Raw genomic sequence first — 115,343 nt, forward strand, 5'->3', positions numbered from 1 at the left:
ACCTGCCGCCTGCTGTTTTCGAAAAGCTGGCGGCCTAATACTCCTACGTGATGGTCCAAAAAAACTGGACCACTACAGCCACGCTCCTACGGCCTTCGGCCAGAATCAGAACGTTGATCGTGCAGAAACACCGCGTCGTGAGCTTCGCGGGCAAGCCTCCAACGGGTAATAAAGCTCAGCGCTCAATGATCGCTGTAACCCCCTGCCCGCCCGCCGCGCAGATCGAGATCAATCCTCGCCCCTGCCCCGCAACGCTCAGCAGTTTCGCCAGATTGGCGACGATGCGCCCGCCAGTGGCGGCAAACGGGTGTCCGGCCGCCAACGAGCTGCCCTTGACGTTGAGCTTGCTGCGATCAATCGAACCCAGCGGCGCATCAAGCCCGAGCCGGGTTTTGCAGTATTCCGGATCTTCCCAAGCCTTCAACGTGCATAACACTTGCGCGGCGAACGCCTCGTGAATCTCGTAGTAATCGAAATCCTGCAGGGTCAACCCGTTGCGCGCCAGCAAGCGTGGTACTGCGTAGACCGGGGCCATCAGCAGACCTTCGGCACCGTGCACGAAATCCACTGCCGCCGCCTCACCGTCACGCAAATAAGCCAGCACCGGCAAACTACGCTCTCGCGCCCACTCTTCGCTCGCCAGCAGCACTAAGGAGGCGCCGTCCGTCAGCGGCGTCGAGTTACCGGCAGTCAGCGTGCCCTTGGCGCTGCGTTCATAGGCGGGCTTGAGTGACGCCAGTTTTTCCAGATTCGCATCGGCACGCAGGTTGTTGTCCCGCGTCAGCCCGCGATAAGGGGTCAGCAGGTCGTCATGCCAGCCCTCAGCGTAAGCGGCGGCCATCTTCTGGTGACTTTCCAGTGCAAGCTGATCTTGCGCTTCACGGGGAATCTGCCAAGTCTGCGCCATCAACTCGCAGTGCTGGCCCATGGACAAGCCCGTGCGCGGCTCGCCGTTGCGCGGCAGTTCAGGCTTGAGGTTGTGCGGGCGTAACTGCAGAAGCGCTTTCATCTTGTCGGCGGGCGTTTTGCTGCGATTGACCTGCAGCAGGATGTGCCGCAGATCTTCGTTGACCCCAATCGGCGCGTCAGAGGTGGTGTCGACACCTCCCGCAATGCCGCACTCGATCTGGCCCAATGCAATTTTATTGGCCACCAATAACGCCGCCTCCAGCCCCGTGCCGCACGCCTGCTGGATGTCATACGCTGGAGTTTGTGGCGACAGCCGCGAGCCGAGCACGCATTCGCGCGTCAGGTTGAAATCCCGAGAATGTTTGAGCACGGCCCCCGCCGCCACTTCCCCAATGCGCAGCCCGTGCAGATTGAAACGCTCGATCAAGCCTTCGAGCGCGGCGGTCAGCATGTCTTGATTGCTGGCCGTGGCGTACGGGCCATTGGAGCGGGCGAACGGGATGCGATTACCGCCGATGATGGCGACGCGGCGAGGCTGATTCATCGAAATCTCCCTTGGGTGAAAGGCAAAGGTCTTATAGGAATGCATAGCGGACAGCGTAGGACTTATTGCCACCCCCTGTGGTCCACTGATTTGAACCCCGACTCGAGGAGAGTGTTCCATGGCATCTGATCGCTACATTGACTTCGCCAATTCGGACATCGGCCGCCGACTGGTTGGAGCGGTCGGGCTACCGGCGCCAGCAAGGCTGGAACGTTGGCAGGCGGGGCGTCTGCGTCCGGTCGAAGGTTCGTTGTTGATCAGCCCGGGGCCGCTGGCCGATCAGGTGCGTGGGTTTGCGCCGCGCGTGACCGATCTGTTGTTCAGCTTTGGTGGAGACGTGCCGGGCGACAATCCCTGGGTGGAAGGTCAGGGTCCGAAACTCAAAGCGGTGGTGTTCGACGCCAGCGACCTGACGCGAACCGAGCAGTTGTCGCAACTGCGCGCCTTCTTTCAGCCGATCCTGCGCAGCCTGGATGCCAGCGCGCATGTCGTCATCCTCGGCAAAGCGCCAGCGACACTGAGCGATCCGTTGTCAGCCAGTACGCAACAGGCGATCGAAGGCTTCACTCGCTCATTGGCCAAGGAGTTGCGCAACGGCGCCACCGCCCAGTTGCTACAGATCGACGACGGTGCCGAGCCTCAACTGGAGGGCGCGCTGCGGTTTTTCCTGTCGCCCAAGAGCGCTTACATTTGCGGCCAGGTCATTCGCCTGAGCCCTTATGGCGATACCGTCCAGGACTGGAGCCGCCCACTTGCAGGGCGCAAGGCGTTGGTCACCGGCGCCGCACGCGGGATTGGCGCCTCTATCGCCGAAACCCTCGCCCGGGACGGCGCGCAGGTCGTGCTGCTGGATGTGCCGCAAGCCAAATCCGATCTGGAAGCGCTTGCCGCCCGACTTGGCGGCCAGGCTTTGGTGCTGGACATCTGCGCGCCTGATGCTGCCGCGCAATTGAGCGAACACGTACCGGGCGGGCTCGACATCTTGGTGCACAACGCCGGTATCACCCGCGACAAAACCTTGGCCAACATGACCGCTGATTTGTGGGATTCGGTGCTCAACGTCAATCTCGGCGCCCCGCAAGTGTTGACTCAGGCGCTGCTCGACAGCGGCGCACTGCATGACGATGCACGCGTGATTCTGATGGCATCGATCAGCGGCCTGGCGGGTAATCGCGGGCAGACTAATTACACGACCAGCAAAGCCGGTCTGATCGGTTTCGCACGCGCCATGGCGCCCTCGTTGAAAGAGCGCGGCATCACCATCAACGCCGTCGCGCCGGGCTTCATCGAAACCAAAATGACTGCCGACATGCCGTTCGCCATACGCGAAGCGGGTCGTCGCCTGAGTTCACTGGGCCAAGGCGGATTGCCTCAGGATGTGGCGGAAGCCGTGGCCTGGCTCAGTCAACCGGGCAGCGGCGCAGTCAGCGGGCAAGTGCTGCGCGTATGCGGACAAAGCGTCATCGGCGCGTGATTGCAGCGTTGCAGCAAGCTGCTATGCCGCGGAGCAAATTTGAGTCTGTGGGAGGGAGCTTGCTCGCGATTCGATGGTCGGCACCCAGACGATGCGTTGATGTACAGGCTTAATCGCGAGCAAGCTCCCTCCCACCAGAATGGTGATGATGCTGATGTTTGATGGCTGATGAGCAACATGACGCTGCGAAGCGCGCCTCTGACACACCGCGACTCAGCCAACAACAGGAGAACCGCAATGACCGCACATTGGCGTTATCTGGACACCCCACCGGCATTGCCTGGCCTGTTCATGCAAGCGGCGTTGCGGCGCAAGGTCACGGGGTCTCATTTGCCCGAGCAAGGCCTGCGCTGCTGGGTGTCAGTGGACCCGGACAAGGTGTCGGCCTTCCGCAAAGCGTGCGGTTTCGTCACCAGCAGTCTGCTGCCTCCTACCTACCCGCACGTCCTGGCCTTCCCGCTGCAAATGAAACTGCTGACAGATAAGGACTTCCCTTTCCCACTGCTGGGTCTGGTGCATCTGGCCAATCGCATCAGCATTCGTCGTCCGCTGGGTGGGGTGATCAAGGCGCAGGTCAGTGTGCGTGTCGATAATCTTAAGCCCCATGCCAAAGGCGCGACATTCAGTCTCATCACGCAGATCGAAGACGCATTGGGCCTGTTGTGGGAAGAAGAAAGCACGATGCTCTGTCGCGGCGTGCAGCTTGAAGGGGACGTCGGAAGCAGCGCCGAGCCGGCACCGATGGCAATGAGTGAACTCGCGACCTGGTACGCGCCGTCGGACATTGGTCGTCAGTACGCGAAGGTCAGCGGCGACTACAACCCGATTCACCTGAGCGATGTCAGCGCAAAACTGTTCGGTTTCCCAACAGCCATCGCTCATGGGCTGTGGATCGAAAGCCGCACGCTGGCGGCGCTGGATGACCATCTGCCGGACTCCAACGTCGACATCACGGTCGAGTTTCAAAAGCCAGTGCGCTTGCCCAGTGAAGTCACGCTGTCGGCCAGTGCAGCGGGTTCGCATGGTCAGTTGAAACTCGAAGGCAAGGACGGGATTGTGCATATGGTGGGGAGTTGGCAGCCGGCCAGTGAGTAACGCCGAAACCCCGCTGACAGTGCACCAACCTGTAGGAGTGAGCTTGCTCGCGATGGCGTCAGATCAGACGACACAGAGCTGAATGATCAAACGCCATTGCGAGCAAGCTCACTCCTACAACGACCGTGTCACCTTCCGGCCTCATGTCCGCTTGCTTCCGCCCCGCATCCCCCTGAAGCTACGCACCTTCAGGAGACGCCCATGAACCTCGACGAACTCACCCAACGCCTGCACCGCATCCGCGATAACAACGATTGGCGCCAATTCCACAGCCCAAAAAACCTGGCCATGGCCGCCAGCGTGGAGATGGCCGAGCTGGTAGAAATCTTCCAGTGGAAAACCGAAGACCAGTCCCGCCAACTGCCCGCCGATGAGCTGGCACACGCGGGTCAAGAAGTGGGCGACATTGTTCTGTATCTACTGCTGATGTGCAGCGAACTGGGCTTGGACATGAACGAAGTGGTCACTGCCAAACTGGCTGACAGCGAACGCAGGTTCAGCAAATGAGTGACCGGCATTTTGACCTGTTGGCGACGCGTTTCGCTGAGAAAATCTACGGCGGCGCCAAGGGTGCGATTCGTCTGGCGGTGTTGCAGGCCGATCTGACCGAAAGCCTTCCGGATCGACCGCTGCGCGTGCTGGATATCGGCGCGGGGCTGGGACACATGTCGTTGTGGCTCGCCGAGCGCGGGCATCACGTGACGCTGGCCGAACCCGCCGAGTCAATGCTTGAAGGCGCCCGCCAGCGGTTCGCCGAGGCCGGACAGACCGCCACTTTCATTCAGGCGCCATGGCAGGCGTTGCCCGACATCCTGACCGAGCGCTATGACCTGGTGATCTGTCACGCGGTGCTTGAATGGCTGGAAGAACCGTTCACGATTCTGCCGGTTTTGCGTCAATTGACCGAGGACGATGGCTGGCTGTCTCTGGCGTTTTACAACCGCGATGCACTGATTTACCGAAACCTGCTCAAGGGTCATTTCCGCAAAATGCGCCGCAATACGATGGCCGGTGAAAAACAAAGCCTGACCCCGCAAACGCCCCTTGATCCCCGCGAATTAGCGGCGCAACTTGAAGCACTCTGGCGAGTCGAAACCCAAAGTGGCGTCCGGGTTTTTCACGATTACATGCCGATCGAGTTTCAGGCCAAAGCTGAACTGGCTGACCTGCTGGAAATGGAATTGGCCCACCGCCGCCACCCGGCCTTTGCCGGACTGGGACGTTATCTGCACTGGATGTGCCGACCACGGTAGGAACAGCCCCAAACCTGTGGGAGCGGACCTGTCCACGAACGCGTGGCGTCAGGCACCGAAGATGGCGAATGTGCCGACGCTTTCGCGGACAGGTCCGCTCCCACGGAATCGAGTTCGCCACACACTTGGGGCGCCAAGAAAATTGATTTGTTAGACATGGCCACTCGCGGAGACCCTCATGAAACGCCGCCTCGCTTTGCTGACGCTCTGTCTGAGCATCACCGCCTGCCAGAGCAACAACCCTTATGTCGCCAGTTCCGCACCGATGCCTGCTGCGCCGCCTGGTGCCGCCAACACGCTGGACATGAGCGCCTACCCTGCGCCGACGCGTGACTACAGCCGTTATCGCAACTGGACGTGGCTCAACGGTCAGCTGCCACCTGGCACCGCTTGGGCAGATTCGGCTCAGGTCGCCGAAGCGGTGAGCAATGGATTGGATCAGCGCGGGCTTCGGCCGTCGTCAAACCCGCAATCGGCGGATCTGCGCGTGGCGGCCAGCACCCGAACCGAGACTCGCATCCGCCAGGAGCGCGATGATTACTACGACCCCTACTATGGCGGCGTGGGCGGCGGGTACTACAACGGATATCGCAACGGCTATGGCGGATACGCCAGCGTGCCTATTGTGCGCACCTATCAGGTCCAGGTCGTCGTGGTACAAATCAGTCTGTTCGACGGCCGCAGCGGTCAGCCCGTCTGGAGTGCCAGCGCGGAAACCGGCAGCGGCGGCGATCAGTCGGACCGCGCCAAAGCGTTGCGTCAGGCGGTGCAAAGCGCCCTGACCGCCTATCCTCCTTCGTAATCGTTTTGGAGAGCCACCATGTTTCGCTGCCTTGCCGTAATGTGTTTTGCCGTATTGCTGAGCGCCTGCCAGACAGACCGCGTCAATCGGGATTTCGACGCTCAGCGGGACTTCGGTGCTTATCGAACCTGGGCCTGGAAAGAACCTGGCCTGCAATACCAGCCTAATGACCCGCGCATCAAAAGCGACCTGACCGAGCAGCGCATCCGGCAATCGGTTGCTGAGCAGCTTGAGCAACGCGGGTTGCGCATGGCCGCTTCGGGGATCAAAGCCGATGTGCAAGTGCAGGCCTGGTTGATTGTGGAAGACAAGCAGCAGTTGCTCAGCACCAGTTACGGTGTCGGCGGTTACTGGGGCAATCCGTGGGGCGGGTATTGGGGCGCCCCAATGGGCACCGAAACCCGTAGCGTTGATTACAAGGTCTCGACGTTGCAGATCGACATGCTCGATGGCAAGGACGGCAAGTTGGTCTGGCGAGGCAGCACCGAACAGGTCGTAAACGACAAATCCGCCAACCCGGCCGCCAGAGAATTAGCGTTGCGCCAGACCATCGCCAAAATCCTCCAGCAATACCCTCCGCATTGATTGATCACCCCATTTCTGTAGGAGCGAATTTATTCGCGAGAGTTTGTAACAGCCGACATAGATGTGTCGTTATACCGGCCCCTCGCGAATGAATTCGCTCCTACAGAATGTCCGGGTGATTTCAATCCACCACACTGAACTCCACCCGCGCGGTCTGGCCGCTTTCGTCGAGCACGCTCAGTTGGTAGCGCCCAAGCCGTGTGAACGTGTGGACGTAGTTGGCCTGATTGGCGGTATCGCCCACCGGCGCGCCATCAATGAACCACCAACGCCGACCACTTCCCCCCAACGCCGACAGATTGAGCCGCAGCAGTTGCTGACTTCCAGTAGGCAAACGCAATTGATCGCCCTCGCGCACGCCGACAATCGACAGCGGCGCCGCCAGCCCAAGAGTTTGCGGCGGACAGCGCGGGTCGATCTCAGGCAAGCGCGCCTCTCGCCGCTCAGCCCGAGGCAGCCAAGGCTCAAGCGGCGCGGGCCATAACGCGACGTCTTGAGCCTGCGCGCCGGGGCAATTGGCCCCCACTCGTAAACCCTGCTCGTTGACCCAAATCTTCTCCAGCAAACCCAACCCGAGCGGCTGATCGGTGGCCTGCAGCGTCGGGGGCGTGGTGCCGTCCAGCGTCCAGGCAAAACGCTGACGCCGACAATTGGGATCGCTTTTGTTCATCGGTTGGCCCAGCGGCCAGCAGATCGCCGCGACGCCAACATCCAGCGGCACCGGTTGCACGGCCGCTACGATATTGCGCTGAGCATCGCGGTTCACCAGCAGGTCGTGCACTTGCAACATCAGTGGCGCGGCAGATGCCAGCCCAAACTGCCCCGGCACCGGCGTGCCGTCCGGGCGCCCGATCCATACGCCGATCAAAAACCTCGGCCCGACGCCAATCGACCACGCATCACGAAAGCCGTAACTGGTGCCGGTCTTCCACGCCAGTTGCGGGCGCTGCACCAACTCGGCGTGGGGGTCCAGATCAGGCCGCGACTGACCGCTGAGAATCCGCCGAATAATCCACGCCGCGCCCGGCGACATCATCGCGTGATCGCGCAGACGATCCTCCGGTTGCAGGCGAATCTCGGCGCTTCGGCCTGCCCGTGCGAACGCTGCATAGCCGCCCACCAGATCTTCCAGCCGACTGCCCGCCCCGCCCAGGATCAGGGCAAGATTCGGTTCGGCCAGCGGCGGCAAGGTCAGTGGCACACCGGCGTTGCGCAACTCAGCGGCGAAGCGTTTCGGCCCGTAGGCTTCCAGCAGTTGCACCGCCGGCAAATTGAGTGACATCGACAGCGCGGAACTGGCCGACACCGCGCCGTTGAATCCCGATGAAAAGTTTCCCGGCCGGTAATCGCCATATCGGCGCGGCACGTCTTGCAGCAGCGATTCGGAATGAATCAATCCGGCGTCGATAGCATTGCCGTACAAAAACGGCTTGAGCGTAGAACCCGGCGAACGCAGGGCACTGACCATATCGACATGCCCAAAGCGTCGGGCATCGCCGATGTCCACCGAACCGACGTACGCGCGAGTGGCCATGTTCTGCGCTTCGACCACCAGAATCGCCGCCGAGGTGCGCTCGGGAAGGCGCGCGCGCCAATTCAGCAGTAAATCCTCGAGACGCCGTTGCAGCCCAGCATCGACAGTGGTGCGGATCAGCGGCGGACTGCTGGGGCGATTCAGACGCCGCGCCAACAGGGGCGCCAGCGTCGGTTCTTGCCTGGGCGCCAGCAGCAGAGGTTCTTCCAGCGCCTCGTTGACCGCCTGTTGCGGCCAGACGTTGAATTCAGCCAGACGCCGGAGCACCTTGTCCCGGGCGATTTGCGCACGCTGCGGATGACGATCCGGGCGCAATCGGCTGGGCGCTTGTGGCAGTACCGCCAAAAGCGCTGCGTCGGCACGAGTCAGTTGCTGCGGCGATTTGCCCAAATACGCCCAACTGGCAGCGGCCACGCCTTGTAACGTGCCTCCAAACGGCGCGCGGTTGAGGTAGAGCCCAAGGATGTCCTCTTTCGACAGGTGCCATTCCAGCTGCGCCGTACGCCACAGCTGGCGCAATTTGCCGGGGACCGTGCGCGAGTGGGGTTCGAGCAATCGCGCCACCTGCATCGACAAGGTGCTGCCGCCTGATACCACGTGCCCGCCGCTGAGGTTCTGCCAAGTGGCGCGCAGCAACGCCATGGGGTTCACGCCGGGATGCTGATAAAACCAGCGGTCTTCGTAAGTCAGCAGCGCTTCAAGGTAATAAGGCGATACCTGATTCAACGAGACCGGATAACGCCACACACCGTTGGCATCAGCAAAACGCCACAGCGGCGTACCGTCTTCGGCCAACACTACTCGGGCGAGGTCATCCTTGGGCAACGGCAACGGCCAGATTCGGTCGGCGAGCCATAAAACCAAGATCAAGGCTAGGACGCTACTCAGAAACCAGCCAAGAAGACGGTATGAACGTCGCGGCGGGCGCGAATACTGTAGGAGTGAGCTTGCTCGCGATTGCGCAGCATCTGGTCCACCGGTGGTGCCTGTTTGAACGCATCGCGAGCAAGCTCCCTCCCACCAAGCTGCTTTGCACCCAACATTGCGCCTGGCACCCTCCCCCAGACGCCGGAGAACGTGAAGAAATCCACGTCTCATGCCAAAGAGCCTTTATGCTGCACGGAACTTGGCCATGCCCGTGGCAGCCAAAGCGAACAGTCCGTTTGTTCCACGATCTTCATCAGGAAGCAGATATGCAGGTAGAAAGCGTTTTTGAATGGCTTGGCCAGGTACTGGGTGCGGTGATTCGCTTCATCGTCGATGGGCTGAGCTGGTTGTTCAATCTGTTCACTCACGCGGGCGGCAACTTCGTCGATGGGATGTCACGCACCCTGGGCATGGACACTTCGCTGATCAGCATCGTCGCGTTGGTCATCGGCCTGATGTTGCTGTACTCAGCAGTCCGCGCCTTCATGCGTGCTTCGATCATCATGGGCATCATCTGGTTGTTTTTGGGCCTGTGGTTGTTGAGCTGGATTATTCATTGATATCCGGTTGATTGATGATCGTTCCCACGCTCCGCGTGGGAATGCCGCCCGGGACGCTCCGCGTCCCCTATAGGAGCGAACTTGTTCGCGAGGCGGCGTACCTGATACCCCGCGTCCAGCCCTCGCCAACAAGTTGGCCCCTACAGAATCACGCTGGCACTATCATCATCCGCGGGCTATTTCCCCTTCACCACCAACTGCGTCGGCGTCTCACCCAGGGCTTGCCAGTTCGGCCGATACATTGACTCCACCTGCGGCGGCGGCACGCGGTAAGTGCCGGGCGTCACGGCGCGGGCCAAGTACAGCAAGTCCACCGTATTGAACCCCTGCAAATCAATCGCCGCCACGTAGCGGTCATCGCGAAACTCTTGGTGCTTGAGGCCGGCATTTTCCATCGACTGCCGCCACTGCTTCACTGATTCGCTGGCGTCTTCCAGGCTGGCCGCACTTTGCGCCAGGTTCTGGTTTTCGATCTCAAGGCCTGCCGGCAGCAAGTCCACCACCAGCGCATCGGGCACGCGCTCCTTGGATTTGACCTGCAAGTGCACCAACACCAGCTCGCCGCTCTTCAGCGCATTGAGGTTCAGCGGCTCGCCGTCCATGCCCAGATAATCACGACGGATGCTCAGATTTTCACCGCCCGGCGCAGGCGCCTGCACCGGATAACCTGAAATCGTCATCTGCTGATACAAGGTCTCGCCGCCGGTGTTCTGCACCGTCAGCGGCGAAGCCAGCACTGAGCTGTCGAGTTTCACGCCCGGCTGATCATTACCCAGCTCGCGATTCTGCGTGCCACTCATCAAGGTCGCCGCCCACTTCGCCTCAGGTTTGCCCAACAAATCACGCCCCGCCATGAACAGCGAATTGCGCTCCTGAGTCGACAGATAACGACTGGCCGCCACTTGATCGGACAGCGCAAACAGCCGCTCCTCGACCTTGTCGCTTGCCAGTTTGTTTTCTTCGAGCAGCGAAAGAATCAATGCCTGATCGCGCAACGGACTGCCGTAATCGGCCAGCCAGTCATCAGCCTTGCGCTTGGCCGCCAGACCCGCCATCAGCGCCTGTTCGGCACGAGGTTTGTCGCCCATTTTTTCCAGCGCGATGGACAGCTGAATCAACGGCAAACCAGAGCGCGCGTCGGTCCGTCGATCAAACAGACTGCGCAGCGCCCCCAGTGGCGCCTGCTGACTGCGGGCCAACACCAGCCCCGCGTAAGCCTGAACGGCAAAGCGCGTGTGCTCGGCATTTTCGCTGTAATTGACCTCGATCTGATTGCGCTCTTGCAGATAACGCAGCAGCCGCTCGTTGGCTTTCTTCAGCGCATCCGGCGGCACCGCGAAACCCTGATCGCGCGCCCGCAGCAGGAAGTCGGTGACGTAAGCCGTCAGCCAGTACTCTTCCTCGCCATCGGCGCCCCACAAACCGAAGCTGCCGTTGTAGCGCTGCATGCCCAGCAGCCGCTCGATACCCAGCTCAATCTTGCGTTTGCGCACGGCGTCCGGCTCGCCTTCCAACCCGAGGCGCTTGAGCACGGCGGCATCGGCATACAGCGATGGATACAAGCCGCTGGCCGTTTGTTCGAGGCAGCCGTAGGGATAGGCTTTCAGCGCACGAATCTGCTCGCCCAAGTTCAGCGGCGGACGGCTCGACACCGAGAGCAACGCCTCGCGCCCCGCCGGCTCGAAAGCCTCGAGCGCACCCTCCGGCAGTGTCCAGATTTGATCCTTCAACACCGCACGATACTGCTTGAGCATCGCCGGATACGCAGGCCGCACGCCAATCGTCCACTCGCGGCTGAACGGCGGCAACGTTTCGCCGGGCAGGTCCAGGCCCTGCACCGTCACTTTGATGCGACCTTGACCGAAGCCGCCTTGCGCCCGCACCGGAATCTGCAACGTGGTGCGTTGGCCTTGGGCCAGTTGGATCGACTTGCTCTCGTCACCGTTGGCCAGACTCAACTGCCCTTCGGCGCTGAGCCGCACGCTGAGTTTCTGCGCCTTGCCCGACAGATTTGAGAGGTCAAGCGCCACTTTGGTCTGATCACCACCGGCCAGGAAACGCGGCGCCGACAACTCGGCAATCAACGGCGCGGCGACCACGGTTTTCGCTTCGGCCATGCCGTAGCGCTCGTCAGTCCAGGCTTGGGCCATGATGCGCAGTTCGCCGTTGAAGTCCGGAATATCAACGCTGACTTCGCCATCGCCCTGCTCGTTGAGCGTGACCGGCGCGCTTTGCAGCGCCACGATGGTCACGCTGGTTTGCGGACGCTTGCCGCCTTTGGCCAGTGCCGCGTCGCCACCGAAGGCCAGGCTTGCCAGACGATTGCGCCCGGCTTCGATCAACTGCCCGTAAATGTCCAGCTGATCGGCGCCGTAGGCTTTGCGACCAAACAGGCTGGCGAACGGGTCCGGGGTTTTGTATTCGGTGATATTGAGAATGCCAACGTCCACTGCGGCCACCAGTACATGCACGTTCTTGGGCACAGAGCCGTCAGCATTCTTTGCGTTGACCTTCAGTTTCAGGGGCTGCTTGGGACGCATTTTTTCCGGTGCTGTCACAGTCAACGCCAGCTTGCGTTGCGACCGGTCCAGCGGCAAATGCAGCACGCCGACGGCGCGTTTGGGTGTGACATTGGCCTTGCGCTCGCCCGGCCGGATCACCAGCGCGCTGACGTACAAGTCATGCCGCGCCCAGTTTTTGTCCAGCGGGATATCGAACGTTTTGCCTTCGGCCGGCACATCAATTTCCTGCCACCACAACGGCCCTTCGCTGGACTCAACCAGCAGATAACCCTTGCCCGCAGATGGCGGCGTGACGGTCACTTTGGCGGTGTCGCCATCGGCATAAGCCGGTTTATCCAGCGCCAGCTTGACCTGATCGGGTCTCACCGCGCCGCCTTCGGCGTTGTCCTGCCAGCGATAACCGGCCCAGAAACGCACGCTGCTGATCAGCCCGGTGCCCGGGTCTTCGACCTCGACCCGGTACGGGCCCCATTCCACCGGGAAGCTGATTTTGGTGGTCGAGTCCTTTTTGACGCTGACGGTTTCTTCGCTCAGATTAAGGAATTTTTCGTTGTAGTGATTGCTCCAGCCGTCGTTGTCCGAATAGCTCCAGTAGTAGTCGCGGCGCTCGCGTATCAGCCGTACTTTAAGGTTCTCCGCGGCGAGCTTGTGGCCATCTTTATCGGCCATCAGCAATTCGAATTCCACAGGCCCGTCGCCGTCGGTAGCTTCACCGTCGAACAGCCCGCGCAGGCCCGGCAATCGCTCGGCCGGCCATACCGGCTGAATCAGGCGACGAGTGATCGGACGACCGCCCGACTCCTGCAAACTGGCCTGCAGAATCAGTTGCAACGGCGATTTTGCCTTCGCCCACTGGCTGTCGATATTCAGCTCAAGCCCGCCGTTGGCGTCGAGTGTGCTGTCTTCAATTTCCAGATCCTGGCTCAGCTCTTCTTCGCTGACCGAACCAAACTGATAACCCGGCAGACCCGGCACCGCTTCGCGCAGCGGTCGCACGTAAAGCTGGCCGGTCAGGCGATTGCCCGACGCCGGCGCGCCGTAGAGGTAGCGACCGTTGATATCGACATCGAACGAGGCGTCCGGGGCAATCGGTGCATCACTGCCCTTGAGTTCGAGGGCCATGCGCTCGGGCAAGAAGTCTTCGACCTGGAATTCGTACAACTGCGGCTTGCCATCGCCCAGATCGAACACCAACTGCCAGCGGCCGGTCGGCGCTTCGTCCGACAGTTGCAATTGATATTGGTACAGCGCGGTGTCGTCGGCTTCCCACACGAACTTGCGACTGACCTGCTCATCCGGGCGCCGCACTTCAACCGTGATCGGTTGCGGCTTGACCGCTTTACCGTCGCGGTCGCGCAACAGGCCGTTGAGCAGCACCACTTCGCCCGGACGATAGAGGTCACGCGGGCCAAAGATAAAGAACTGCAGGAAGTGCTCTTTAGGGCCTGTGATATCGAATTCGGCCAAGTCCAGCGCTGAGCTGTTCAGGCGCAACAGACTGGTTTGCTCGCCCTGATGCGCCAACAACACTTCGGCTTTGGCCGGCAGCGGCAGTTCGGCGTGACCTGCGTTATCCGTTTTGCCTTGGCCGACCACGCGGCCTTTGTCGTCGTAAAGCTCCAGGTCGATGCCGTTCAGCGCTTTGCCGCCTTCGAGCGCCTGAGTGAACACGTCCAGCCGATTGGCATAACGGTGCACCGACAGGCCAATGTCGCTGAGGGTGAACAGGGTTGCAGGCTGCGAATAGTTGTACGTGCCAGAAGCACGCATCACGGCGAGATACACGCCCGGCTGTTGCAGTTGCTTGAGGCCGGAGATCGGCAGCAAGACGGTTTCCCGGGTGTTGCGCGCAGGGTTCAGATCGAAGCGGCCGCCATAGACCAGATCGGCCATGGGCAGCAATTCTTTGGACTCGTAGCTTTGCAGGCTGGACGAGCCTTCCCATGAGCTGAGGAAGGTCGGCAGTGATTCCGGCTTGATGCGGAAGAATTCGACATCAACCTTATCGACGTTCAGCGCGATCACCGGCAGGCCTTCAGCAAGGCGCGTAGGGAGCAGACTGCCGCGACTGGCAAAACCGACGGTGGCTTGCAAGTCCGCCGTCTCCAGACGCGCGGAATATTCGGCGGCCAGGGTGTTTTTGTTGACTGCCACCAGGCCAGGGTCAACGGTGAGCACCATTTTGCGCTTGGGCTCCAGGTGACGCAGGCGCAGCTCCATGAGGTTGTCAGACAGCTCCCAGGCGCCATCAACTTTGCCAGCGGTGCTGTCGACCAAGTGGACCTTCTCAGCGAATTTCTGCTCGGGGTCCAGCGGCACGGAAAAGCTCAGCGACAGCGTACTGGCGCCGTCGAGCTGGACTTCCGAGACGTCTACCACAGTCAATTCACGCCCGGCGTATCGCTGGCTCAGCGCGGCAAGGTCAAGGGCAGGTTTGGGTTTGCTTGTCTCGACCGCCGCGGCCGGAGGGGCAACAGGCGCCGCCGGCGTGACGGGTTTGTCGGAGGTAGATGAATCACAGGCACTAAGCAGTACCAGCGCGCAGGCCAGGAACAATCCTTTGTTAAGCATGAGGCACTCATTGGCGGCAGTTAAGACAAGGGGGAAGTTATAGCACCGGAACGTGCAACGTGGCGCGCGGCGAGCGAGTAGACCTTGGGTTTGTGGGTTTGTTCTCAGGATTGGCGTCAAGGCCTTCGCGGGTAAGCCTCGCTCCAACAGGATTTGCATCCATCACTCATTACCGCGCCAGACTGCGGCGAACATCAACCCCGTGGGAGCGGACCTGTCCGCGAATGCAATCCTCCAGACGCTGAGGTATCTGTCGAATATCCCGACCCCTTCGCGGACAGGTCCGCTCCCACGTGTCTTGATCGCATCCAAATACGCGACAAAAGGAGACCGGGAACTGAGCACCTGAATCCCGCTACAATGCCGCCCTTCCCGGGAGCCTGCATGTCTACTTTTGCCAATGACTGGCGTCACCGCGCCACACATTCTCGCGTGTGGGGTCTGGCGGCGCCGATGATTCTGTCGAACATTTCCGTGCCACTGGTGACACTGGTGGACAGCGCCGTCATCGGCCATCTGCCCCATGCGCATCAACTCGGCGCGGTGGCGGTTGGCGGCACGCTGTACAGTTTTTTGGCATGGGCCATGGGCTTTCTGCGCATGGGCACTACCGGTTTCGCAGCGCAGGCAGCGGGGCGCCATGACGGTGCGGCCCTGCGCCAGGTCTTGTTGCAAGGGCTGTTGCTGGCGATGGTTTTTTCACTGCTGCTGGGGCTGATCGGCCTGCCGTTCCTGCATCTGGCGATCCAGATGATGCAACCTTCGGAAGACCTGAACGCACTCACGCAGACTTTCTTTCACACCCGTTTATTCGGCCTGCCAGCGGCGCTGGCGACCTACGCGCTGGTGGGGTGGTTTCTCGGCACGCAGAACGCCAAGGCCTCGCTGGCCATTTTGCTGACGACCAACATCGTCAATATCATCCTCAATCTGTGGTTTGTACTGGGGCTCGATTGGGGCGTGGTTGGCTCGGCCCGCGCGTCGGTGGCAGCGGAATGGCTGGGCGCGCTGGTCGGGCTTGCGCTGACGCAAAAAGCCCTGCACGCCTTTCCCGGCCAAGTCGCTTGGGCGGCGCTAAAGTACTGGCACAACTGGCGTCCATTGCTGGCGGTCAATCGCGACATCTTCATTCGCAGCCTCGTGCTGCAATCAGTGTTTTTCCTGATCACGGTACAAGGCGCACGACTGGGCGATGCGACGGTAGCGGCGAACGCGCTGCTGCTGAACGGTTTGCTGTTGACGGCGCATGCGCTGGATGGATTGGCGCATGCTGTGGAAGCGCTGTGCGGCCATGCCATCGGCGCTGGTGATCGCGAAGAACTTCGCCGCTCGATGAACGTTGCAGGAGGCTGGTCACTGATATGCAGCGTGGCGTTCGCGGTGTTCTTCCTCTGCTTTGGCCATCTGTTCGTGTCGATGCAGACCGATATCCCGGAGGTGCGGGAAATCGCGTTCAGGTATTTGCCGTATCTGGCGCTACTGCCACTGGTTGCGGTCTGGAGTTACCTGCTTGATGGCCTGTTCATCGGCGCCACACGCGCCAGGGACATGCGCAATACGATGTTGGTCAATCTGGTGCTGATCGCGCCCTTTGCGTGGTTGAGCATGGGCTTTGGCAATCACGGTCTGTGGCTGACCTTCCTGCTGTTCATGGCACTGCGCGCGCTGACGCTGGGCTATGTGGCGCTGAAGCTCAATCGCAGCGGCGCCTGGTTCAACGGTTGAGCGACACCGCTTGAGCCTGTGCCTGATCCTGCGCATGAATAAACGCCGCTACCTCTTCCAGCACCGGGGCGAGACTGCGTAAGGGCCGCGCAAATGCACCGACCAACGTGCCGTGGTTGGTACGCGAAAAGTACAGCTCCCGCACCGACACGCCTTGATCGCGCAAACGCGTGGCCATGCCGCCGGTGTTGCGCTGCGGGTTGACCAGCGTGTCGCCGGTGGAGGCAATCAACAACGCAGGCGGGGAAGCAGCGCTGACATGGTTGATCGGCTGGGAGTCTGGCGGTGAATTGGGAAAGTAAAATACCGGCTTCACGTCCGGGTTTTCGATCGGTAAAAAATCATAAGGCCCGGCCAGCCCGATCCAGCCCTTGAACATGGACGGCGACATTCCCGCCGCCGCCAGCCACTTGGGATCAAGCGCCAGCATCGCTGCGTTATAGGCGCCAGCACTGTGGCCCATCACATAGAGTTTCGACGGATCACCGCCGTACTGACGAATGTGCTGGCGGGTCCAGCCAACCGCTTGTGCGCTGTCCTGGAGCAGCCCTTGATAATGCACCTGCGGATAAAGCCGGTAATCGGCCAGCACAGCGACAATCCCCCGAGACGCGAGGGCCTCTCCAACAAAGGCGTAGTCTGCGCGCGATCCGCTGTTCCAGCTGCCGCCGTAAAAGAACACCACTACCGGCGCGTTGGGTGCGACGTCGTTCGGCGTGTAGACATCGAGCTTGTTGCGCGGGTCCGGGCCATACGCCAGGTCCGGCGCTCTGACGAATGTGCTGCCCGGGGTAAAAGCGTTGAGCACTTTCAACGGCGAGCAGGCCATCAACAATGTCATTAACCAGCCAATGAATATCGTTTTTAGCGCCAGTTTGATCATCGTTTGCTCGCAGAGGATGGGGGCCAGAACGTCGGCTGTAGGAGCCAACTTGTTGGCGAAGCGGCGAGCGCGGTGTGTCTGCCAGAATGCTTCGCGAACAAGTTCGCTCCTACAGAAGTGGACGCCGGTCCGGCGAGCCCACAGAAAGTACGACTGTGTCCCTTCGCAATAGTTACCGGTTTTTTCCATCCTCTTCGCCATTCGCGCCGTCGCCTTCAGCAGGTGTGTGAGCGTTCATCACGATGTTGGGACTGATTAGCGTCACGCCGTCGCTGCTGATGTTGACGTGGCTGTTACCGACGCTGAAATTCAGCTGGTTTGAGCGGTCCAGGTGCAGCGTCAGATCGTCCAGCTGAATCTGCTGCGTAGTGCCCAGGAACTGCTCTGGGTCCAGGCGAGTGGTGACGCAGGGTCGGGGAGTGGGCGGTATCGACATGGGCCCGCGTGACACAGTTGCCGGATTACGCGGACTGATGTCAGGGTCGTATAGGTAATCGATGATTTGGGGTTGATCGCGGTCGCCGTCCACGAAGCGCACCACCACCTCCATGCCGCCCCACCACTGCACGTGAGCACTTTCAAGGGGGGCCTCCAGCGGCAACCAGCAATCGGTATAGCGCGCCCCGTCGCCGTGATTCCCCCAGTCGAAGCGAACCTTGATTCGCCCTTCGTGATCGCGCAGGGCCTCATCGAACAAAGCGCCCGCAACCCTGGCACGCTGCAACCCGATTCTGCGCGAAGCCGACTTTGCCTTGTTCTTTGGCAGACCAAACGCCGCTTGCACGCCCGTAAAGGTATTCAGATAAACCGGCGCCACGACGCCCATTTGAAATTGAGGTTGCAGCCCGCTGTGATGAACCTCCGTCAGCAGCCAGGCCTGGTTGCACGAGTGGTCGGGGTGCCCGGTCATTGGCAGCTGCGTACCCGCACGCAAAAAGTACAACGCGCTGGCGCCTTTGACCTGCATGGCCCCAGGCGCTTTCGAACCTGTGCTGCCAAGGCGGCTCTTCTCGAACTGACTGATTTCGCCCCGCACGAACTGACTTTCGAAATGCACTGACGTGATTGGACGGGTATGACGCAAATCATCGCTGAACACCATCAGGTGCTGGTTGGAGGAATGCTGGAAGTAATAGTAAAACCCTTCCCTTGCGCACAACCGATCCAGCAATTGCAAATCGGTCTCGCCGTGCTGGGCGCAGAACTCAATTTCTTCGTATCCCCTGTTCAGCTCAAAGCAATAACTGTGCTCATGAATGCCGTGTTCGCGCAGCACTTTGCGGATGATCGCCTTAGCGGGCATGTCCTGAAACACGCGCTGGTTGTAGCGATGGGCCAGACAGCCGACCCGTGGACCCAAGGTGATCCGGTAATGCGCCGGGCCCGGTCCGGTATTGCTGCGGCCAATGCTCTGGATCTGCGCATGAAAACCGATACCTGGCAGTTTCGAGCTCAGATAGGCCTCGCCGAACAGGCACTTCTGTAAATCCAGTTCGCCATGAAAGCTGACCGCCTGGACTTCAAAGGAGAAGGGTTTATTGATGGCTTCAGTGCCCTGGAACGTCATCACTTCCAGCGAGCGCATGAAGTGGATGGAGTCCAGACGAAAGTGACAATTATGTTCAGTAATGGTCATGGGGAAGAACGGCCTCGTCTGCTGCGCGCGAATGGGCCGGCGATTCTGGCCGAGAAGCGCCATCGAATAGCATCACAAACGAGGAATAGGACGTTGCCTACAGAACAAAGAGATAAAGCACACAAACTAGCCGTAGGCCGACATAAAAAAACGGGCCACAGGGGCCCGTTCTTCATATCGCCGAGAGCATCACGACGACAGGTAAGAAGACCGCGTCAGGCCAAGACGCAAGGCGTCCAGGTACTGGGTGCGCTCGCGCGGGGTGATCTTGGCGCTGGCAACTTTGTCCCGGTAATGGGTCATCAGTTCTTCCGGCGACAAGTGCACGTAGCGCAGCATGTCTTCGATGGTGTCATGGGTTTCGATCCCGGCTGAGTAAACGCTGCCGTCCGGGTTCTGGTAAATGTTCACCGAATCGGTGTCACCGAACAGGTTGTGCATGTCGCCCAGAATTTCCTGGTAAGCCCCGACCAGGAACACACCAAGCAGGTAGTCCTCGCCTTCGTTCAGGGCATGGACCGGAAGACTGGTTTCGATGCTCTGCTCGTCGACGTACTGATTGATCTTGCCGTCGGAGTCGCAGGTCAGGTCTTGCAGCACGGCACGACGCAGCGGCTCTTCGTCCAGGCGATGCAGCGGGATGATCGGCAGCACCTGATCAATGGCCCATGTATCTGGCAGGCTCTGGAACACTGAGAAGTTGCAGATGTACTTGTCTGCCAGCTTGTCGTTGAGTTCATCGAGCACCTGGCGATGCGAACGCTGACGCGCTTTCAACGAGTTGTGCAGGCGACGGCATACGGCGAAATAGCACTGCTCGCCCAAGGCTTTTTCGGCCAGGGTCAACTTGCCGTCCGAGTACTGCGTGGCGATGTCACTCATGTAGTGGGTCGCGCGCCAGTAGGTTTCGGTGACCATCTCGATGTCGGTCGGGCCGAGCAAGTCGATCAGCCACTGCAGCGTTTCCGGCAGGCTTTCCTTGTCGGTGATTTCCGGTACTTCGTCGTTATGGCGCTCGACGTCGGTCACCTGAATCACCAGCATGGCGTGGTGCGCGGTTAGGGAGCGGCCGCTTTCGGAAAAGATGTGCGGATGCGGCAAACCTTGCGCGTCGCAGAACTCTTTGAGCATGCCCACCACGACACCGGCGTAATCGTCCATGTCGTAGTTGATGGAGCTGGCGTTGCGCGAATGAGTACCGTCGTAATCGACGCCCAAACCGCCGCCGACGTCAATGTGGTCCACCGGCAGACCAAGATTGCGCAGCTCGCCGTAGTAACGAATCGCTTCCTTGAAACCGTGCTGGTAGTCCGCCAGGTTGGCGATCTGCGAACCCATATGGAAGTGCAGCAGGCGAATGCCCTGATCCAGACCCGCCTGACGGAAGCGCTCAACCACTGACAACAATTGCGCGGCAGACAGACCGAATTTGGATTTCTCGCCACCGGTGTCAGCCCACTTGCTCGACGCCAGCGAAGACAGACGCACACGAAGCCCGATCTGCGGCGCCACTTTAAGCTCGGCGGCCTCTTCGATCACCAGCGCGACTTCGGATTCTTTCTCGATGACGATGAAGACGTTGTGGCCCAGCTTCTGACCCATCAAGGCCAGACGAATGAATTCGCGGTCCTTATAGCCGTTGCAGACGATGGTTCCGCCCTTGGGCGCCAGCGCCAGCACGGCCATCAGCTCAGGCTTGGAGCCCGCTTCCAGACCGATGGACACGTTCTGCGTGGCGATGATGTTTTCGACCACGGCTTCTTGCTGGTTGACCTTGATCGGGTACAGCGCGGTGTATTGGCTCTGGTACTCAAGGCGCGCGATGTTCTCGTCGAACGCACCGGTCAGCTGGCGCACTCGATCCTGAAGGATGTCCGGGAAGCGCACCAGCAATGGCAGGGACAGGCCGCTCTTGCGCAGCTGATCGACCTGCTCGTAAAGATCGATGGGTGAACTGGACGGCCCGTTGGGGCGGACCTCTACGCGGCCGGCTTCGCTGATTGCAAAATATCCGGCTCCCCAGTGGCGGATGCCGTAGACACTTCGGCTGTCGGCCACGGTCCATTGGCTGCCATCGTCTTTACGTGTGCGTCGTGCGGACATCGAAGTCCCCTATATAAAGTCATAAAGCGCAGGGCCAAGACGGCTGGGCGCAGTGTATAGAGTGCAAATGACGGTTTGTCGCCAGCTCGCTGTGGGCAGTAGACCCGATGGGCAAGCCATAGTTTACAAATCGACAGTGTAGAAAATGCGCGAGGGATACCGGGGCTGAGATCAGCCGCCGGACTTTTTCGCCTTGAAACCCAGCTTGACCAACTCTGCCAGCAATGTTTCGACATGATCGCCCTGAATCTCGATCACCCCTTCCTTGAGCGCCCCTCCGGTGCCGCATCGGCGCTTGAGCGTCGTGGCCAGTTCTTTGAGGGCGTCTTCGGTCACGGGCACGCCGGTCACTGTGGTCACAGTCTTGCCGCCACGGCCTTTGCTTTCGCGACGAACGCGGGCAATGCCGTCTCCGGCAGGAATCAGTGTGCTTTTGCAGATACAGGCGTCGATGGGCTGACGGCATTCAGGACAGTGACGTCCGGCGTCAGTTGAAAACACCAGGCCACCGAGGGCGGCGAAGGAAGCGGCTTTTTTAGCCACGAGCAATCCTCTTCTTGAGGACCAAAGATTAGCCGACGAGCGTCGACCGCGAAGCCCCACTCAGGCAGGGGCAGCGCAGCTGGACCGGGTGAGGGGTCCAGCCTGAAAAAGGTCGCGCAGTGTAACGGCAAAAACCGTTGTTGCTAAGAGCCAATATGCGCCAATTTACTCATCATTCGCGACCTGCTCCAGATAGCGCTTCAAGGCAGCCAGAGAGTCCGGGCAGTAAGGCTTTTCGAGGGTTTCACGCAGCACCTCCTCGACGGTGATGAACCGCGCTTCGATCACCTCTTCAGGCTGCAGCTTCAAAGGCCCGTCCCAGACCGCTGAAAAGACGGCGCACCAGATCCGGTTACCCGGCTGATCGAAGAAGAACTGCTCATGAGCTGTGAGCGTTACACCGCCCACCCCCAGCTCTTCTTCCAGCTCACGCGCGGCCGATTCGGCGTAGGTTTCATCGGCCTGGACCATCCCGCCCGCCGCGACATCCCAATAGCCGGGATAGATCGCTTTGCTCAACGTGCGCCGATGAACACACATCTCGCCAGCGGAGTTGAACAGCAGGATATAAGTGCCGCGGCCGATCAAGCCACGCTCGCGCAATTGCGCGCGAGGCAGCGAGCCGAGCAGCTCATCGTTGTGATCGACCCAAGCGATCTGTTCGGCGTCGGAGGCGGCGCGATGTGCGGCCTCCTTATCGGAGAAGGCCACCGATCAGCCTTGGGACAGCAGCTGGCGCAGGTCGATAACGGCTGCGTTGGCACGGGACAAGTAATTGGCCATGACCAGCGAGTGGTTAGCCAATACGCCGAACGGGCTGCCGTTGAGAATCATCGGACTCCACATCGGCTCCTGAGAGGCTTCCAGTTCGCGGATGATCTGACGCACGCTCACCGTTGCATTCTTTTTCGCCAGCACATCAGCGAAATCGACCTCAATGGCACGCAGCAAATGGGACAGCGCCCAGGCTTGGCCACGAGCCTCATAAAACACGTTGTCGATTTGCATCCACGGGGTTTCGACGATTTCTTCGTCAACCTGCGGCACTTCGCCCGGTTTGACGGTGACCGTGGACTGCGCCTCGGTTTTCAGGGTGCTGTTGAGTTTGACGCGACCGACACTTGCCGACAGACGTTGTGACAGCGAACCCAAACGGGTGCCGACATCGCCAAGCCAGTTGTTCAGGTTGTCAGCGCGTGTATAGAACAGCGCGCCCTTTTGGTTCGGATCGGACAGGCGTGCCTGATAACGGCTCAAGGCAGTGATGCCATCGCGGTACTGGGATTCGCTCGAAGGCAAGATCCAGCTTTTGTTATCGAAGTTGAACAGCGGCTCGGCACGGGCCAGATCGCCGTCTTCTGCCGATTGCGACTGGGAACGGGCGAAGTCTTTACGCAGCGCTCGGCTCAAATCACGCACCTGAACCAATACGCCATATTCCCAGCTCGGGATGTTGTCGAGCCACAGACCTGGAGGGAAACGGTCGTTGGACAAGTAACCACCGCGCTTGTCGACCAAGGTCGAAGCGACGGTTTTGAGCGTTTCAACGGTGGTGTAGCCGATCACCATCTGCTTGCCTTCGCGCTCGGCGGCGGCTTGCGCTTGTTGCTGAACCGGGAACAGCGGCGGCTCACTGCTCCACCACCAACCCAGAACAATCGTCACCAGCAAATACAGCCCAACCACAATGCCCAGCGCCTTGCTGAACAGCAGACCACCCAAGTAACCGCGGGTCTTCACTGTCGACGTCGACGAGGTATCGACACGTTCATCCGCGCTGCCCGCGCGTTTCTTCCAATCCAGCATGGCCTTGTCCTTTCAATCGCAGAATTCAGTGCTTCGACCGCAACCTTACAGCAAGGTGCGTTTCGCAGGAACGCGGCACATGCTCCATTTGCGTAACTGACGATTCAACGGGCGCCATGCCGCACAGCGTTGCTAAATCATCAGCGATGCTTCCTAGGGCTCACCCTGAGGAGTCTATCGACCACCCGCAATTTTTTCGGCCGAACATGGCCCGGGCCTTGCTGAGGTTGTTGCCTATTTGACGTCCAAATACGCCGAAAATGGTGAATAAATGACCCATGGCGCCCTCGTGCGCATAAGTTGGTGCTAGCATAGCGCCACCATTTATATCGGGGCCTCCCCTATAAGTAGTCAGGATATGACCGAGCCAGCAGATCCGAGCCACAACCGTCTCAAGCACCACTTTGCCCAGCGCGTTATTCATCAAGCCCGCCAGATACTTGAGGTGTGGCAGCGCCTGCAACAAAGCGAGTGGTCGGCAGCGGACATGGCGGAACTGGTCGAAGCCAATACGCGTCTTCTGCGCTTTGCCGAACGGTTCGAACAAGCCGAGCATGCGCAACTGGCGCGCAGCATCGAGCAGTCACTTGAAGAAGTTGAAGCCAACCGCGGTCGCCTCAGCAGCGCGCTGATTACTGACCTCAACCGGCTGATGCAGCGGCTGTCCCGCACGGGCCTGCGCCACGGCGATCGTATTGAGCAACTGGCTCTGCCGCCTTTGCGCAAACCGATTTACGTGATGCTGCAAGACCACGAACGCGGCGAACGACTGGCCAAGCAGCTGGAATTCTTCGGCCTGAGCGCGCAATCGCTGGACAACACCCATGCCTTTCACGCAACCCTGGCCGAGCGTCTGCCAGCGGCGGTTGTGATGGATGTCGATTTCGAGGGCCCGGGTCAGGGTCTAAAACTGGCGGCGCAAATGCAGGAGGGGCTTGAGCAAAAATTGCCGCTGCTGTTTTTCAGCCTTCACGACACCGATACGCCTACTCGTCTTGCCGCCGTGCGAGCCGGTGGCGAAGAGTTTCTGACCGGCACGCTGGAGGCTTCGAGCCTGCTGGAGAAGATCGAAATACTGACCCGAGTCGCGCAGTACGAGCCTTATAAGGTGCTGATCATCGACGACTCGCGCGCGCAGGCCACCCACACCGAGCGCTTGCTCAATGGCGCCGGCATCGTCACGCGCACGCTGTTCGATCCAATCCAGACCATGGCCGAACTGGCTGATTTCCAGCCAGACTTGATCATCCTTGATATGTATATGCCGGGATGTACTGGCACTGAGCTTGCGAAGGTGATTCGCCACAACGACCGTTACGTCAGCGTGCCAATCATCTATCTGTCGGCTGAGGATGACCTCGACAAACAGCTTGATGCGATGAGCGAGGGCGGCGACGACTTCCTGACCAAGCCGATCAAGCCCCGGCATTTGATTACTACCGTGCGCAACCGCGCGGCCAGGGCGCGCAATCTCAAGGCGCGCATGGTCCGCGACAGCCTCACAGGCCTGTACAACCACACGCACATTCTGCAGTTGCTCGAAGATTGCAGCTTTCGTGCGCAGCGCGAAAACAAGCCTCTGAGCTTCGCGATGCTGGACATTGACCATTTCAAGAAGGTCAACGACAGCCATGGGCACCCTATGGGCGACCGTGTGATCAAGAGCCTGGCGCTGTTTCTCAAGCAGCGGCTGCGCAAGACCGACTACATCGGACGCTACGGCGGCGAAGAATTCGCGGTGGTGATGCCGGACACCGAAATCAATGCGGCTTTTAAAGTGCTCGATGAGATTCGTCGTCGGTTCGCGGAAATCCATTACCCCGCGCAACCGATGGATTTGTTCTGCACTTTCAGTGCCGGGGTGGTTGAACTGCGCCCGCACGACGACGCGCTGATGCTCGCCTCGCAGGCCGATGATGCACTGTACCGAGCCAAACACGCGGGCAGAAATCAGGTGCATGCAAAGCTGGAAATGATTGCTCCGTCGAAATATTTTTCGACTGATCCGGTTCTGTAGCCACCCCTCGCCAAGCAACAAAAGCATCATCGCGTCGGCAAACGGTGCTATTGGAAAAATCCTCTACGTTTTAAACCGGAGACAAAAGCCACGCGAACCTGTTGGAGCGAGGCTTGCCCGCGAAGTTGACGACGCGCAGTGTCAGGTAAACCCCAGGCGCCAACTTCGCGGGCAAGCCTCGCTCCAACCTTTTCGGCACCTCGCGGTATCCGGTTTTTCTGAGCGCCCTATGGGAGGGAGCTTGCTCGCGAAAAGGTCGGACCAGGCGAATCCAGAGCTGACGCAAATCCCGTGGGAGCGGACCTGTCCGCGAAGGGGCCGGTACATCCAACAGATTTCTACCGCCTGAAACACTGCATTCGCGGACAGGTCCGCTCCCACGTTGGTCCTCATCGGTGACAGATATCGTCATCCCCCCTCTGTAGGAGCGAATTCATTCGCGAGATGACCATGCAAGCAGGGCGCAGGGCATAGACCCGTTACAGATATCCCCGTCGAGGCTTGAATCAGTTACCAACATCCGCGCCCGGCGCAAACCTGTTAGAGCGAGGCTTGCCCGCGCAGTTGACGACGCGCAGTGTCAGGTAAAACCCAGGCGTTAGCTTCGCGGGCAAGCCTCGCTCCAACAGACCCTGCATATGACGACATCCGGTTTTCAGAGGACATTGTGGGAGGGAGCTTGCTCGCGAAAAGGTCGGACCAGGCGAATCCAGAGCTGACGCAAATCCCGTGGGAGCGGACCTGTCCGCGAAGGGGCCGGTACATCCAACAGATTTCTACCGCCTGAAACACTGCATTCGCGGACAGGTCCGCTCCCACATGGGTCTTGCGCCATTTTGGACATTGATGCCGGGTATAGACCCGCCGCTGCATCCGGGTCCCGCCCATTTGGACATCGGCGCTTACCCCGAAACACCCTCTCACACCCGCGCACCCTGCACACCTGGAAACACTCCGCTATCATGCGCGAACTTCCGTGATGCGAGACCGCCATGCGCCGCCTGCTTTGTCTATTGCTGTTGATCCTTGCATTGCCCGTCATGGGGGCCAGTCTGCTGGACAGCCGTCCCAACGCAACGCTGGGTGGCACAACGTTCGACAACAGCAAGGACTTTCTGCCAGTTCGCGAGGCCTTCCAGCTGAACCTGATCGACACCACGCCTGAGTCGATCAAGTTGCGTTTCGTCGCTACCGAAGGCTATTACCTGTATCGCCATCGCTTCCAGTTTCGGACCGAACCCGCCGACATAGGCATGGGCGCTGCGCAGTTGCCTGACGGGGAAAAGAAGCACGACGAGTACTTTGGCGACGTCGAGGTCTACCACGGTATTCTCGACATCGATCTGCCACTCAAGCCAGGCGATAACCGCGCCTTCACACTGGTCGTGACCTATCAGGGCTGCGCTGACAAAGGCCTTTGTTATCCACCGGAAACCGAGCGCCTGAGCATCGGCGGCGCTGCCTCCGCATCTCCCGAAGCGACATCTGCGCCCTCCTCCACGGCCGCTTTCACATGGAAAGAACTGGCGCTGTTCTTCCTCGCTGGTATCGGCCTGACCTTCACCCCTTGTGTTCTCCCGATGTTGCCTATCCTGTCCGGCGTCGTTTTACGCGGACAGATCGGCGGCCTGCGCGGCTTCTCTCTTTCGCTGGCCTACGTGCTACCGATGGCGGTCTGCTTCGCCGTTCTCGGCGCCCTGATGGGCATGTTTGGCGCCAGCCTCAACTTGCAGGCGCGACTTCAATCGGCCTGGGTGCTGGTGCCTTTTGCTCTGTTTTTTGTGGTGTTCGCCATCGCCATGTTCGGTCTGTTCGAACTGCGTCTGCCGCAATCGGTCAGCAACCGCCTGGACCGCATCGCCGGCAACACCAAAGGCGGCTCGTTGTGGGGGGCTGCGGTCTTGGGCGTGGTTTCGAGCCTGCTGGTTTCGCCATGCGTGTCCGCGCCATTGGCTGGCGCCCTGCTTTATATAAGCGCAAGCGGCGATGCCGTCGGAGGGTCGCTCAAGCTGTTCGCATTGGGATTGGGCATGGGTGCGCCATTGGTGCTAGTCGCCACGGGTGGCGCGGCATGGCTACCAAAAAGCGGACCGTGGTTAGTCTCGGTCAAGAACGCCATTGGCGTTTTACTGCTAGCCCTGGCTATTGGATTGCTCAGCCGAGTGATCCCTGGCCCTATCACCTTGTTGCTGATCGGTCTGCTGTGCGCTGGCATCGCGCTGTTCCTCGGTGCGCTGGAGCTCACAGTCAAAACTGCCCGCGGACGGCTGGCGCAACTGCTCGGCCTGTTTCTCCTGGTCTACGCTCTGGCGTGCTGGTACGGCGCATTCAGCGGCCAGGGTGATCCTTTGCGGCCACTGGGTCGGCCACAATCGGTGCTGAACACCGGCACCGCAGCCAGCGCCACAGCATCGCAATGGCAAACTGTCACAACGGCAGCGCAGCTGGACCAGGCGCTCGGTGATGCAAAGAACGCAGGGCAACCGCTGCTGCTCGATTTCTATGCTGATTGGTGCATCAGCTGCAAAGTGATCGAACATGAAGTGCTACCGGACCCGAAGATCGTCGATCAACTCAAAGGCTATCGACTCATCCGTTTCGACATGACCGACAGCAATGCAGAGCAGCGAGCAAAACTCGATCACTACAAACTGTTCGGGCCACCAGCGCTGCTGTTTTTCGGAAAAGACGGGAACGAGCTGACAAATGTGCGCGTCGTCGGCGAAATCGACGTCGAAGGCTTCTCAGAGCGCCTATCTAGAGCCAATGACCAAATTTAGCAGCTTAGTCACAAATTTTGCGCGAACATCGGGCATCGTGCTGGCTATTGCGGTTAACTGGACAGTGCAATGCGGTTTGCGGCATAGTCGCTGCGCATTTAATGCCCGCAACTGAAGTGCGCGCAAGCACAGCGCTCAACACAAGGAACAACTGATGGCGACTTTTCTGGTTCTTCATGGACCTAACCTGAACCTGCTGGGTACCCGGGAACCTGGGATCTACGGCGCGATCACGTTGGCCCAGATCAATCAGGACCTGGAACAGCGCGCTCGCGATGCTGGCCACCATCTGATGTACCTGCAAAGCAACGCCGAGTACGAATTGATCGACCGAATTCATGCAGCCCGCGATGAAGGTGTGGATTTCATCTTGATCAATCCGGCGGCTTTTACGCACACCAGTGTTGCAATACGTGACGCGCTGCTGGGAGTGAGCATCCCATTCATCGAAGTGCACCTGTCCAACGTGCACAAGCGCGAACCTTTCCGCCATCACTCCTACTTTTCAGATGTTGCTGTAGGTGTGATCTGCGGCCTTGGCGCCAGCGGATACCGACTGGCCCTGGAGGCTGCCCTGGAACAAGTGGCCATAAGTTCGAAGGCGTGACCGGCGAAGCCTGAAGCTGAGCCGCACAGCCTAACCGGCTGCCAAATACCCCTGACCGACCCCTGGGAGTTGATGATTGATGGATATCCGTAAAGTCAAGAAACTGATCGAATTGCTGGAAGAGTCCGGCATCGACGAATTGGAAATCCGTGAGGGCGAAGAATCCGTTCGGATCAGCCGTCACAGCAAGACTCCAGCGCAGCAGTATTACGCCCCCGCGCCAATGGCAGCTCCAGTTGCAGCGCCTGCTCCGGCCGCTCCGGTTGCCGCTGCAGCAGAAGCACCTTCGGCTCCGAAACTCAACGGCACTGTCGTCAGGTCGCCAATGGTCGGTACGTTCTACCGCACCCCGGCTCCGACTTCCCCTGCATTCGTTGAAGTTGGCCAGACCGTGAAGAAAGGCGACACCATTTGCATCGTCGAAGCGATGAAAATGATGAACCACATCGAAGCGGAGGTCAGCGGCGTGATCGAATCCATCCTGGTAGAAAACGGTCAGCCGGTTGAGTACGACCAGCCGCTGTTCACCATCGTTTGAACCGGGGAGAGCCTGCGATGTTGGAAAAAGTTCTGATCGCCAACCGCGGCGAAATTGCCTTGCGCATCTTGCGTGCCTGTAAAGAGCTGGGCATCAAGACTGTCGCGGTTCACTCCACGGCAGACCGCGAGTTGATGCACCTTGGCCTGGCAGACGAAACCGTCTGCATTGGTCCGGCACCCGCCAACCTGTCTTACCTGAACATTCCGGCAATCATCTCGGCTGCCGAACTGACTGGCGCGACGGCGATTCACCCAGGCTACGGTTTCCTGGCAGAAAACGCTGACTTCGCCGAGCAGGTGGAGAAATCCGGTTTCGCTTTCATCGGCCCTAAAGCTGACACCATTCGCCTGATGGGCGACAAGGTTTCGGCCAAAGACGCCATGAAACGCGCCAACGTCCCAACCGTTCCCGGTTCCGACGGCCCACTGCCTGAAGACGAAGAAACCGCACTGCGCATCGGTCGCGAAGTCGGCTATCCGGTGATCATCAAAGCCGCTGGCGGCGGCGGTGGTCGCGGCATGCGCGTTGTGCACAAAGAGGAAGACCTGATCGAAGCGGCCAAGCAGACCCGCGCCGAAGCGGCTGCCTGGTTCAGTAACCCAATGGTCTATCTGGAGAAGTACCTGACTAACCCACGTCACGTGGAAGTGCAGGTCATTTCCGATGGTCAAGGCCAGGCGATCCACCTGGGCGACCGCGATTGCTCGCTGCAACGTCGTCACCAGAAGGTGCTTGAGGAAGCGCCGGCACCGTTCATCGACGAAGAAGCGCGCCAGGCTGTATTTGCCAGCTGCGTCAAGGCATGCATCGACATCGGTTACCGTGGCGCGGGCACGTTCGAGTTTCTTTACGAGAACGGTCGCTTCTACTTCATCGAAATGAACACCCGTGTTCAGGTCGAGCACCCGGTTTCAGAGATGGTCACTGGCATCGACATCGTCAAGGAGATGCTCAGCATCGCCGCTGGCAACAAGCTGTCGTTTACCCAGGATGACGTGGTCATTCATGGTCACGCGCTGGAATGCCGGATCAACGCCGAAGACCCGAAAACGTTCATGCCGAGCCCGGGCAAGGTCAAGCATTTCCACGCACCAGGCGGCAATGGCGTTCGCGTCGATTCGCACCTGTACAGTGGCTATTCGGTTCCGCCAAACTACGACTCGTTGATCGGCAAACTGATCACTTGGGGTAAGGATCGCGACGAAGCCATGGCGCGTATGCGTAACGCCCTGGACGAAATCGTGGTCGACGGGATCAAGACCAACATCCCGCTGCACCGTGATCTGACCCGTGATGAAGGCTTCTGCGAAGGCGGCGTCAACATCCACTACCTGGAACACAAGCTGGCCGAAGAGAAACATTGATTCTTTAGCCAACCGCTCCAGATCGACAAAGCCGCTTTCGAGCGGCTTTGTTGTTTGTGCACGGCGCCAAACATTCTGTAGGAGCCAACTTGTTGGCGAGACGGTGTGTCAGGCAGAACGCCTCGCGAACAAGTTCGCTCCTACAGGAATTTACGGCGTTCTTGAAAGCTGCGCGCTCTGCAACCGCTTTGTTGTTTTTCACGAAACCCGTAAACTTGCCGGTCTTCGGGGCTTCGTGCCGCCAATCAATTTTTTTATTCGAAGGTAATCCGCCATGCCTTGGCTGCAAGTCCGTCTCGCCATCAGCCCAGAACAAGCCGAAACCTACGAAGACGCCTTTCTCGAAGTCGGCGCCGTGTCCGTGACCTTCATGGACGCTGAAGATCAACCGATTTTCGAGCCTGAACTCAACACCACCCCGCTGTGGTCGCACACCCATCTGCTGGCCCTGTTCGAAGCAGACACCAACGCCGATCAGGTCCTCGCTCACCTGCAACTGCTGACCGGCGCCGAACTGCCCGAGCACATGCACGAAGTGATCGAAGATCAGGACTGGGAGCGCAGCTGGATGGATAATTTCCAACCGATGCGCTTCGGTCACCGCCTATGGATTGTGCCGAGCTGGCACGCGGCGCCCGAGCCTGAGGCAGTGAACCTGCTGCTCGATCCGGGTCTGGCGTTTGGCACAGGTACTCACCCGACGACCGCGCTGTGCCTGGAATGGCTCGACGGTCAGGAACTCAAAGACTGCAACGTGCTGGATTTCGGTTGCGGCTCTGGCATCCTCGCCATCGCGGCCCTGCTGCTGGGCGCAAAACTGGCAGTCGGGACTGACATCGACGTGCAGGCGCTAGAGGCCTCGCGCGACAACGCCGGTCGCAACAACATCGCGCCAGAACGCTTTCCACTGTACCTTCCGCAAGACCTGCCGCCCGAGCAGGCCGATGTGCTTGTAGCTAACATCCTTGCAGGCCCGCTGGTGTCTTTGGCGCCTCAGTTGGCAACGCTGGTGAAAAGCGGTGGCCGTTTGGCGCTGTCCGGCATCCTCGCTGAACAAGGTGAGGATGTGGCTGCTGCGTATGCCGAGACGTTTGACCTTGACCCGATCGCCAATCGCGACGGCTGGGTGCGCATCACTGGCCGCCGTCGTTAACGGCTAACACATTCGTCAACTACCCTAAGGCGCTCGCTTGAACCCCCGGATACCCGCATGACCGACAGTTTCGTCACTCAGTGCCCGCACTGCCAGACCAGTTTTCGTGTCAGTCACGCCCAATTGAGCGTGGCCCGCGGCGTCGTTCGCTGCGGCTCATGCCTTCAGGTGTTCAACGCAGCGAAGCAACTGCTGGAGCAACGCGGCGCGGGCTCTCAAGCTACTGCAGCTGCCACTCCCCGGCAAGAACCGCCCCCCTCGATTGCCCTGCCCGCAGAATCGCCGACTGCCCTGCCGGTACTGGCTCCCCCGCCACTAGCTCTCGCAGACCAACCAGCACCAACGCCAGAACCGGTCGCCGAGTCCAAGCAGCCCATCATCAAGACTCAAACGCGGCAACTGGACCTCGACAGCCTGGACCTGGACGATCTTGACGTCGAACTGGCACGACTCGAGCAGAGGGAAATCCAGCTGCCCGAGACATTCGGGCAAGCCAGTCACCATCGGGACATTGATCACGTTGCACCCATGAGTGCACATCGCGGCGATGCCGACACCGCCCACGATCACTGGAACGAAGCGCTGACCAACGATGACGTCGACCATCTCCCCGAGCTCAAGGTTCAGGTCATCGATGAGCATGACGACGACGCGCTTCTGGAAGCGCCTTTCGAGCACGACGAGCACGACTTTAAGCGCGATGACAACCGCACGGAGCCATCGTTTTCGTCTGGACCGGACGACTTCGATGACGCGCCCGGCAAGCAAACCGTGTTCATCGAACGCGATGCGCAAAATCCCCACGACGTGGACCAAGGCCGCGATTTCAGACACCGGCACGACGACGAAGAGCTTGGCCTGAGCAAACCCCAACGCTTCTCGGCCCTCGACGACGACGCTCGCCTTGAGACCGACGACGAACAACCGCAACCATTACCGCGCAACAAGCGCGGCCGTAACGAGCCCGGACTGCGGGATGAAGCGTTGCGCGACCTGATGGACGATCCGCTGCAACTGGACTGGCAAAAACCCAAGCCTCGCTGGGGTCGCCGCATTTTACTGCTCTTGCTGGTGCTGATAGCGCTCGGAGCCCTGGCAGGCCAATACGTGTGGTATCACTTCGAAGAACTGGCGCGGCAGGACCAGTATCGAACACTGTTCCAGGAGATTTGCCCGCAGGTTGGCTGCAAGGTGCCAGCCAAGGTCGATATCAAGCTGCTCAAAAGCAGCAACCTGGTGGTGCGCAGCCATCCTGAGTTTCAAGGCGCGTTGGTGGTCGATGCCATCATCTATAACCGCGCCTCCTTTCCCCAGCCCTTCCCTGTCCTGGAATTGAAATTCGCCGACGCCGGTGGTCAGTCCGTTGCCAATCGTCGGTTCAAACCGGCCGAATATTTGAGCGGCGAACTGGCGGGCAAGGATGAAATGCCACCGCAGACGCCCATCCACATCGCACTGGACGTACTGGATCCGGGCACTAAAGCGGTGAATTACAGCTTGAGCTTTCGCTCGCCCGAGTAAAAACAGGGCTTGCCGGGCACGGTTCCAGCGCACTGCAATGCAGCACGGGCTTGCCCAAAAGACGACGACAGTTTTATGACATTGCGCACTCCAAACGAACTGTTTGCGATAACCCATCAGCTGTTCAGATTTTATCCAATTCAGCCTTTATCCAGTCATCGAGAGCGGGTATCATGCCCACCCTTTTTCATACTCTGGGTCCCGGCTGAATTGCTCAAGAAGCATTTTTCAGACCAGACCTCGTGATTCGGCCCCACAACAGGCACACCCTATGTCGGCGGTACGCATCGGTCCGTACACATTGCAAAACGGCTTGATCCTTGCCCCGATGGCAGGAGTCACCGACCAGCCTTTTCGTCAGCTTTGTCGCCAACTCGGCGCAGGCCTGGTGGTCTCGGAGATGGTCACCAGTGACATGAGCCTGTGGAACAGTCGCAAATCGCGACTGCGCATGATCCACGAAGGTGATCCCGAGCCGCGCTCGGTACAGATCGCCGGTGGAGACCCGCAAATGCTCGCAGATGCCGCACGTGCGAACGTTGAACTTGGCGCACAAATTATCGACATCAACATGGGTTGCCCGGCAAAGAAGGTCTGCAACAAGGCTGCCGGCTCCGCGTTGTTGAAGGACGAACAGCTAGTGACCGAAATCCTGCAGGCCGTCATTGGCGCAGTCGATGTACCGGTCACGCTGAAGATTCGCACCGGCTGGGACCGGGCGAACAAAAATGGTCTCACGGTCGCCAAAATCGCCGAGCAAGCAGGCATTACTGCGCTGGCGGTACATGGCAGAACCCGTGCAGATCTGTACACCGGGGAAGCGGAATACGACACGATTGCTGCGATCAAGCAGGCGGTGTCCATTCCTGTATTCGCCAATGGCGACATCGATTCACCCGAAAAAGCCCGGCACGTGCTGCACGCGACCGGCGCCGACGGGTTATTGATTGGTCGGGCTGCCCAAGGGCGACCGTGGATTTTTCGCGAGATAGAACACTACCTGCGCACCGGGGAAAAACTCCCTGCGCCGCAGCTCAGTGAAGTGGAACGCATTCTGCTAGAGCATCTGGCTGCGCTTCACACTTTCTATGGCGATGTGCTGGGCGTGCGGATTGCGCGCAAGCATGTCGGCTGGTATCTCGCAACCTTGCCGGGCGCCAGGGAGTTTCGCGCCCAGTTCAATCGTTTGGAAGATAGGGAAGCACAGTGCGCCAACGTTCGGGAGTTCTTCCTTGAACGAGATAAAAGCCCGGATGCAGGGGACGAACAAGAGGTGGCCGCATGACGATGATGACAGAGACTTTAGTGAGTGGAACGACACCCGTGAGCGACAACGTAAATTTGAAACAGCACCTCAACACGCCGAGCGAAGAGGGTCAAACCCTGCGTGGCAGCGTTGAGAAGGCGCTGCACAATTATTTTGCTCACCTTGAAGGTGCTGCCGTCACTGACGTCTACAATCTGGTGCTCTCGGAAGTCGAGGCCCCATTGCTCGAGTGCGTGATGAACTACGTCAAGGGCAACCAGACGAAGGCCTCCGAGTTGCTCGGACTGAACCGAGGCACGTTGCGCAAGAAACTCAAGCAGTACGATCTGCTGTAAGCATTCAAAACAGAAAAGCGACCTCAGTCCCCTGCGGTCGTTTTTTTTGCTGACTCTTTTTGCTTTTGATGGAAGTTGAGATGACCGACCAGACTACTCGCCTGCCGATCCGCCGCGCCTTGATCAGCGTATCCGACAAGACCGGGATCCTTGAATTCGCCCGCGAACTCGAAGCCCTGGGCGTCGAAATTCTGTCCACCGGCGGCACCTTCAAGCTGCTCAAGGACAACGGCGTTGCTGCGGTAGAAGTCGCGGATTACACGGGCTTCGCAGAAATGATGGACGGTCGGGTCAAGACCCTGCACCCGAAAATCCATGGCGGCATCCTCGGCCGTCGCGGCATCGACGATGCCATCATGAGCGAGCACGGCATCAAGCCGATCGACCTGGTTGCAGTCAATCTCTACCCCTTCGAAGCCACTGTTTCCAAGCCGGGCTGCGACCTGCCGACCGCTATCGAGAACATCGACATCGGCGGCCCGACCATGGTCCGTTCCGCTGCAAAGAATCACAAAGACGTGGCCATCGTGGTCAACGCAGGCGACTACGCGCAGGTGCTTGAAAGCCTGAAAGCCGGCGGCCTGACCTACGCCCAGCGTTTCGACCTGATGCTAAAGGCGTTCGAGCACACCGCAGCTTACGACGGCATGATCGCCAACTACCTGGGCAGCGTCGATCTGTCGGCTGAAACCTTGAGCACAGAAGGTCGCAGCCAGTTTCCGCGCACCTTCAACAGCCAGTTCATCAAAACGCAGGAAATGCGCTACGGCGAGAACCCGCACCAGAGCGCGGCGTTCTATGTTGAGGCCAAGCCAGCCGAAGTCGGCATCGCCACTGCGACCCAACTGCAAGGCAAAGAGCTGTCGTTCAACAACGTGGCCGACACCGACGCTGCGCTTGAATGCGTGAAGAGCTTCGTCAAGCCAGCCTGCGTCATCGTCAAACACGCCAACCCGTGCGGCGTGGCGGTTGCGCTGGATGCCGAAGGCGGCATTCGTCAGGCGTACGAACTGGCTTACGCCACCGACAGCGAATCAGCCTTTGGCGGCATCATCGCGTTCAACCGCGAACTGGACGCTGAGACGGCCAAGGCTATCGTCGAGCGTCAGTTCGTCGAGGTCATCATTGCGCCGAGCGTCAGCGCTGAAGCTCAGGCTGTCATCGCCACCAAAACCAACGTTCGCCTGTTGACCACCGGCCAATGGGCCGCCGAGCGTGGCGCGGCGTGGGACTACAAACGCGTCAACGGTGGCCTGCTGGTGCAGAGCCGCGATATCGGCATGATCAGCGCCGATGACCTGAAAGTCGTCACCCAGCGTGCCCCGACCGAACAGGAAATCCATGACCTGATCTTCGCCTGGAAAGTCGCCAAGTACGTCAAATCCAACGCCATCGTCTACGCCAAGAATCGCCAGACCATCGGCGTCGGCGCAGGCCAGATGAGCCGTGTGAATTCCGCGCGCATCGCCGCCATCAAGGCCGAACACGCAGGTTTGCAGGTGCAGGGCGCAGTCATGGCCTCGGACGCGTTCTTCCCGTTCCGCGACGGCATCGACAACGCAGCAAAAGTCGGCATCACCGCAGTGATCCAGCCAGGCGGCTCGATGCGTGATGCAGAAGTGATTGCAGCCGCGGATGAAGCCGGCATCGCCATGGTCTTCACCGGGATGCGTCATTTCCGGCACTGAATGCACGTCCCCTGTAGGAGCGAACTTGTTCGCGAAACGATATTCCTGTGTACGCAGGGCGACCGCTTCGCCAACAAGTTGGCTCCTACAGAACAGGGTCGCTAGCCGACCCCACACAGAATTAGCGTCATCGAGGTTTTTCAAATGAACGTACTCATCATCGGCAGCGGTGGCCGTGAACACGCACTGGCCTGGAAAGTTGCGCAGGACCCTCGCGTGCAGAAGGTATTTGTTGCGCCGGGCAACGCTGGCTCGGCCACGGAAGCGAAGTGCGAGAACGTCGACATCGACGTTCTCGCACTGGAGCAACTGGCCGACTTTGCCGAGAAGAATGTGTCCCTGACCATCGTCGGCCCGGAAGTACCCTTGGTGGCCGGCGTGGTTGATCTGTTCCGTTCCCGTGGTCTGGACTGCTTCGGCCCGACCGCAGCGGCTGCACAGCTGGAAGGCTCGAAAGCGTTCACCAAAGACTTCCTGGCGCGTCACAAGATTCCGACCGCCGATTACCAGAACTTCACCGAGATCGAGCCTGCGCTGGCGTACCTGCGCGAAAAGGGCGCACCGATCGTGATCAAGGCCGACGGTCTGGCTGCGGGCAAAGGCGTTATCGTCGCCATGACGCTGGTCGAAGCCGAAGATGCCGTGCGTGACATGCTCGCCGGCAATGCATTTGGCGACGCCGGGTCGCGCGTAGTGATCGAAGAATTCCTCGACGGCGAAGAAGCCAGCTTCATCGTCATGGTCGACGGCAAGAATGTTCTGCCCATGGCCACCAGCCAGGATCACAAGCGTGTCGGCGACGGCGACAGCGGCCCGAACACTGGCGGCATGGGTGCATATTCCCCGGCACCGGTGGTCACTGCCGAGGTCCATCAGCGGGTGATGGATCTGGTCATATGGCCGACCGTCCGAGGCATGGCTGAGGAAGGCAACATTTACACCGGCTTCCTCTATGCTGGTCTCATGATCGACAAGGCTGGCAACCCGAAGGTTATCGAGTTCAACTGCCGCTTTGGCGACCCTGAAACCCAACCGGTCATGCTGCGTCTGCAATCGAGTCTGGTTTTGCTGGTTGAAGCGGCTCTGGCACAGGCGCTGGATAAAGTGGAAGCCCAGTGGGATCCACGTCCAAGCCTTGGCATTGTGCTGGCAGCAGGCGGATATCCGGGCGACTATGCCAAAGGCACCGTGATTGGCGGGCTGGACGCAGCGGCCACCCTGCCGGGCAAAGTGTTTCACGCAGGAACGGCGCTTAAAGACGGTCAGGTCGTGACGTCAGGCGGTCGAGTGTTGTGCGCGACAGCGTTGGGCAACAGCGTTGGCGAGGCACAGAAACAGGCTTACGCATTGGCAGCAAAGATTGATTGGGAAGGCTGTTTCTATCGTACCGACATTGGCTACCGCGCCATTGCTCGTGAAAACGGTGGAAACCTGGAGTAAGACTCGCTCAGACAGGCATTTGCGGTAAATGCCTGCCTGAACTTCCAGTGCCGCCGAGAGATAATGGCTTCATTCACGAAGGGATTTCGCCGTGCGCTGGCTCAGGATTGCCACAGGATTGATCGTCACACTGCTGACCTTGCTCTGCACGCCCATGGCGGGCGCCGAGGTCAGTGCAGGATGGTCGACGCTCGTCGACGACCAGGCCAATCTGCAACTCAGCGATATTCGCTCCTCCCATTACGACACCGAATTCAGCCCCGTTCAGCTCGATCAGGTGCGCGCGGCCCCCCGCGGGGCTGCGCTCTGGTTGCACTATCAGGTGCCGCCGACCGATCACGAACAGCTGTTGCGCATCTTTGCGCCAGATCTTGCCACCGTCGACATGTACGTCCTCGACGGCCAACAGATGATTGACCACTCGCGCACCGGTAACGATGTTCCGCGAACCGCTCAACCGCTTCCCTCGTTCGATTTCCTGCTGCCCATACCGCAAAGCAATCGCCCGCTGGATATTTTCCTGCGGCTCAAATCCGAACAGGAACTGCGCCCCAGCATCTCGCTGCAGCCGGCCATCACGGCTGCGGCGGACGAACGCCAGCCGTTGCTGCTTGGGCTGTTCTTCGGCTCGCTGGCCATGCTGATCCTGCAAAACATTACCCGATTCGCCCAAACCCGCTCCCCCAGCAGTCTTTGGCTCGCAGCTTGCGAAGCCTGTCTGGGCTTGAGCGCCATGCTACTGCTCAACCTTCAGGCACCGTGGCTGACCCATTGGCATATCGCCCAAACGCCAAGCGCGCATATCGCTTTGCTGATGGCGGCGGCAACCGGGCTGCTGTTCGCCCATTGTTTCTTTGTGCAGCGCGGTGTCGAAGCATTGAATCGGTTGTTGATGGGCTCACTGCTGGTGATCGGGTTCGGCGCACTGCTGGTGCTGTTCGTCGACACGCTGCCGCTCAACGTGCTGACCTTTTTGCTGGTGGCCTGCACCACACTTGCCATTACGCTGGTGTCCATTTACCACCTGCAAAAAGGCTATGCCCCGGCGCGTCCGTTCGTCATCGCGATGATCGTGTTTAACCTGGGATGCCTGGTGATTCTTCCGGCGCTGCTGTGGCTGACCAACATCCCGGCACAACAGCTGATCATCGGCTTGCTAGCAATCTTCTGCCTGTGCGGGCTGCTGATGAGCATTGCCCTGAGCGAACGCCATCGCAGCATCACCGAAGACAACTTCAGCATCAGTCGCGAACTTGCGGCGAGCACCGCCGAGATCAACGCCAAGGCCGAGTTTCTGGCAAAGATCAGCCACGAAATTCGTACGCCCATGAACGGCGTGCTGGGCATGACGGAGTTGTTGTTGGGCACGCCGCTTTCCGTCAAACAACGCGACTACGTGCAAACCATTCACAGCGCGGGCAACGAGCTGCTGACGTTGATCAACGAGATTCTCGACATCTCTAAGCTTGAGTCAGGACAGATCGAGCTGGACGACGTGCAGTTCGATCTTAACGCCATGATCGAGGACTGCCTGAGCATCTTCCGCGCCAAAGCCGAGCAGCAAAGTGTCGAACTGATCAGCTTCATTCAGCCGCAAGTGCCACGCGTCATCAGCGGCGACCCGACCCGTCTGCGTCAGACCCTGCTGAGCCTGCTGGAAAACGCCCTGAAAAAGACCGATGAAGGCGAGATTCTGCTGGTCGTCGCTCTGGATTCGCGCGGCGGCAAACCGCGTCTGCGCATTGCCGTGCAGGACAGCGGCTCGCCGCTGACGCCAAAGGAGCGCGATGCCCTGCTCCATGCCGAGCTGCACAGCAAGAATTTCCTGGCCGCGAGCAAGGTCGGCGGCCACCTTGGGCTGGTCATTGCACGGCAATTGATCCTGTTGATGAACGGCGAGTTCGGCATTCAAAGCGGCAGCAATCAAGGAAGCACGCTGTGGCTGAGCCTGCCGCTGGACCCTGATCGTCTGGAGCAGCCAGCCGCTGATCTGGATGGCCCGCTCAAAGGCGCACGGGTGTTGGTAGTCGATGACAACGACACCTGCCGTAAGGTGTTGGTCCAGCAATGCAGCGCCTGGGGCTTGAATGTGAGCGCTGTGCCTTCAGGCAAGGAGGCGCTGGCGCTGCTGCGTACCAAAGCTCATCTGCGCGATTACTTCGACATCGTCCTGCTCGACCAGAACATGCCCGGCATGACCGGCATGCAGCTCGCGGCCAAGATCAAAGAAGACCCAAGCCTGAACCACGACATTCTGTTGGTCATGCTGACCGGCATCAGCAACGCGCCGAGCAAAATCATCGCCCGCAATGCCGGGATCAAACGCATTCTGGCCAAGCCGGTGGCTGGCTATACGTTGAAAACCACGCTGGCGGACGAGCTCAATCAACGCAATAAAGGCCAGTTGCCGTATTTGCCTGTGCCCCTGCCAAACCCGGAAATCAACGTGCCGAGCGACTTCCGTATTCTGGTGGCCGAAGACAACAGCATTTCCACCAAGGTCATTCGCGGCATGCTGGGTAAGCTCAACCTGCAGCCTGATACCGCCAGCAACGGCGAAGAAGCATTGCGCGCGATGAAAGCCCAGCACTATGACCTGGTGCTGATGGACTGCGAGATGCCGATCCTCGATGGTTTTTCGGCGACCCAGCAACTGCGCGCCTGGGAGGTCGGTAATCAACGCGTGCGCACGCCAGTGGTAGCACTGACCGCGCATATCCTGGCCGAGCACAAGGATCGCGCCCGCCAATCGGGCATGGATGGGCACATGGCCAAGCCAGTCGAGCTGTCGCAACTTCGTGAGCTGGTGGAACATTGGGTGGCGCAGCGTGCGATCAATCAGGCCAATGCCCAAGCCGCCGACCGTGATCGCTATCAGCAAATCTGACGCTTGAGCGTCTGCACCGCCTGATAGACTCCCTCACGTCCACTCCCTGCTGCCGCGAGCTCAATCCCATGCTCCACGTGTTGTTCAGCGTTTATTTGAAGATGTTGGTGTTGTATAGCCCGTTTTTTGTCCTGTCCTGCTTCATCAGCCTGACCCGCGGCTATTCGCGCAAGGAGCGTCGGCACCTCGCCTGGAAAGTTGCGCTGGCAACCCTGATCTCCAGCGTCTTGCTCTATCTGTTCGGAAGAGTGATTTTCAGCGTGTTCGGCATCACTGCCGACGCTTTCAGAATTGGCGCCGGCAGCGTGCTGTTCATCTCGGCGCTGGCCATGGCGCAAGGCAAGTCGGCGGTCCAGACCGATAACGTCCAGCAGGATGTAACCATCGTACCGCTGACCATCCCGTTGACCGTGGGGCCCGGCACCATTGGTGCGCTGTTGGTCATGGGTGTCAGCCAGCCACATTGGGACGACAAGCTCACTGCCATTGTCAGCATTGCATTAGCTAGCCTCACGGTTGGCGTTGTGCTGTATCTGTCCAACAGCATCGAACGAATTCTTGGCGATCAAGGCCTGCAGATCGCCAGCCGCCTGATGGGGCTATTCGTCTGCGCACTGGCTGCGCAAATCATCTTTACCGGGATCAGAGGCTACTTGATTCAGTAGCTTGCACGGCTGGAGCTGTCAGAACCGCAGGTTCTGAATGGCTAGTCGAGCATTGCCCTGGAGTCGACTGCGCAGATAGTCGCGGTGCGGAGCGAACGCCTTGGCATCGAACGTATAGATGCCGCCCGTCAGCCTCACGACCATGTCACGCTTGGTGATTTCAGTAAGTCCGAAAATATCGCTGGAGGCATAGGCGTTGGCATGCACCCCGATCATCAGTATCTGAATCTGCCCTGCGCTATTGCGTTCACAGGGTACGGATTGAAACGTGCTTAGCGTGCCCTCGCCGCGCCCCTGCTGAAAGAACACCCGGGCGTATTCATTGATGCGCATTGATCTGAAACCCCGCGCGACTTCCTCCACCAGACGGTCAACGCCGGACAGCCCTTTGATCGTATAGACGATCCGATCCAGTTCAGCTGGCTCGCTGACCACGATCGGGTCCATGAAAACCTGAGCGCCGGGCGTGCAGCCGAATTTTTGCAGCTGAGCACGGTAATACATCATCCAGCTCAGCCAGGCATCCTGACGACGCCACGTGGCACTGGCGAAGTAATCGGCAAAGCGCAGGACTTTCAAGACATCGCTTTTCTCCTGCCGCGAGAAGCCCGACAGGAATGACACCAGATTAGTGCCGGCTACAACGTTGTTTGCGATCTCACTACTCATTGACGTTCACCTGCAACCGGACGATAAGCTCTTGCGCTTTTTCACCGAGTTTTTCCTTCAATCCGTCCCGATAGTCGTCGTACCCGATGTCAGAGAGTTCCGCGTTGAAAGCGAGAATCTCGACATTGCCCAACACCTGATTGGCTTTGAAAGGATGCAGGATCGACGCGGGCGTTTGCGCCTCAAGGCTGAGAAACGATATCCGCACACTGTGCAAGATGGCGTCTGCATCCACAGCGCTGAAATGGAACACGTGAAGGTGCCCATTGGCAGGGTCGCCATGCCTTGCCGTGAGCGCCGGCGAACCTGGGTCCGAGCGTTGCAGCAATGACATGGCCTGCTCCACTGCTTGTGCAAGACAGCCAGTGCTCATGTCACGCATCTGAGCAAACTGTTTTAACACTTCATCCCAAGGCGTAACACCGTCAAGCGCACCGCCGCCAATACGGTATTGGTTACGATGCAAAATGCTCCACGCAAACTGTTTAAGCGCTCCTAGATAAAGTTCAGTCCAGTCATCTCCCGATAAACGTTCGTTAACCGCTCTCTGCGCGACCAGTTGTGCGCACAACTCCGACACCAGCACATCATTTAGCTGTGAAGTTTCGAGACTGGGCGCAAAGGCAATTAAATTGCCGGCGCTTTGATAGACACTTTGCAATCCATTGCTCATGATCATTCGACTCTGGAAATATTGAAGGGGAGTTACATTCCAAATGTAACTCCCGACGTGATTAAAACTTCAGTTCGGCAATATACTTGCGCGCCCGTTCACCCAGCGCGTCTTTGATAGCGTCTTTGATGTCGTCATAGGCATCGAGATCCAGTATCCAGAAGGTGCTCGCCTTGAAAATACTGACGTCCTGCGCCTGCCACTCCCAGAACAGAAAATTGTCCCTGCTATACGAGGAGTTAAGCGCTGCGCTGCCCAATGCCATGTATACATCCCCATCGGACTCGAGCGCCGAGCCGATGCCGAAATCAGACCCGTTGTGCGCATTGGCGTTGCGCTCAAATACCCGTAGCGGCCCCTGTTGCGACTTCAGAGCGCTGATGGCTTCGGTTGCAATGCCACTTAGCAGCGCAGCCGCCTGACCGGGACCGGCCAGAGCAGCGATCGCAGTGGAAAGAAACTTGACGCCCAGCTCATCCATCGTGAAGCGCTGTTCTCGGGCGTGGTATTTGGTATAGCCCTCGCCAGTGCGTGCCCAGCCACATGTGGACATGCCCCTGGTAAATTCGCTGAACCACTTCTCAGGGTGTGCTTTTGCATTGAACGAAGCATCGGCCGCGGCTTCGGCAAACAGCAAGGAACGCTTGATTGCAGTCTTGTTTTCACGCGCCATACCCGCCAGAAAGGCCACGATCTGCCTGCCTACGACCGACGCTTCCTTATCCTTGGGATCCAGTACTAACGAGCGCGCTAAACGAGGATTACCGACTGCACTGGCGACCGGATCCGGGATGTTGATCTTGTCGCCCATTTCACCAACAAGCGCCCTGCGCTCGTCACGGGACATGATGTAATTTGCATGTTCATTCATGTGGTAAGTCCTTTTAAATAATTAGTTTGTCCATCCGGACGCTATAAAACCTAACGAACATCTTTAATGACGTCTACCCCTGAATAGGCGACCGAGTCATCTCCGCCATCCTGTAAATTTTATAGAACCGCAAAATGTAGCCCGGCAAACCCTGCTCGTTCCACCCAGGCAAACGCCGTCAAATAACGGCTGCCCGATAACTCGCCTTATAACAAAGAAGTTTTCCTACAGATAAATAGTCTTGGGCATTTCAACAGCAAGTAAGTCCCCGTGCACAATCGCGCAGAGAAATATCCGAAAACCTCCGAATTCGCGGACGCGTCCTACGGCGACTGGGGGAAGATCAGAGCCGTGCCGGCCTTTTGCGTGCCACCGGAAGTGAGAGCAAAAAGCCGATGTCGCAGGGATTACTGCTGGGGTCGGGCTCCGTACCAGCGAGGCGTGTACGCCCAAAGACCGCCGTCGGCACGCGCAAAGCTGCAAGTGAGCGATGAGCCGATCAGCACCATCGTGCGCATATCAACCTGCTCCGGTGTCAGTTCGCCCAAGGTAATGACACGCAGGGATTGACCCGGACGCCCAATGTCGCGGCCCAGAGTCACCACCGTTTGCGGCGTGCGGTGTTGACGCACGATCTCCAGCGCACGACCCAATTGCCAAGGGCGCGAACGTGAAATCGGGTTGTAGAAGGCCAAGGCAAGGTCGGCCTGACAGGCGAGGTCCAGACGCTTTTCGATGATGTCCCAAGGCTTGAGGTTATCCGATAGCGACATCACGCAGAAGTCATGGCCCAGCGGCGCACCGGCCTGTGCGGCCGTAGCGAGCGACGCTGAAACCCCCGGCAAAATCTCCAGATCGACGGCATGCCATTGGGCGTTGTCGGATTCGTGCAAGGCCTCAAGCACCGCTGCCGCCATGGCAAACACGCCCGGATCGCCAGACGAAACCACCACCACCGAACGACCTTGTGCAGCCAGTTCGAATGCATGCCGCGCGCGCTGCATTTCTTCGCGATTGTCGGTGCAATGCAGCACCTGATCAGGACGAAACGGCCCGGCCATGCGCACATAGGTTTCGTAACCCAGCACATCGTTGGCGCGCGCCAGCTCGGCTTTGACAGCCGGAATCATGAAGTCTCTGGCGCCGGGGCCCAGACCAATGACCGCCAGCCGCCCTCGCCCACGACCGATCTGATCGACCTCCAGTGGCCGCGGCGCCAGGACGATTGCAATGCCTTCGCCCCCTCTGATCGGCTGGGACAGTTGCGGCAGAGCGCGCTCAGCCATTTCGCCAACATCAGACGAGGCATCAACAAAACGCAACGGCACGCTCAACTGCACCGCCGCAGCGTGCAGTGCAGGGTTCGCCATTTCGGTATCGCTGGCCAACAGGCAAGCGAGCGACTGAACGGCAATGCGCGCCTCGTGCAACGCGCCGCGCACCGCATGTGCCAATTCAGGCAGCGCCGCATCTACCGCCACCAGTACATTGCGCGGGTAGATCAGCAATTCGTGGGGAGAAGGCTCGCGTTCGGCGTTGCCCACATGGATCGCCAGCTGCGCGTGATCGTCCTCGGGCAACTGCGCCTGATCGAGCCACGGCGCGGCACCTTCAATGCGAACGCTTTCGCCGGATAGCAAATCCGAGACGAAGCGCTTGCCCAGTTCCAGATCACCCAACGCGTAACCTGCGGGCGGATTGAGCAGGCAGGTGCCAAAACGCAGTTCGCCGCTGGTGGTAATCGCCGCAGCGACCTCAAGGCCCGCCGCAATCTCGCGGGCCATGACATTGACGCCGCCCAGACCGCCGAGCAACGGCACCACCGCGCTGCCATCTTCTGCAACGGCCAGCACCGGCGGTTCAGCGCCCTTCTCCAGCAACAGCGGCGCCAGCGTTCGGATGACAATGCCGGCCGCGCACAGGGCGATGATCGGCGTGTCCTGTTGATACAGCTGACGCAACGTGGCGCCGAACTCGCTATAGATGCGGTCCGCGCCCTCGACGCGTTCGGCCAGGCCGTGAATCAGCGCGTCCGGATACAGCTGCTGAATCCGCAGCGCCGTCGCCAGCGCACCTTTGCCCAGAATGATAATGGCCGGGGCTTTCAAATTGGACGTGCTCATCAGCCCTGCCACCGCTCGCCGGGCACGATAATCAGCGAGAAATACGGCGACGACATCGGATCGACCTCGGCCAACGGTACGATTTTCTGGTTGGCCATGGTCGCGCGTTCGACGTACAGCGCGCGATCCGCCAGGCCGGTTTCTACCAGCACCTGACGCACCTTCGGCAAGTTGCGCCCCAGCTTCATGATGACCGCCGCATCGGCATCCACCAGCTTGCGTTTCAGCTCTTCAGCCGACAGTACGCCCGACAGCACCGACAGGCTCTGATTGCGATAGACCAGTGGCGCGCCCAGCACTGACGCCCCGCCCAGCATCGAGCACACACCCGGAATAACTTGGGCTTCATAGCGCTCGGACAGACGATCGTGCAGATACATATAGGAGCCGTAGAACATTGGATCGCCTTCGCAGATCACCGCCACGTCACGTCCGGCGTCCAGGTGCGCTGCCACATCCTCGCTACAGGTATCGTAGAAATCGCTGATCACTTGCTCGTAGGACATCGGCGCCGGCAGCGCCTCGGTGGTCACCGGGTAAATCAGCGGCATCAGCGTTTGCGCATCCTGCAAATGCGCTTCGATGATGCCGAACGCGTTGCCCTTTTTGCCCTTGGCCACGAAATACGCCACCACGGGGGATTCACGCAGCAGGCGCAGCGCTTTGACGGTGATCAGTTCCGGGTCGCCGGGGCCGACGCCCAGGCCAATCAAACGACCGCGAGGCTGCATCATTCGACCTCCGTGGCCAGCGCGTTTACGGCGGCGGCGGCCATAGCGCTGCCGCCGAGACGGCCTTGCATGACCACGTACGGCACGCCCCGGCTGTCAGCGGCGAGCATGTCTTTTGACTCGGCGGCGCCGACGAAGCCGACCGGAAAGCCCAGGATCAGCGCGGGCTTTGGCGCGCCTGCGTCGAGCATTTCCAGCAGATAGAACAGCGCAGTCGGTGCGTTGCCGATCACTACCACGCTGCCTTCCAGATGCGGCCGCCACAGCTCAAGCGCGGCAGCAGAACGGGTATTGCCCAGCTCGCGGGCCAAATCCGGAACGCTGCTGTCACGTAGGGTGCAGATCACCTGATTGTTGGCCGGCAAACGCGTGCGCGTTACCCCTTCGGACACCATCCGCGCGTCGCACAGAATCGGCGCACCGGCGGCCAACGCGTCACGCCCGGCCTTGCCTGCACCCGGCGAGTAACGCAAGCCGGCGATGGCATCGACCATGCCGCAGGCGTGAATCACCCGCACGGCGAGTTTTTCCAGGTCGGCCGGAATCGTGTCGAGCTTGGCTTCGGCACGAATGATCGCGAAGGAGTTGCGATAAATCTCCTGGCCGTCGCGGATGTAATCAATCATCGGTGTTGCTCCGTGAGCCGGCGTTCAACTGCGCGCCGACTGCTTCAATAGTGAGGTCACGCCCACGCAACTCGCCGAAACCCGGCTGATCTGCGTGGCGAAAATAGAGGTCGTAATGGCCGTCGGACACGGCGAGCAAGGTCACTGGCGCGATATGCGCAGCAGCGCAGGAACGCACGCAACCGGTCAGATGAACCGGCTGACTTGATTGCAGATGAGCCGCGAGTTTGAGTGCATCGGACTTAGTGTCGGCCAAGCCTTTTGCGCAGGCGGCGCTTCCGGTGCAGGCGATCATCTGCGCCAGCGGCTGGTCGGCGCTGACAATCAAACCTGCGTCTTGCAAACCGCTGAGCGCTTGGTCGGCATCTTTGCTGGCGACGTTGCGCAGCATCAGGCTTTGCCAGGGCGTCATCGTCAGGGTGCCATCGCCCAGCTGCTCTGCGAGGCGTGCCGCTTGAGTCAGCATCGATGGGCTGAGACGTCCCAGTGGCACTACCGCACCAATCGCCACCCGCTCACTTTCGGCCTGTGGATAAATGCCGATGTGGCCGTTCGGTTTTGTCGGCTGACGCCGCCATGAGGTGATGCTTTGCGCGGTTCGCAGCGGCGTTTTAAGCCGGGCCGACAGTTGCTGGACAAATGTCTGGGTCGGCATTTCCGCCAGCAGGTGACGCATGCGGGTCTGCTCAGGGCGCGCGGATTCAAGAAACAGCTCAAGCACCGCGATCACAAGCTCGTGAGCCTGATCCAGCGGCACTGCGCCAACAGGCGAGTCCTGTGCCGGGCAGCCTGCCAGTCCGAATGCCAGCAGCGTTTCACTGTTGACGTCTATCGCTGACAGCCACAGGTCATGGGGGTGCTCAAGCATCACCAGCCCTTCACCGCCGTCCAGCGACAGCGCGAATTTGGGTGACAGGTCGTGAAAACCTGGGTGGTTTTCCAGCGAATGCAGCATTTGCCGCGCCAACGGTCGCGTGTCGAACAACTGCTGCGCATCGACCCCGGCGGTGGGGCTGAGCATCAGGTTGCGCACGTCATCACTGGCCGGGTTACTCGGGCCCAGCCCGGCATCGAGCAAGGTAGCGATCAAACCCTGATGGTCAGCGCCAATCCCTCGAATCTGAAGATTGCCGCGATTGGTCGCTTCGATCACGCCACTGGCGTAGCGCTCGGCGGCCTGGGCCACGGCGTTGGCCTGGGCTGTGGTGATAACGCCCCCCGCCAGTTTGATCCGGCAGATCCCGCCATCCAACGCCGGCACGATACGCAACAACCCCGGACAGGCCGAGGGGCGTAATGGCGTTGAAAGCGGGCGAGCGTGGAGCGGCTCGGACAATGGATCACCTGATTGAAGGCTGGCTGGAAACGTGAAGAAACACTTGTGCCCCGTGGGCGCGGTATTATGCCTGCTTTGTCCGCAGGCATGAAAAGCCGGTCTGTCGGAAGTTCGATTGAGGAAAGTGCATGTCGCCGTGGCTGACAGTCGTGGGAATCGGTGAAGACGGCTACAAGGGGCTGGGAAAGAACGCACGTCATGCGCTGCTAAAAGCGCAGCAAGTGTTCGGCAGTTCGCGTCAGCTGGCGCTTTTGCCGCCGTGCATTCAAGCGGCGCGTCGTCATTGGCCGAGTCCGTTTTCGCTACACCCGGTGCTTGAGCAGCGTGGCGCACCTGTCTGCGTGCTGGCCAGCGGTGATCCGATGCTGTTCGGCGTGGGCGTAAGCCTTGCGCGTCAGGTGCCGTTCGATGAAATGCTCGTGCACCCGGCGCCCTCGTCTTTTTCACTGGCGGCAGCGCGCATGGGCTGGGCGTTGCAGGATGTGGTCACGCTGTCTGTCGTTGCGCGGCCGCTGGCGGCGCTGAATGCGCAGTTTCACCACGGCGTACGTTTGCTGGTGCTGAGCAACGACGGCACAAGCCCTGCCGCGATTGCCGGCCTGCTGCGCGAGCGCGGTTTTGGCCCCAGCCACATGAGCGTGCTGGAACACTTGGGCGGCGATGCCGAAAGACGCGTTGATGGCATCGCCAGCGAATGGGGCAATCCCGAAACCGCTGCCTTGAATCTGGTCGCCATCGACTGCCGCGCCGACGCCAATGTGCTGCGTCTTTCGACCCTTGCCGGCCTGCCCGATGAGGCTTTCGAGCACGACGGCCAACTGACCAAACGCGACATACGCGCCATGACCCTCGCTCGCCTTGCCCCCAAGCCGGGCGAATTGCTGTGGGACGTCGGCGCCGGCTGCGGCTCCATCGGCATCGAGTGGATGCGCGCGCACCCAACCTGTCGCGCGCTGGCCATCGAGGCCGATGAGGGTCGCCAGCAATTGATCGAATTCAATCGGGATGCGCTGGGCGTACCGGGGTTGCAACTGGTGCGTGGGACTGCGCCCCAGGCCTTGGCCGATCTTGAGCAACCTGACGCGATCTTCATTGGCGGCGGCGTCACCCGGCCCGGCGTACTGGACATTTGCTGGCAGAACCTGCGCTCAGGCGGTCGTCTGATCGCCAACGCTGTCACCCTGCAAAGCGAGGCTGCGCTGGTCAACTGGCGCGAACTCCACGGCGGCGAGCTGACGCGCATTCATCTGGCCCATACCAAACCCTTGGGCGATTTCGACACCTGGCGTCAGGCATTGCCGATCACGCTGCTGGAAACGGTCAAGCCCTGATGCGCGAAGAAACCGCCGAACAACCTGCGCCGCTGCGCAGCGGTTTGACTACCGGCAGTTGCGTCACGGCAACCAGTCTGGCGGCGGCGCGTTTGTTGCTCGGCGGCGAGGTCAACGACGCCGTGCAGATAGTGCTGCCCAAGGGCAAGCAAGTGCAGATGCGACTGGAATTTTGCCGTTTGATCACAGACGGCGCCGAAGCCGGGACGATCAAGGACGCTGGCGATGATCCCGACGTTACCCACGGCGCTTTGGTGTTTTCGCAGGTCAGGCTAATGGCCGGGAAAGGCGTGAAGTTTCTGGCCGGACCCGGCGTAGGGACCGTTACCCGACCGGGACTGGTGTTGGGCGTCGGCGAACCCGCCATCAATCCCGTCCCGCGCAAAATGATCATTGAGCATTTGGATGGACTGGCCGAAGAGTTCGGCTATCAAGGCGGTTTTGAAGTAACGGCCTGCGTTGAAAACGGCGGTGAACTGGCGCTCAAGACCATGAATCCCAGGCTCGGCATCCTGGGTGGCCTGTCGATTCTAGGCACCAGCGGCATCGTTCGGCCGTTCTCCTGCGCGGCGTATATCGCGTCGATCCATCAGGGCATCGACGTCGCCAAAACCAATGGGTATCTGCACATCGCCGCCTGCACCGGTAACGCCAGCGAAGACACCATGCGCGCGGTATATGACATCCCCGACATTGCCCTGATCGAGATGGGTGACTTCGTCGGCGCCGTGCTCAAGCACCTGCGCAAAGTGCCTGTGGACAAGCTCAGCCTGTGCGGCGGCTTCGGCAAGATCAGCAAACTGGCGGCAGGCCACATGGATTTGCACAGCCGGCATTCGAGCATCGACCTGCCGCAGCTGGCGCAATGGGCTGCCGAAGTCGGCGCCGATACCGAGCTGCAAGCGGCCATTGTGGGTGCCAATACCAGTCAGCAGGCATTGGCGATGGCCGCCGCGCGGGGGATCGCCTTGGGTGATGCCGTTTGCCAGCACGCGCTGAATTTCGCCCGCAGCGTCGTACCTGCGCAGGTTCAGGTGGAAGTGTTCGCCATCGACCGCCAGGGCGGCATCGTCGGGCGCGCGGGGGTCTCGGCATGAAGCGATTGTTGCTGTTGGGCGGCGTGACTGAGGCGCTGGCAATGGCGCGGCAGTTGGGGCCAGAGCACATTTACAGCTTGGCGGGCGTCGGGCGGGTGCCCACCGATCTCACGTGTCAGGTGCGGGTCGGCGGTTACGGTGGGGCTGAAGGGCTGGCGCACTTCGTGCGCGATGAGCGCATCGATTTGCTGGTGGACGCCACGCACCCGTATGCCGCGCAGATCAGCCAGAACGCCGCGACCGCTGCACAACTGGCGGGCATCCCGTGTTGGGCGCTGCGGCGTCCGGCCTGGGTGGCGAGTGGGGCCGATGATTGGCGCGAGGTGGAAAACTGGGACGAATTGATCGCAGCGCTGGCGCCGTTCAAGCGCCCGCTGTTCACGCTGGGTCGCGAGCCGTTGCAGCATTTGCGTGAGATCCCGTCGCATCAGTTCTGGACCCTGCGCGCGCTGGACAGCTATCCCGGCAATGAGCGCTGTGAAGTGATCGGCGCTCGTGGACCGTTTCTTCTGGAAGATGAGCGGGCGCTGTTTGCGCAGCGCGACATCGATGTGCTGATCAGCAAGAACAGCGGCAGCGGCGCCACCGAGCCCAAGCTTGAAGTGGCGCGTGAGCGCGGGGTGCCGGTGTTGGTCTTGAAGCGCCCCGAATTGCCGGAGGTGAATCGGGAGTTTTTTTTGGTCGACGATTTACAACAGGCATTAAGGGATCTACTGCCAGACACACCGCCTCGCGAATAAATTCGCTCCTACAGAGCGGGGGACGCCAAAAGGTGATCCACAAACAACGCCGCCGCCGTCGACAACCCTTCACGGGACCGCACGCACAACGTCAACTCCCGGCTGGCCCAGTCCTCATCCAGTGCAACCACCCGAGCACCATCCATTTTGTAAATGTCGGCGCTGCCTTGGGGCATGATGCCGATGCCAACTCCTGCTTGAACCATCAGACACAGGGCGTCGTAACTCGACACTTCCATGCGGATTTTCAGTGAGCGACCGAGGTCGTTGGCGGCTTTGATCAGCTGGAAATTCAGGTGCGTGCCGCTTCTGAGTGCGACGAATTCATGGTCCAGGGCGTCGCTGAACTTGATGCTTTCCCGGTCAGCCAAGGGGTGGCCGTTAGGTACGAGCAATACCAATCGGTCTGTGCGAAACGGGAATACTTCAATGTAAGCGCCATGGGGCAAGCGGGTGAAGATGCCGACATCGGCAAGGTTTTCAGCGACGGCCTTGGTGATGCCCAGACTCCGCTGCTCTTCAAGCACGATGTTGATCAGCGGGTACACATCCATGAATGATTTGATCAGGCCAGGCATGAACTGCGTGACGGCGGAAATGTTCGCCAGCACATGCACCGAGCCGCGACGCCCGTGGGAGTAATCGCGCATCTGCACGACGATTTCGTTGAGGTTGTTCAGCGCACTGCGAGCCATGAACAGCAATGACAGGCCGGCGTCGGTGGCGGTGATGCCTTTGTTGGTGCGGTTCAGCAGCTGCGCGTCGAGCAGTTCTTCGAGCTCACTGAGCCGCTTGCTCACCGCCGCTGCCGCAATGTGCTCGCGCTTGGCGGCGGCCGCGATGGTGCCTTCTTCGATGACGCTGACGAACAGGCGCAATGAGACGGGGTCGAGCTTCATAGGAATACCGGACGGGCTGGCGTGAATGGCCGCCATATTACCTCGGCTTCTGTAGGCGCGCGCTTGCCCGCGACAGCAGTGCGTCAGACAACAGATTTATTGCAGATATACCGCAATCGCGGGCAAGCGCGCTCCTACACGTCGCCCACGCACCTGCGCGCGACACACATCATGTAGGAGCTGACGAGCAGCGCGAGGCTGCGATCGCGATCTGTCTGACACACCGCATCGCCGCCTCGCATTGCTCGTCAGCTCCTACAAAGAAGTGCGTTCAGTTCAGTATTTACCCGACAGAAGATGCCCGGCGTTTGGCACTTTGGCTTCGAGGCCCAGAGTCTTGAGGATCTGGTAAACGGTCGCGACCGACGCCGACAACACCGGTTTGTCGAGGCGATCCTGTACGACCTGGATCGCAGGCAAAGACGGCATCTGCACACAGCACGACAACACAACGCCATCAGCCTGTCCGATGTTCAATCGATCGGCGTGGGCCACCAGATCCATCGGGTCCAGACGACCGACGGCCAGGTTGTCGGACACTTCCAGGCTGATCGAATCCACCACCTCGATTCCCGCCGCTTCGATGTAGTCGATGACCTGTTGCGTCAGCGGCTTCATGTACGGGGTGATGATCGAGACTTTTTTGTAGTTCATCAGGTTCAGGCTGTCGATCAATGCGCCCGCCGAGCTGAGTACCGGCGTCGGCGCCTGGTTGTCCTGCACGGTTTTGCTCAGACGGTCCTGAGACACTTTGTGGTAACCGGCCCCCTGACACATGATCGCCACCAGACAGGCGTAGGCCATGACATCCACCCGCGCGTCGCTCAATTCAAGCGCGCAACGGTCGCTGTCGATGTCCATTTTCTTCAGTTCTTCGGGGCTGACTTTCATCATGCGCATGCGCGAAGAGTGGAAGGTGAAACGCTCTTCCGGGAACAACGAGTAACGCGAGGTCAGCATCGCCGGGATTTCGGTTTCCATCGTGGTGTTGGAGCTGGGAACGATTTGGCCGATTCGAAAGTTTTTCATGTTCAGTCCTCTCACTTAAGTCGAACGAAGATCATCTGCGACCGAGGTTAAGCGTGAGGACTAGAGCCGTATATCAGGCATTGGCGAGGCTGCCATCGCGTACGGCGATGGCAGTCTCAAAGGCGTTGTAATGAGTTATCCCCGAGAAAGCGCAGCGTCGGACGCCGAAGTGTGGGTGTCGTCCTCGACCTTATCGCCGGTTACCAACATTGCTCGGGGTATCGACAGAATCAACGTGCCACTGACGAATAAACAGGCGCCAAGGACGTATGTCCCATTGTTGATGTTGCCGGTCAGGTTCTCGGCCACTGCCGTGATCATCGAGCCAGTAAAACCTGACAGATTGCCAATGGCGTTGATCATGCCAATCCCCGCTGCGGCCGCGACGCCCGACAGCACTGAGCCTGGCAGCGTCCAGTAGATCGGCATCAGGCTGAGCACACCGGAGGCCGAGACGCTGAGGAAGATAATCGACAGCACGACGCTGTTGGCGAAATAGGCACTGAGGATCAGCCCCACCCCACCAATGAAGGCGGGGATGGCCGCGTGCAAACGGCGCTCGCCGGTCTTGTTGGAGTGACGGGCGTTGAGCGTCATGGCGATAATGGCAATGCCGTAGGGAATGGCGGTCAGCAGGCCAATGTCCAGCGGGTTGGAAACCCCGGCGCTTTTGATGATCGAAGGCATCCAGAATGCCAAGCCGTAAAAGCCGGTGTTGAACGTCAGAAGAATCAGCACCAGCAGCCAGACACGACCATTTAAGAACACCTCACGCAGGCTCGTCGCCTTGCCTTTGTTGTCGGTTTGCAAGTTGGCCTTGAGCATTGCCCTCTCAGCCGGTGACAACCATTTGGCCTTATCGATATTGTCGGCCAGCAGGCAAATCACCACCACCGCCATGACCACTGACGGGATGCCCTCCACGATCAGCATCCACTGCCAGCCTGCCATGCCGTGTACGCCTTGCATCTTGGTCATCAGCCAGCCGGACAAAACGCCGCCCAGCGTCAGACTGATCGGCATGGCCATCAGAAAACCCGACATAACCCGGCTTTGACGGCGAGTTGGAAACCAGTAGTTGAGGTACAGAATCACACCGGGGAAGAAACCCGCCTCGCAGATCCCGAGCAAGAACCGCAGGATGTAGAACATGGTTTCCGACTGGACGTGGAAGACACCTGCCAGCGGCACGGTGAAGGCCACGGCAATCGATACCACGGCCCAACTGAGCATGATGCGGGCGATCCAGAAGCGCGCGCCGAAGCGATGCAGCAACAGGTTGCTCGGAACCTCAAACAAGAAATAACCCCAGAAGAACACGCTCGCGCCAAGGGCGTAGACGGTGTTGCTAAAGCCCAGGTCGTTGAGCATGTCGAGCTTGGCAAAACCGATGTTCACGCGGTCCAGATAGGCCGCCATGTAACACAGCAGCAGGACGGGAAGGATGCGCAGGATGACTTTGCGATAGGTCCGGTTTTCAAAACCGGGGTCGCCCGCACCCGTGACACCGGGTTGGCGCTGGGAAACAGTTTGCATGTGAGATCCCTAGGCACTGTGGGTGCCTGATTGTTTTTATTGGGAGTAAAACAGTGTGGCGTGACTAGCTATGTTACCGGTAACAATCCGGTTAATCCAGAGCCGGTGGGGACTTGCTCGATGACATGTTTCGATTGAATGATAACGGTGCGTTATCAGGGTGAAAGTAAGCGTCACATCCTGGCTGTCACGGGAAAGTGCCTGCCCGACGGCGTCGTCAGGTGATAAGTCTGCCGCTGGTATGCCGCATTCCCCGTCTACTTGCTACAGTGATTTCGCGTCGCGCTCCAGCCGTGCATTCTTAAAAAGGATCTCGGCAAACTCCAACGCCGCACCGAGCAATGGCTCGCCCTTGCGCGTGAGGATGCCGTAGTCCTGGGGGGCAAGTTTCAACGAGGTATTGAGGATCTTCAGCAGACCGCTCTCCAGATGCGGCCCGACCATCGATTCCGGCAACATAGCGACCATCGGTCCCGACTGCAGGACCTGTAGAAAAGTCTGCATCGAAATCGTATCAACGGTGTTCTTGGGCGTGGCAATGCCCGCTTTGGCAAACGCCTGTTCCATTCGCGCACGGATGGGCGTGCCAATCGGGTACATGATCCACGGCCATTTACCCAGTTCTTCCAGCGGTGTTTCGTCTTGCTGCGTCAGCGGGTGCCGGCTGTTGACCACCATGCAGAACGGTTCTGGCGCCAGCGCACGGAAGTCATAGATCTGCTGTTGGTTTTCATGGGTGAAACGGGCGACGGCGAGGTCGAGCTTTTTGTCCTCAAGCATTTCCATCAGGTGGTCGCTGGTCTGCTCCACCACCTCAATCGACAGCAGCGGCCAGCGCTGCTTGATCTGCACAATGGCGTCCGGAAGCACCACGGCTGTTGCCGCAAAAATCGCCCCGACCCTCAAAAAACCATGACCACCTTCGCGCAGGCTGCTGATTTGATCGACGAACTTACTCGCGTCATTCAGGGCGATCTGCGCGTAGCGCAGCACATGTTCGCCCAAAGCTGTGGGCGGCATATTACGCGGCAGCCGCTCGAACAAATCAAAGCCCAGCTGTTTCTCTATCTCTCGAAGCATCTTGCTCACGGCGGGCTGGCTGAGGTTCATGTGCTGCGCGGCGAGGTGCATGTTGCGGGTGCGTGCCAGCGTGTCGATCAGCATCAGATGCTTGTACTTAAGCCAGTTGCACAGGTGCGGCAAGGAGATATCGGACACGAAGATGACCTCAGCAAGCGATAACCCAGTGTTATCGATAATTGAGCAGATGTCATTGGAGTTTATCGGGTCCGGTCATTAGCGTGAAACTTTCCATAACAAGAATTTCAGCTCAAGGACTTAGCCCATGCCCCTCCAACTGACTCCTGAAAACTCCCTGCCTGCCGACGGTTTGAGTGGCACGCTGATTGGTCGCGCCTGGGTGCCGGGCATTGTCGCCGGGCCTTCTGCGGTGGTGCTGCGCGCCGACGGCGTGTTCGACGTATCCGAGCGTTTCGCCACCTTGAGTGAGCTGCTCGAGACCGAGTCACCCTTGCAGGCCGTGCGCCAGATCCAGGGCACATTGATCGGCAGCGTCGAAGACCTGCTGGCGAATTCCGGCACTTATCCGGACCTCAACAAACCCTTTCTGCTGGCCCCCGCCGATTTGCAAGTGATCAAGGCCGCCGGCGTTACCTTCGCGGCCAGCATGATCGAGCGCGTGATCGAGGAGCAGGCAGCCGGCGATCCGGCGAAAGCCGAAAGCGTGCGCGCGATTGTGCACGCGGCAATTGGCGACAACCTGCGCAGCATCAAGCCGGGCTCCGAACAGGCGACCAAGCTCAAGGCGCTGTTGATCGAACAAGGGATGTGGTCGCAATACCTGGAAGTTGGCATCGGGCCGGACGCCGAGATTTTCACCAAAGCGCCGGTACTGGCCGCCGTTGGCACCGGCAGTGAAATCGGTATTCACCCCAAATCCGAATGGAACAACCCTGAGCCTGAAGTGGTGCTGGCGGTCAACAGCCGCGGACAGATTCACGGCGCAACCCTGGGCAACGACGTCAACCTGCGGGACTTTGAAGGTCGCAGCGCACTGCTGTTGAGCAAAGCCAAGGACAACAACGCGTCATGCGCCATCGGCCCGTTTATTCGCCTGTTCGACGAGACGTTCAGCATGGATGATGTGCGCAATTGCGTGGTCGAGCTGCAGGTCAAAGGCGAAGACGGCTACGTGATGAAGGGCTCAAGCTCGATGTCACAAATCAGCCGCGACCCGGAAGACCTGGCCGCCCAGACGCTGAACGAAAACCACCAGTACCCGGACGGTTTTCTGTTGTATCTGGGCACTCTGTTCGCGCCCACCGAAGACCGCGATAACGTCGGAGGCGGCTTCACCCACAAACTGGGCGATCAGGTGAGCATCAGCAGCCCCCTGCTTGGCAGTCTGCACAATCAGGTGACCCACAGCAGCAAGGCCAAGCCGTGGACCTTTGGCGTCGGCGCGCTGGTGCGCAACCTCGCGGCGCGGAATCTGTTGTCGCGTTGAAAGCTGACTCAATCAGGTGCTTTCGCGAGCAAGCACCTGATAACCGACGGCAATGCTTTCTTTTGGTCGATCAGTCCTCGAGCGCAGCGCATCGGCGCTGGCGATCAGCAGCTCTCCGGCGCGCCGACCAATGCCGTAAGGATCGACCGCGACAGTGCTGATTGTGGGGTTGCAATAGCGCGACACTTCAAAATCGCCGAAGCCAGCCACTGCGATGTCCTGCGGCACGCGAAGGCCCTGACGATGACACTGCATGATCGCCCCGAACGCTGACAGATCGCTCACGCACATCACCGCGTCCGTGTCTGGCCACTTTTCCAGCAACCTGCGCACCGACTCGCCGCCATGACTCATGGTGATTGGCGAGTCGCCGTATTCGATCATGCGCGGCTCGCCCAGGACCAGTTCGGCGACGGCTTGAAGATAACCCCTCTGCCGCTGCTGACCTCGATGATCCAGCGGGGAGGCGCCGCCGATGTAGCCGATGCGTCGATAACCGCGCTGGTGCAAATGCGCCACCATCGCCGCGGCAGCTTGCGCGTTGGAAAACCCCACTGCCTGATCAATGGGCTGCTCAGGCAGGTCCCAGGTTTCCACAACCGGCACTTGCGCCTGATGCAGCAGCTTGCGCGTGATGTCCAGGTGCGCGGCGCCAGTGAGCATTACACCCAATGGGCGGTGGCGCAGCAGCGTGCGCACCAGCAGCGCTTCCTGTTCGAGGTGGTAATCGGTATCGCCAAGCAACAGGCACAAGCCTTTCTCGCGCACGACATCGTTGAGCCCGCGCACAGTGTCAGCAAAGTTGGAGCTGACCAGCGAGGGCACCAGCGCAACGATGAATTCCGAACGGCCGCTGGACAGCGTGCCCGCCGACGCATCCGGCAGATATCCGAGGCTGTCGATGGCGGCCATCACGCTGTCGCGGGTTTTGTCGGAGACCTCGCGACCGGCGAGCACTCGGGAGACTGTCATCTTCGACACGCCCGCAAGTTTCGCCACGTCAGCCATGCGCGGTGCGGCGATACGCTGCTCGGGAATGCTGCTGCCGGGGACGTCCAGACTCATTGAGTGCCTTCTAAGGAGAGATAAAGCGCTCGCGATTATACATGGCGCCAACCCTGCCGGCGGCGGGATACAGCACAGCTGAAAACACAACAAAGCGGTTTACAAAATGAATTTGCACGAGCAATGTTACCGGTAACAAATATAAATAAGCAGCCTCTAGGGCTGCTAATACTCAAGAGACCTGAGCCATGACCGACCTTCCAAAACGCCGCCTGCGCAGCCAGAACTGGTTCGACGACCCCGAACACGCCGACATGACCGCGCTCTACGTCGAGCGCTACATGAATTACGGTCTGACCCGCGAAGAATTGCAGTCCGGCAGGCCTATCATCGGCATCGCGCAAACCGGCAGCGACCTTGCGCCGTGCAATCGTCATCACCTGGAATTGGCCAAGCGCGTCAGGGAAGGGATTCGTGACGCGGGCGGGATTCCCATGGAGTTTCCCGTGCACCCTATGGCCGAGCAGACTCGCCGCCCTACTGCCGCGCTGGATCGCAATCTGGCGTATCTGGGCCTGGTGGAAATCATGCACGGCTACCCCCTCGACGGCGTGGTGCTGACCACCGGTTGCGACAAAACCACTCCGGCCTGTCTGATGGCGGCGGCGACCACGGACTTGCCGTCGATCGTCTTGTCGGGCGGGCCGATGCTCGACGGTCGGCACAAGGGCGAACTGATTGGCTCAGGCACGGTGTTGTGGCATGCGCGCAACCTGATGGCAGCCGGCGAGATCAACTACGAAGGCTTCATGGAAATGACCACTGCCGCGTCGCCATCGGTGGGCCACTGCAACACCATGGGCACTGCGCTTTCGATGAACGCGCTGGCCGAAGCGCTGGGCATGTCGCTGCCCGGTTGCGCGAGCATCCCGGCGCCGTATCGCGAGCGCGGGCAGATGGCCTATATCACCGGCAAACGCATTTGCGACATGGTCCACGAAGACATGCGCCCGTCGCAGATCATGACCCGCGAATCCTTCGAGAACGCCATTGCCGTGGCCTCGGCTCTGGGCGCTTCAAGTAACTGTCCGCCGCACCTGATCGCCATCGCCCGGCACATGGGCATTGAGTTGAGCCTGGACGATTGGCAACGGATCGGCGAAGACGTGCCGCTGCTGGTGAATTGCATGCCCGCTGGCAAATACCTGGGCGAAGGTTTTCACCGCGCAGGCGGCGTGCCGGCTGTCATGCATGAATTGCAAAAGGCCGGGAAGCTGCACGAAGGCTGCGCGTCGGTTTCCGGCAAGACCATTGGTGAGATCGTGCGCACTGCTGTGGCGAGCGATGCTGATGTGATTCGTCCGTACGAAGATCCGCTCAAGCACCGCGCGGGCTTTATCGTGCTCAGCGGCAACTTTTTCGACAGCGCGATCATGAAGATGTCGGTGGTCGGCGAGGCGTTTCGCAAAACCTATCTGTCGGAGCCTGGCAACGAGAACAGCTTCGACGCGCGGGCGATTGTGTTCGAAGGGCCGGAGGACTATCACGCCCGCATCAACGACCCGTCACTGGAGATCGACGAGCGCTGCATTCTGGTGATTCGTGGCGCAGGCACCGTGGGCTATCCGGGCAGCGCCGAGGTGGTGAACATGGCCCCGCCCGCCGAGCTGATCAAGCGCGGCATCGATTCGCTGCCGTGCCTTGGGGATGGCCGACAAAGCGGGACCTCGGCCAGCCCGTCGATTCTTAATATGTCTCCGGAAGCGGCGGTCGGTGGGGGCTTGGCGCTGCTGAAAACCAACGACCGACTGCGCGTGGACTTGAACAATCGCAGCGTGAACGTGCTGGTGTCGGACGAGGAAATGGCCGAGCGGCGGGCGAGCTTCGTACCGAGCATGCCGCCTTCGCAAACGCCGTGGCAGGAGTTGTATCGGCAACTGGTGGGGCAGTTATCCACAGGCGGCTGCCTTGAACCGGCGACGCTGCATCTGCGGGTGATTGCCAGAAGCGGCGAGCCAAGGCATTCCCATTGATCGGGGTTGCGCACGCGTGCGGCAGTCCCATTGATCGGGATTGGAGCACGCGTGCGGCGTTCTGATTTGCCCGTGGCCCTGCCGAGGTATCAGGCAGATGCACAACCCGTGGGAGCGGACCTGTCCGCGAATGGATCTGTGAATCCACTGCATCTGTATCGCCCGAACTCCCCTATTCGCGAACAGGTTCGCCCACATTGGATCTGAGGCGTTGCTGATTTTTCGATCCAAGACAGAACCTGTAGACGCGAACTTGTTCGCGAGGCGGCCTGTCTGGCAACACGTAAATCGGCTCGCCAACAAGTTGGCTCCTACAGGACCGCGCGTCATCCCACGCCAATGGCACCCTGCGCAGATCAGGCTGTCGCATCCAAAGCAGCATCACCCTCTGGAACTCACTTCTGAATGAGGAAATCCCGGCATGACTTCATCGACGCAAAAACCTGTCTGGTTCATCACGGGCTGCTCCACCGGCTTTGGCCGAGAGCTGGCCTTGCACACGCTGAGCCTGGGCTATCCGACAGTCGTCACCGCGCGTAATCCGCAGCAGGTCGAGGACATCGTCAAAGGCCACGAAGGCAACGCACTGGTGCTCAAACTCGACGTCACCGACAGCGAGCAAGTAAACGCCGCCGTGAAAGCCACGACCGAGCGTTTCGGCCAGATCGACGTGCTGGTCAATAACGCTGGCGTTGGCTATTTCGGCGCGTTCGAGGAAAGCGACATCAGCGAAGTGCGGCAGATGTTCGAAATCAACGTCTGGGGCCTGACAGAGATGACCCGCGCCGTTCTGCCGGGTATGCGCGAGCGCCGCGCCGGCACCGTGGTGAATATCTCGTCGGTGGGCGGGCTCGTGGCGTTTCCGTCGCTGAGCTTTTACAACGCCTCCAAGTTCGCCGTGGAAGCGCTGTCTGAATCGCTGTCCCAGGAAGTCGAGCCCTTGGGCATCAAAGTATTGCTGGTCGAGCCGGGACCGTTTCGCACGGACTGGGCGGGACGCTCTGCCAATCAGGCGAGCAACACGATTGCCGATTATCAGGAAACGTCCGGCAAGCGCACCGAAGCCACACGCAGCTATAGCGGCAACCAGCCGGGCGATCCGAAGCGCGCGGCGGTGGCCATCGTCGATACCGTGAACGCGGACAACCCGCCATTGCGCCTGTTGCTGGGCAAGATTGCGGTCGGCGTCGCGCAGAACAAGCTGAAAACCCTGAGCACCAATTTCGACGAATGGGCCAAAGTCAGCGAGAGTGCGGATTTCCCTGAGTAACGGGCAATCCCTGTAAACGCGCAATTTCTGTAGGAGCGAACTTGTTCGCGAGGCGGCGTGCCTGAAACAAGGCGTTAAGCGCTCGCCAACAAGTTGGCTCCTACAGAGGTTCTGCAGGCATTTAAATCAACTTCGGCAACCCGGCTTGCATCTCGGCAAACCGGCTGCGCAATAACGAATGCAACTGCTGAATCGCTGGAGAAAACTGCTTGCGGTGCGGGGACACCAGATTCAGCGGCGTGGGTTCGCCTGGATAATCGGGCATCAGCACTTCCAGCCGCCCTGTGCGCACGTCCTCGCTGACATCCAGCCAGGATTTATAGGTGATCCCCTCCCCCGCAACCGCCCAACGCCGGGCCACGTCGGCGTCATCGCTGAACAGCGGTCCCGTGACTGTCAGCACCTGAGAACCGATCCGCCATTTGTCATGAATCCGCCCGCTCAAGGTGTAGAGCAGGCAGTCGTGACGTAGCAGATCTTCTGGCGTTTGTGGACGACCGCGACGTCCGAGGTAATCCGGGGAGGCCACCAACACCCGCCTGTTCCAGGGCGCGAGGGGCAACGCGATGTAGTGGGCGTCCTCGATCACACCGTAGCGAATGGCAACGTCCACGGGATCGCGAAACATGTCTGCCACTTGATCGGACAGAAAGAACCGCATCGTCAGCGCCGGGTGCTGCCGCCGAAATTCCGACAGCCACGGCAGCAGGATATTGCGCCCAAGATCCGAAGGCGCAGCCACTTGCAGAACGCCACGCAATTCGGCGCTCTCCCGGCGCAATTTCTCCCGGCCATCTTTCAGCGCATCGAGCACCGTTTGCGCGGTCGGCAGATATTGCTCGCCCTCAAGCGTCAGGCGCAGGCTGCGCGTCGAACGCGCAAACAGTCGAATATCCAGCTCGCGCTCCAAACGCTTGATGGCCGCCGCCACTTGTCCCGGCAGCAGGTCCACCTCCCGCGCGGCATTGGAAAAGCTGCCCAGCGCTGCCGTGCGCACAAACAGATTGAGGTCGTCGACGCGGATCATTTTCACTCCAACTGTGAAAGTGTTCGCGCATTCTGCCGGTTTTTCTTTTCCGCAGCGAAGGTGAAGATGGCGTCACTGATTTGAATGAATGTCCGTTGCGGACGTTCGAACGTTCTTTCGCCTTGAAAAGGAAGCCTCATGAAAGCCATCGCCTTTACTCAACACGGCCTGCCCATCGAAGACCCTAACGCCCTGATAGACATGGACCTGCCCAAGCCAACCCCCGGCGCCCGTGATCTATTGGTGGAAGTACGGGCCATTTCCGTAAACCCCGTGGACACCAAAATCCGCGCGGGCTCTGCCGCCACCGAGCCGAAAGTCGTGGGTTGGGATGCCGTCGGTACCGTCCGTGAGGTAGGCAGTGACGTGACGCTGTTTCAGCCTGGCGATGAAGTGTTTTACGCAGGTTCCATCATTCGCCCCGGCAGCTACAGCGAATTTCATTTGGTGGACGAACGTATTGTCGGGCACAAGCCCAAATCGATTGATGCCGCCAATGCCGCGGCCCTGCCGTTGACGTCGATCACCGCCTGGGAGTTGCTGTTTGATCGATTGGGCGTGCAGGAAGGGGGCGGTGAAGGTGACAGCCTGCTGATCGTCGGTGCCGCTGGCGGTGTCGGCTCGATCCTCGTGCAGCTGGCGCGTCAGTTGACCAAGATGACGGTGATCGGCACCGCTTCCCGCGCTGAGACCAGCGACTGGATCAAGCAGTTGGGCGCGCATCACGTGATTGATCACAGCAAGCCGCTGGTTGAGCAACTGGAGCAGATCGGCGTTGGCCAGGTTAGCCACGTCGCCAGCCTGACGCACACCGACAGCCATTTTGCGCAGCTGATCGAAACCCTGCGCCCCCAAGGCAAACTGGCGCTGATCGATGATCCGAAAACCCTCGACGTGATGCCGATGAAGCGCAAGGCGCTGTCGCTGCACTGGGAGCTGATGTTCACCCGCTCGCTGTTCGAAACGCCGGACATGATCAAGCAGCACGAACTGCTTAACCGCGTCGCCGACCTGATCGACCAAGGCGTGCTGAAGACAACGCTGGGCGAGCATTTCGGCACCATCAACGCGGCCAATCTGCGTCGTGCTCATGCGGTGATTGAAAGCCATCAGGCCAAAGGCAAGATCGTGCTTGAAGGATTCTGATATTTAGAACACCAACGCAGATACCTGTAGGAGCGTGGCTTGTCCCGCGATTGCGTTATGCCTGCGATAAATCTATCGTCTGACACACCGTAATCGCGGGACAAGCCACGCTCCTACAAGGATGTGCCACGGTCCCGCGACCGTTCCCGGCCATGCCCGATCGGCGCCGTTCATTTGCCCCAATGCCCCCGCTCTGCTAGTGTCGCGCCCGTTTAACGTCTCCCGGAATAGCCGCCATGGCCCGCAAGAAAGCTGCATTGGATTTCGAACAGTCTCTGACCGATTTGCAAACGCTGGTTGAGCGTCTGGAAAACGGCGAGCTGTCACTGGAAGATTCGTTGACCGCGTTCGAACAAGGCATCCGCCTGACCCGCGAATGCCAAAGTGCCCTCGCTCAAGCCGAGCAAAAGGTTCAGGTGCTGCTGGAGCGCGATGGCGAACTGGCCGAGGAACCCTTCGACGCAGAACAGCCCGAATGATTTCCGACTATCAGGCCCTCAGTCAGGCGCGCGTCAACGCGGCGCTGGACAGTCTGTTTGTCGCGCCAAGCCCTGATCTCACCCGCCTCTATCAAGCCATGCGCTACAGCGTGATGAATGGCGGCAAGCGCGTGCGTCCGCTGTTGGTTTACGCAGCATGCGAAGCCTTGGGCGGTAACGCGGACGAGGCTAACGGCGCAGCGTGCGCGGTTGAGTTGATTCACGCCTATTCGCTGGTGCACGACGATCTGCCGGCCATGGACGATGACGATTTGCGCCGCGGCCAGCCCACGACTCACAAAGCCTTCGACGAAGCTTGCGCGATTCTGGCCGGTGATGGCCTGCAAAGTCTGGCCTTCAGCGTGCTGACCGATCCGCGCCTCACGCCTCAGGCCGCCGAGACGCGTCTGAACATGGTTAGTGCCTTGGCTCAAGCCGCCGGGCCCGCGGGCATGGTGGGCGGTCAGGCGATCGACCTGGGTTCTGTAGGCCTCAAGCTTGACCAGACTGCGCTGGCGTTCATGCATCGGCACAAGACCGGCGCGCTGATCGAAGCCAGTGTCAGGCTCGGCGCTTTGGCGAGCGGCAATGCCAGTCAGGTTCAGCTCGATGCGCTGCAAATCTACGCGCGCGCCATCGGTCTGGCATTTCAGGTGCAAGACGACATTCTCGATGTCGAGAGTGACACCGCCACCCTGGGCAAACGCCAGGGCGCCGACATTGCCCGCGATAAGCCGACCTACCCGGCGCTGCTGGGGCTGGAAGAGGCAAAACATTACGCCCTCGAGCTGCGTAATCAGGCGCTGACTGCGCTGCACCCGTTCAATTCGGCTGCCGAGCCGCTGCGGGCGCTGGCGCGGTACATCGTCGAACGCCGTAGCTGATTCAACCTCACCCCTGTAGGAGCGAACTTGTTCGCGAAGCAATATCTCGAACGATACGTCTCTATCGTCGGATGACCCACTTCGCCAACAAGTTGGCTCCTACAGACGCCGAAACCAAGCTCCTGCTTTTCCAATCTGAACATCCATCCGTTGCAGTTCGTGTGCATCATCGGATGCATCAGGTAAACTGCTGCCTCTTTTACGGATAACGATTCGCCTGATGCCCACGACGTTCAAAGAGATTCCCCGCGAGCGCCCGTCCACGCCTCTGCTCGACAGTGCAGTGACGCCGGATGGCCTGCGCCGGTTAGGTGAAGCAGAGCTCGAAGCTCTGGCTGATGAACTGCGCCAGGAGCTGCTCTACACCGTTGGCCAGACGGGCGGCCACTTCGGCGCCGGCCTTGGCGTTATCGAACTGACCATTGCCCTGCATTACGTCTTTGATACCCCCGACGACCGGCTGGTCTGGGACGTCGGTCATCAAGCGTATCCGCACAAGATCCTCACCGGGCGTCGTCAGAAAATGTCGACCCTGCGCCAGAAAGGCGGCGTCGCAGCTTTTCCGCGTCGCAGTGAGAGCGAGTACGACACCTTCGGCGTCGGCCACTCCAGCACCTCGATCAGCGCCGCACTGGGCATGTCTCTGGCTTCACGCCTGCAAGGCAGCGACCGCAAAGCCATCGCCGTCATTGGCGACGGCGCACTGACAGCCGGCATGGCCTTCGAAGCGTTGAACCACGCGCCGGAAGTCGCCGCCGACATGCTGGTCATTCTCAACGACAACGACATGTCGATCTCGCGCAACGTCGGCGGGCTGTCCAATTACCTGGCCAAAATCCTCTCCAGCCGCACCTACACGAGCATGCGCGAAGGCAGCAAGAAAGTGCTGTCGCGTCTGCCCGGCGCGTGGGAAATCGCCCGCCGCACCGAGGAATACGCCAAGGGCATGCTGGTCCCCGGCACCTTGTTCGAAGAATTGGGCTGGAACTACATCGGCCCAATCGACGGCCACGACCTGCCAACGCTGATCGCCACCCTGCGCAACATGCGCGACCTCAAGGGCCCGCAGTTTCTGCACGTCGTGACCAAGAAGGGCAAGGGTTTCGCACCCGCCGAAGCCGATCCGATCGGCTACCACGCGATCACCAAGCTCGACCCGCTGGATGCTCCGGCCGCCGCGCCCAAACCAGCCAGCGGCCCGAAGTATTCCGGTGTGTTCGGCCAGTGGTTGTGCGACATGGCCGAGGCGGATTCGCGGTTGGTCGGCATCACGCCAGCGATGAAAGAAGGCTCTGATCTGGTTGAGTTCAGCGAGCGCTTCCCGGACCGCTATTTCGACGTAGCGATTGCCGAACAGCATGCGGTAACGCTCGCGGCCGGTATGGCCTGCGAAGGCTCCAAGCCTGTGGTGGCGATTTATTCGACCTTCCTGCAACGCGGCTACGATCAGCTTATTCACGACGTCGCGGTGCAAAACCTCGACGTGCTGTTCGCCATTGATCGCGCTGGTCTGGTGGGCGAAGACGGGCCAACTCACGCCGGCAGCTTCGATCTTTCGTTCCTGCGCTGCATCCCCGGCATGCTGGTGATGACGCCGAGCGATGAGAACGAACTGCGCAAAATGCTCAGCACCGGGCACCTGTTCAACGGTCCGGCAGCAGTGCGTTATCCACGCGGCACCGGGCCGAACGCGGTGATCGACAGCAGCCTGGAGCCGCTGGAAATCGGCAAAGGCGTCGTGCGTCGTACTGGCAGCAAGGTCGCGATCCTGGTATTCGGTGTGCAACTGGCCGAGGCGCTGATAGTGGCCGAAAAACTGGACGCGACCGTCGTCGACATGCGCTTTGTCAAACCGCTGGATGAAGCGCTGGTTCGGGAAATGGCTGCTGACCACGACCTGCTGGTGACTGTCGAGGAAAACGCGATCATGGGCGGCGCGGGTGCCGCGGTCAGCGAGTTTCTGGCGCGGGAAGACATTCTCAAGTCTGTGCTGCATCTGGGGCTGCCAGATGTCTATGTCGAGCACGCCAAACCGGCGCAAATGCTGGCCGAATGCGGGCTGGACGCGGCCGGGATTGAAGCGGCGATCACTAAACGCCTGCAAAAGATCCTACCGATTTAACGCAAACCCTGTAGGAGCGAACTTGTTCGCGAGGCGCCGTAACAGGCGCCATCGATTGCGAATCTGCTGACGTTATCGCGAGCAAGCTCCCTCCCACCCAATTTTCTCCATGCAGCACATATCATGGCCTCCCCAAAGTCTTGTGGGAGGGAGCTTGCTCGCGAAACCATTTTTCAGACGCCCTGACATCATGAATCTGTCCCGCCTTGCTCTGACCTTTTCGCTACTCCCCTGCGCCCAGGCCTTCGCCGAACTGCCCTCCCGCGACGACGCGCTTAAGCTGCCCGACGTACTCATTAGCGCCAACCGCCAGGTTGAAGAACGCAGCGCCAGCACGGCCGCCAACAGCGTGTTCACCCGCGAAGACATCGACCGCCTGCAGCCGAGCAGCGTCACCGACCTGCTCAATCGCGTGCCCGGCGTGCAAGTGGCACCCAGCGGCGGACGCGGTAGCTTGCCGGGGATCTACATTCGAGGCACCAAAGCCGCGCAAAGTCTGGTGTTGGTGGATGGCGTGCGCATCGCCAACGCAACCTCGGCCGACAGCGCGCTGCAATATCTGAACATTGATCAGATCGAGCGCGTGGAAGTACTGCGGGGCTCGCGTTCGGCCATTTACGGGGCTGATGCCATTGGCGGGGTGATTCAGATCTTCACCCGCCGTGGTGCCGATCAACCGTTGCAGGCGCGGGTGCACATGGGCGTCGGCAATCACGGCACCCGCCAACGCAGCCTTGGGCTGTCAGGGGGCGACGCGCAAACCCGCTTCAATCTCGGCGCCAGTCTCGATGAGACCCAAGGCATCGACCGCACAGGGCCGTCTTTTGACAGCGACAGTGACCACGACGCCTACCGCAGCAAATCGGTGAGCCTGAACCTCAGCCACCAGTTGAGCGACGATGTCGAGATCGGCATGAGCGCTTTGGATAATCGCGGCAAAACCGAATTCGACAACCCATTCGGGCTGTACGACCCGGTCACGTTCAACAGCGTCGGCCAGCAGCAGTACAGCGACTTTGAGCTCAGCAGCCTGGGCACTTATCTGGACATACGCGTCAACGAGCATTGGAAAACCCGGCTTGAACTGGGCCACAGCGAAAATCGCGAGAAGACCTTCGATAAGCTGAGCACTGATCGCTACGTGTTCAACACTTACCGCGATTCGGTGAACTGGCAGAACGATCTGGCGTTCAACGAACAGCACAGCCTGATGCTCGGCGCCGACTGGTACGAGGATCGGGTCAACAGCAGCACGCCGTTCGACGAAGACAGCCGCTGGAACCGCGCCGTGTTCGTGCAGCATCGGTTCAAAGGCGAAAATTTTTCAACCGAGCTGGGCGTACGTCGCGACCAGAACCAGCAGTTCGGCAGCCAAAACACCTGGAGCGGCACACTGACGTTGCCGCTAAATGAGCGCAACGACCTGCTGCTGTCCTACAGCGAAGGCTTTCGCGCACCGACGTTCAACGATCTGTATTACCCCGATTTCAGCAACCCGGACCTCAAGCCCGAGCACTCGAAAAGCTACGAACTGCAATGGCGTAGTCGCTTGAGCGAAACCACGCAGTTGGAGGCATCGCTGTATCGCACGGACCTGAAAGACGCTATCGCGCTGGACGCCAATTTTCGCCCGGAGAACATCGGAGCAGCGCGCATCACCGGTTTCGAAGCGTCACTCAAGCGGCAGGTGCTGGGCTGGGACGCAAATCTGGGCGTCTCGATCATCGACCCTCGCGACCGCGACACCGGGCGCACACTGAACCGCCGCGCACGCCGCACCTTGAATCTGGACATGGACCGGCAGTTCGATCGCCTTGGTTTAGGCGCCAGCTGGCAGGCGGTGAGCGGCAGTTACAACGACGAGGCCAACCAGCAAACCATCGGCGGCTACGCACTGTTCGGACTGCGCAGCAGCTGGAAGGCCACCGATGAAGTGAAGCTGGAATTCAAGATCGACAACGCCCTGGACAAACGCTACAGCCGCACGCTGTACAGTTTTGATGGCGCCAATTATGGCTATCGAGAGGAAGGCCGGACGTGGATGCTGGGCGTGACCTGGACGCCGGAGCTGTAGGCGCGATGAGTTTTATCTAACCCGTTCACACCTGTGGGAGCGGACCTCTCCGCGAAGGGGCCGGTTCAGCCGACACACCCTTATCGCCTGAGACATCGCTTTCGCGGACAGGTCCGCTCCCACGGAGTCAACGACCGCCATTCAGCGATCCGGGGCGATCGCCGCGCACAGCTTCGCCACCGCTTCAATCATCTGCCCACTGGGCCGCTCCAGGCCTTTGTCCGGAATCACAACCAATCGCTGATCACGGACGGCCGCCACTTGCGGCCAGGCTTTCCAGGCGTTCAGCTGGCTGTTAGAGCCAGCGACGATCACCTGCGGATCTCGCTGCAACACGCTCTCGAGACTGACTTGCGGCGCAGGCTGAGACAGATCGGAAAATACATTCTGCGCCCCACACACCGTCATCGCATCGCTGATGATCTGCCCGCCGCCAATGGTGTACAGCGGCTGGTCCCACACCTGATAAAACACCCGTAGCGGCACATCGCGCTGATAACGAGCACGCAAATCCGCCAGCCGTTGGCGAAAATGTGCCGCCATGGACCTGCCGCTATCGGAGCGACCCAGGCGCTCGCCGATCTGTTCAAACTGATCGGCCAATTGCGCCAGCGCATGCGGTTCAGCGACGTAGGTGGGGATGTTCAGTCGTTGCAGTTGATCGCGCTGAGCGACGGCGACGCTGCCCGGCCAGAGCAGCAACAAATCGGGCTGCAGGCTCAGCAACCGCTCCATTTCCAGCTGACCATAACGTCCAACTGAGGGCAGGCCTGCAACTTGAGGAGGACGGTCGCCGCCGTCCAGCACGCCGACCAGCAGGTCCGATGCGCCCAGTTCGACAACTATTTCAGTGAGCGAAGGCGCGAGGCTGATCACTCGCTCGGCAGCGTGGGCCTGACCGAGCAAGAGCAACAGACAACCAAGAAGCCAGCGCATCAGGCCAGTTGGCGGGGGATGCGATAGAGATAAAGCAGAATCACGCTCGACAGCGCCAGCAGCGCCTGCGCCACAGGTTCCAGACCGACGAACACTGACAACGCAGCGATCCATGCGGGCAACCCGGCTACCAGAAACGCAGCGCGGCGATCAGCAGCCAGCTTGATCCACGCAGCAGGTTCTTCAGGCGTGTTGAGCGCGGCCTCGGTAGCGATCAGCGAGCGTTTGTAGACGCCAAACGGCTTGAGGCTCACGAACATCGAAGCGATACCGGCGATGAACAACGGCATCGCCAGCACATGAATGACGGGGTCGTTGCTACCAAAAAAGACCGCAACCACGAACAACGGCGCCAGCGTCAGCAGCAGTTGCCACCACCAGGCAATTGCCAGACGCCGTCGAACGTTGCCCCGTGTCACGCGGGGTCGACCTCACTCTGGTGTTCGTTACCCATCATGTGGCCGAGTTTGCCGGCCTTGGTCGCCAGGTAAAGTTTGTTGTGCGGGTTGTGACCAGTGTGCAGCGGCACACGCTCGGCAACGGTGATGCCCATCTCGGTCAGTGCTTTAACTTTTCGCGGGTTGTTGGTCATCAGCCGAAGGGAATGAATGCCCAAGTGATCGAGCATCGGCAGGCAAATGCCGTAATCGCGCTGGTCGGCGGCAAACCCCAGACGCTCGTTGGCTTCAACGGTGTCGGCGCCACCATCTTGCAGCTCATACGCGCGGATTTTGTTCATCAGGCCGATACCGCGCCCTTCCTGACGCAGGTACAACAACACGCCACGACCCTCGGCCGCGATGGCGCGCAAGGCCGCTTCAAGCTGGGAGCCGCAATCACAACGCTGGCTGAACAGAGCATCACCGGTCAGGCACTCCGAATGAACCCGACCCAGAACCGGCAGGCCATCGGACACGTCACCCAGCGTAAGGACGACGTGCTCACGCCCGTTTTCCTCTTCGAGAAAACCGTTCATGGTGAATTGCGCGAAAGGGGTGGGCAGCTTGGAAGCGGCGACAAAGACGACGGGCACCGTGTGCTCCTGATCTGTGTGGGGACTGGAGATTTGCAGGCCGCATTGTAACAGCAGCTTTCAGGAGAAGCTTAGGCTGAATTGTGGGGTAAACAGATCGGGAAGTTTGATGAAAGTCCGCATTCCTGTAGGAGCGAATTCATTCGCGAAGGGCCGGATCAGGCAATGTAGGTCCATTGGCCGTGCCATCGCATCGCGAATGAATTCGCTCCTACAGAATCAATGAACGCTTAGAAAAACCCCATCGCCCACATCTTCGCCCAACCCCACACCAGCCCTTGCATCGCCAGCCAGGCGAAGACACCGGCCAGTACGTCGTCGAGCATGATACCGACGCCGCCATGCACGTGCTTGTCGATCCAGTGAATCGGCCATGGTTTCAGAATGTCGAAAAAGCGGAACACCAGGAAACCCACCAACAGCCAGACCCAACCCTCAGGCACCAACCACAGGGTGATCCACATCCCGACCATCTCGTCCCAGACGATGCCTTCGTGGTCGTGAACGCGCAGGTCATCGGCGACTTTGCCGCACAGCCAGAAGCCGAACAGCATAGTAATGCCCAACATCAGCCAGTAGCCCCAGTCCGGCAGCATCTGCCAGAGCGGAATGAACGGCACCGCGACGATTGAGCCCCACGTGCCCGGCGCCTTTGGCAGCGTGCCGGAACCAAAGCCAAAGGCCAGGAAATGCCAGGGATTGGTCCACACCGACGGTGGAACGTTTTCCGCCGGGACCTGATTAGGATGATCTGTCACCGTGTCTCCCGAAAATGTTGATAGCCCCGAATCATCGGAGTGACGTCCTGGCCCAGGCCATCGACGAGCGTGACGCCCTGCCCTTCAACAACCCGGCCGATGACGGAGATGGGCCAGCCCTCGGCCAGTAAATCAGGCAGAAATGACGGCGCAAGCGTGAAAGCCAGAATGTAGTCGTCGCCACCGGTGAGTGCAGCTTGCTGCGCCGCGTCGCGTCCGAAAAACGCCAATAGCGCGTCAGACATCGGCACCTTGTTCCGCTCAACCACCAGCCGAACACCGGACGCCAGAGCGATATGCCCACAATCAGCCAGCAACCCGTCAGAAATATCCAGTGCCGACGTGGCCTTGCCTCGCAATGCTTGACCCAGCGCCAATTGCGGCTTTGGCGACCAATAACGCGCCAGCAAGGCCTGTGAGGTAGACGCCTCGGTGCTGCGCTGGTTCAACACCAGTGGCAGAGCACCGGCGCCGTCACCGAGCGGGCCGCCCACACACAGCAGATCGCCAACCTTGGCGCCGCTGCGTTTCAAAGCAAGACCTGAAGGGACTCGACCAAACACGGTGACGGTAATGCTCAAAGGCCCGCGCGTCGTGTCGCCGCCGATCAGGCGCATCGAGCAGCCTCGTGCCGTCAGGTTCAAACCCTGGGCGAATGCCTGCAGCCAGTCAGCGGAAACGTCTGGCAAGGTCAGAGCAAGGGTGAAAGCAAGAGGCGTGGCGCCCATGGCAGCCAGATCGCTGGCCGAAACGCCGAGAGCGCGTTGGCCCAGCAGGAAAGGATCGCAGGCGTCAGGGAAATGCACCCCGGCCACCAGCGTGTCGGTGGAGATCGCCAGGTGTTCACCCGACGGCACCGACAACAGGGCGCAATCGTCGCCGATCCCCAACACAACACCTTCGCCCGGCTGCGCACAGGGCGCAGCGGCGAAGTAATTGCGGATCAGCTCGAATTCGCCCATGGCGTCAAACACTCAGGTCTTGGGCGCAGGCCCAAAAGCCCTTAGCGCTTGTGAGCCTTCACTTCGACTTCGCGCAGACGCGGAGCCAGCTTGTCGAGCACGCCGTTGACGAACTTGTGGCCGTCGGTCGAACCGTAGACTTTCGCCAGCTCAATGCCTTCGTTGATGACCACGCGATACGGCACGTCGATGCGCTTGAGCAGCTCATAGGTGGACAGGCGCAGAACGGCCAGTTCAACCGGGTCGAGTTCTTCGATGGTGATGTCCAGGCAAGGCGCGAGCGCGGTATCGATCTCGGTCTTGTTAGTGGCAACGCCATGCAGCAGCTCGTGAAAATACACGCCGTCAACGTCTTTGAAGTCGTTGTCGACGCGGAACTGCGCTTCGATTTCGTTCAGCGAGTGGCCTGCCATGTGCCACTGATACAGAGCCTGCATCGCCAGCTGGCGGGCTTCGCGGCGCTTGGCGCTACGATTTTTGGCAGCCTCGGGCGACTTGGCATCGCGCGGGTTGAACTGGTCGCTTTCGTCGTTAATCACTTGGCCTCCAACTGCGCCAACAGGCTGACCATCTCAACGGCAGACAGCGCGGCTTCGGCACCTTTGTTACCGGCTTTGGTGCCGGAACGTTCGATGGCTTGCTCGATGGAATCAACGGTGAGGACGCCAAAGGCGACTGGCACACCGAACTCCATGGAGACCTGGGACAGGCCTTTGACGCACTCGCCAGCAACGTATTCAAAGTGCGGAGTACCGCCACGAATGACAGCGCCCAGGGCGATGATCGCGGCGAATTCGCTACGTTGAGCGACCTTCTGCACGACCAGGGGAATTTCGAAAGCACCCGGCGCGCGGATGATGGTGATGTCGTCTTCGCTCACGCCATGGCGAACCAGGGCATCAACGGCACCGCTCACCAGGCTTTCCACGACGAAGCTGTTGAAGCGGCCAACCACCAGGGCATAGCGGCCTTGTGGGGCGATGAAGGTACCTTCGATGGTCTTCAGGGTCATTCGGCTGAGTCTCGTATTCTCGTATTAAAGAGCAAGCAAGCGCGCATCAGATGCGCGCTTCCAGGGATTTTAGGCCACGAAACAGAAACGGCAGCACAAACGTGTTCAACAAGGGGGTTTCGCACGTATTCGCTGCCGGTCTTTATTCGGAGGGCACGTATTCTACAACTTCCAGATCGAAACCGGATATCGCATTGAACTTCATTGGCGAACTCATCAGGCGCATTTTGCGTACGCCCAGGTCACGAAGGATCTGCGAACCGGCACCGACGGTGCTGTAAGTGGTCGGCGATTTAGGCGTGGTGTTCTCAGCCGTGTCGCGAATATGCGCCAGCAGCACGTCACCATCGAGCGGATGACCGAGTAGCAAAACCACACCGCTGCCCGCTTCTGCAACCGCGCTCATGGCGGCGCGTAGGCTCCAGCGGCCGGGCTGCTTGACCATCAACAGGTCGCGCAGTGGGTCCATGTTATGAACGCGGACCAGGGTCGGTTCCTCGGCGCAAATCTTGCCCAGCGTCAGCGCCAGGTGCACGTCGCCTTCGACCGAATCGCGGTAGGTCACCAGATTGAACTGGCCCAGTTCGCTGTCCATCGGCTGCTCGGCAATCCGCTGAACGGTACGTTCGTGGATCATGCGGTAATGAATCAGGTCGGCGATGGTGCCGATCTTGATGTTGTGTTCAGCGGCAAATGCTTCGAGTTCTGTGCGACGGGACATGGTGCCGTCGTCGTTCATCACTTCGCAGATCACGCCCGATGGCTCGAAACCGGCCATTCGCGCCAGATCGCAGGCCGCTTCAGTGTGGCCTGCGCGGGACAAGGTGCCGCCCGCCTGCGCCATCAACGGGAAGATATGGCCGGGGCTGACGATATCGTCGGCGCGGGCATCTTTTGCAGCGGCAGCCTGGACGGTGCGCGCACGGTCAGCGGCGGAAATGCCGGTGGTCACGCCTTCGGCAGCTTCGATGGAAACGGTGAACTTGGTGCCGAAGCCCGAGCCATTGCGTGGAGCCATCAGCGGCAGCTTCAGGGTTTCGCAGCGCTCGCGAGTCATGGGCATGCAGATCAGGCCACGGGCATAACGCGCCATGAAGTTGATGTGCTCGGCCTTGACGCACTCGGAGGCCATGATCAGATCGCCTTCGTTTTCGCGATCTTCGTCATCCATGAGGATGACCATCTTGCCTTGGCGAATGTCTTCAACCAGTTCTTCGATGCTATTGAGCGCCACGCGGCACCCCCTTAATCAGGATTTGAGGTAGCCGTTGGCGGCAAGAAAACCTTCGGTGATGCTGCCGCCCTGGGCTGGCGTCGGGTCAGCGGCCTTGTCCCCCAGCAGCAAACGCTCGAGATAACGCGCCAGCAGGTCGACTTCGAGGTTGATCTTACGGCCCGGACGGTAGTCGCCCATGATGGTTTCGGACAGCGTGTGCGGGACGATGGTCAGTTCGAATTCGGCGCCATTGACCGCGTTGACCGTCAGGCTGGTGCCGTCGACGGTAATCGAACCCTTGTGGGAAATGTACTTGGCCAGCTCACGGGGCGCGCGCATGCGGAATTGAATCGCGCGGGCGTTTTCTTCGCGGGAGATGACTTCGCCGACGCCGTCGACATGGCCACTGACCAGATGGCCGCCCAAACGAGTAGTCGGCGTCAGGGCTTTTTCCAGATTGACCCGGCTGCCGGCCTTGAGGTCGATGAATGCAGTGACGTCCAGCGTTTCACGGCTGACGTCAGCCCAGAAACCATCGCCGGGCAGCTCGACCGCTGTCAGGCAAACGCCGTTGACGGCGATGCTGTCGCCCAGTTTGACGTCGGAAAGATCAAGTTTGCCGGTCTCGACATAAACGCGGACATCGCCGCCTTTAGGAGTCAGGGCGCGGATGCTGCCGATGGATTCGATAATGCCGGTAAACATGGGTCCTCCAGGAGAACAAGGCCAGCGATGAGCAATGGCCGGAAATTATACGCCGGGGTGCGACGTGGGTATTGCGATCACGCGCCAATCATTTCCGATGGCGCGCATTTCGACGATTTGTAGCTCAAGGGCTTCGTTCATTTGCGCTAAGGGCAAATCCAGCAATGGTCGCGCACTTGAGCCCATGAACTTGCCAGCGACAAATATCTGGAATTCATCCACCAGGCCCAACCGCGTAAACGCACCGGCAAGCTTTGGCCCGGCTTCGACCAGCACGTCATTGACGCCCCGTGCCGCCAGCTCGACTAACAGTTTGCGCAAATCCACGTGCCCGCCACTGCTTGGCAGCGCCAGCATGTCGTGGCCTTCGGCGTGATAACGCTCGCGAGCCGACGCTGCAGCGCAGGTCACCACCAAGGCGCTACCGGCCTTGAAGAACGGCGCATCGAGCGGCACGCGCAAACGGCCATCGATCAGTACGCGCAACGGCGGACGAGTGACGGCCAGCGCGGTCAGTTCGGCATTCAGACCCAATTCATCGGAGCGAACAGTCAGGCGTGCATCGTCGGACAGCACCGTATCGGCGCCCGTCAGCACCACGCTCGATTGCGCGCGCAGACGCTGCACCGCCGAGCGCGCTTCGGGGCCGGTGATCCATTTGCTTTCGCCGCTGGCCATGGCCGTGCGACCGTCCAGACTCATCGCCATTTTCACGCGCACATACGGCAAGCCGTGCTCCATGCGCTTGAGAAACCCTTTGTTGATCGCCCGCGCTTCGCTTTGCAGCACGCCGCTTTGCACGTTGACCCCGGCATTCATCAGACGCAGCAAGCCGCGTCCACCGACATCAGGATTGGGGTCTTGCATGGCGGCCACGACACGAGAAACGCCTGCTTCGAGCAGCGCATCGGCGCACGGCGGGGTGCGCCCGTGGTGGCTGCAGGGTTCGAGGGTGACGTAAGCGGTGGCGCCGCGAGCTTTTTCGCCGGCATGGCGCAGGGCGTGGACTTCGGCGTGGGGCTCACCGGCGCGCACATGCCAGCCTTCGCCGACAATCGCTCCGTCGCGCACGATGACGCAACCGACCCGTGGATTGGGGTGCGTGGAGTAAACGCCTTTGCGCGCCAATTCCAGCGCGCGGGCCATGTAAAAGGCGTCCAGTGCTGCTTGCTCAGTCGAAGACATGCTCACTCTTTAGCCGGCTCTCGCGCCAGTCGGTCGATTTCTTCACGAAACTCATTGAGGTCCTGGAACCGCCGATAAACAGAAGCAAAGCGGATGTAGGCCACTTCATCGAGTTTTTGCAGCTCGCCCATTACCAGTTCGCCGACGATCAATGACTTGACCTCGCGTTCGCCAGTGGCGCGCAGCTTGCTTTTGATGTGGGCGATGGCGGCTTCAAGGCGCTCGACGCTGACCGGGCGCTTTTCCAGCGCTCGCTGCATGCCGGCACGCAGCTTGTCTTCATCGAACGGTTGGCGGCTGCCGTCTTGCTTGATCAGCCGTGGAAGTACCAGTTCAGCGGTCTCGAACGTCGTAAAACGCTCGCCGCAAGCAACGCATTCGCGGCGACGGCGGACTTGATCGCCCTCCGCAACAAGGCGTGAATCTATGACTTTGGTGTCGTTGGCACCGCAAAAGGGACAGTGCATGGTGGCAGGCAACAATAAAAGGGAGGGCCATGGTAGCGCATCCCGCTGGCAAGACAAGTCTCGGGGTTTGCGGTATATAGACGCCCATCAGGCGATGCTAAAGCGGCCGCCGTCGGCGATACTGCGTGACATCACGCCCCGCCGCCCCTCGTATTGGTTTCTCCCGGAGTTGTTCATGACGCTACGATTGCTCGCCGTATTCAGCTTTGCCGGCCTGCTGGCCGCGTGTAGCAGCACTGAACCACCGACCCCTGCCCCGGCGCCCACCGCCAACAAAACCGCCCCGCTCAAATTGCCGGAAGGCCCGGGGCCGTTGCTACCTTATCAGCGCGAGCTGAGCGGCCAACTGCTTGGCGTGCCTGCGGGCGCAGAAGTCGAAATGGCACTCTTGGTGATCGATGACCGTAATCGCCCACAGAAGCTGCTGTCGAGCACCAAACTGATTGGCAACAGCAAGTCGTTGCCCTTCCAGTTGCGCTTTAACCCTGAAGCCTTTCCGGTGGGCGCTCGGGTCGAATTGCGTGGCCGCGCCAGCCAGTCCGGTCAGTTGATTCTGCATTTGCCGTCGGTGCTGATCCAGACGCCAGAGACTCAAGCCCTGGGCCAGTTGCAGTTCGTCACTGCGCCATGAGTCCACCGCTTCAACTCCAGGCAGCGCTGAGCGAATTGCTCGGCGATGCCCGGTTAGTGGCCGAGTCATTGCCCGACACCGATTTGAAGTTGTGGTTAATCGATGCGCAGAACATGGATCGCGCGTTCAGCCCTGATGAAACCCGGCGCATCCTTGAGGACCCACCCTACTGGGCGTTTTGCTGGGCCAGCGGCTTGGCCGTTGCGCGGTTTATGGCTGAGCAACCGCGCTGGGTCGCAGGCAAGCGCGTGCTGGATTTCGGCGCCGGTTCCGGGGTGGCAGGGATTGCGGCGATGAAAGCTGGCGCGCTGGAAGTCGTGGCGTGTGATCTGGATCCGTTGGCGCTTGAGGCCTGTCGGGCCAACGCTGCGCTGAATGACGTGGCGCTTGGGTTTTCGGACGATTTTTTTGCCGAGGCCGATCGCTTTGATTTGATTCTGGTCGCCGATGTGCTCTACGACCGAGCGAATCTGCCGCTGTTGGATGCCTTTTTGAGTCGTGGTCGGGAGGCGCTGGTCGCTGATTCCCGGGTGAGGGATTTTCAGCATCCGCTGTATGAACGGCTGGGCATTCTTGAGGCATTGACGCTGCCGGATCTGGCCGAGCCATGGGAGTTTCGCAGGGTGAGTCTGTATCACGCAAAACGCTGCGGGACGGACAGCAATACCCTGTAGGAGCGAATTCATTCGCGAGGCGGCAGTACATCCGACAGACTTTCGGCGCCTGGGACATCCCATCGCGAATAAATTCGCTCCGACAGGATGGAAGATGCAACCTGTTCGTGGGCGAAGTGCCCGAATGCTTCCGACAATCACCTCAGCGCTTTATAGTTGCCCCATTCACGATTCCCCGAGATTACCGATGAGCCAGGCCACTCCCTACATCTTCGACGCGACCGTTGCTGACTTTGATCAGTTGGTCATCGAGAACTCGTTTCACAAACCCGTGCTGGTGGATTTCTGGGCCGAATGGTGCGCGCCGTGCAAGGTGCTGATGCCGCTGCTGCAAAAGATTGCCGAGGACTACCAAGGCGAATTTCTGCTGGCCAAGGTCGACTGCGACGCTAACGAAGATATCGTCGCGCGCTTCGGCATTCGCAGCCTGCCGACCGTGGTGCTGTTCAAGGATGGTCAGCCGGTGGACGGTTTCGCCGGCGCTCAGCCTGAGTCGCAAATCCGCACCCTGCTCGAACCTCATGTGCAGATGCCCGAGCCCATCGACAGCGAGGCCGATCCGCTGGAAACCGCTCAGTCGTTGTTCGCCGAAAGCCGTTTTGCCGATGCCGAAGCCATTCTGAAAACCCTGCTGGCAGAAGACAACACCAATGCAGCGGCGCTGATTTTGTACGCTCGCTGCCTGGCCGAACGTGGCGAATTGACTGAAGCGGGCGCTGTGCTCGACGCTGTGAAAAGCGACGATCACAAAGCATCACTCGCTGGCGCAAAGGCGCAATTGACCTTCCTCGCCCAAGCCGCCGCCCTGCCCGACGCCGCCGATTTAAAGACGCGTCTGGCGCAAAACCCGCAGGACGATGAAGCGGCTCATCAGTTGGCAATGCATCAACTGTCGCGCCAGCAGTACGACGCAGCGCTGGAAGGGTTACTCAGGCTGTTTATCCGCAATCGCAATTACAACGAAGGTCTGCCGCATAAGACGTTGTTGCAGGTGTTCGATCTGCTGGGCAATGACCATCCTCTGGTGACCACCTACCGCCGCAAGCTGTTTGCTGCGTTGTATTGATCTTGAGGAGCCTGTGGGAGCGGACCTGTCCGCGAAGAGGTCGGTACATCCGCCGCATTTATTGCGCCTGATGAATTGCCTTCGCGGACAGGTCCACTCCCACATAACATCCAAACTCCGCGCATCACCCCACCCAGCAATAAACCGGCGTGTCCGCGCCGCTCTCGACCTTCACGTTCGGGTTATGCCGCAGCCGAACCAGCAGGCGCTTGCCTGCCGCTGAGCTGCCGGTCAGTCCTTCCAGCTGCTCCAGCAAATCCGGCCCGGTGATTTGCCCGGCCTTTTGCAGCAACTCTTGGGCTATCTCCCAGATCTTGTCGTCCTGGCGCATCGGTGCTGGTTTCACCTCTTCAGCCGCCGGTTTCGCCGCCTGAAGCTGCGCGCCCAACTGCGCCCAATCACCCTCGTCCAGCTCAAGGGTCAAATCCACCGGCAGATCGCCGATGGTTCCACGGATACGTAGCATGGTTCGATTCCTTTGATTTGGCTGGCAGCATGGTCCCACAGCTGTTGTCAGGCTGCACGCGGCCCCCTGTAGGAGCGAATTTATTCGCGAGGCAGGGCGCCTGATACATCGATTCAATCTCTGGCTAACAAGTTGGCTCCTTCAGGATCAGCGCAAAAAGTTAGAAACCACCAAGCCGTATTGTTATAAGATCACATAACAACATCCACACCCTACCCCGGAGCCCCGCCCATGCGTCGTCTGCTGCTCGCCCTTCCTTTCGCTGTGTTACCCCTCGCCATCGCCCACGCTGCCGACGATCATGAGCACGCCAGCCTCGGCGCTCACGAACACGGGGTTGCCCGGCTAGACGTAGCGCAAGAAGGCACGACGCTGGAATTCGACTTCAACACCCCCGCCATGAACATCGTCGGTTTCGAGCACGCCGCCAGCACCGACGCCGACAAAGCCAAACTCGCTGACGCCCGTGCGGCGCTTCTCAAGCCCCACGGCCTTTTCAGCGTGCCAGAGGCCGCGCAGTGCTCGGTGATTTCGCAGAAACTGACCAGCCCGCTGTTCGGCGACAAGGATGAAGACGGCGATGCCGACGAACATGGCGATGATCACGACCATGAGCACAGCGAAATCCACGGCAACTACCGGTTCACCTGTAACGTGCCCTCAGTGCTGACCCAGCTGGACCTGACGCAGATCTTCAAGACCTTCCCCGCCACCCAGAAAGTTCAGGTGCAATTGATCACCGCCAAGCGCCAACTCGGCGCCGAAGTGCGGGCCAGCAATCCGGTGATCAAGTTCTAAAACGCTTGCCCCTAATACGACCGGCGCGCCCGCTCGTTATATTTTTCGACATGACGCAGGCCATGACTCAAGCACTCATCGAACTGTCCGATCTCGGTTTCAGCTGGCCCGGGCACCCGCCGTTGCTGGATATCCCGGCGTTCCGTCTGGAGCCCGGGGAAACGCTGTTCCTCAAAGGCCCCAGCGGCAGCGGCAAAACCACGCTGCTCGGTTTGCTCGGCGGCGTGCAGACACCCGATCGCGGGAGCATCCGGTTGTTGGGGCAAGAGCTCAAGCAAATGTCAGCCGGCGCTCGCGACCGTTTTCGCGTCGATCACACCGGTTACATCTTCCAGCATTTCAACCTGCTGCCGTTTCTGTCGGTGCGCGAGAACGTCGAGTTGCCGTGTCACTTCTCCAAACTGCGCACGCAGCGGGCGACGCAGCGCCACGGCAGCGTCGATCAAGCCGCCGCCACGCTGCTCGGCCACCTGGGCCTGAAAGACGCGGAAATCCTCAGCAGACGCGCCGATTCACTCTCTATCGGCCAGCAACAGCGCGTTGCCGCCGCACGGGCCTTGATCGGTCAGCCTGAATTGGTGATCGCCGACGAGCCCACTTCTGCGCTGGACGCCGACGCCCGCGAAGCGTTCATCCGCTTGCTGTTCGCCGAATGCCGCGACGCCGGGGCCAGCCTGTTGTTCGTCAGCCACGATCAAAGCCTGGCGCCGCTGTTCGACCGAAACCTGTCGTTGTCCGAACTCAATCGCGCCGCTGTCGCCCCCGAGGTCTGAGATGTATCTTTTTCGTCTGGCGATGGCCAGCCTTGCCAACCGCCGCTTCACCGCCTTTCTCACGGCCTTCGCCATCGCACTGTCGGTCTGCCTGCTGTTGGCCGTAGAGCGCGTACGCACGGAAGCACGGGCCAGTTTCGCCAGCACCATCAGTGGCACTGATTTGATCGTCGGCGCCCGTTCCGGCTCGGTGAACCTGCTGCTGTATTCGGTGTTCCGCATCGGCAACGCCACCAACAACATCCGCTGGGACAGTTTCGAGCATTTCGCGCAGAGCAAGCAGGTGAAGTGGGCGATCCCTATTTCCCTGGGCGATTCCCATCGCGGCTACCGGGTGATGGGCACCAACGAATCCTATTTCGAGCATTATCAGTTCGGCAGGCACCAGAGCCTGGAGCTGGCCGAAGGTCGGGCGTTTGCCACTGACCCGTTTGAAGTGGTGCTCGGCGCCGAAGTGGCCGATGCGCTGAAGTACAAGCTGGGCGACAAACTGGTGCTGGCCCATGGCGTAGCGGCGATCAGTCTGGTCAAGCACGACGACAAGCCGTTCACCGTGGTCGGTATTTTGAAGCGCACCGGCACGCCAGTGGACCGCACGCTGCACATCAGCCTCGGCGGCATGGAGGCGATTCACATCGATTGGCATAACGGCGTTCCGGCCCAGGGCGCAGGAAGGATCAGCGCCGATCAAGCGCGCAACATGGACCTGACGCCCACGGCGATCACCGCGTTCATGCTGGGCCTGAACAGTAAAATCGCGACCTTCGCCGTGCAGCGCGAGATCAATGAATTCCGCGGCGAACCGATGCTCGCAATCTTGCCGGGCGTGGCGCTGCAAGAGCTGTGGAGTTTGATGGGTACGGCGGAAAAAGCGCTGTTCGTGATTTCGCTGTTTGTGGTGCTGACCGGGCTGATCGGCATGCTGACGGCGATCCTCACCAGCCTCAACGAGCGTCGTCGGGAGATGGCGATTCTGCGTTCGGTGGGCGCGCGGCCTTGGCACATCGCCAGTCTGCTGGTCCTTGAGGCGTTTGCCTTGGCGCTGGCCGGCGTCATCAGCGGCACAGTGCTGCTGTATATCGGCATCGCGGCGGCGCAGGGTTATGTGCAGGCCAATTACGGTTTGTTCCTGCCGTTGTCGTTGCCCAGCGAGTATGAATGGACGTTGCTCGGCGGTATTCTCGGCGCTGCCGTGTTGATGGGCATCGTCCCGGCATGGCGCGCTTATCGGCAGTCCCTGGCCGATGGTTTGTCGATCCGTTTATGAGGAAGTGGATGATGCGTTGGCTGTGGTTGGTCGGGTCGCTGATGGTATCGATTGGGATCGCTGCGCCGGCGTGGGCCGATCAGATTCGTGTGCTGACGTGGCAGGAAATGATCCCCGCCGACGCCCCACCTGTGAAGCTAATCACCGCGCCCATGCACGATCTATCGAAGATGGCGGACACGTTGTCGATGGAGTCCGCGCCCGCCGCGCATCAATTGGCGCCTCACGCGCCGGTGGTCAAGTCCCTGAACGGCCAGACCGTCCGCCTGCCGGGTTACATCGTGCCGCTGGAAGTCAGCGAAGAAGGCCGCGTGACGGATTTCTTGCTGGTGCCGTATTTCGGTGCCTGTATTCACGTTCCCCCGCCGCCGCCGAACCAGATCGTCCACGTCACCAGCGAGCTAGGCGTCAAGGTCGATGAGCTGTACCAGCCGTACTGGATCGAAGGGCCGATGCAGGTCAAATCCTCGACCACGGACCTGGCCGATGCGGGGTATCAGATGGAAGCTGACAAGATTCTAATTTACGAACTACAGGATCAATGACTCTGTAGGAGCGAATTTATTCGCGAGGCAATGGAACAGACGACGAATTTGTATGGCCGTGCCGCCGCCTCGCGAATAAATTCGCTCCTACAGGAACATTTCATTGAGCTGGGTCAAAACCGGCAGCCCAGGGCCTCCGTAACATCAGACATCCTTTTCTGATGCCCTTATGGAGCCCCCATGAACACCTCACTGCTCAGCGCCTCCCTGCTCGCGCTAGCCCTTTGCCCATTCGCTGCCAACGCTCACCAGGCCGGGGACATCATCGTTCGCGCAGGCGCAGCCACCACGGCGCCGAACGAAGACAGCGGCAACCTCAAACTCGATGGCGCGAAGGTCGCGGGCACCAAAGCCACGCTGGACAGCGACACGCAATTGGGTCTGACCTTCGCCTACATGCTCACCGATCACGTCGGCCTTGAATTGCTGGCCGCCACGCCGTTCCAGCACACCGTCGCCGTCAAAGGGCTCGGCGCAGGCCTGGACGGCAAGCTGGCGGACATCAAACAGCTGCCGCCAACCCTTTCGTTGCAGTACTACCCGATGGAATCTGCATCGAAGTTTCAGCCGTATGTAGGCATGGGCGTGAACTACACCTGGTTTTACGACGAGGATTTGAGCAGCACGCGCAAGAACGAAGGCTTCAGCAATCTGAATCTGAAGAACTCGTGGGGTTGGGCTGGGCAAGTGGGGATGGACTACATGCTGACCGACCGGATGATGGTCAACGCCTCGGTCTGGTATGTGGACATCGACACCGAAGCGACCATGGACGGGCCGTCAGCACTGAGCGTCGGGCGGACCAAGGTCAGTGTCGATGTGGACCCGTGGGTTTATATGGTGGGGATTGGGTACAAGTTCTAGATTTTTAGCGGCTGGTAGGCCGCATTCGCGGACAGGTCCGCTCCCACAGTTGAAATCGGTTTCCATGTGGGAGCGGACCTGTCCGCGAAGGGTCGTTATTGCGATAAAGATGTCTCGGCGAAGATGGGTGCACGTAGGCGCCGCGCCCTTGGGTTTAGCGCCCCAGCAACTTCGCCAACCCAACACTCAATGGCGTCGGCTCGGGCATGTCGAATCGCTCGACCAACCGCTGATTATCCGCACGCGAATGGCGGATATCCCCCGAACGTTTCGGCAGGTGAGTGATCGCAGGCAAATCCCCCACCACTTCCGCCAGCGCCGCCAACAGTTCATTGAGCGAAGTCGTGGCGTTCAAGCCGACATTGATCGCGCCCTCCTGCACAACTGACTGCTCCAGCGCTTGAACCAGAATCCCGGCCAGATCGCCCACATAGAAGAAGTCCCGCGTCTGTTCGCCATCGCCGAACACGCTGATCGGCAGGCCTTTTTCGGCGCGCTCGGCAAAGATGCTGATCACCCCGGAATAGGGCGAGGACGGGTCTTGGCGTGGTCCGAAAATATTGAAAAACCGGAACACCACAGGCTCCAGGCCATGCTGACGCCGGTAGAAATCCAGGTAGTACTCGCCAGCCAGTTTGTCTGAAGCGTAGGGCGTAAGCGGCGCTTTGGGCGTGTCTTCGCTGATTGAATCGCCTTCGCCGTTGTTGCCGTAAATAGCCGCACTCGAGGCAAAGATGACCCGCTTGATCCCTGCTCGCCGCATGGCTTCGCACACGTTCAGCGTGCCGATGAAGTTGCTTTGATGGGTTTTGACCGGGTCGTCCACCGACGCCTGAACCGAGGCAACAGCCGCCAAATGCAAGACCGACTGGCAGCCCTGCGCCGCACGGGCAACGCTGTCGGCGTCGGCGACATCGCCTTCAATCAACTCGACGCGAGGATTGTCCAGCGGCAGATTGCTGCGCTTGCCAGTGGAGAGGTCGTCGAAAACTCGAACCGCGTAGCCCTTGGTGAGCAAAGCGTCGACCAGGTGCGAACCAATGAAACCGGCACCGCCGGTGATCAAGACGGGTGCATCAGACATGGCGGTAATAACGATCCAGTAAGCCTGGCAGGCCGGCACGCCAGGCGCGCGGCTTGATGCCAAAAGTGTGAAGGATTTTCTTGCAGGCCAGTACGGCGTTCTGCGGCTCTTCGGCGGCATCAGGACGTGCGGCGTGAGCCTGCGCGGTTGGCGCCTCGATGGCCAGCGGATGCATCAGCCGGGCTTCGGTGAGTATCGCCTGGCCTAGCGCGAGCGGCGTGGTCGCCTCGTGACCGGCGTAGTGATAAGTGCCCCACAGCGGCGCAGCGCAGTCGAGTTGCTTGAGCACGGAGATGATTACCCGCGCTGCATCGTCCACAGGCGTCGGGTTGCCGCGGCGATCGTCCGCCAATAGCAGCTCAACGGGGGATTGCGCTTGAGTCAGCAACCGACCAAGCACGCCATCGACGCTGTCATCGAGCAACCAGCCAAAACGCAGCAGCACATGCTGCGGACAGGTCGCGCGCACGCTTTGCTCGATACGCCATAACGCCTGGCCTCTGGAGCCCAGAGGCACGGGTTCGTCTTTTTCGCTGTAGGCCGTGGCACGCGAGCCATCGAACACGCGATAGCTCGAAGGCTGCACAAGGACGATGTTGTGGTGCTGGCACAGTTCCGACAGGCGCTCGACGGAGCGTTCCTGATTGGCAAGACGCTCTGCGCTCACACTCTGCGCCTGGAACCAGTCGAAGTAGTAAGCCAGATTGATCAAGGCATCCGGGCGGGTGTCGTCGAGCAGTTGCGTCAGGCTGGCCGCATCCCAACCGTCTTGCGGTGGACGCGGTGCGAGGAAGCCAATGTCCTCCTCGGCACCCAGACGAATCAACGCCTGCCCAAGGGCATTCCCACCGCCCAACAGCATAAGGCGCATTCGCATAAAGTCAGTTGGCTCAGTCTCAGGAATCAGTTGAAAAAACGGGTGAAAACCGCCCGCAAACATAACACGTCATGTGTTTTCTCCCAACAGTCACCGGCTGCCCAGCGAACGCCTTCACCAACGGCCGTTGCGATAATCCTGTGGGAGCGGACCTGTCCGCGAAGGCAGTCACTCAGGCGATAAAGCTGTGTTGAATGTACTGACCTCTTCGCGGACAGGCCCGCTCCCACAGGTTTGCTGCTCGCCCCGCCGATCACCGGCGCTTGCATCTGCAGCACGGCGCCCTCATAAATCCGGACATGAACCTACCCCAGACGCTTGCCCCGGTGCTCAGCGATTTTCACCCTGCTGTCAGCGCCTGGTTTGGCAGTACTTTCCCGGCGGTTACGCCCGCTCAGGCCCAGGCGTGGCCGTTGATCAAGCAGCGCCGGTCAACACTGATCGCAGCGCCCACCGGCTCAGGCAAGACTCTGACGGCGTTTCTTGCCGTGATCGATGATCTGGTTCACAAGGGCCTGGAGCTGGGCGGCGAACTGCCGGATCAGACATTCGTGGTCTACGTTTCTCCGCTCAAGGCGCTGTCCAACGACATCCAGATCAACCTGCAAAATCCGCTCACGGGTATCACCGATCATCTGTCGCGTCTGGGGCTGCCGGAACTGCGCATCAGCACCGCCGTGCGCACCGGGGATACGCCGCAGAAAGACCGCACCTCAATGCGCAAAACTGCGCCGCACATTCTGGTCACCACTCCGGAATCGCTTTACGTGCTGCTGGGCTCTGACTCAGGCCGGCGCATGTTGTCGAGTACCGAGACGGTCATCGTCGATGAAATCCACGCCATCGCCGCCAGCAAACGCGGAAGTCATCTGGCTTTGAGCCTGGAGCGTTTGCAGGCGCTATGCAGCACGCCGTTGTTACGCATCGGCCTTTCCGCAACGCAAAAACCCATTGAGCGCGTATCGCGTTTTCTGGTCGGCAGCGATCCGGTGAAACGCCCCTGCGCTATTGTCGACATCGGCCACGCTCGCCCTCGGGATCTGGCAATCGAAGTCCCGCCAGTGGCGCTGACCGCGATCATGGCCAATGACGTGTGGGAACTGGTCTACGACCGCCTCGCCGACCTCGCCCGTAAACACCGCACCACCCTGATCTTCGTCAACACCCGGCGCATGGCTGAACGCATGGCCCGCCACCTGAGCGAACGCCTTGGAAAACAGGCCGTGGCGGCGCATCACGGCAGCCTGGCCAAAGAGCAACGACTGGACGCCGAACAGCGGCTCAAGCGTGGCGACTTGCAGGTGCTGATCGCCACCGCGTCGCTGGAATTGGGCATTGATATCGGTGATGTGGATCTGGTCTGCCAGATCGGCTCGCCACGTTCGATTGCCTCGTTTCTGCAGCGCGTCGGTCGCTCGGGGCATCAGGTAGGCGGCACGCCCAAAGGCCGTCTGTTCGCGACGTCCCGCGATGATCTAATTGAATGCACCGCATTGCTCGACTGCGTGCGCCGGGGCGAACTGGACACGCTGCTGATCCCCACCGCGCCGCTGGACGTGCTGGCGCAACAGATCATCGCCGAGGTCAGTTGTCAGGAATGGGAAGAGCGGGCGCTGCTGGACATGTTTCGGCAAGCCTCGCCTTACGCCAACGTCAATGAAGAACATTATCAGGCGCTGCTGCGCATGCTGGCCGAGGGTTATACCGGACGCCAAGGCGTGCGCAGCGCTTATCTGCACCGCGACGCAATCACCCGAACCTTGCGCGGGCGTCGCGGCAGCAAGCTGACAGCCGTCACCAGCGGCGGGACGATTCCGGACAACGCCGACTACAGCGTAATGCTCGAACCTCAGGCGCTGAACATCGGCACGGTCAACGAAGACTTTGCCGTTGAAAGTCTGGCTGGTGACATCTTTCAGCTGGGCAATACGTCCTACCGCATCCTGCGCATCGAGGCCGGTCGCGTGCGGGTCGAGGACGCCCAAGGCATGCCGCCGAATATTCCGTTCTGGCTCGGCGAAGCTCCGGGGCGCAGCGCTGAATTGTCGTTCGCCGTCGCGCGCCTGCAAGAACATCTGGACGAGTTGCTCACCGCCCACCCCGGCGAATTGTCGCGGTGCATGGAATGGCTGATGGACACCCTCGGTCTGGATTACGCCAGCGCCGATCAGATTGTCGAATATCTGGCGCGTGCTCACTCGGTGCTGGGCGCCCTGCCCTCACAAAACACACTGGTGATGGAGCGTTTTTTCGACGAATCAGGCGGTACGCAATTGGTGATTCACACGCCGTTTGGCAGTCGCATCAATCGCGCCTGGGGCCTGGCGCTGCGCAAGCGTTTCTGCCGCACCTTCAATTTCGAGCTGCAAGCCGCCGCCAGTGAAGACGCCATCGTCTTGTCGCTGTCCACCAGCCACAGCTTCACGCTGGATGAAGTGTGGCGTTATCTGAATTCCAATACTGCCGAGCATTTACTGATTCAAGCCGTGCTTGAAGCCCCGCTATTTGGCGTGCGTTGGCGCTGGAACGCTGGGGTTGCGCTGGCGCTGCCGCGTTATACCGGCGGGCGCAAGGTCGCGCCGCAATTACAGCGCATGAAGAGCGAAGACCTCATCGCCACGGTGTTCCCCGATCAGATCGCCTGTCTCGAAAACCTGGTGGGTGAGCGCGAAGTACCCGAGCATCCGCTGGTGGAGCAAACTCTGGACGATTGCCTTCACGAAGCGATGGACGCCGAAGGCTGGCTCGCATTGCTGCGGCGCATGGAAAGGGGCGAAGTGCGGCTTATCAGTCGCGACCTGCCAGCACCTTCGCCGTTGGCGGCAGAAATACTCAGCGCCCGGCCCTATGCGTTCCTTGATGACGCGCCACTGGAAGAACGCCGAACCCAAGCGGTATTGAATCGGCGCTGGAGTGATCCGCAATCTTCGGACGATCTGGGCGCGCTGGATGCCGACGCTATCAGCGCAGTTGGCGAGGAAGCCTGGCCGCAGCCGCAAAACCCGGACGAAATGCACGAAGCGCTGATGACGCTGGGTTGTATCAGCGGCGCAGAGGCTCGCGCACAGCCTAACTGGATGAAGTGGCTGGAAACCCTGGCCACAGCCGGTCGTGCAACCCGATTGCAGGTCGATCCCGAGCACGGGATGTGGATTCCACTGGAACGCCTGACATGCCTTCAAGCACTTTATCCAACGGCAGAAATGCACCCACCGCTGGCCGCACTCGCGGGCTTCAACGACGCTTGGGATGAAGAAGACGCTGGCGTCGAGATTGTTCGCGCACGCATGAGCGGCTTCGGACCCTTGACGCTGTCAGCCATAGCCGAACCGTTGGCAATGGCTGACAACCAGATCGCTCAGGCGCTGGCAAACCTGGAGGCCGAAGGCTACGTGCTGCGAGGCCGTTTCAGCCTCGGCGCCAGCGATGATCAATGGTGCGAGCGGCATTTGCTGTCACGCATTCATCGCTACACGGTCAAGCGTCTGCGCCGGGAAATCGAGCCGGTGTCGTTGCAGGACTTCATGCGTTTTCTGTTCGATTGGCAGCATTTGTCCAGCGCGACGCAAAGCCAGGGCAAGGCCGCGCTGCCGGAAGTGCTCGATCAGTTGGAAGGTTTTTCCGCCGCTGCGGGTTCATGGGACAGCGATATTTTGCCCGCGCGTTTGAAGGACTATTCGCAAAGCTGGCTCGATGACATTTGCCGGTCGGGCAAAGTGGTGTGGATGCGTTTGGCTGCACGCAACAAAGTCGGCGCCGCTGCACTGCGCAGTACGCCGATTGTGTTGCTGCCGCGCTCACAAGTGAGTGTGTGGAGCGGGCTGACCGAGCAATCCGCGCCCACCGAATTGTCGTTGCGCGCGCAGAAGGTTCACGAAACGCTGACCTTGCACGGGGCGATGTTTTTCGATGAGTTGACGTCCGAGGCCCATTTGCTGCGTACGGAACTGGAGAATGCGCTGCAGGAGTTGGTCGGCGCCGGGCTGGTCAACGCCGACAGTTTCGCTGGCTTACGCGCCCTGATTACGCCCGCCAGCAAGCGCTCGGCGCACACCAGTCGGCGTAATCGCGGGGCGTTCATCGGCGGCATGGACGATGCCGGACGCTGGGCGCTGTTGCGTCGGGGTTCGGCGCCAGCCGTAGCTGATTCGAAACGTACGCCGCCCACCGACCCAGCGACACTGGAACATATCGCCATGACATTGCTGCGTCGCTACGGCGTGGTGTTCTGGCGGGTGCTGGAGCGCGAGGCCGACTGGCTGCCAAGTTGGCGCGAGTTGCTGAGGACGTTTCATCGGCTTGAAGCGCGCGGGGAGATTCGTGGCGGACGCTTCATCAGCGGTCTGGCGGGCGAGCAATTCGCTTTGCCAGAGGCAATTCCATTGCTGCGCGAGATTCGCAAGCGACCGCTGGACGGCAGCGTGATCAGCATTAGCGGCACTGACCCACTCAATCTGGTCGGGACGCTGTTACCGGGTGCGAAAGTGCCAGCGTTAGGGGGCAATCGATTGGTGTATCGGGACGGGATTGCGGCGGCGGCAGTGATTGCGGGCAAGCCGATGTATTGGCTGGAACTTGATGCGTTGGCGACCGCGCAGGTCAGGGATCGGTTGTTGCGGTGATGCTAAGTCCGAGAGCCATGCTAGCCCTGTTGGAGCGAGGCTTGCCCGCGAAGCTACCGCCTCCGTTTGCCTGACGCTCCGCATGGGCAGCTTCGCGGGCAAGCCACGCTCCAACGCCTGCGGCAGAAGCTTTCATACCGGGGTTTCGGAGCCGTCCTTGTTGACCAGGGTCGCCTTGCCCGGTGCAGGTTGTCGGTCGGCGCCCTCTTCCTGTATCTGCGGCACAGACCCATTGTGCGGGCTCATCACCACTTGTGGATAAGTTTGCGCAAAGCGCACATCGCTGGACTTATCCACAAGCCGCTTGAGCCGGTCATTGAACGCGCGACTCACCGCATATTGCCCACCGGATGAAGTGCGGAACTGCGCGGTAATCACGATCCCGTTCATGTCCATCCGATCCAGCCCGAACACTTCCAGCGGCCCTTGCAGCTTGCCCTTGAGCAGCAAATCGTCGCTGATCGACTGCCCCGCTTCACGAATCAACGAAGTCGCCGAGTCAACGTCCGAGTCGTAAGTGAACTGGAACGAGAAGAACGCGTATGCAAACTGACGAGACTGGTTGGTGACCGCTTTGATCTGCCCGAACGGCACCGAATGCACGAAGCCCTTGCCGTCGCGCAAACGCAGCGTGCGAATGGTCAGGCTCTCGACCGTACCTGCGTGGCCGGAATCGAGCACCACCCAGTCGCCAATCGAAATGGTGTCCTCGATGATAATGAACAAGCCCGTGATCACATCCTGAACCAATTGCTGCGAACCGAAACCAATCGCCAGACCGACCACACCGGCACCGGCCAGTAGCGGGGCGACGTTGATACCCAGGTTGGCCATGGTAGTAATCGCACAAATCACCACCAGTACGATTTTGATCGCGTTACGCAACAGCGGGAGGATGGTTTTGACTCGAGTGCTCGGTTGCCGGGATGAACGACTGTTGACCGGAGGTTTCAGGGCTTCCTGAATCGCAGTGTCCATCACTACCCACAGCAGCCACGTCACCAGAAAGATCAAACCAATACTGCTCAGTGAGTCGCTGATCACTTTTCCCAAGGCATTACGCTGGGCAAATTCGAACAGTGAAAAGCCCCAGATCCGACCCAGCGGTTCGATGAAGCCGATGGCCAGGCCGATGCGCATCAACGCGTGCAGCAAACTCAACAGCCGCTCCTTGTAAGCATGCTCGACCCGCGCGTCGGTGGGCTTGAACATGTGCTGGAACAGCGTGCTGAGAAACACCGTCGAGATCAGCAAAACGGTGGTCAGTAACGCGCAACGCAGGGCCTTCTGGCTGTCTTCGCCAGCGCCGATCAGGTTGACCGCCGACACCAGAATCATCAGCAGAATCGGCCAGTGCCAAAGGCTGGAGAAAATCTTCAGCGTCTCTTGTAGCGCAGGCCGCGCCATGCGACTGGCCAAAGGACGGTTGCGAATCAGGTGCGCAACGGGGCGCCGCACTCGAAGTATCAGCATGCAAAACACCGCCGAAGCAAATAGCCCGGTGAATACCGCGATGCTGGTGGTGACGTTGCTGCCGATTTGCCGGGCAATTTGCGGGCTGGTCAGGGCGTCGCTGAGTGCCGCGAGAAAGCCCACGACAAACAATTGTTTTGGGCTAAGGCGCCGGATCAAACGCACAGCCGGACGTTTGTGACCGCTGTTGAACAGCACAATCACGCTCAAAATAATCGAGGTGGAAAAGATACCGCTGCTGGTGGAGTACGCCAGGCACAGTGCCAGCGCGCGTCCGGCCGACAATTGCAGGAAGTGGCTGACGTAGAGCGTGAGCGGCAGGCTGATCATCGCTGGAATCGTGAACGGGACCAGGTAACCCAACACGCCTCGAACCCGCTCGCGCTTGAGCAGATAACGGTGCCGGCTGACCCTGGCGACGATGAATTTGCCCAACAGGTGCAACAGCGCAAAGGCACTGATCCAGGCTGCGGACAAAATCGCGAAGTCGCCTGCGACGCTCAATTTGCTACGCGGAGACGGCTTGTTGACCAGCTTGTCCAGCTCGTCCGCCGCACGGTCAGCCCGCAAGCGCCAAGAGTCGAACAGATCGTCGTCGAGATTGAGCTTGTCCTGGACGTCATCGATGCTGGAGCTGATGGCGCCGAGCAATCCTCCCTGAAGCAGGATCTCAGGCTTTTCAGGTTCAGCGGCAGGGGCAGGATCGGCGGATGCGGCGGCCGGCGTGGAAGCGGGCGCTGCGGCGGCGGGAGCATCGGCGGCCTGTAAATTGAAACTGCCGATGAAAAAAACGATGCACAGCAACATGGCGGTTTTGAAGTTCGACAAAACGCTGATCACTCCTCACTCGCAGGATGGTGGATGACAGGGAACAGGGATAAAACCCACAGAAACTGATCGGTTTTCATCCAGCAAGTTCGGTTTTTGGCTGAGATCGGCCCGGTAATATTTACTCACTGAACCGAAATAAAATGTAACGAACCTTTGACCAGCCGCTTCGTCACAGCTTTAAGCGGGCCTGTTCCGGGCGCCCGCGCTCCCGAGACCGATGCTCATGACACTCATTTTTCCTAAGGCTCATTTTCGTCCCTACACGTCGGCCTCCGGTGGTTGGGGTTCGGCCAAATCGGTGATGGAGATCCTCTGGCGCGAGCAAACCCTGACGCGCTCGGCGCTACCGCTGGTGAAACAGAACAAACATGGCGGCTTCGCTTGCGTGAGTTGCGCCTGGGCCAAGCCGGGCAAGCCCCATCACCTGGAGTTCTGCGAAAACGGCGCCAAGGCCACGGCCTGGGAGCTGACGTCGCTGAAGACCAGCCCGGCGTTCTTTGAGAAGTACTCGGTAAGCGAGCTGTTGCAGTGGTCCGACTACGACCTTGAACAGCACGGTCGTCTGACCCATCCATTGCGCTACGACCCCGCTACCGATCATTACCGCGAGACCACCTGGACCGAAGCCTGGCATGACATCGGCGCGCAGCTTCGAGCGCTTGAACCCGACAGCGTGGCGTTTTACGCCTCAGGTCGCGCATCGCTGGAAACATCGTTCATGTACCAGCTGTTTGCACGGGCCTATGGCACCAATAATTTGCCGGACAGTTCGAACATGTGTCACGAAAGCACATCGGTCGGCCTGCAGGCCAGCATCGGCGTACCGGTGGGCACTGTCACGCTGGACGATTTCGAGCACACCGACTGCATTCTGTTTTTCGGGCAAAACGTGGGCAGCAATAGCCCGCGCATGCTGCATCCGCTTCAGGAAGCCCGGAAGCGCAATGTGCCGATTATCACGTTCAATCCGATCCGCGAGCGCGGCCTTGAGCGCTTCGTCAATCCGCAATCGCCAGTGGAAATGCTCGGGCCGGATTCGACGATCATCAGCACTCAATATCATCAGTTGGCAATCGGCGGCGACACAGCGGCCGTCATGGGCATCGCTAAGGCGTTGTTTGAAATGGACAGGGCGGCGCTGGTCAAAGGCGAGCCGGCGATTATCGACCAGACATTCATCGCTGAACACACAGAGGGCTTTTCCGGCTTCCTGACAGCGGTCATGGGTACGTCGTGGGAATCGATCGAGCTCACGGCAGGATTGAGCCGCAGCGCGCTGGAAGCAGCTGCGACCGTTTACGCTCAGCATGATCGCGTGATGCTGGTTTACGGGATGGGCATCACCCAACACCGTTTGGGTGTTCAAAGCGTGCAGATGTTGGTCAACCTGCTTTTGCTGCGCGGCAACATTGGCAAACTGGGCGCTGGGATTTGTCCGGTGCGTGGGCACTCGAACGTCCAGGGACAACGCACGGTCGGGATCACTGAAGACCCGAAAAAAGTGCCTGTGGATAAGATCCACGCCCTTTACGGGTTTCATGTGCCGGAGAAGAAGGGCCGCAATACCGTGGAAGTCTGCGAAGGCATTCTCGATGGCAGCGTGCGAGGCTTCATCGGTTTGGGTGGGAATTTTCTAAGGGCCATACCGGATACATCGCGCATGGAACCGGCATGGGCAGATTTGCAGCTCAATGTTCAGATCGCGACCAAGCTCAATCGCACTCACCTGGTGACCGGGAAAAACGCTTGGCTACTTCCCTGCCTGGGCCATATCGAACGGGACCTGCAAAACGGTATCGAGCAGGTTTACAGTACGGAAGACAGCACGGGATGCGTTCATGGCTGGCGCGGGCAAAGCGAGCCCATCAGTGCCGAGGCGCGCTCTGAGACGGCGATTCTCGCCGGCTTGGCTCAAGCGACTTTATCTGGCGTGGAGCGGATCGACTGGGAGGCGTGGCGCAGCGATTACGCGCTGATCCGCCAGGGCATCGCTCAGGTTTATCCGGAGATTTTTCACGATATGGAAACTCGCATGTGGGAGCCCGGTGGCTTTCATCGGCCCTTGCCCGCCGCCAAACGCGAATGGAAAACCGAAAGCGGCCGCGCGCAGTTCATTACGCCCAAATCTCTCGACGTCGACCCTGATGTGTTCCCGGATCACGACCGACGCAACGTGCTGCAGTTGATGACGATCCGGAGCAACGATCAGTTCAATACGACGATCTACGGCTATGAGGATCGCTTTCGCGGGGTGAGCGGGACGCGCAGCGTGATATTCATGAACCGCAATGATGTGGTTCGGCTGGGTTTCAAAGCGGGAGATTGGGTCAATGTCACGACGGCCATCGAACCAGAAATCAAGCGTCAGGTAGGGCCGTTGCAAATCATTGCGTACGACATCCCCGAAGGTTGCAGCGCGGCTTACTACCCAGAATGCAATCCGCTTGTGCCGCTGTGGCATCACGCTGAAGGCAGCAAAGTGCCTGCGGCCAAGTCGGTGCCAGTGGTTCTGAGCCGGGCGGTTCCGAGCGCTGATGACATGAAACGCGCGTTGCCTGAAACCGATCAGGTGCGCTGAATCACGCTTCGTAGGAGCGCGCTCGCGAAAGCGTTTGACCTGCGCCAGAAATTGGCACTGACAGACCTGATTCGCGGGCAAGCGCGCTCCTAGATATCTGCACGAATCCTGCGCGTCTGAATAATCTGCTTGACCGAGGAGAACGATCGTTCTACCTTTCCACCCATGACGAACACAACCCTAGACACCCGCGACAAAATTCTCGCCACGGCCGAGCAATTGATTTATCAAAACGGCATCCACGCGACCGGCATGGACCTTTTGGTAAAAACCTCCGGCGTGGCACGCAAGAGCATCTACCGCTATTTCGCCACCAAAGACGAGGTGGCAGCGGCGGCCTTAAATGTGCGCGACGTACGCTGGATGGCGTGGTTCAGCAGCGAGGCCAATAAAGCCGCGACGCCCGAAGCCCGCGTTCTGGGGATGTTTGACGTGCTCACAGGCTGGTTTGAATCCGAAGAATTTCGCGGCTGTGCGTTCATTAATACAGCAGGCGAAATCGGCGATGCCGATGATCCGATTCGCCTGATCGCGAAGCTGCATAAGCAGAAGTTGTTCGATTACGCGCTGTCGCTATGTGAACAACTGGCGATTGAGCAACCCGCAATGCTGGCTAAGCAACTGCTGATTCTGATGGATGGTGCGATCACACTCGCCCGCGTCATGGGCGATTTCAGCGCCGCCGATAGCGCCAAGGACGTTGCGCAGTTGCTGCTTGAACGAGCTTCCCCGCAGGTGCTCGCCGAATAGAAAGCATCACCTCACCGCTGACTCAATACACCCTGGAGGCTCCGCCATGTCGTCCAATGCCCAAACTCGCCCGCCACTTCCCCCTTTCACCCGAGAATCAGCCATTCAGAAGGTTCGTCTGGCCGAAGACGGATGGAACAGTCGCGATCCGGAAAAGGTCGCCCTGGCCTACACCGTCGACACCAAATGGCGTAATCGCGCCGAATTCGTTACCAATCGCGACCAAGCTCAGGCTTTTCTCGCGCGCAAGTGGAAGAAGGAGCTGGACTACCGGCTGATCAAAGAGCTGTGGGCATTCACCGATAACCGCATCGCTGTTCGCTATGCCTACGAATGGCACGACGATTCGGGAAACTGGTTTCGCTCCTACGGCAACGAAAACTGGGAGTTCGCAGAAGACGGCCTGATGGTCAACCGCTTCGCGTGCATCAACGACATGCCGATCAAAGAGTCTGAGCGCAAATTCCATTGGGCGCTGGGACGTCGCCCGGATGATCACCCGGGGTTGTCGGAGCTGGGGCTTTAATCGCGCGAGCCGAATATCAATACAAAAAGCCCCCGGCAGCTTGAACTGTCCGGGGGCTTTTCAATTCGGTTCGTAGCGATCTAGTCGGATCCTAGAACGGAATGTCGTCATCAAAGCTGTCGAAATCAGGCGCCGGCTGTGGCGACTGTTGCGGAGCTGGACGGGATTCGCGTTGTGGCTGTTGCGGCTGCGAGTTCGACTGCTGAGGCGCCGATTGCTGCGGGCGCGACTGCTGTGGACGAGGCGCGGAGTTCTGCTGATAACCGCCACCACCGCCTTGACCCTGTGGAGCGCCTTCGCCCTGAGGACGGCCGCCCAACAGTTGCATAGTACCCTGCATGTCGACGACGATTTCAGTGGTGTAGCGCTTGATACCGTCTTTTTCCCACTCGCGGGTTTGCAGCTTGCCTTCGATGTAGACCTGCGAGCCTTTGCGCAGGTATTCACCAGCGATTTCGGCGACTTTGCCGAACATCGATACGCGGTGCCATTCGGTCTTTTCGACTTTCTGACCGGTTTGCTTGTCGGTCCACTGCTCGCTTGTCGCCAGACTCAGGTTGGTCACGGCGTTACCGTTTGGCATGTAGCGAACTTCGGGATCCTGGCCACAAGTACCGACCAATATGACTTTGTTAACCCCACGGGCCATAACTTTCTCCTAGGCTTCACACGTTTGCGACGCTGGATTGACCAATTCGTCGAAAGACGCCCGATCCAACAGTTCTTTGTCAAATTTGATATAGATGGCGCCCTCTTCAAGCACCACTACTGCATCTGTTACTCCACGTACAGCCAGCAATCGCTCGGCCAGACCTGTGTCGCGTTGAGCCTCGGGCGACAGCGGCAAGCGTAGGCTTGTGACATATGGAGGTTCGCGCATGGTAACAGCAAACACTAGCCAAAGCGCTGCCAGACCCGCACCGCCGAGGAACACAACGCTCAACCCCCCGTGCTGAAACAGCCAGCCGCCGAGGATGCCGCCAACCGCCGAACCCAAGAACTGGCTGGTGGAATAAATTCCCATCGCCGTGCCCTTCCCGCCTGCCGGAGACACTTTGCTGATCAGTGACGGCAGTGACGCCTCCAGCAAATTGAAGGCGGTGAAGAACACCACCGTCCCGATGACCAGCGCCCTGAGCGTATCCCCGAACTCCCAGAAGAATAGCTCAGTGAGCATCAGCGTCGTCACGGCGCCTAGCAAAATGCGCTTCATTTGACGCTTCTTCTCGCCGTAAATGATGAACGGGATCATTGCGAAAAAGGAGATCACCAGTGCAGTCAGGTAGACCCACCAGTGTTGTTCCTTGGGCAAACCGGCTTTTTCCACCAGTGCCAACGGCAGCGCGACGAAGCTGGACATCAGCATGGCGTGCAACGCGAAGATACCTAAATCCAGACGCAGCAAGTCGGGATGGCGCAGGGTCGCGCGCAACGCCTGCTTCGCGAGGCCTGATTCGCGATGCTGCAAGGTGACGGTGGATTTGGGAACTACAAACGCGGTGATGACGATGCCGACCAACGCCATCGCCCCCGTTGCCAGGAACAAACCAGACAGCCCAAACGCGCCGGTAATGATCGGGCCCACCACCATCGCTACGGCGAATGACACACCGATGGTCATGCCGATCATCGCCATGGCCTTGGTGCGATGCTGCTCACGCGTCAGATCTGACAGCAACGCCATGACGGCAGCCGAGATGGCACCGGCACCCTGCAACACCCGGCCGGCGATCACGCCCCAGATGGAAGTCGCGTCGGCGGCCAGTAAACTGCCGATGGCGAAAACGATCAGTCCGAAATAAATCACCGGACGCCGACCAATTCGGTCGGAAATCATGCCGAACGGTATTTGCAGCACGGCCTGTGTCAGCCCGTAAGCACCGATGGCCAGGCCAATAAGTGCCGGGCTCGCGCCTGCCAGGTCCATGCCGTAGGTCGCCAGAACCGGCAACACCATGAACATGCCCAGCATCCGGAACGCGAACACCAAGGCCAGACCGCCTGCCGCGCGGGTCTCGCTGCCACTCATGCGCTCGCTGTGTGAATCGTGCATGGAAGAACCTCGTGTGAACCGGCGGCGATTCTACCAGTCCCATCGGTGTACAGCACACACGCGACGCTTTGCCGCGCGTAGATGAAGCAGTCTTCATGTGAGCCTGCGTCGCGTGATTTGATAGTGTGCATCCATCCAGTATTTGACCGTATACTCCTTCGTTTTACGACGCCCGCCGCGCGAGGCCATTTTGGACAAGATCCTGATTCGTGGGGCCCGCACCCACAACCTGAAGAATATCGACCTCACCCTGCCACGTGACAAACTGATCGTCATTACCGGGCTTTCCGGTTCTGGTAAATCGTCGCTGGCTTTTGACACGCTTTACGCCGAGGGGCAACGACGCTACGTCGAATCCCTGTCCGCGTACGCCAGACAGTTCCTGTCGATGATGGAAAAGCCCGACGTCGACACGATTGAAGGTCTGTCGCCAGCCATTTCCATCGAGCAAAAATCCACTTCTCATAACCCGCGCTCGACCGTCGGCACGATCACCGAGATCTACGACTACCTGCGCCTGCTTTATGCCCGTGTGGGTCAGCCGCGCTGCCCGGACCACGATATTCCGCTGGAAGCGCAGACAGTCAGCCAAATGGTTGACCTGGTCATGGCGCAGCCGGAAGGCAGCAAGCTGATGTTGCTGGCCCCGGTTATCCGTGAGCGCAAAGGCGAGCACCTGGCCATATTTGAAGAGCTGCGCGCGCAGGGTTTTGTGCGAGCACGGGTCAACGGCCGGCTGTGCGAACTCGATGAGCTTCCCAAGCTCGACAAGCAGAAGAAGCACTCCATTGATGTCGTCGTCGACCGTTTCAAGGTTCGGGCCGATCTGCAGCAGCGGTTGGCCGAGTCTTTCGAGACCGCGCTGAAACTGGCCGATGGCATTGCATTGGTCGCACCGATGGACGACGAGCCGGGCGAAGAGATTATCTTCTCCGCACGTTTTGCCTGTCCCATCTGCGGCCATGCCATTAGCGAACTTGAGCCAAAGCTGTTTTCGTTCAACAACCCGGCCGGCGCTTGCCCAACCTGCGACGGTCTGGGGGTTAAGCAGTTTTTTGATATCAAGCGCCTGGTCAACGGCGAACTGACATTGGCAGAGGGGGCGATTCGCGGCTGGGATCGACGAAACGTCTATTACTTCCAGATGCTCGGCTCGTTGGCCAAGCATTATGGTTTTAGCCTTGAGGTGCCGTTCAAAGAGCTGCCAGCCGACCAGCAGAAGACCCTGCTCAATGGCAGCGGCTCGCAGAACGTTGACTTCCGTTATCTCAACGACCGTGGCGACATCGTCAAGCGCGCGCACCCTTTTGAAGGCATTGTGCCGAATCTAGAGCGGCGTTATCGAGAGACCGAATCTACAACGGTGCGTGAAGAACTGGCCAAGTTCCTTAGCACTCAGCCATGCCCGGATTGCCGTGGTACGCGCCTGCGCCGGGAAGCTCGGCATGTGTGGGTCGGGGAGAAAACGCTCCCGGCCGTTACCAACATGCCAATCGGCGATGCGACTGACTATTTCGGCAAACTGAAGCTGACTGGTCGCCGAGGGGAAATTGCCGACAAGATCCTCAAGGAGATTCGTGAACGACTGCAGTTTCTGGTTAACGTCGGGCTTGATTACCTGACGCTCGACCGCAGTGCCGATACGTTGTCTGGTGGGGAGGCGCAGCGTATTCGTCTTGCCAGTCAGATTGGCGCTGGCCTGGTTGGCGTGATGTACATTCTCGATGAGCCGTCCATCGGCCTGCACCAGCGGGACAATGACCGGCTGCTGGACACTCTTCGCCATCTACGCGATATCGGCAACACGGTCATCGTGGTGGAGCACGACGAGGATGCCATTCGCATGGCTGACTACGTTGTCGACATCGGGCCGGGCGCCGGTATCCACGGCGGACATATTGTTGCTGAGGGCACTCCGGCAGAGGTCATGTCGCATCCTGACTCACTGACCGGCAAGTACCTCTCAGGCCGCGTCAAAATCGCAGTGCCTGCCAAGCGCACTCCACGCAACAAGAAACTGTCACTGAAGCTCAAGGGCGCACGCGGCAACAACCTGCGCAACGTCGATCTGGAAATCCCGATCGGCTTGCTGACGTGCGTCACGGGCGTTTCAGGCTCGGGCAAGTCGACACTCATCAACAACACGCTTTTCCCGCTCAGCGCTACGGCGCTCAACGGTGCAACGACGCTGGAAGCCTCAGCCCATGACAGCATCGATGGCCTGCAGCATCTGGACAAAGTGGTAGACATCGATCAAAGCCCGATTGGCCGCACACCGCGCTCGAATCCGGCGACGTACACAGGGCTGTTTACGCCGATTCGCGAGCTTTTCTCGGGTGTGCCTGAGTCACGCTCACGCGGGTATGGACCGGGTCGTTTCTCGTTTAACGTGAAAGGCGGTCGGTGTGAGGCTTGCCAGGGCGATGGTCTGATCAAGGTTGAAATGCACTTCTTGCCTGATATCTACGTCCCCTGTGACGTGTGCAAGAGCAAGCGCTACAACCGTGAAACTCTTGAGATCAAGTACAAGGGCAAGAACGTCCACGAAGTGCTGGAAATGACCATCGAAGAAGCGCGGACCTTCTTCGACGCCGTTCCTGCACTGGCGCGTAAGCTGCAAACGCTCATGGATGTCGGGCTGTCCTACATCAAACTTGGTCAGTCAGCCACGACGTTGTCCGGTGGTGAAGCGCAGCGGGTCAAGCTGTCTCGTGAGCTCTCCAAACGAGATACCGGCAAAACCCTGTATATCCTTGATGAGCCAACCACCGGGCTGCATTTCGCGGATATTCAGCAATTGCTGGACGTGCTGCATCGCCTGCGCGACCACGGCAACACTGTCGTCGTGATCGAACACAATCTGGACGTAATCAAGACAGCGGACTGGTTGGTGGACTTAGGTCCAGAAGGCGGTTCTAAAGGTGGGCAGATCATTGCCACCGGTACACCGGAGCAGGTTGCGGAGATGAAGCAATCGTACACCGGTCATTACCTAAAACCGTTGCTCGAGCGAGACCGAGCTTGAAACGCTGAGTCTGTGAAATGAAAAAGCCCCTATCGTGGAATACGCGACAGGGGCTTTTTTGTAACCAGTGAATCAGAATTGCGACTGCAGATAATTTTCCAAACCGATGGATTTGATCAACCCCAGCTGTTTCTCAAGCCAATAGGTGTGATCTTCCTCCGTATCAGCCAGCTGAATGCGCAAAATCTCGCGACTGACGTAATCCCTGTGCAGCTCGCAGAGCTCAATACCTTTGCAGAGTGCGGCACGCACTTTGTATTCCAAGCGTAGATCGCTGGCGAGCATCTCAGGCACCGTCGTGCCCACATCCAAGTCATCCGGGCGCATACGGGGCGTACCTTCAAGCATCAGAATCCGGCGCATCAACGCATCAGCATGCTGTGCCTCTTCTTCCATCTCGTGATTGATACGCTCGTAAAGCTTGCCGAAACCCCAATCCTCATACATCCGTGAGTGGACGAAATATTGGTCACGCGCTGCAAGCTCACCTGTCAGCAACGTGTTGAGATAATCGATTACATCCGGGTGGCCTAGCATCGCCGCACTTCTCCTCGTGAAAGGCATAGTCTGAACCATGCAAGCGAAGAGGTCACTTCACCATAGGCAAAAAGAGGAAGAAATGTGGTGAAAATCTGACATTTGGTGTCGAAAATGCCGGCAAATGAGGAAGCTTCCGTTTATCACTACGAGTTAGCACAATAAATCAGCAACTTTGAGATTTAAAACTTTTTGAATCCCAAATCCAGAAAACAAAAAACCGGGCACTAGGCCCGGTTCTTCGTAAGACTCATGTCTTATTCAGCGGCTTCTACAGAACCACCGACAGGACGATCAACCAGCTCGACGTACGCCATAGGCGCGTTGTCGCCAGTGCGGAAACCGCACTTGAGGATACGCAGATAGCCGCCCTGACGGGTTGCATAGCGTTTGCCCAGATCGTTGAACAGCTTACCGACGATTTCTTTCGAACGAGTACGGTCGAAAGCCAAACGGCGATTAGCTACGCTGTCTTCCTTAGCCAAGGTGATCAGCGGCTCAGCAACGCGACGCAGTTCTTTGGCTTTCGGCAGGGTAGTCTTGATCAGCTCGTGCTCGAACAGCGACACCGCCATGTTTTGAAACATGGCCTTGCGGTGCGAGCTGGTACGGCTCAGGTGACGTCCACTTTTACGATGACGCATGGTTCATTCCTTACCAAACTCACGTTCGGTGATTACGACGATCAGGCCGTAGCCTTGTCGTCCTTCTTAAGACTTGCCGGCGGCCAGTTATCCAGGCGCATGCCGAGGGAGAGACCACGAGAAGCCAGAACGTCCTTGATTTCGGTCAAGGATTTCTTGCCTAGGTTCGGAGTCTTCAACAGTTCTACTTCGGTGCGCTGAATCAGGTCGCCGATGTAGTAAATGTTCTCCGCCTTAAGGCAGTTGGCCGAACGTACGGTCAGTTCCAAATCGTCAACCGGACGAAGCAGGATCGGATCGATCTCGTCTTCCTGTTCGACTACCACTGGTTCGCTGTCACCTTTGAGGTCGACGAACGCAGCCAACTGCTGTTGCAGAATGGTTGCTGCACGACGGATTGCCTCTTCAGGATCCAGAGTACCGTTGGTTTCCAGATCAATAACCAGCTTGTCTAAGTTGGTACGCTGTTCGACACGGGCGTTTTCCACCACGTATGCGATACGACGGACCGGGCTGAACGAGGAATCGAGCTGCAAGCGACCGATGCTGCGGCTTTCATCTTCATCGCTCTGACGCGAATCTGCTGGTTCATAACCGCGACCACGAGCTACAACGAGCTTCATGTTCAGGGCGCCGTTAGACGCCAGGTTAGCGATTACGTGATCGGGGTTAACGATCTCGACATCGTGATCCAGCTGAATATCGGCAGCGGTAACCACCCCCGAACCCTTCTTCGACAAGGTCAGCGTAACTTCGTCTCGACCGTGCAGCTTGATAGCCAGACCTTTAAGGTTCAACAGGATTTCAATGACATCTTCCTGTACACCTTCGATGGCGCTGTACTCATGGAGTACACCGTCAATCTCGGCCTCGACTACTGCACAGCCGGGCATGGAGGACAACAGGATGCGGCGCAGCGCGTTGCCCAGGGTATGGCCGAAACCACGCTCGAGAGGCTCGAGCGTGATTTTGGCGCGGGTTGGACTGACAACCTGCACATCAATGTGGCGGGGTGTCAGGAACTCATTTACCGAAATCTGCATGGATGCACCTATTTTCTAGCCCTTACTTGGAGTAGAGCTCGACAATCAGGCTTTCGTTGATGTCGGCGGACAGATCACTGCGAGCTGGAACGCTTTTGAAGACGCCAGATTTTTTCTCAGTGTCTACTTCTACCCATTCTACGCGGCCACGTTGGGCACACAGATCGAGAGCCTGCACAATACGCAGTTGGTTCTTCGCTTTTTCACGAATAGCCACTACGTCACCAGCACGAACCTGGTAGGAAGGAACGTTAACGGTTTTGCCGTTTACGCTAACCGACTTGTGCGATACCAGCTGACGAGATTCGGCACGAGTAGAGCCAAAACCCATACGGTATACGACGTTGTCCAGACGGCATTCGAGCAGTTGCAGCAGGTTCTCACCAGTAGCGCCTTTCTTGCCGGCAGCTTCTTTGTAATAACCGCTGAATTGACGCTCGAGAACGCCGTAGATACGACGAACCTTCTGTTTTTCACGCAGCTGAGTACCGTAATCGGACTGGCGACCGCGGCGTTGACCGTGGATGCCTGGAGCTGCTTCGATGTTGCACTTGGATTCGATAGCGCGAACGCCGCTCTTCAAAAAGAGATCGGTGCCTTCACGACGAGCAAGTTTGCATTTTGGACCAATGTAACGAGCCATTTCTTACAGTCTCCTGGATTACACGCGGCGCTTCTTCGGCGGCCGGCACCCGTTGTGCGGGATTGGCGTCACGTCGGTGATGCTGGCGATCTTATAGCCACAGCCGTTCAAAGCACGGACAGCGGACTCACGACCTGGGCCTGGACCTTTGACGTTAACGTCGAGGTTCTTCAGACCGTATTCCAGCGCAGCTTGACCAGCACGTTCAGCAGCTACTTGAGCAGCAAACGGAGTGGACTTGCGTGAACCGCGGAAACCCGAGCCGCCGGAGGTAGCCCAAGAGAGAGCGTTACCTTGACGATCGGTGATGGTGACGATTGTGTTGTTAAACGACGCGTGGATGTGGGCGATGCCATCAACCACTGTCTTTTTAACTTTTTTACGAGGACGAGCAGCAGGTTTTGCCATGACTAAATTCCTGTCGATGCGCTGGTGCGATTACTTGCGGATCGGCTTACGCGGACCTTTGCGAGTACGCGCGTTGGTCTTGGTACGCTGACCGCGTACTGGAAGACCACGACGATGGCGCAGACCGCGGTAGCAGCCCAAATCCATCAAGCGCTTGATTTTCATGTTGATTTCGCGACGCAGGTCACCTTCAGTGGTGAACTTCGCCACTTCGCCACGCAGCTGTTCAATCTGCTCGTCGCTCAGATCTTTGATCTTCGCCGCTGGGTTTACCCCAGTGGTTGCACAGATATTCTGTGCGGTAGTGCGACCAACACCATAGATGTAGGTCAGCGAGATAACAGTATGCTTGTTATCTGGAATGTTAACGCCTGCAATACGGGCCATTCAGTGGGACTCCAATTGACAGCTACCTACGCCCCGGAAGCCAAGAAATAGGGCGCGAGATAATATCGCTGTAATAACAAATAATCAACCCAGCAGCGCACTAGCTGCTGGGCTTAAGCACAGATCACACTCAGCCTTGGCGCTGTTTGTGACGTGGTTCCGCGCTGCAAATTACTCGAACAACACCTTCGCGGCGAATAATCTTGCAGTTACGGCACAGCTTTTTCACCGATGCACGAACTTTCATCACCAACTCCTCGAACCTTATGGGTACATCAGCGAAGCATGCCGCTGCCGTAACCCTTCAGGTTGGCTTTCTTCATCAGGGATTCGTACTGGTGCGAAACGAGGTGAGATTGCACTTGCGACATAAAGTCCATCACAACCACGACCACGATCAGCAACGAGGTCCCGCCAAGGTAGAACGGTACGTTTGCTGCAACCACCAGGAACTGGGGAAGCAAGCACACGGCCGTCATATAGAGAGCACCGAACATGGTCAAACGCGTCAGCACACCATCAATGTAGCGTGCAGACTGCTCACCAGGACGGATACCCGGAATAAAGGCACCGGACTTCTTCAGGTTTTCCGCTACGTCTTTCGGATTGAACATCAACGCCGTATAGAAGAAGCAGAAGAAAATAATCCCTGCACTAAACAGCAGAATATTCAACGGCTGACCAGGAGCGATCGACTGCGAGATGTCCTGCAACCAGCCCATACCTTCAGACTGACCAAACCAGGCACCCAACGAAGCAGGGAACAGCAAGATGCTGCTCGCGAAAATAGCTGGAATCACACCAGCCATGTTCACCTTCAACGGTAGATGGCTCGTCTGCGCAGCAAAAACCTTACGGCCCTGCTGACGCTTAGCGTAGTGAACAGCAATACGTCGCTGACCACGCTCAATGAACACCACGAAACCGATAATCGCCACTGCCAACAAACCGATAGCGACCAATGCGAAAATGTTGATATCGCCCTGACGTGCAGACTCAAAAGACTGCCCTATCGCTCTCGGAAGACCGGCGACGATACCCGAAAAAATCAACATCGAGATACCGTTACCAACACCGCGCTCGGTAATCTGCTCGCCCAGCCACATCATGAACAGCGCACCGGCCACAAAGGTGGTGACTGCAACAAAATGGAAGCCCAGGTCTGCAGAGAACGCAACGCCCTGACCAGCCAAGCCGATGGACATGCCAATAGCTTGAACCAGCGCCAGGATAACGGTGCCATAGCGGGTGTACTGGCTAATCTTGCGACGACCAGCTTCACCTTCCTTCTTCAACTGCTCCAGCTGTGGGCTGACAGCGGTCATGAGCTGCATGATGATCGACGCCGAAATGTACGGCATGATCCCCAATGCAAAAATGCTCATTCGCTCCAGCGCACCGCCGGAAAACATGTTGAACAAGCTAAGAATGGTCCCCTCATTCTGTCGAAACAGTTCTGCCAGCCGGTCCGGATTGATACCTGGAACTGGGATGTGCGCACCTATTCTATAGACGATAATCGCCAGGAACAGGAAACGCAGCCGGGCCCAGAGTTCGGACAACCCGCCTTTGCTGAGCGCTGAGAGAGCACCTTGCTTAGCCATTTATTCCTCGAACTTGCCGCCAGCTGCTTCGATAGCCGCACGCGCACCTTTGGTGGCTGCGATACCTTTTAAGGTGACCGCGCGAGTAACCTCACCGGACAGCATGATTTTCACACGCTGAACATTTTGGTTAATCACGTTGGCATCCTTCAACGACTGCACAGTGATAACGCCTTCAACTTTTGCCAGCTCGGAAGTGCGAACTTCTGCACGATCCATAGCTTTCAAAGAGACGAAACCAAACTTAGGCAGACGACGATGCAGCGGCTGTTGGCCGCCTTCGAAGCCCGGAGCAATGGTGCCACCGGAACGGGAGCTTTGACCTTTGTGGCCACGGCCACCAGTCTTACCCAAACCGCTACCGATACCACGGCCCGGACGATGCTTCTCGCGACGGGAACCCGGCGCAGGACTCAGATCATTGAGTTTCATCGATTAACCCTCGACTCGCAGCATGTAGTAAGCCTTGTTGATCATCCCGCGATTCTCAGGAGTATCGACAACTTCTACAGTGTGACCGATGCGACGCAGACCCAAACCCTTAACGCACAGTTTGTGATTAGGGATGCGGCCGGTCATGCTTTTGATCAGCGTGACTTTAACGGTAGCCATGATCAGAAGATCTCCTTGACGTTCAAGCCGCGCTTGGCAGCAATGGACTCAGGGGACTGCATGGTTTTCAAACCCTTGAACGTAGCGTGAACCACGTTTACCGGGTTAGTCGAACCGTAGCACTTGGCCAACACGTTTTGAACGCCGGCAACTTCCAGCACTGCGCGCATTGCGCCGCCAGCAATGATGCCAGTACCTTCAGACGCAGGCTGCATGTAGACCTTGGAAGCGCCATGTGCAGACTTAATTGCGTACTGCAGAGTAGTGCCGTTCAGATCAACCTGGATCATGTTACGGCGTGCAGCTTCCATTGCCTTCTGGATCGCAGCAGGCACTTCACGTGACTTGCCACGGCCGAAGCCAACACGGCCCTTGCCATCACCTACCACGGTCAACGCGGTGAAGGTGAAGATACGGCCGCCTTTGACGGTCTTGGCTACACGATTAACTTGAACCAGCTTCTCGATGTAACCTTCGTCGCGTTTTTGGTCGTTATTTGACATAACTTAGAACTCCAGCCCGCCTTCACGAGCAGCATCAGCCAGCGCCTTGACGCGGCCGTGGTACTTGAAGCCAGAACGGTCGAAAGCCACTTGCGATACACCGGCGGCTTTCGCACGCTCAGCAATCAGCTGGCCAACCTTAGTGGCCGCGTCGATGTTGCCAGTGGCACCATCACGCAGTTCTTTGTCCAAAGTCGAAGCATTCGCCAAGACTTTGCTGCCGTCGGCCGAAATGACCTGGGCATAAATGTGCTGCGAAGAGCGGTACACGCAGAGACGCACGACTTCGAGCTCGTGCATTTTCAGGCGTGCTTTGCGAGCGCGACGCAGTCGGGTAACTTTTTTGACGGTCATTTGCTATGCCCTACTTCTTCTTGGCTTCTTTACGACGGACGACTTCGTCTGCGTAACGCACGCCTTTGCCTTTATATGGCTCAGGACGGCGGAAGTCGCGGATCTCAGCGGCCACTTGACCAACCAACTGCTTGTCGATACCTCGGATGAAGATATCAGTTTGGTTGGGCGTCTCAGCGGTGATGCCTTCCGGCAATTCGTAATCCACTGGGTGCGAGAAGCCAAGAGCCAGGTTCAGCACCGTGCCTTTAGCTTGCGCTTTGTAACCAACACCGACCAGCTGGAGCTTACGCTCGAAGCCTTGGCTTACGCCTTGGACCATGTTGTTTACCAACGCACGAGTGGTACCGGCCATTGCGCGAGTTTGTTGATCGCCATTGCGAGCAGCAAAACGCAGCTCACCAGCTTCTTCAACAATCTCAACGGACGAATGAATGTTCAGGTCGAGAGTGCCCTTGGCACCCTTCACCGAAAGCTGCTGGCCGACGAGTTTGACTTCGACGCCTGATGGCAACTTAACGGGGTTCTTAGCTACGCGTGACATGCTTATCCCCCCTTAGAACACAGTGCAAAGAACTTCGCCGCCGACACCGGCAGCGCGCGCAGCACGATCCGTCATCACACCTTTGTTGGTGGAGACGATAGACACACCGAGGCCGCCACGAACTTTTGGCAATTCCTCAACGGACTTGTACTGACGCAGGCCTGGACGGCTAACGCGCTTCACTTCCTCGATGACCGGACGGCCTTCGAAGTATTTCAGCTCGATGGATAGCAACGGTTTGATTTCGCTGCTGATCTGATAACCCGCAATGTAACCCTCGTCTTTCAAGACTTTAGCTACAGCTACCTTCAACGTGGAAGATGGCATGCTTACGACGGGCTTTTCAGCCATCTGGGCATTACGGATACGAGTTAGCATGTCCGCTAACGGGTCCTGCATACTCATGGGCTAGACGCTCCTGATACAAAATTAATTAGCCTTGCGGCTACAGCTTTTCGCCGAAAAATACCGTGCACGTGAAGACACGGGCTCTGGCGAGCCGGCAATTCTAGACGCACCCCAGAAATGAATCAAGCCCCAAAAGGGGCCTGATTCAGATTCAGAGGTTACAGCCAGCAATTTCTTCCGAAATCGGTGGCCGAAACCCAAGAATAACGCCTTACCAGCTGGCTTTAACCAGACCTGGCACGTCGCCACGCATTGCTGCTTGACGCAGCATGTTACGGCCAAGGCCGAACTTGCGATAAACGCCGTGTGGACGGCCAGTCAAACGGCAACGGTTACGCATGCGAGCAGCACTTGCGTCACGTGGTTGCTTCTGCAGAGCTACTTGAGCTTCCCAACGTGCTTCTGGACTTGCGTTCAGATCAACGATGATGGCTTTCAATTCTGCACGCTTTTTGGCGTACTTTGCGACCGTAAGCTGACGCTTAAGCTCGCGATTTTTCATGCTCGTCTTGGCCATGGTAACTACTCCAATCAGTTGCGGAACGGGAACTTGAAAGCGCGCAGCAATGCGCGGCCTTCGTCGTCCGTACGAGCAGTGGTGGTCAGGGTAATGTCCAGACCGCGCAGAGCATCGATCTTGTCGTAATCAATTTCCGGGAAAATGATCTGCTCTTTAACGCCCATGCTGTAGTTACCACGACCATCAAAGGACTTGGCATTCAGGCCGCGGAAGTCGCGAACCCGAGGCAGGGAGATCGACAGCAGACGATCCAGGAATTCATACATACGGTCGCGGCGCAGAGTGACTTTGACGCCGATCGGCCAACCCTCACGGACTTTAAAGCCTGCGATGGATTTCCGAGCATAAGTCACAACAACTTTTTGACCGGTGATCTTTTCCAAATCAGCTACAGCGTGCTCGATGACTTTTTTGTCACCGATCGCTTCGCCCAAACCCATGTTCAGGGTGATTTTAGTAACGCGCGGAACTTCCATCACGTTCGCGAGCTTAAGTTCTTCCTTAAGCTTCGGAGCGATTTCCTTCCGGTAAATCTCTTTTAGTCGTGCCATGGTCTTCTACCTAGCAGTGTTCAAGCATCAACCGCTTTTTGGGTCGACTTGAAGACACGAATTTTTTTGCCTTCTTCAACTTTGAAACCAACGCGGTCAGCCTTGTTGGTTGCGCCGTTGAAAATGGCGACGTTAGAAGCGTGCAATGGCGCTTCTTTTTCGATGATACCGCCCTGAATGCCCGCAGCCGGATTAGGCTTGGTATGACGCTTCACGAGGTTGATCCCACCAACGACCAAACGGTCGTCGACGAGAACCTTGAGCACCTTACCGCGCTTACCCTTGTCTTTGCCGGCGATCACGATGATCTCGTCGTCACGACGAATCTTTTGCATGTCGGATCTCCTTACAGCACTTCTGGGGCGAGCGAGACAATCTTCATGAACTTCTCAGTACGAAGTTCACGTGTCACTGGCCCAAAGATACGGGTGCCGATCGGCTCTTGCTTGTTGTTCAACAGAACAGCAGCGTTGCCATCGAAGCGGATGATGGAGCCGTCTGCACGACGAACGCCATGGCGAGTGCGGACCACAACAGCAGTCATCACTTGACCTTTCTTCACCTTGCCGCGCGGAATTGCTTCCTTAACGGTTACTTTGATGATGTCACCGATACCAGCGTAACGACGATGAGAGCCACCAAGCACCTTGATGCACATAACGCGGCGCGCGCCGCTGTTATCGGCCACATCGAGCATGGATTGAGTCTGAATCATATAATTTCTCCGACCCCTAGCCCTTAGACTTCCACAGCGCGTTCGAGAACATCAACCAGGGCCCAAGATTTGGTCTTGGCCATCGGACGAGTTTCACGAATCGTGACCTTGTCGCCGATGTGGCACTGATTGGTTTCGTCGTGCGCGTGCAGCTTAGTCGAACGCTTAACGTATTTACCGTAGATCGGGTGCTTTACGCGACGCTCAATCAAAACGGTGATGGTCTTGTCCATCTTGTCGCTGACAACACGGCCAGTCAGCGTACGGACGGTTTTTTCGGCTTCAGCCATGATTACTTACCTGCCTGCTGGTTGAGCACAGTCTTCACGCGAGCGATGTCACGCTTAACTTGCGAGAGCAGGTGAGACTGCCCCAACTGGCCAGTTGCTTTCTGCATACGCAGATTGAACTGGTCGCGCAGCAGGCCGAGCAGTTGCTCGTTCAGCTGCTGTGCTGATTTTTCACGAAGTTCATTCGCTTTCATCACATCACCGTCCGCTTAACAAAGGAGGTGGCGAGCGGCAGCTTTGCAGCAGCCAGGGCGAAAGCCTCACGCGCCAACTCTTCAGACACACCTTCGATCTCATACAGGACTTTGCCTGGCTGGATCTGGGCAACCCAGTACTCCACGTTACCCTTACCTTTACCCATCCGAACTTCGAGTGGCTTCTTGGTTACAGGCTTGTCCGGGAATACACGGATCCAGATTTTACCGCCACGCTTAACGTGACGGGTCAATGCACGACGCGCTGACTCAATCTGACGAGCGGTGAGACGACCACGAGCAACAGACTTCAGCGCATATTCGCCGAAGCTGACTTTGCTACCGCGCAATGCCAGGCCACGGTTATGGCCAGTCATCTGCTTGCGGAACTTCGTACGCTTTGGTTGCAACATTTGGCGTACCCCTTACTTAGCAGCTTTTTTACGAGGCGCTGGTGCTTGTGGTTTCAGCTCTTCTTGGCGACCACCAATTACTTCGCCTTTGAAGATCCAAACCTTTACACCGATCACACCGTATGTGGTGTGAGCTTCGTAGTTGGCATAGTCGATGTCGGCACGCAGGGTGTGCAGTGGCACACGACCTTCGCGATACCATTCAGTACGTGCGATTTCAGCACCGCCGAGACGACCGCTCACTTGGATTTTGATGCCTTTGGCACCAATGCGCATTGCGTTCTGTACTGCGCGCTTCATAGCGCGACGGAACATTACGCGACGCTCCAGCTGCTGAGCTACGCTCTGCGCAACCAGCATACCGTCAAGCTCCGGCTTGCGGATCTCTTCGATATTGATGTGCACAGGCACACCCATTTGCTTGGTCAGGTCCTGACGCAGTTTCTCAACATCTTCACCTTTCTTGCCGATCACGATGCCGGGACGAGCGGTGTGGATGGTGATACGTGCAGTTTGAGCCGGACGATGGATATCGATACGGCTTACGGACGCGCTTTTTAATTTGTCTTGGAGATACTCGCGCACCTTCAGATCAGCGAACAAATAGTCCGCATAAGTCCGACCGTCTGCGTACCAGACGGAGGTGTGCTCCTTGACGATTCCCAGGCGAATGCCAATGGGATGTACTTTCTGACCCATCTCTTCGACTCCGTTACTTGTCAGCAACCTTGACAGTGATATGGCAAGACCGCTTGACGATGCGATCAGCACGGCCTTTGGCACGTGGCATGATTCGCTTCAGCGAACGCCCTTCGTTGACGAAAACGGTGGAGACCTTAAGGTCATCAACGTCTGCGCCTTCGTTATGCTCGGCGTTGGCTACGGCCGACTCCAGCACTTTTTTCAGGATCTCGGCGGCTTTCTTACTGCTGAAAGCCAACAGGTTGAGCGCTTCGCCCACCTTCTTCCCGCGGATCTGGTCGGCGACCAAGCGGGCTTTCTGGGCGGAGATTCGAGCGCCCGACAACTTAGCGGCTACTTCCATCGTTCCTTACCCCTTAACGCTTGGCTTTCTTGTCTGCCACGTGCCCACGATATGTGCGGGTACCGGCAAACTCGCCTAGTTTGTGGCCGACCATGTCTTCGCTAACGAGAACTGGGACATGTAGGCGACCGTTATGAACAGCGATGGTCAAACCGACCATTTGTGGCAGGATCATCGAACGGCGCGACCAGGTTTTCACCGGTTTGCGATCATTCTTTTCCGCCGCCACTTCGATCTTCTTCAGTAGGTGAAGATCAATAAAAGGACCTTTTTTCAGAGAACGTGGCACTGTCGTATCCCTCTATTTACTTGCGACGACGGACGATCATTTTGTCGGTACGCTTATTACCACGAGTCTTCGCGCCCTTAGTCGGGAAGCCCCACGGCGATACCGGATGACGACCACCAGAGGTACGACCTTCACCACCACCATGTGGGTGGTCAACCGGGTTCATGGCAACACCACGAACGGTTGGGCGAACGCCACGCCAGCGCTTGGCACCAGCTTTACCCAAGGAACGCAGGCTGTGCTCGGAGTTCGAGACTTCGCCCAGCGTTGCACGGCATTCAGCCAGGACTTTACGCATCTCACCGGAGCGAAGACGCAGAGTCACATAGACACCTTCACGCGCAATCAACTGAGCCGAAGCACCAGCAGAACGTGCGATTTGTGCGCCTTTACCCGGCTTCAATTCAATACCGTGAATCGTGCTACCAACTGGAATGTTGCGCAGTTGAAGAGCGTTGCCCGGCTTGATTGGAGCCAATGCACCAGCAATAAGCTGG

Annotated in this window: 107 protein-coding genes and 2 pseudogenes (1 of these 109 running past the window's edge); 45 read left to right on the forward strand and 64 right to left on the reverse strand. The window is 59.2% G+C overall.

The window, feature by feature from the left end:
* Positions 1-175: 175 nt before the first annotated feature.
* Positions 176-1,453 carry an acetyl-CoA C-acetyltransferase gene (locus ACWKWM_RS23810; protein ID WP_483848501.1) on the reverse strand — a complete coding sequence of 426 codons (1,278 nt, stop codon included), beginning with the start codon at positions 1,451-1,453 and terminating at the stop codon, positions 176-178.
* Between the two features lie 118 nt (positions 1,454-1,571).
* Here ACWKWM_RS23810 and ACWKWM_RS23815 point away from each other — a divergent pair, with 118 nt between their 5' ends.
* From ACWKWM_RS23815 to ACWKWM_RS23840, 6 genes are all read left to right on the forward strand, one after another.
* A complete protein-coding gene (locus ACWKWM_RS23815) occupies positions 1,572-2,927 on the forward strand; it encodes a 3-oxoacyl-ACP reductase (RefSeq protein WP_483848502.1) in 1,356 nt (451 codons plus the stop codon).
* Positions 2,928-3,164: 237 nt separating this feature from the next.
* Positions 3,165-4,022, forward strand: a complete 858-nt coding sequence (locus ACWKWM_RS23820; protein ID WP_483848503.1) for a MaoC family dehydratase — start codon at positions 3,165-3,167, stop codon at positions 4,020-4,022.
* 201 nt (positions 4,023-4,223) lie between these two features.
* A complete protein-coding gene (locus tag ACWKWM_RS23825; RefSeq protein ID WP_483848504.1) occupies positions 4,224-4,529 on the forward strand; it encodes a nucleotide pyrophosphohydrolase in 306 nt (101 codons plus the stop codon).
* Positions 4,526-5,275, forward strand: coding sequence for a methyltransferase domain-containing protein (locus ACWKWM_RS23830; protein WP_483848505.1), 750 nt, complete (start codon positions 4,526-4,528; stop codon positions 5,273-5,275). The genes ACWKWM_RS23825 and ACWKWM_RS23830 overlap by 4 nt, the downstream gene beginning before the upstream one ends.
* Positions 5,276-5,453: 178 nt before the next feature.
* Positions 5,454-6,077: a DUF4136 domain-containing protein gene (locus ACWKWM_RS23835; protein WP_483848506.1), complete on the forward strand. Its 624-nt coding sequence runs from the start codon at positions 5,454-5,456 to the stop codon at positions 6,075-6,077.
* An 18-nt stretch (positions 6,078-6,095) separates the two neighbouring features.
* Complete coding sequence (locus ACWKWM_RS23840) at positions 6,096-6,662, forward strand: DUF4136 domain-containing protein (RefSeq protein ID WP_483848507.1); 567 nt, start codon at positions 6,096-6,098, stop codon at positions 6,660-6,662.
* 121 nt (positions 6,663-6,783) lie between these two features.
* Here ACWKWM_RS23840 and pbpC read toward each other — a convergent pair.
* A pseudogene (gene pbpC / locus ACWKWM_RS23845) lies at positions 6,784-9,090 on the reverse strand (peptidoglycan glycosyltransferase PbpC); the annotation flags it as partial.
* Between the two features lie 299 nt (positions 9,091-9,389).
* On the opposite strand from pbpC, the gene ACWKWM_RS23850 reads away from it, so the two are divergent.
* Positions 9,390-9,683, forward strand: coding sequence for a hypothetical protein (locus ACWKWM_RS23850; protein ID WP_483848508.1), 294 nt, complete (start codon positions 9,390-9,392; stop codon positions 9,681-9,683).
* Positions 9,684-9,859: 176 nt separating this feature from the next.
* On the opposite strand, the gene ACWKWM_RS23855 is transcribed toward ACWKWM_RS23850, so the two are convergent.
* Complete coding sequence (locus ACWKWM_RS23855) at positions 9,860-14,776, reverse strand: alpha-2-macroglobulin family protein (protein WP_483848509.1); 4,917 nt, start codon at positions 14,774-14,776, stop codon at positions 9,860-9,862.
* Positions 14,777-15,160: 384 nt separating this feature from the next.
* On the opposite strand from ACWKWM_RS23855, the gene ACWKWM_RS23860 reads away from it, so the two are divergent.
* On the forward strand, positions 15,161-16,501 hold the full coding sequence (locus ACWKWM_RS23860; RefSeq protein ID WP_483848510.1) for an MATE family efflux transporter: 1,341 nt from the start codon (positions 15,161-15,163) through the stop codon (positions 16,499-16,501).
* Here ACWKWM_RS23860 and ACWKWM_RS23865 read toward each other — a convergent pair.
* The 6 genes from ACWKWM_RS23865 to ACWKWM_RS23890 all read right to left on the reverse strand — a co-directional run bounded on the left by ACWKWM_RS23865 (position 16,491) and on the right by ACWKWM_RS23890 (position 23,472).
* Positions 16,491-17,384, reverse strand: a complete 894-nt coding sequence (locus ACWKWM_RS23865; RefSeq protein ID WP_483848511.1) for an alpha/beta hydrolase — start codon at positions 17,382-17,384, stop codon at positions 16,491-16,493. The two genes, ACWKWM_RS23860 and ACWKWM_RS23865, sit on opposite strands and share 11 nt — an antisense overlap.
* Positions 17,385-17,556: 172 nt before the next feature.
* A complete protein-coding gene (locus tag ACWKWM_RS23870) occupies positions 17,557-19,020 on the reverse strand; it encodes a type VI secretion system Vgr family protein (RefSeq protein ID WP_483848512.1) in 1,464 nt (487 codons plus the stop codon).
* A gap of 189 nt (positions 19,021-19,209) precedes the next feature.
* Positions 19,210-21,123 carry an arginine decarboxylase gene (gene speA / locus ACWKWM_RS23875; RefSeq protein WP_483848513.1) on the reverse strand — a complete coding sequence of 638 codons (1,914 nt, stop codon included), beginning with the start codon at positions 21,121-21,123 and terminating at the stop codon, positions 19,210-19,212.
* A gap of 171 nt (positions 21,124-21,294) precedes the next feature.
* Positions 21,295-21,666, reverse strand: coding sequence for a translation initiation factor Sui1 (locus tag ACWKWM_RS23880; RefSeq protein ID WP_483848514.1), 372 nt, complete (start codon positions 21,664-21,666; stop codon positions 21,295-21,297).
* A gap of 165 nt (positions 21,667-21,831) precedes the next feature.
* The gene (locus ACWKWM_RS23885; RefSeq protein ID WP_483848515.1) at positions 21,832-22,377 is read right to left on the reverse strand and encodes an NUDIX hydrolase; all 546 of its coding nucleotides are present in this window, start codon (positions 22,375-22,377) and stop codon (positions 21,832-21,834) included.
* Positions 22,378-22,380: 3 nt separating this feature from the next.
* Positions 22,381-23,472 (reverse strand): DUF2333 family protein, encoded by a 1,092-nt coding sequence (locus ACWKWM_RS23890; protein WP_483848516.1) that lies wholly within the window; start codon positions 23,470-23,472, stop codon positions 22,381-22,383.
* A gap of 358 nt (positions 23,473-23,830) precedes the next feature.
* On the opposite strand from ACWKWM_RS23890, the gene ACWKWM_RS23895 reads away from it, so the two are divergent.
* The 13 genes from ACWKWM_RS23895 (at position 23,831) to ACWKWM_RS23955 (ending at position 41,737) form a co-directional block, all read left to right on the forward strand.
* Positions 23,831-25,489, forward strand: coding sequence for a diguanylate cyclase (locus tag ACWKWM_RS23895; protein WP_483848517.1), 1,659 nt, complete (start codon positions 23,831-23,833; stop codon positions 25,487-25,489).
* A gap of 992 nt (positions 25,490-26,481) precedes the next feature.
* Positions 26,482-28,269, forward strand: coding sequence for a protein-disulfide reductase DsbD (locus tag ACWKWM_RS23900; RefSeq protein ID WP_483848518.1), 1,788 nt, complete (start codon positions 26,482-26,484; stop codon positions 28,267-28,269).
* A gap of 154 nt (positions 28,270-28,423) precedes the next feature.
* Positions 28,424-28,876, forward strand: a complete 453-nt coding sequence (gene aroQ, locus ACWKWM_RS23905; protein WP_483848519.1) for a type II 3-dehydroquinate dehydratase — start codon at positions 28,424-28,426, stop codon at positions 28,874-28,876.
* A 79-nt stretch (positions 28,877-28,955) separates the two neighbouring features.
* Entirely contained in the window at positions 28,956-29,414 is a 459-nt protein-coding gene (gene accB / locus ACWKWM_RS23910) for an acetyl-CoA carboxylase biotin carboxyl carrier protein (RefSeq protein WP_483848520.1), read from the forward strand.
* Positions 29,415-29,431: 17 nt separating this feature from the next.
* Positions 29,432-30,781, forward strand: coding sequence for an acetyl-CoA carboxylase biotin carboxylase subunit (accC, locus tag ACWKWM_RS23915; RefSeq protein WP_483848521.1), 1,350 nt, complete (start codon positions 29,432-29,434; stop codon positions 30,779-30,781).
* 274 nt (positions 30,782-31,055) lie between these two features.
* Positions 31,056-31,934, forward strand: a complete 879-nt coding sequence (gene prmA, locus ACWKWM_RS23920) for a 50S ribosomal protein L11 methyltransferase (RefSeq protein ID WP_483848522.1) — start codon at positions 31,056-31,058, stop codon at positions 31,932-31,934.
* Positions 31,935-31,991: 57 nt separating this feature from the next.
* The gene (locus ACWKWM_RS23925) at positions 31,992-33,455 is read left to right on the forward strand and encodes a DUF3426 domain-containing protein (RefSeq protein ID WP_483848523.1); all 1,464 of its coding nucleotides are present in this window, start codon (positions 31,992-31,994) and stop codon (positions 33,453-33,455) included.
* A 271-nt stretch (positions 33,456-33,726) separates the two neighbouring features.
* On the forward strand, positions 33,727-34,740 hold the full coding sequence (gene dusB / locus ACWKWM_RS23930) for a tRNA dihydrouridine synthase DusB (protein WP_483848524.1): 1,014 nt from the start codon (positions 33,727-33,729) through the stop codon (positions 34,738-34,740).
* On the forward strand, positions 34,737-35,057 hold the full coding sequence (gene fis / locus ACWKWM_RS23935; RefSeq protein ID WP_007907419.1) for a DNA-binding transcriptional regulator Fis: 321 nt from the start codon (positions 34,737-34,739) through the stop codon (positions 35,055-35,057). The genes dusB and fis overlap by 4 nt, the downstream gene beginning before the upstream one ends.
* Before the next feature lie 80 nt (positions 35,058-35,137).
* Positions 35,138-36,745, forward strand: a complete 1,608-nt coding sequence (gene purH / locus ACWKWM_RS23940) for a bifunctional phosphoribosylaminoimidazolecarboxamide formyltransferase/IMP cyclohydrolase (protein WP_483848525.1) — start codon at positions 35,138-35,140, stop codon at positions 36,743-36,745.
* Positions 36,746-36,889: 144 nt separating this feature from the next.
* Positions 36,890-38,185 carry a phosphoribosylamine--glycine ligase gene (gene purD / locus ACWKWM_RS23945; RefSeq protein ID WP_483848526.1) on the forward strand — a complete coding sequence of 432 codons (1,296 nt, stop codon included), beginning with the start codon at positions 36,890-36,892 and terminating at the stop codon, positions 38,183-38,185.
* A gap of 91 nt (positions 38,186-38,276) precedes the next feature.
* Positions 38,277-41,072 carry a hybrid sensor histidine kinase/response regulator gene (locus ACWKWM_RS23950; protein ID WP_483848527.1) on the forward strand — a complete coding sequence of 932 codons (2,796 nt, stop codon included), beginning with the start codon at positions 38,277-38,279 and terminating at the stop codon, positions 41,070-41,072.
* A 68-nt stretch (positions 41,073-41,140) separates the two neighbouring features.
* Positions 41,141-41,737, forward strand: coding sequence for a MarC family protein (locus ACWKWM_RS23955; RefSeq protein ID WP_483848528.1), 597 nt, complete (start codon positions 41,141-41,143; stop codon positions 41,735-41,737).
* Positions 41,738-41,755: 18 nt separating this feature from the next.
* On the opposite strand, the gene ACWKWM_RS23960 is transcribed toward ACWKWM_RS23955, so the two are convergent.
* From ACWKWM_RS23960 to cobG, 7 genes are all read right to left on the reverse strand, one after another.
* Complete coding sequence (locus ACWKWM_RS23960; RefSeq protein ID WP_483848529.1) at positions 41,756-42,406, reverse strand: hypothetical protein; 651 nt, start codon at positions 42,404-42,406, stop codon at positions 41,756-41,758.
* Entirely contained in the window at positions 42,399-43,079 is a 681-nt protein-coding gene (locus ACWKWM_RS23965) for a hypothetical protein (RefSeq protein ID WP_483848530.1), read from the reverse strand. The genes ACWKWM_RS23960 and ACWKWM_RS23965 overlap by 8 nt, the downstream gene beginning before the upstream one ends.
* Positions 43,080-43,140: 61 nt before the next feature.
* Positions 43,141-43,950: a hypothetical protein gene (locus ACWKWM_RS23970; RefSeq protein WP_483848531.1), complete on the reverse strand. Its 810-nt coding sequence runs from the start codon at positions 43,948-43,950 to the stop codon at positions 43,141-43,143.
* 407 nt (positions 43,951-44,357) lie between these two features.
* A complete protein-coding gene (gene cobJ, locus ACWKWM_RS23975) occupies positions 44,358-46,073 on the reverse strand; it encodes a precorrin-3B C(17)-methyltransferase (protein WP_483848532.1) in 1,716 nt (571 codons plus the stop codon).
* Positions 46,073-46,804: a precorrin-2 C(20)-methyltransferase gene (locus tag ACWKWM_RS23980; protein ID WP_483848579.1), complete on the reverse strand. Its 732-nt coding sequence runs from the start codon at positions 46,802-46,804 to the stop codon at positions 46,073-46,075. The genes cobJ and ACWKWM_RS23980 overlap by 1 nt, the downstream gene beginning before the upstream one ends.
* The gene (locus ACWKWM_RS23985) at positions 46,804-47,430 is read right to left on the reverse strand and encodes a precorrin-8X methylmutase (protein ID WP_483848533.1); all 627 of its coding nucleotides are present in this window, start codon (positions 47,428-47,430) and stop codon (positions 46,804-46,806) included. The genes ACWKWM_RS23980 and ACWKWM_RS23985 overlap by 1 nt, the downstream gene beginning before the upstream one ends.
* Positions 47,423-48,766 (reverse strand): precorrin-3B synthase, encoded by a 1,344-nt coding sequence (cobG, locus tag ACWKWM_RS23990; protein WP_483848534.1) that lies wholly within the window; start codon positions 48,764-48,766, stop codon positions 47,423-47,425. Before cobG ends, ACWKWM_RS23985 begins: the two co-directional genes overlap by 8 nt.
* A 128-nt stretch (positions 48,767-48,894) precedes the next feature.
* Between cobG and cbiE the strand changes: the two genes are divergently transcribed.
* Genes cbiE through ACWKWM_RS24005 form a run of 3 tightly spaced genes read left to right on the forward strand, consistent with a single transcriptional unit; the run spans position 48,895 to position 51,934 of the window.
* A complete protein-coding gene (gene cbiE / locus ACWKWM_RS23995) occupies positions 48,895-50,097 on the forward strand; it encodes a precorrin-6y C5,15-methyltransferase (decarboxylating) subunit CbiE (protein ID WP_483848535.1) in 1,203 nt (400 codons plus the stop codon).
* On the forward strand, positions 50,097-51,194 hold the full coding sequence (locus ACWKWM_RS24000; RefSeq protein WP_483848536.1) for a cobalt-precorrin-5B (C(1))-methyltransferase: 1,098 nt from the start codon (positions 50,097-50,099) through the stop codon (positions 51,192-51,194). Before cbiE ends, ACWKWM_RS24000 begins: the two co-directional genes overlap by 1 nt.
* Positions 51,191-51,934, forward strand: a complete 744-nt coding sequence (locus tag ACWKWM_RS24005; RefSeq protein WP_483848537.1) for a cobalt-precorrin-6A reductase — start codon at positions 51,191-51,193, stop codon at positions 51,932-51,934. Before ACWKWM_RS24000 ends, ACWKWM_RS24005 begins: the two co-directional genes overlap by 4 nt.
* A gap of 8 nt (positions 51,935-51,942) precedes the next feature.
* Here ACWKWM_RS24005 and ACWKWM_RS24010 read toward each other — a convergent pair whose 3' ends face one another.
* The 4 genes from ACWKWM_RS24010 to ACWKWM_RS24025 form a co-directional block, all read right to left on the reverse strand.
* Entirely contained in the window at positions 51,943-52,869 is a 927-nt protein-coding gene (locus ACWKWM_RS24010; RefSeq protein ID WP_483848538.1) for a LysR family transcriptional regulator, read from the reverse strand.
* Positions 52,870-53,109: 240 nt separating this feature from the next.
* Positions 53,110-53,862, reverse strand: coding sequence for a maleate cis-trans isomerase family protein (locus ACWKWM_RS24015; RefSeq protein WP_483848539.1), 753 nt, complete (start codon positions 53,860-53,862; stop codon positions 53,110-53,112).
* Between the two features lie 135 nt (positions 53,863-53,997).
* Positions 53,998-55,398: an MFS transporter gene (locus ACWKWM_RS24020; RefSeq protein WP_483848540.1), complete on the reverse strand. Its 1,401-nt coding sequence runs from the start codon at positions 55,396-55,398 to the stop codon at positions 53,998-54,000.
* Between the two features lie 264 nt (positions 55,399-55,662).
* Complete coding sequence (locus ACWKWM_RS24025; RefSeq protein ID WP_483848580.1) at positions 55,663-56,562, reverse strand: LysR family transcriptional regulator; 900 nt, start codon at positions 56,560-56,562, stop codon at positions 55,663-55,665.
* Positions 56,563-56,743: 181 nt separating this feature from the next.
* Between ACWKWM_RS24025 and ACWKWM_RS24030 the strand changes: the two genes are divergently transcribed.
* Positions 56,744-57,925 (forward strand): fumarylacetoacetate hydrolase family protein, encoded by a 1,182-nt coding sequence (locus ACWKWM_RS24030; RefSeq protein WP_483848541.1) that lies wholly within the window; start codon positions 56,744-56,746, stop codon positions 57,923-57,925.
* Between the two features lie 12 nt (positions 57,926-57,937).
* Here ACWKWM_RS24030 and ACWKWM_RS24035 read toward each other — a convergent pair whose 3' ends face one another.
* Positions 57,938-58,990 (reverse strand): LacI family DNA-binding transcriptional regulator, encoded by a 1,053-nt coding sequence (locus ACWKWM_RS24035; protein WP_483848542.1) that lies wholly within the window; start codon positions 58,988-58,990, stop codon positions 57,938-57,940.
* Positions 58,991-59,178: 188 nt separating this feature from the next.
* On the opposite strand from ACWKWM_RS24035, the gene ACWKWM_RS24040 reads away from it, so the two are divergent.
* Both ACWKWM_RS24040 and ACWKWM_RS24045 read left to right on the forward strand, forming a co-directional pair.
* Positions 59,179-60,963: an IlvD/Edd family dehydratase gene (locus ACWKWM_RS24040; RefSeq protein WP_483848543.1), complete on the forward strand. Its 1,785-nt coding sequence runs from the start codon at positions 59,179-59,181 to the stop codon at positions 60,961-60,963.
* A gap of 421 nt (positions 60,964-61,384) precedes the next feature.
* Positions 61,385-62,233, forward strand: coding sequence for an oxidoreductase (locus tag ACWKWM_RS24045; RefSeq protein ID WP_483848544.1), 849 nt, complete (start codon positions 61,385-61,387; stop codon positions 62,231-62,233).
* Between the two features lie 121 nt (positions 62,234-62,354).
* Here the strand turns inward: ACWKWM_RS24045 and ACWKWM_RS24050 are convergent, their stop codons facing one another.
* Complete coding sequence (locus ACWKWM_RS24050; RefSeq protein ID WP_483848545.1) at positions 62,355-63,260, reverse strand: LysR family transcriptional regulator; 906 nt, start codon at positions 63,258-63,260, stop codon at positions 62,355-62,357.
* A 138-nt stretch (positions 63,261-63,398) separates the two neighbouring features.
* Here ACWKWM_RS24050 and ACWKWM_RS24055 point away from each other — a divergent pair, with 138 nt between their 5' ends.
* The 5 genes from ACWKWM_RS24055 (at position 63,399) to ACWKWM_RS24075 (ending at position 69,965) form a co-directional block, all read left to right on the forward strand.
* Positions 63,399-64,406, forward strand: a complete 1,008-nt coding sequence (locus tag ACWKWM_RS24055; RefSeq protein WP_483848546.1) for a zinc-binding alcohol dehydrogenase family protein — start codon at positions 63,399-63,401, stop codon at positions 64,404-64,406.
* Between the two features lie 236 nt (positions 64,407-64,642).
* Positions 64,643-64,885, forward strand: a complete 243-nt coding sequence (locus ACWKWM_RS24060; protein WP_062384761.1) for an exodeoxyribonuclease VII small subunit — start codon at positions 64,643-64,645, stop codon at positions 64,883-64,885.
* A complete protein-coding gene (gene ispA, locus ACWKWM_RS24065; protein ID WP_483848547.1) occupies positions 64,882-65,769 on the forward strand; it encodes a (2E,6E)-farnesyl diphosphate synthase in 888 nt (295 codons plus the stop codon). Before ACWKWM_RS24060 ends, ispA begins: the two co-directional genes overlap by 4 nt.
* A gap of 220 nt (positions 65,770-65,989) precedes the next feature.
* Positions 65,990-67,891, forward strand: a complete 1,902-nt coding sequence (gene dxs / locus ACWKWM_RS24070) for a 1-deoxy-D-xylulose-5-phosphate synthase (protein WP_483848548.1) — start codon at positions 65,990-65,992, stop codon at positions 67,889-67,891.
* A 190-nt stretch (positions 67,892-68,081) separates the two neighbouring features.
* On the forward strand, positions 68,082-69,965 hold the full coding sequence (locus ACWKWM_RS24075) for a TonB-dependent receptor domain-containing protein (RefSeq protein WP_483848549.1): 1,884 nt from the start codon (positions 68,082-68,084) through the stop codon (positions 69,963-69,965).
* Between the two features lie 141 nt (positions 69,966-70,106).
* On the opposite strand, the gene ACWKWM_RS24080 is transcribed toward ACWKWM_RS24075, so the two are convergent.
* The 11 genes from ACWKWM_RS24080 to nrdR all read right to left on the reverse strand — a co-directional run bounded on the left by ACWKWM_RS24080 (position 70,107) and on the right by nrdR (position 78,239).
* On the reverse strand, positions 70,107-70,901 hold the full coding sequence (locus tag ACWKWM_RS24080; protein ID WP_483848550.1) for a cobalamin-binding protein: 795 nt from the start codon (positions 70,899-70,901) through the stop codon (positions 70,107-70,109).
* The gene (locus tag ACWKWM_RS24085) at positions 70,901-71,320 is read right to left on the reverse strand and encodes an MFS transporter (RefSeq protein ID WP_483848551.1); all 420 of its coding nucleotides are present in this window, start codon (positions 71,318-71,320) and stop codon (positions 70,901-70,903) included. The genes ACWKWM_RS24080 and ACWKWM_RS24085 overlap by 1 nt, the downstream gene beginning before the upstream one ends.
* A complete protein-coding gene (ribA, locus tag ACWKWM_RS24090) occupies positions 71,317-71,934 on the reverse strand; it encodes a GTP cyclohydrolase II (protein WP_483848552.1) in 618 nt (205 codons plus the stop codon). The genes ACWKWM_RS24085 and ribA overlap by 4 nt, the downstream gene beginning before the upstream one ends.
* A gap of 230 nt (positions 71,935-72,164) precedes the next feature.
* A complete protein-coding gene (locus ACWKWM_RS24095) occupies positions 72,165-72,692 on the reverse strand; it encodes a phosphatidylglycerophosphatase A family protein (protein WP_483838135.1) in 528 nt (175 codons plus the stop codon).
* Entirely contained in the window at positions 72,689-73,654 is a 966-nt protein-coding gene (thiL, locus tag ACWKWM_RS24100; RefSeq protein WP_483848553.1) for a thiamine-phosphate kinase, read from the reverse strand. The genes ACWKWM_RS24095 and thiL overlap by 4 nt, the downstream gene beginning before the upstream one ends.
* Positions 73,655-73,695: 41 nt before the next feature.
* The gene (nusB, locus tag ACWKWM_RS24105; protein ID WP_268798180.1) at positions 73,696-74,193 is read right to left on the reverse strand and encodes a transcription antitermination factor NusB; all 498 of its coding nucleotides are present in this window, start codon (positions 74,191-74,193) and stop codon (positions 73,696-73,698) included.
* Positions 74,190-74,666: a 6,7-dimethyl-8-ribityllumazine synthase gene (ribH, locus tag ACWKWM_RS24110; RefSeq protein WP_349800744.1), complete on the reverse strand. Its 477-nt coding sequence runs from the start codon at positions 74,664-74,666 to the stop codon at positions 74,190-74,192. Before ribH ends, nusB begins: the two co-directional genes overlap by 4 nt.
* A 142-nt stretch (positions 74,667-74,808) precedes the next feature.
* Positions 74,809-75,900, reverse strand: a complete 1,092-nt coding sequence (ribBA, locus tag ACWKWM_RS24115) for a bifunctional 3,4-dihydroxy-2-butanone-4-phosphate synthase/GTP cyclohydrolase II (protein WP_483848554.1) — start codon at positions 75,898-75,900, stop codon at positions 74,809-74,811.
* Between the two features lie 15 nt (positions 75,901-75,915).
* Positions 75,916-76,587: a riboflavin synthase gene (locus tag ACWKWM_RS24120; protein ID WP_483848555.1), complete on the reverse strand. Its 672-nt coding sequence runs from the start codon at positions 76,585-76,587 to the stop codon at positions 75,916-75,918.
* Positions 76,588-76,632: 45 nt separating this feature from the next.
* Entirely contained in the window at positions 76,633-77,772 is a 1,140-nt protein-coding gene (gene ribD / locus ACWKWM_RS24125) for a bifunctional diaminohydroxyphosphoribosylaminopyrimidine deaminase/5-amino-6-(5-phosphoribosylamino)uracil reductase RibD (RefSeq protein WP_483848556.1), read from the reverse strand.
* A 2-nt stretch (positions 77,773-77,774) separates the two neighbouring features.
* Positions 77,775-78,239 (reverse strand): transcriptional regulator NrdR, encoded by a 465-nt coding sequence (gene nrdR, locus ACWKWM_RS24130; RefSeq protein ID WP_483848557.1) that lies wholly within the window; start codon positions 78,237-78,239, stop codon positions 77,775-77,777.
* 175 nt (positions 78,240-78,414) lie between these two features.
* On the opposite strand from nrdR, the gene ACWKWM_RS24135 reads away from it, so the two are divergent.
* The 3 genes from ACWKWM_RS24135 (at position 78,415) to trxA (ending at position 80,610) form a co-directional block, all read left to right on the forward strand.
* On the forward strand, positions 78,415-78,870 hold the full coding sequence (locus ACWKWM_RS24135) for a hypothetical protein (RefSeq protein ID WP_483848558.1): 456 nt from the start codon (positions 78,415-78,417) through the stop codon (positions 78,868-78,870).
* Positions 78,867-79,544: a class I SAM-dependent methyltransferase gene (locus ACWKWM_RS24140; protein WP_483848559.1), complete on the forward strand. Its 678-nt coding sequence runs from the start codon at positions 78,867-78,869 to the stop codon at positions 79,542-79,544. Before ACWKWM_RS24135 ends, ACWKWM_RS24140 begins: the two co-directional genes overlap by 4 nt.
* A 187-nt stretch (positions 79,545-79,731) precedes the next feature.
* Positions 79,732-80,610 carry a thioredoxin gene (trxA, locus tag ACWKWM_RS24145; RefSeq protein WP_483848560.1) on the forward strand — a complete coding sequence of 293 codons (879 nt, stop codon included), beginning with the start codon at positions 79,732-79,734 and terminating at the stop codon, positions 80,608-80,610.
* 124 nt (positions 80,611-80,734) lie between these two features.
* Here trxA and ACWKWM_RS24150 read toward each other — a convergent pair whose 3' ends face one another.
* A complete protein-coding gene (locus ACWKWM_RS24150; protein ID WP_483848561.1) occupies positions 80,735-81,076 on the reverse strand; it encodes a hypothetical protein in 342 nt (113 codons plus the stop codon).
* A 231-nt stretch (positions 81,077-81,307) separates the two neighbouring features.
* On the opposite strand from ACWKWM_RS24150, the gene ACWKWM_RS24155 reads away from it, so the two are divergent.
* The 5 genes and pseudogenes from ACWKWM_RS24155 to ACWKWM_RS24175 all read left to right on the forward strand — a co-directional run bounded on the left by ACWKWM_RS24155 (position 81,308) and on the right by ACWKWM_RS24175 (position 85,323).
* Positions 81,308-81,874, forward strand: coding sequence for a DUF2796 domain-containing protein (locus ACWKWM_RS24155; RefSeq protein WP_483848562.1), 567 nt, complete (start codon positions 81,308-81,310; stop codon positions 81,872-81,874).
* 62 nt (positions 81,875-81,936) lie between these two features.
* Positions 81,937-82,646, forward strand: a pseudogene (locus tag ACWKWM_RS24160) (ABC transporter ATP-binding protein); the annotation flags it as partial.
* Between the two features lie 2 nt (positions 82,647-82,648).
* Positions 82,649-83,914 carry an ABC transporter permease gene (locus ACWKWM_RS24165; RefSeq protein ID WP_483848563.1) on the forward strand — a complete coding sequence of 422 codons (1,266 nt, stop codon included), beginning with the start codon at positions 82,649-82,651 and terminating at the stop codon, positions 83,912-83,914.
* 41 nt (positions 83,915-83,955) lie between these two features.
* A complete protein-coding gene (locus tag ACWKWM_RS24170; protein WP_483848581.1) occupies positions 83,956-84,459 on the forward strand; it encodes a DUF3299 domain-containing protein in 504 nt (167 codons plus the stop codon).
* Between the two features lie 180 nt (positions 84,460-84,639).
* Positions 84,640-85,323, forward strand: a complete 684-nt coding sequence (locus ACWKWM_RS24175; RefSeq protein WP_483848564.1) for an OmpW/AlkL family protein — start codon at positions 84,640-84,642, stop codon at positions 85,321-85,323.
* Positions 85,324-85,477: 154 nt separating this feature from the next.
* Here ACWKWM_RS24175 and ACWKWM_RS24180 read toward each other — a convergent pair whose 3' ends face one another.
* Entirely contained in the window at positions 85,478-86,407 is a 930-nt protein-coding gene (locus ACWKWM_RS24180) for an NAD-dependent epimerase/dehydratase family protein (protein ID WP_483848565.1), read from the reverse strand.
* Positions 86,400-87,284, reverse strand: coding sequence for a sugar nucleotide-binding protein (locus ACWKWM_RS24185; protein ID WP_483848566.1), 885 nt, complete (start codon positions 87,282-87,284; stop codon positions 86,400-86,402). The genes ACWKWM_RS24180 and ACWKWM_RS24185 overlap by 8 nt, the downstream gene beginning before the upstream one ends.
* Positions 87,285-87,583: 299 nt before the next feature.
* On the opposite strand from ACWKWM_RS24185, the gene ACWKWM_RS24190 reads away from it, so the two are divergent.
* The gene (locus tag ACWKWM_RS24190; RefSeq protein WP_483848567.1) at positions 87,584-91,906 is read left to right on the forward strand and encodes a DEAD/DEAH box helicase; all 4,323 of its coding nucleotides are present in this window, start codon (positions 87,584-87,586) and stop codon (positions 91,904-91,906) included.
* Between the two features lie 132 nt (positions 91,907-92,038).
* Here ACWKWM_RS24190 and ACWKWM_RS24195 read toward each other — a convergent pair whose 3' ends face one another.
* Positions 92,039-94,186 carry a mechanosensitive ion channel family protein gene (locus ACWKWM_RS24195; protein ID WP_483848582.1) on the reverse strand — a complete coding sequence of 716 codons (2,148 nt, stop codon included), beginning with the start codon at positions 94,184-94,186 and terminating at the stop codon, positions 92,039-92,041.
* 247 nt (positions 94,187-94,433) lie between these two features.
* Between ACWKWM_RS24195 and ACWKWM_RS24200 the strand changes: the two genes are divergently transcribed.
* The 3 genes from ACWKWM_RS24200 (at position 94,434) to ACWKWM_RS24210 (ending at position 98,064) form a co-directional block, all read left to right on the forward strand.
* On the forward strand, positions 94,434-96,788 hold the full coding sequence (locus ACWKWM_RS24200; protein ID WP_483848568.1) for an FdhF/YdeP family oxidoreductase: 2,355 nt from the start codon (positions 94,434-94,436) through the stop codon (positions 96,786-96,788).
* Positions 96,789-96,953: 165 nt separating this feature from the next.
* Complete coding sequence (locus tag ACWKWM_RS24205; protein ID WP_483848583.1) at positions 96,954-97,538, forward strand: TetR/AcrR family transcriptional regulator; 585 nt, start codon at positions 96,954-96,956, stop codon at positions 97,536-97,538.
* Between the two features lie 46 nt (positions 97,539-97,584).
* Positions 97,585-98,064, forward strand: a complete 480-nt coding sequence (locus tag ACWKWM_RS24210; RefSeq protein WP_483848569.1) for a nuclear transport factor 2 family protein — start codon at positions 97,585-97,587, stop codon at positions 98,062-98,064.
* A 91-nt stretch (positions 98,065-98,155) separates the two neighbouring features.
* On the opposite strand, the gene ACWKWM_RS24215 is transcribed toward ACWKWM_RS24210, so the two are convergent.
* On the reverse strand, positions 98,156-98,713 hold the full coding sequence (locus ACWKWM_RS24215; RefSeq protein WP_483848570.1) for a single-stranded DNA-binding protein: 558 nt from the start codon (positions 98,711-98,713) through the stop codon (positions 98,156-98,158).
* Between the two features lie 9 nt (positions 98,714-98,722).
* Complete coding sequence (locus ACWKWM_RS24220; protein ID WP_483848571.1) at positions 98,723-100,117, reverse strand: MFS transporter; 1,395 nt, start codon at positions 100,115-100,117, stop codon at positions 98,723-98,725.
* Positions 100,118-100,307: 190 nt separating this feature from the next.
* Here ACWKWM_RS24220 and uvrA point away from each other — a divergent pair, with 190 nt between their 5' ends.
* Entirely contained in the window at positions 100,308-103,142 is a 2,835-nt protein-coding gene (gene uvrA, locus ACWKWM_RS24225) for an excinuclease ABC subunit UvrA (protein WP_483848572.1), read from the forward strand.
* A 72-nt stretch (positions 103,143-103,214) separates the two neighbouring features.
* Here the strand turns inward: uvrA and bfr are convergent, their stop codons facing one another.
* The 25 genes from bfr to rplB all read right to left on the reverse strand — a co-directional run.
* Complete coding sequence (bfr, locus tag ACWKWM_RS24230) at positions 103,215-103,679, reverse strand: bacterioferritin (protein WP_483848573.1); 465 nt, start codon at positions 103,677-103,679, stop codon at positions 103,215-103,217.
* Between the two features lie 257 nt (positions 103,680-103,936).
* Entirely contained in the window at positions 103,937-104,323 is a 387-nt protein-coding gene (gene rplQ, locus ACWKWM_RS24235) for a 50S ribosomal protein L17 (protein WP_004397026.1), read from the reverse strand.
* A gap of 41 nt (positions 104,324-104,364) precedes the next feature.
* A complete protein-coding gene (locus ACWKWM_RS24240) occupies positions 104,365-105,366 on the reverse strand; it encodes a DNA-directed RNA polymerase subunit alpha (RefSeq protein WP_007970428.1) in 1,002 nt (333 codons plus the stop codon).
* Between the two features lie 22 nt (positions 105,367-105,388).
* Entirely contained in the window at positions 105,389-106,009 is a 621-nt protein-coding gene (rpsD, locus tag ACWKWM_RS24245; RefSeq protein ID WP_037017742.1) for a 30S ribosomal protein S4, read from the reverse strand.
* An 18-nt stretch (positions 106,010-106,027) separates the two neighbouring features.
* Entirely contained in the window at positions 106,028-106,417 is a 390-nt protein-coding gene (rpsK, locus tag ACWKWM_RS24250) for a 30S ribosomal protein S11 (protein WP_002555466.1), read from the reverse strand.
* 30 nt (positions 106,418-106,447) lie between these two features.
* Positions 106,448-106,804, reverse strand: coding sequence for a 30S ribosomal protein S13 (gene rpsM, locus ACWKWM_RS24255; RefSeq protein ID WP_483838107.1), 357 nt, complete (start codon positions 106,802-106,804; stop codon positions 106,448-106,450).
* A 130-nt stretch (positions 106,805-106,934) separates the two neighbouring features.
* A complete protein-coding gene (gene rpmJ / locus ACWKWM_RS24260) occupies positions 106,935-107,051 on the reverse strand; it encodes a 50S ribosomal protein L36 (RefSeq protein ID WP_002555468.1) in 117 nt (38 codons plus the stop codon).
* A 28-nt stretch (positions 107,052-107,079) separates the two neighbouring features.
* Positions 107,080-108,408, reverse strand: coding sequence for a preprotein translocase subunit SecY (secY, locus tag ACWKWM_RS24265; protein ID WP_483838106.1), 1,329 nt, complete (start codon positions 108,406-108,408; stop codon positions 107,080-107,082).
* The gene (rplO, locus tag ACWKWM_RS24270) at positions 108,409-108,840 is read right to left on the reverse strand and encodes a 50S ribosomal protein L15 (protein ID WP_483838105.1); all 432 of its coding nucleotides are present in this window, start codon (positions 108,838-108,840) and stop codon (positions 108,409-108,411) included. It abuts the gene before it with no gap.
* 3 nt (positions 108,841-108,843) lie between these two features.
* The gene (gene rpmD, locus ACWKWM_RS24275) at positions 108,844-109,020 is read right to left on the reverse strand and encodes a 50S ribosomal protein L30 (RefSeq protein WP_028621547.1); all 177 of its coding nucleotides are present in this window, start codon (positions 109,018-109,020) and stop codon (positions 108,844-108,846) included.
* 2 nt (positions 109,021-109,022) lie between these two features.
* Positions 109,023-109,523 (reverse strand): 30S ribosomal protein S5, encoded by a 501-nt coding sequence (gene rpsE / locus ACWKWM_RS24280; RefSeq protein WP_349802589.1) that lies wholly within the window; start codon positions 109,521-109,523, stop codon positions 109,023-109,025.
* Positions 109,524-109,526: 3 nt separating this feature from the next.
* On the reverse strand, positions 109,527-109,877 hold the full coding sequence (gene rplR / locus ACWKWM_RS24285) for a 50S ribosomal protein L18 (protein WP_037017727.1): 351 nt from the start codon (positions 109,875-109,877) through the stop codon (positions 109,527-109,529).
* 10 nt (positions 109,878-109,887) lie between these two features.
* Positions 109,888-110,421, reverse strand: a complete 534-nt coding sequence (gene rplF / locus ACWKWM_RS24290; protein ID WP_032626504.1) for a 50S ribosomal protein L6 — start codon at positions 110,419-110,421, stop codon at positions 109,888-109,890.
* 12 nt (positions 110,422-110,433) lie between these two features.
* Positions 110,434-110,826 (reverse strand): 30S ribosomal protein S8, encoded by a 393-nt coding sequence (gene rpsH / locus ACWKWM_RS24295; protein ID WP_349802591.1) that lies wholly within the window; start codon positions 110,824-110,826, stop codon positions 110,434-110,436.
* Between the two features lie 214 nt (positions 110,827-111,040).
* Positions 111,041-111,346, reverse strand: a complete 306-nt coding sequence (gene rpsN, locus ACWKWM_RS24300) for a 30S ribosomal protein S14 (RefSeq protein ID WP_483838104.1) — start codon at positions 111,344-111,346, stop codon at positions 111,041-111,043.
* Between the two features lie 14 nt (positions 111,347-111,360).
* Positions 111,361-111,900 carry a 50S ribosomal protein L5 gene (gene rplE, locus ACWKWM_RS24305; RefSeq protein WP_397451125.1) on the reverse strand — a complete coding sequence of 180 codons (540 nt, stop codon included), beginning with the start codon at positions 111,898-111,900 and terminating at the stop codon, positions 111,361-111,363.
* Positions 111,901-111,920: 20 nt separating this feature from the next.
* The gene (rplX, locus tag ACWKWM_RS24310) at positions 111,921-112,235 is read right to left on the reverse strand and encodes a 50S ribosomal protein L24 (RefSeq protein WP_483838103.1); all 315 of its coding nucleotides are present in this window, start codon (positions 112,233-112,235) and stop codon (positions 111,921-111,923) included.
* An 11-nt stretch (positions 112,236-112,246) separates the two neighbouring features.
* Complete coding sequence (rplN, locus tag ACWKWM_RS24315) at positions 112,247-112,615, reverse strand: 50S ribosomal protein L14 (protein WP_002555479.1); 369 nt, start codon at positions 112,613-112,615, stop codon at positions 112,247-112,249.
* Positions 112,616-112,638: 23 nt separating this feature from the next.
* On the reverse strand, positions 112,639-112,905 hold the full coding sequence (gene rpsQ / locus ACWKWM_RS24320) for a 30S ribosomal protein S17 (protein ID WP_003194644.1): 267 nt from the start codon (positions 112,903-112,905) through the stop codon (positions 112,639-112,641).
* Between the two features lie 2 nt (positions 112,906-112,907).
* Entirely contained in the window at positions 112,908-113,099 is a 192-nt protein-coding gene (gene rpmC / locus ACWKWM_RS24325) for a 50S ribosomal protein L29 (protein ID WP_002555481.1), read from the reverse strand.
* The gene (gene rplP / locus ACWKWM_RS24330) at positions 113,099-113,512 is read right to left on the reverse strand and encodes a 50S ribosomal protein L16 (protein WP_027898303.1); all 414 of its coding nucleotides are present in this window, start codon (positions 113,510-113,512) and stop codon (positions 113,099-113,101) included. Before rplP ends, rpmC begins: the two co-directional genes overlap by 1 nt.
* Before the next feature lie 12 nt (positions 113,513-113,524).
* The gene (gene rpsC, locus ACWKWM_RS24335) at positions 113,525-114,211 is read right to left on the reverse strand and encodes a 30S ribosomal protein S3 (RefSeq protein ID WP_003176422.1); all 687 of its coding nucleotides are present in this window, start codon (positions 114,209-114,211) and stop codon (positions 113,525-113,527) included.
* Positions 114,212-114,224: 13 nt separating this feature from the next.
* Positions 114,225-114,557, reverse strand: coding sequence for a 50S ribosomal protein L22 (gene rplV, locus ACWKWM_RS24340; protein WP_002555485.1), 333 nt, complete (start codon positions 114,555-114,557; stop codon positions 114,225-114,227).
* Positions 114,558-114,570: 13 nt separating this feature from the next.
* Positions 114,571-114,846 (reverse strand): 30S ribosomal protein S19, encoded by a 276-nt coding sequence (gene rpsS / locus ACWKWM_RS24345; RefSeq protein WP_426143576.1) that lies wholly within the window; start codon positions 114,844-114,846, stop codon positions 114,571-114,573.
* Between the two features lie 16 nt (positions 114,847-114,862).
* Positions 114,863-115,343, reverse strand: partial view of a 50S ribosomal protein L2 gene (rplB, locus tag ACWKWM_RS24350; protein WP_483838102.1) — the 3' portion only. Its footprint extends 344 nt past the window's final position; the window shows 481 of its 825 coding nt (coding positions 345-825); the start codon falls outside the window, past its right edge; the stop codon is at positions 114,863-114,865.

This window comes from Pseudomonas rosaeacicularis (assembly GCF_057128745.1).

Coding starts and splice junctions, on each gene's coding strand:
- ACWKWM_RS23810 (WP_483848501.1), bottom strand. CDS start 1,453: ATGAATCAGCCTCGCCGCGTCGCCATCATCGGCGGTAATCGCATCCCG.
- ACWKWM_RS23815 (WP_483848502.1), top strand. CDS start 1,572: ATGGCATCTGATCGCTACATTGACTTCGCCAATTCGGACATCGGCCGC.
- ACWKWM_RS23820 (WP_483848503.1), top strand. CDS start 3,165: ATGACCGCACATTGGCGTTATCTGGACACCCCACCGGCATTGCCTGGC.
- ACWKWM_RS23825 (WP_483848504.1), top strand. CDS start 4,224: ATGAACCTCGACGAACTCACCCAACGCCTGCACCGCATCCGCGATAAC.
- ACWKWM_RS23830 (WP_483848505.1), top strand. CDS start 4,526: ATGAGTGACCGGCATTTTGACCTGTTGGCGACGCGTTTCGCTGAGAAA.
- ACWKWM_RS23835 (WP_483848506.1), top strand. CDS start 5,454: ATGAAACGCCGCCTCGCTTTGCTGACGCTCTGTCTGAGCATCACCGCC.
- ACWKWM_RS23840 (WP_483848507.1), top strand. CDS start 6,096: ATGTTTCGCTGCCTTGCCGTAATGTGTTTTGCCGTATTGCTGAGCGCC.
- ACWKWM_RS23850 (WP_483848508.1), top strand. CDS start 9,390: ATGCAGGTAGAAAGCGTTTTTGAATGGCTTGGCCAGGTACTGGGTGCG.
- ACWKWM_RS23855 (WP_483848509.1), bottom strand. CDS start 14,776: ATGCTTAACAAAGGATTGTTCCTGGCCTGCGCGCTGGTACTGCTTAGT.
- ACWKWM_RS23860 (WP_483848510.1), top strand. CDS start 15,161: ATGTCTACTTTTGCCAATGACTGGCGTCACCGCGCCACACATTCTCGC.
- ACWKWM_RS23865 (WP_483848511.1), bottom strand. CDS start 17,384: ATGATCAAACTGGCGCTAAAAACGATATTCATTGGCTGGTTAATGACA.
- ACWKWM_RS23870 (WP_483848512.1), bottom strand. CDS start 19,020: ATGACCATTACTGAACATAATTGTCACTTTCGTCTGGACTCCATCCAC.
- speA (WP_483848513.1), bottom strand. CDS start 21,123: ATGTCCGCACGACGCACACGTAAAGACGATGGCAGCCAATGGACCGTG.
- ACWKWM_RS23890 (WP_483848516.1), bottom strand. CDS start 23,472: ATGCTGGATTGGAAGAAACGCGCGGGCAGCGCGGATGAACGTGTCGAT.
- ACWKWM_RS23895 (WP_483848517.1), top strand. CDS start 23,831: ATGACCGAGCCAGCAGATCCGAGCCACAACCGTCTCAAGCACCACTTT.
- ACWKWM_RS23900 (WP_483848518.1), top strand. CDS start 26,482: ATGCGCCGCCTGCTTTGTCTATTGCTGTTGATCCTTGCATTGCCCGTC.
- aroQ (WP_483848519.1), top strand. CDS start 28,424: ATGGCGACTTTTCTGGTTCTTCATGGACCTAACCTGAACCTGCTGGGT.
- accB (WP_483848520.1), top strand. CDS start 28,956: ATGGATATCCGTAAAGTCAAGAAACTGATCGAATTGCTGGAAGAGTCC.
- accC (WP_483848521.1), top strand. CDS start 29,432: ATGTTGGAAAAAGTTCTGATCGCCAACCGCGGCGAAATTGCCTTGCGC.
- prmA (WP_483848522.1), top strand. CDS start 31,056: ATGCCTTGGCTGCAAGTCCGTCTCGCCATCAGCCCAGAACAAGCCGAA.
- ACWKWM_RS23925 (WP_483848523.1), top strand. CDS start 31,992: ATGACCGACAGTTTCGTCACTCAGTGCCCGCACTGCCAGACCAGTTTT.
- dusB (WP_483848524.1), top strand. CDS start 33,727: ATGTCGGCGGTACGCATCGGTCCGTACACATTGCAAAACGGCTTGATC.
- fis (WP_007907419.1), top strand. CDS start 34,737: ATGACGATGATGACAGAGACTTTAGTGAGTGGAACGACACCCGTGAGC.
- purH (WP_483848525.1), top strand. CDS start 35,138: ATGACCGACCAGACTACTCGCCTGCCGATCCGCCGCGCCTTGATCAGC.
- purD (WP_483848526.1), top strand. CDS start 36,890: ATGAACGTACTCATCATCGGCAGCGGTGGCCGTGAACACGCACTGGCC.
- ACWKWM_RS23955 (WP_483848528.1), top strand. CDS start 41,141: ATGCTCCACGTGTTGTTCAGCGTTTATTTGAAGATGTTGGTGTTGTAT.
- ACWKWM_RS23960 (WP_483848529.1), bottom strand. CDS start 42,406: ATGAGTAGTGAGATCGCAAACAACGTTGTAGCCGGCACTAATCTGGTG.
- ACWKWM_RS23965 (WP_483848530.1), bottom strand. CDS start 43,079: ATGAGCAATGGATTGCAAAGTGTCTATCAAAGCGCCGGCAATTTAATT.
- ACWKWM_RS23970 (WP_483848531.1), bottom strand. CDS start 43,950: ATGAATGAACATGCAAATTACATCATGTCCCGTGACGAGCGCAGGGCG.
- cobJ (WP_483848532.1), bottom strand. CDS start 46,073: ATGAGCACGTCCAATTTGAAAGCCCCGGCCATTATCATTCTGGGCAAA.
- ACWKWM_RS23980 (WP_483848579.1), bottom strand. CDS start 46,804: ATGCAGCCTCGCGGTCGTTTGATTGGCCTGGGCGTCGGCCCCGGCGAC.
- ACWKWM_RS23985 (WP_483848533.1), bottom strand. CDS start 47,430: ATGATTGATTACATCCGCGACGGCCAGGAGATTTATCGCAACTCCTTC.
- cbiE (WP_483848535.1), top strand. CDS start 48,895: ATGTCGCCGTGGCTGACAGTCGTGGGAATCGGTGAAGACGGCTACAAG.
- ACWKWM_RS24000 (WP_483848536.1), top strand. CDS start 50,097: ATGCGCGAAGAAACCGCCGAACAACCTGCGCCGCTGCGCAGCGGTTTG.
- ACWKWM_RS24005 (WP_483848537.1), top strand. CDS start 51,191: ATGAAGCGATTGTTGCTGTTGGGCGGCGTGACTGAGGCGCTGGCAATG.
- ACWKWM_RS24010 (WP_483848538.1), bottom strand. CDS start 52,869: ATGGCGGCCATTCACGCCAGCCCGTCCGGTATTCCTATGAAGCTCGAC.
- ACWKWM_RS24015 (WP_483848539.1), bottom strand. CDS start 53,862: ATGAAAAACTTTCGAATCGGCCAAATCGTTCCCAGCTCCAACACCACG.
- ACWKWM_RS24020 (WP_483848540.1), bottom strand. CDS start 55,398: ATGCAAACTGTTTCCCAGCGCCAACCCGGTGTCACGGGTGCGGGCGAC.
- ACWKWM_RS24025 (WP_483848580.1), bottom strand. CDS start 56,562: ATGCTGATCGACACGCTGGCACGCACCCGCAACATGCACCTCGCCGCG.
- ACWKWM_RS24030 (WP_483848541.1), top strand. CDS start 56,744: ATGCCCCTCCAACTGACTCCTGAAAACTCCCTGCCTGCCGACGGTTTG.
- ACWKWM_RS24035 (WP_483848542.1), bottom strand. CDS start 58,990: ATGAGTCTGGACGTCCCCGGCAGCAGCATTCCCGAGCAGCGTATCGCC.
- ACWKWM_RS24040 (WP_483848543.1), top strand. CDS start 59,179: ATGACCGACCTTCCAAAACGCCGCCTGCGCAGCCAGAACTGGTTCGAC.
- ACWKWM_RS24045 (WP_483848544.1), top strand. CDS start 61,385: ATGACTTCATCGACGCAAAAACCTGTCTGGTTCATCACGGGCTGCTCC.
- ACWKWM_RS24050 (WP_483848545.1), bottom strand. CDS start 63,260: ATGATCCGCGTCGACGACCTCAATCTGTTTGTGCGCACGGCAGCGCTG.
- ACWKWM_RS24055 (WP_483848546.1), top strand. CDS start 63,399: ATGAAAGCCATCGCCTTTACTCAACACGGCCTGCCCATCGAAGACCCT.
- ACWKWM_RS24060 (WP_062384761.1), top strand. CDS start 64,643: ATGGCCCGCAAGAAAGCTGCATTGGATTTCGAACAGTCTCTGACCGAT.
- ispA (WP_483848547.1), top strand. CDS start 64,882: ATGATTTCCGACTATCAGGCCCTCAGTCAGGCGCGCGTCAACGCGGCG.
- dxs (WP_483848548.1), top strand. CDS start 65,990: ATGCCCACGACGTTCAAAGAGATTCCCCGCGAGCGCCCGTCCACGCCT.
- ACWKWM_RS24075 (WP_483848549.1), top strand. CDS start 68,082: ATGAATCTGTCCCGCCTTGCTCTGACCTTTTCGCTACTCCCCTGCGCC.
- ACWKWM_RS24080 (WP_483848550.1), bottom strand. CDS start 70,901: ATGCGCTGGCTTCTTGGTTGTCTGTTGCTCTTGCTCGGTCAGGCCCAC.
- thiL (WP_483848553.1), bottom strand. CDS start 73,654: ATGGGCGAATTCGAGCTGATCCGCAATTACTTCGCCGCTGCGCCCTGT.
- ribH (WP_349800744.1), bottom strand. CDS start 74,666: ATGACCCTGAAGACCATCGAAGGTACCTTCATCGCCCCACAAGGCCGC.
- ACWKWM_RS24120 (WP_483848555.1), bottom strand. CDS start 76,587: ATGTTTACCGGCATTATCGAATCCATCGGCAGCATCCGCGCCCTGACT.
- ribD (WP_483848556.1), bottom strand. CDS start 77,772: ATGTCTTCGACTGAGCAAGCAGCACTGGACGCCTTTTACATGGCCCGC.
- nrdR (WP_483848557.1), bottom strand. CDS start 78,239: ATGCACTGTCCCTTTTGCGGTGCCAACGACACCAAAGTCATAGATTCA.
- ACWKWM_RS24135 (WP_483848558.1), top strand. CDS start 78,415: ATGACGCTACGATTGCTCGCCGTATTCAGCTTTGCCGGCCTGCTGGCC.
- ACWKWM_RS24140 (WP_483848559.1), top strand. CDS start 78,867: ATGAGTCCACCGCTTCAACTCCAGGCAGCGCTGAGCGAATTGCTCGGC.
- trxA (WP_483848560.1), top strand. CDS start 79,732: ATGAGCCAGGCCACTCCCTACATCTTCGACGCGACCGTTGCTGACTTT.
- ACWKWM_RS24150 (WP_483848561.1), bottom strand. CDS start 81,076: ATGCTACGTATCCGTGGAACCATCGGCGATCTGCCGGTGGATTTGACC.
- ACWKWM_RS24155 (WP_483848562.1), top strand. CDS start 81,308: ATGCGTCGTCTGCTGCTCGCCCTTCCTTTCGCTGTGTTACCCCTCGCC.
- ACWKWM_RS24165 (WP_483848563.1), top strand. CDS start 82,649: ATGTATCTTTTTCGTCTGGCGATGGCCAGCCTTGCCAACCGCCGCTTC.
- ACWKWM_RS24170 (WP_483848581.1), top strand. CDS start 83,956: ATGGTATCGATTGGGATCGCTGCGCCGGCGTGGGCCGATCAGATTCGT.
- ACWKWM_RS24175 (WP_483848564.1), top strand. CDS start 84,640: ATGAACACCTCACTGCTCAGCGCCTCCCTGCTCGCGCTAGCCCTTTGC.
- ACWKWM_RS24180 (WP_483848565.1), bottom strand. CDS start 86,407: ATGTCTGATGCACCCGTCTTGATCACCGGCGGTGCCGGTTTCATTGGT.
- ACWKWM_RS24185 (WP_483848566.1), bottom strand. CDS start 87,284: ATGCGAATGCGCCTTATGCTGTTGGGCGGTGGGAATGCCCTTGGGCAG.
- ACWKWM_RS24190 (WP_483848567.1), top strand. CDS start 87,584: ATGAACCTACCCCAGACGCTTGCCCCGGTGCTCAGCGATTTTCACCCT.
- ACWKWM_RS24195 (WP_483848582.1), bottom strand. CDS start 94,186: ATGTTGCTGTGCATCGTTTTTTTCATCGGCAGTTTCAATTTACAGGCC.
- ACWKWM_RS24200 (WP_483848568.1), top strand. CDS start 94,434: ATGACACTCATTTTTCCTAAGGCTCATTTTCGTCCCTACACGTCGGCC.
- ACWKWM_RS24205 (WP_483848583.1), top strand. CDS start 96,954: ATGACGAACACAACCCTAGACACCCGCGACAAAATTCTCGCCACGGCC.
- ACWKWM_RS24210 (WP_483848569.1), top strand. CDS start 97,585: ATGTCGTCCAATGCCCAAACTCGCCCGCCACTTCCCCCTTTCACCCGA.
- ACWKWM_RS24215 (WP_483848570.1), bottom strand. CDS start 98,713: ATGGCCCGTGGGGTTAACAAAGTCATATTGGTCGGTACTTGTGGCCAG.
- ACWKWM_RS24220 (WP_483848571.1), bottom strand. CDS start 100,117: ATGCACGATTCACACAGCGAGCGCATGAGTGGCAGCGAGACCCGCGCG.
- bfr (WP_483848573.1), bottom strand. CDS start 103,679: ATGCTAGGCCACCCGGATGTAATCGATTATCTCAACACGTTGCTGACA.
- rplQ (WP_004397026.1), bottom strand. CDS start 104,323: ATGCGTCATCGTAAAAGTGGACGTCACCTGAGCCGTACCAGCTCGCAC.
- ACWKWM_RS24240 (WP_007970428.1), bottom strand. CDS start 105,366: ATGCAGATTTCGGTAAATGAGTTCCTGACACCCCGCCACATTGATGTG.
- rpsD (WP_037017742.1), bottom strand. CDS start 106,009: ATGGCTCGTTACATTGGTCCAAAATGCAAACTTGCTCGTCGTGAAGGC.
- rpsK (WP_002555466.1), bottom strand. CDS start 106,417: ATGGCAAAACCTGCTGCTCGTCCTCGTAAAAAAGTTAAAAAGACAGTG.
- rpsM (WP_483838107.1), bottom strand. CDS start 106,804: ATGGCCCGTATTGCAGGCGTTAACATTCCAGATAACAAGCATACTGTT.
- rpmJ (WP_002555468.1), bottom strand. CDS start 107,051: ATGAAAGTTCGTGCATCGGTGAAAAAGCTGTGCCGTAACTGCAAGATT.
- secY (WP_483838106.1), bottom strand. CDS start 108,408: ATGGCTAAGCAAGGTGCTCTCTCAGCGCTCAGCAAAGGCGGGTTGTCC.
- rplO (WP_483838105.1), bottom strand. CDS start 108,840: ATGAAACTCAATGATCTGAGTCCTGCGCCGGGTTCCCGTCGCGAGAAG.
- rpmD (WP_028621547.1), bottom strand. CDS start 109,020: ATGGCTACCGTTAAAGTCACGCTGATCAAAAGCATGACCGGCCGCATC.
- rpsE (WP_349802589.1), bottom strand. CDS start 109,523: ATGTCAAATAACGACCAAAAACGCGACGAAGGTTACATCGAGAAGCTG.
- rplR (WP_037017727.1), bottom strand. CDS start 109,877: ATGACCGTCAAAAAAGTTACCCGACTGCGTCGCGCTCGCAAAGCACGC.
- rplF (WP_032626504.1), bottom strand. CDS start 110,421: ATGTCACGCGTAGCTAAGAACCCCGTTAAGTTGCCATCAGGCGTCGAA.
- rpsH (WP_349802591.1), bottom strand. CDS start 110,826: ATGAGTATGCAGGACCCGTTAGCGGACATGCTAACTCGTATCCGTAAT.
- rpsN (WP_483838104.1), bottom strand. CDS start 111,346: ATGGCCAAGACGAGCATGAAAAATCGCGAGCTTAAGCGTCAGCTTACG.
- rplE (WP_397451125.1), bottom strand. CDS start 111,900: ATGGCACGACTAAAAGAGATTTACCGGAAGGAAATCGCTCCGAAGCTT.
- rplX (WP_483838103.1), bottom strand. CDS start 112,235: ATGCAAAAGATTCGTCGTGACGACGAGATCATCGTGATCGCCGGCAAA.
- rplN (WP_002555479.1), bottom strand. CDS start 112,615: ATGATTCAGACTCAATCCATGCTCGATGTGGCCGATAACAGCGGCGCG.
- rpsQ (WP_003194644.1), bottom strand. CDS start 112,905: ATGGCTGAAGCCGAAAAAACCGTCCGTACGCTGACTGGCCGTGTTGTC.
- rpmC (WP_002555481.1), bottom strand. CDS start 113,099: ATGAAAGCGAATGAACTTCGTGAAAAATCAGCACAGCAGCTGAACGAG.
- rplP (WP_027898303.1), bottom strand. CDS start 113,512: ATGTTGCAACCAAAGCGTACGAAGTTCCGCAAGCAGATGACTGGCCAT.
- rpsC (WP_003176422.1), bottom strand. CDS start 114,211: ATGGGTCAGAAAGTACATCCCATTGGCATTCGCCTGGGAATCGTCAAG.
- rplV (WP_002555485.1), bottom strand. CDS start 114,557: ATGGAAGTAGCCGCTAAGTTGTCGGGCGCTCGAATCTCCGCCCAGAAA.